Raw genomic sequence first — 112,924 nt, forward strand, 5'->3', positions numbered from 1 at the left:
GCCGGGCAGGTCCGGGGCGAGCGCGCCCGCGGCGGCCGCCGCGTCCGGGGCCAGCGGCACGAGCAGGACCTGCGCGCCGGCCGGGTCGGGCAGCGACACCACCACCGAGCGGACGGCCGAGCACAGCAGCGGGACCGCGACGCGGGCGTCGGGCCCGATCACCCCGAGGTTGCGGCCGGGGCCGTCGGACAACTCGGCGGCCGCGGGGCTGCCGTGCACGTCGACGAACTGCCCGACCAGCGCGCGGGGCACGCCGTCGGCGGGCAGCCGGGCGGCCAGCGCGTCGTGGGAGGGGGCACGGGCGCCGTCGAAGACGACCGGCTCCGGGGTGTCGGGGAAGTCGGTGAACGCGGTGACCTGGACGTCGCGGACCACCGGGCCGCCCGCCTCGGGCAGCCGTACCACGTGGTTGCCGTGCGCGACGCCCGAGTCGTGGTTGACGATCGCGTGCCAGCGCGGGAGCGCCAGCGCCGCCTCGTTGTCCTGGGCGAGGATCCGCCGCGCGCGGGGCAGCGCGATCCGCAGGACGAACTGCTCGAAGATCGCCGAGCGGCCCCACAGCGCGTCGATGCCGGAGACGTCCTGGCTGGCCAGGACCAGGTGCACACCCTGCGAGCGGCCGCGCCGGGCGACGTCCTCCAGCAGCGCGGTCGCCTCGGCGCTGACGGCGTCGCGGCCGGTGAACAGGAACTGGAACTCGTCGATGACCGCGACGATCCGCGGCAGCCGCAGGTCGGGGCGCTCCACCCGGAGCTCGGCCAGCTTGGTCGCGCCGTGCCGGCGGGCGGCCTCGGCGCGGCTGCGCATGACCTCGGACAGGTGGCGCAGCAGCGCCAGCCCGAACTCCCGGTCGGTGTTGATGTTGACGCCGATCAGCCGGGCCTGCGGGAGCCGGTCGGCGCGGTGGCCCTCCGGGTCCGGGGCGAACGGGGTGAACGACACCCCCTCCTTGAAGTCGAGCAGGTACAGCTCGACCTCGTCCGGGCCGTAGTGCGCGGCGAGACCGGCGATCCAGGCCAGCAGCAGGTTCGTCTTGCCCGACCCGCTGGGCCCGCCGACGAGCGCGTGCGGGGAGTGGTCGTCGAGGCTCAACTCGGCGGGGATGCCGTCCTCGTGCCCGACGACGACCTTCAGCCCGTCGTGCGAGCGGCCCTCGCCGCGCCGCCGGGGCAGCATGTCCTTGAACGCACCCAGCCGTCCGCGCCACTGCTCGTGCCCGGCGGCGATCGCCTCGCACACCGCGGTGACGTCGTCGGCCGGTACCGGCGGGTCCGGCTCGACGAGCACGTGCGGCCCGGTCACCGAGGTCCGCACCGGGACCGGCAGCCGGTCGTCGGCCGGGTCGACGCCCGGCGGGTCCCCGAAGTCGACGGTCTCCACCGGACGCGGCAGCGCCGCCGGGACGTCGAGCAGCACCAGCTGCACCCCCGCCGCGACACCGCCGCGCGCCACCCGCTGCAGCTGGCGCAGCTCGGCCTCGGGCAGCTCGCGGCCGTTGCCGACGAGCACCGCCACCAGCCACGCCTCGGGCCGCTCCCCCGTGCGGTCGGCGAGCTCGCGCAGCGAGGTGGCGCCGTCGGCGAGCACCCGGGTCTGCACCCGGCGGATCCGGTCCGCGAGCTGGTCCAGCAGCCGCCCCAGCCGGGTCGGGTCGTGCACGGTCAGCAGCCCGGTGCGGGTCAGCGGGTACAGCCCGGGCAGGGCGCCTGCGAGCTGGCCGACGTCCCAGACGTGCACGTTCACCGCGCCCGGCCGGAAGTGCCGCACGGTGCGCAGGACCAGCTGCTCGACCATCGCCTCGGCCCGGTCGCGGGAGCGCGGCGTCGACACCACCTGCAGGTGCGCGCCGTCGAGCAGCGGGACCGCGACCCGGAACGGGGCACCGCCCTCCACCGAGCCGGTGCCGAGCACCCACATCTCCGGGACCGGACCGGTCGGCTCGACGGCGCCCGCGACCGGCTTCCAGTCGGCCAGGGCGTCCCCGGCGGCGCCGGGGGTGGCGTCGGCGACGATCTCCGACAGCGTCTGGGGCGAGTCGCCCTGCCAGCGGTCGAACACGTGCGCCCGGTCCTCGGCGACCCGGGCGAGGACGCCGGCGAGCCGCGGGTTGCCGAGCACCCGGGCCAGCCCCGGGTCGCGGCGCGCGGCGTCGTGCCCGGTCTCGCGCAGCCACAGCTCCGCCATGACCTCGGCGTGCCGGGCCGCGGCCCGGTCGCGGCGGCCCTCCGCCGCACCCAGTGCCCGCGACGCCGCCCGGTGGAACCCGTCGAAGGCGGACCGGATCCGCTCGCGACGGTTCGGGCGACGGGCCATCAGGGGCGGGCGGGCGCGGTCAGAGCCGCGAGGCGACGTCGTCGGCGGACTGCATGGCGATGTGCAGGGCCTGCTCGACCTCGTCGATCTTCTCCGACGCGGCGGCGAAGCGGGCGCGGGCGTCGTCGGCGTCGTTCTGGGCGGTGCCGTAGATGTTCTGCGAGAACGCGGCGCCGGCCTCCTCGATGGCCTGGCGGGCGTGCCGCAGCGCGCCGAGGCTCTCGGTGGCCTGCTGGTTGGCCCGCCCGATCCCGGCCCGGATCTCGTCGATGTTCGCCATGCCCACCCTCCGTGCGTGCGCGTGCGGCGACCGTGACCCGGCCGACGCCGCGGCCAATCTATCGGCCGGTCCCGGTACCCGTTCATGGTGCGCCGGGCGTGCACCGGCTGCAACGGCGGGTGCGCCGTGCGTCGTAGCCCGTCGCCGCGATCGGGGGTCCGATACGTCCGTTCGTGACCCTTCCGCGCTGGAATGCACCGCCCCGCTCGCCTAGCGTGCTCGGCGAACCCGCGCGATCCCTCCCACGACGCCGTGATCGGAGACTGTGACGATGGCCTCCCCCGGTCCGCAGACCGACTTCCTCGAACCCCCCACCGGCGCGCGGAGGATCCGCTCGATCGGGCCGGGCCTGCTCGCCGCGGCGACCGGCGTCGGCGCGGGCGACCTCGTCGCGACGATGGTGGCGGGGGCGTCGTTCGGGACGGTGCTGCTGTGGGCCGCCGTCGTCGGGACCCTGGTCAAGCTCGCGCTCGGCGAGGCCGTCGGACGCTGGCACCTCGGCTCCGGCGCGACCATGCTCGACGGCTGGCGGCGGCTGGGCTACTGGGCGACCGGCTTCTTCGGCGTCTACATCGTGGTGTGGGGCTTCGTCTACGGCGCCACCGCGATGTCGGCGGTCGGGCTGCCGCTGAACGCGCTGTTCGGCGGGCTGCCGGTCGGCGGGTGGGCGGCGATCGCGGGCGTCGTCGGGCTGGCGCTGGTGTGGGTGCAGCGCTACCACGCGTTCGAGAAGTTCATGACGGTGCTCGTGCTGATCAAGTTCGCGACGGTCGTGTTCGTCGCGATCCTGGTCGGCCCGGACCTGCCCGCGCTGGCGAACGGCCTCGTCCCGCGGCTGCCCGAGGGGTCCACGGTCTACGTGCTCGGCCTGATCGGCGGCGTCGGCGGGACGATCACCATGGCCGCCTACGGCTACTGGCTGTTCGCGAAGGGCTGGAAGGGCCCGAAGTGGCTGTCGATGATGCGGCTGGACAACGCGACCGGCTACATCATGACCGGCATCTTCGTGGTCTCGATGCTCGTCGTCGGGTCCACGATCCTGCTCGGGGAGAACCTCACCGAGTCCGACAGCGGGCTGCTCACCCTCGCCGACCGGCTCGGTGCCCTCTACGGGGAGCCGGTGCGGATCCTGTTCCTCGTCGGCTTCCTGTCGGTCACCTTCACCTCGCTGCTCGGCGTGTGGAACGGCGTGTCGCTGCTGTTCACCGACTGGGTGCGGGCGATCCGGCTGCCGCACGGGAAGAAGGCCGCGATCGGGCCGGACGAGGTCGACGCGGTGGTACCCGGCGAGGAGCCGGGCACCGAGGCCGGGGACCGCGGCGACGGGCCTGGGCGGGCCGGGGCCTACGAGGCCGCCCGCGCCGAGCGCTCGCTACCCTTCCGCGGGTACCTGCTGTGGCTGACGTTCCCGCCGATGGCCCTGCTGCTGATCGGGCGGCCGTTCGCGCTGACCCTGGTCTACGGGGTGCTGGGCTCGTTCTTCATGCCGTTCCTGGCGGTGACGCTGCTCCTGCTGCTGAACACCTCGATGGTGGCCCGCGAGGCGCGCTCGCGCTGGCTGTCCAACGCGGTCCTGGGGATCTCGTCGGTGCTGTTCGCGGTCCTGCTGGTCACCGACGTGTACTCGCGCCTGACCTGACCGGGGCGGGCACGTCAGGACAGGGCGACCGACGGGATGTCGGTCCGGGCGAAGTCGTCGCCGACGAACAGCAGCGGCTCCCCGCTCGCGAGGGCCAGTGCCGCGGAGAAGCAGTCGCCGTAGTTCAGGCCGGCGGGGTGGCGCCCCTTGCCGTAGCGGCGCCACACCGACCGCGCCAGCTCGGCGTGCCGCTCGCCGACGTCGACGGTCCGGACCTGCGCACGGTGCAGCAGGATGTCGAGCTCCCGGCCGGCCGCGTCACCGCGACGCGACTCCACGACCATCGCCGCCTCCAGGACCGTCGCCGCCGACACGAGCCGGACCGGGTCCGCCTCGATCGCCCGGGCGAGCGCCGGGCGCGGGGGCTCGTCGAAGAGGATCGCCACCAGGGCGGACGTGTCGATCACCATCAGGTGGGGAGCCCGTCGTCGTCGTACCCGAGGACCTCCTCCGACGTCCGTCGGTCGAGCTCGGGCAGCGCGGCCGAACGGCGGGCGATCGCGTCGATCTCCTCGGCGAGACCGACCGACGCGCCGCGCCCCCGGATGCGTTCCAGCCGCTCACGGACCGCGACAGCCACGGCCTGGGTGATCGACTCCCCGGTCTCGGACGCGAGCTCACGGGCAAGCCGGTCCGCCTCGGCGTCCTTGATGTTTAACACCGGTAAAGAATACTCCTGATCATAAAGATTCAGGAGACCTCGACCCGGTCTCCGAGGCGCAGAGTGCCGGTGTGCTCGACGCGGGCGTAGAGCCCCGCGCAGGGCAGCACCCCGAAGCCCTCGACCTCGACGCGGTTGCGGTCGGCCGGACCGCGCAGCGCGTGCGGGGCGCGGGGCAGGTCGCCGTGCTCCAGCGTCGGCACGGAGCAGCGCGGGGTCGGCAGGGTCGGGACCAGTACGACGTCGCCGAGGGTGAGCCGGCGCCCGAGCCAGCCGTTCTCCACGAACGGCTCGGTGCCCGGCGGCGTCGCGACGACGACGTTGGGCCGGTAGCGCAGCGCCTCGACGCCGAGCGCGTCCAGCGTCGCGGTGGTGATCAGGTGCACCGGCGAGTGGTCGACGAACCGCCCGCCGGGAGCGCCCTGGGCGATCTCCAGGGTCGGCGCGTCGACCTCAGCGTCCAGGCCGTGGGCGAGGACGTCCTCGGGGTCCGGCCGCTCGACGACGGCGCCGTCGGCCCGCTGCTGGGCGACGACCACGGGCCGGCCGAGCAGCTCGGCGAGCGGCCCGGCGGCCTGCCCGGCGTCGACGGTGCGGCCGTCGGGCAGCGTGACCCGCACGTCGTCGCCGACGCCCGCGGAGGTGCACGTCAGCAGGCGTCGCCAGTGCCGGGGCTGCTTGGCCGTCGCGACCCGGCCGGTGTCCGGGTCGGTCAGGGCGAGCGCCCGGTCGCCGACGACGCCGTGCGTGTCGAGCTCGAGGGCGGCGAGGTCCTCCCCCAGCATCGACTTCACGGGGTAGCGGTGCAGGGACAGGACCTCGCCGGTCATCAGAGCAGGCCCTGTGCGGTCAGCCAGTTCTTCGCCACGGTGTCGACCGACGGCTTGTCCGGCGCGGCCGCGGCCTCGTTCAGGCCGAGCAGCTCCTGCGTGGTGAGCTTCGCCGAGACCGCGTTCAGGATCTCGGTGACCTGCGGGGTCGCCTTCTCCTTGTTGATCAGCGGCACGACGTTCTGCGCGGCGAAGTTGTTCTTCGGGTCGGTGAGGACCACGAAGTCGTTCTCCGGGATCGCCGCGTCGGTGGTGAACAGGTCCGCGGCCTGCACGTCGCCGTTCTTCAGCGCCGCGACGGTCAGCGGGCCGCCGGCGTCGAGCGAGCGGTAGGACTTGAACGAGCAGTTGTAGGTCTTCTGGATGCCGGGGATGCCGTCGGGACGGGTCTGGAACTCCGGCGGGCCGCCGAACACGAGCTCACCGCAGCGCGACGCGATGTCGGCGATGGAGGTCGCGTTCAGCCGCTGCGCGGTCTCCTTCGTGACGACGACGGCGTCCTTGTCCTCGGCCTCGGCCCGGTTCAGGACGGTCAGGGTGGGCGCCGCCTTCTCCAGCGTCGACTGCAGCGCGGTGTAGACCTCGTCCGGCTGGGTCTGCGCGGCGCTCTTGTCGAGGTACTGCAGCAGCGTGCCGCTGTAGTCCGGGATCAGGTCGATCGAGCCGTCCTTGAGCGCCGGCACGTAGGCCTCACGGGACCCGATCGGCGGCCGGGTCTCGACCGTGACGCCCTTGGCCTGCAGCGCCTGGGCGAACACCGAGGACAGGATCTGGCTCTCGGTGAAGTTCGCGGCGCCGACGACGACGGTGCTCTGGTCGCTGCTGCCGGACTGCCCGCCCCCGGCGAGGGGGTCGGAGCCCCCACCGCAGGCGGTCAGCGCGAACGCGGCGGTCACCGTCGCGGCGACGGCGGTCAGCAGACGGGTGCGTCTCATGGTGGGTGTCCTCTCGGGGACGTGCGGGGTGGGTCAGGCCGCTTCGCGGACGGGTTCGGGACGGGTGGGCACCACGCGCAGCCGGCGCGGCGCGGTCCGGCCGGTGGCCTGCAGGCCGGGCGAGACGATCAGCTTCTGCAGCCCGCCCAGGAGCAGGTCGGCGACGATCGCGAGCAGGGCGACCAGGATCGAGCCACCGATCATCATGCCGAAGTCGCGCTGGCCGAGGCCGTCGATGATGAACCGGCCGAGCCCGCCGAGCGAGACGTAGGCGGCGATGGTCGCGGTCGCGATGACCTGCAGGGTCGCGCTGCGCAGCCCGCCGATGATCAGCGGCAGCGCGTTGGGGAGCTCGACCTTCCACAGCACCTCGGGCCCGCGCATGCCCATCCCGGTGGCGGCGTCGACGACGGCCGGGTCGACGTTGCGGATGCCGGCGTAGGTGCCGGCGAGCACCGCGGGCACCGCCAGCACGATGAGGGTGATGATCGGGCCGATCAGCGACAGCCCGACCAGCGTGGTGATCAGCACCAGCAGGCCCAGGGTGGGCAGGGCGCGCAGCCCGTTCGCCAGGCCGACGACGAGGAAGCCGCCGCGGCCGGTGTGCCCGATCCAGGCGCCCAGGGGCACCGCGATCAGCACCGCGACCAGCAGGGTCAGGGCGGTGTAGCCGAGGTGTTCGGCGAGCCGGGCGAGGATGCCGGTCGGCCCCTCCCAGTTCGCGCCGTCGAACAGCCAGCCGAAGTAGGTCATGCCCCCGCCTTCCCGGTACGGGCCCGCTGCCAGGGGGTGAGCAGCCTGCCGCCGAGCAGCAGGGCCGAGTCGACGACGAGCGCGAGCAGCAGCACCAGCACGATGCCGGAGACGATCTGGGCGTCGTTGCTGCGGTTGAAGCCCTCGGTGAACAGCAGGCCGAGCCCGCCGAAGCCGATCACCGCACCCACCGTGACCAGGCTGATCGTGGACACCGCGGCGACCCGCAGGCCGGCCACGATCACCGGCACGGCGAGCGGCAGCTCGACGCCGACGAAACGCCGGACCGGGGTGTAGCCCATCGCGTTCGCGGCGTCGACGACGTGGCCCGGCACCGCGGACAGCGCGTCGGACACGGTCCGCACGAGCAACGCGACGGTGTAGACCGTCAGCGCGACGATCACGTTGACCGGATCGAGGATCTGGGTGCCGAGCAGCGGCGGCATGAACACGAACAGCGCCAGCGACGGGACCGTGTAGAGCAGGCCGGCGGCGTTGGTCATGATCGTGCGCAGCGTCGCGTTGCGGTTGGCGACCCAGCCCAGCGGGATCGCGAACACCAGCCCGAGCAGCACCGGGATCAGGGCGTACACGACGTGCTCGGCGAGCGCGTCGAGCACGGAGTCGAGGTTGTCGAACACCCAGGTCACGGCGGCCTCAGGCGGCGTTGTGCGAGTCGCGGGCCGCGGGCAGCGCCTCGAGCACCGAGTCGGCAGTGACCGAGCCGGCGACCCGGCCGTCGGCGTCGACGGCGACACCCTGACCGGACGGTGAGGACAGCGCCGCGTCGAGCGCGCCGCGCAGCGAGCCCGACTCGACGGCGTAGAGCGACCCGCCCGGGACGATGGCCTCCTCGGTCACCCGGCCCTCACCGGCCTCGACCCAGCCCAGCGGCCGGGCGGAGCCGTCGACGACGACCGACCAGCCGTCGTCGGGGAGGGGGTCGCCGACCGAGAGCACCGGCAGCGACCCGATCGGGATGGTGTCCGAGGACAGGAAGCCCAGGCCCCGGTAGCCGCGGTCGCGGCCGACGAAGTTGTCGACGAAGCCGTCGACCGGGCGGGACAGCAGCACGCCCGGCTCGTCGTACTGGGCGAGCTTGCCGCCGACCCGGAACACCGCGACCTTGTCGCCGAGCTTGATGGCCTCGTCGATGTCGTGGGTGACGAACACGATGGTCTTGCCGAGCTCGGACTGCAGCCGCAGCAGCTCCTCCTGCAGGCTCTCCCGGACGATCGGGTCCACCGCGGAGAACGGCTCGTCCATCAGCAGCACGGGCGGGTCGGCGGCGAGCGCGCGGGCCACGCCGACGCGCTGCTGCTGGCCGCCGGACAGCTGCGCCGGGTAGCGCTTGGCCATCGAGGTGTCGAGGCCGACGATCTCCATCAGCTCCATCGCCCGGTCCCGCGCGGCCTTCTTGCTGCTCCCGACGAGCATGGGCACGGTCGCGATGTTGTCGACGATCGTGCGGTGCGGGAACAGCCCGGCCTGCTGGATGACGTAGCCGATGCCCCGGCGCAGCTCGGCCGGGTCGGCGGACAGCACGTCGCGCCCGTCGACGCGCAGCTCGCCGCCGGTCGGCTCGATCATTCTGTTGATCATGCGGAGGGAGGTCGTCTTGCCGCAGCCGGACGGGCCCACGAAGACCGTGATCCGCCCCTGCTCGGCGACGAGGTCGAGCTCGTCGACCGCGACCGTCCCGTCCGGGAAGCGCTTCGTGACGCCCCGGAACTCGATCATCGGCGGTTCCCCCTGCCGTCGCGCGGGACCCCTGCTCCCCGCTTGGTCGCAGCACACTAACCCGGTCGTGCGCGACGGGCGAGCGGTCGGCCGCAGGTCACCGGCACCCCGTCGCGCTTGACCTGCAGTCCGGTTCAGCACCGACGCTGCGGACATGACCCTGACCACTGCACTGGGCCCGCTCGGCGTCGCCACCGGACCCGCTCCCGCCGACGCCGCGGCCCTGGAGGACGCCGGTGCCCGCACCCTGTGGCTCGCCGGGGGCGCGATCGACCGGCTCGACCGGCTGACCGCGCTGCTCGACGGCACCCGGGCCGCCGCCGTCGTCCCGGGGATCGTGCCGACCGGGCTGTACCCGGCGGCGGCCGTCGCCGCGGTGCACGCCGACGCGGCCCGCCGTCACCCCGGCCGCTACCTGACCGGACTGGGGGCGCCCCAGCAGCCGCGGGCGCTGGACGCGCTGCACCGCCACCTCGACGAGCTCGACGCACTCGGGCTGCCCGCGTCGGAGCGGCTGCTGGCCGCGCTCGGACCGCGCAAGCTCGACCTCGCCCGCACCCGCTGCGCCGGGGCGGTGACGCTGCTGGTCACCCCCGAGCACACCGCGCGGGCGCGGGCGGCGCTGGGCCCGGACCGGCTGCTCGCGGTGATGCTGCCGACCGTCCTCGGGACCGACCGGACCGGCCTGCGCGAGCTGGCCGGGTTCCTGCTCGGCGTGCCCGGCTACCGCGCCGCCGTCCGCGGGCTGGGGTTCGCCGAGGCCGAGGTCGACGCCCGCGCCGACCGGCTGCTCGACGCCGTCTCCGCCCGCGGCGGCGTCGAGGACATCGCCGCCCGGGTCGCCGAGCACCGGGCCGCGGGCGCCGACCACGTGGTGCTCAGCCCGGTCGGGGATACGACGGCCGGCGCGGCGTTGCTGCAGGCCCTGCGGTAGGCGCTCTGCCGTGCGGCCGGTGCGCCGCGGCGCAACAGTGGGGCCATGCCAAAGGAGCCCACGCGTCTGCCGCGTCCCGAGCTGGACCTCGACCCAGACCACCCGCACGTCGCGGACTGGTTCCACTACGCCGACCTGCTCACCGACGCCGAGCGCGCCGACCTGCGCCGGGTGCGGGAGTTCCTGCGCGCCGAGGTCGCCCCCGTCGTGCTGGAGGCCTGGGACCGCGCCGAGTTCCCGATGCAGCTGGTCAAGGGCTTCGCGGGCCTCGACCTCGCGGGGGCGGGCTACGCCGACCCGCCGGCGTCGCGGCTGTTCCTGGGGTTCCTGCACGCGGAGATCTCCCGGGTCGACCCGTCGGTCAACAGCTTCTACGGCGTCCACACGGGCCTCGCGATGGGCTCGATCCACGCCGGCGGCACCCCCGAGCAGCGCGAGCGCTGGCTGCCCGCGATGGCCCGGATGGACTCGATCGGCGCGTTCGGGCTGACCGAGCCGCACGGCGGGTCCGACGTGGCCGGTGGCATGGAGACCACCGCCACCCGCGACGGCGACGAGTGGGTCCTCGACGGCGAGAAGCGCTGGATCGGCAACGCCACCTTCGCCGACCTGGTCATCGTGTGGGCCCGGGACACCGACCCGGACGCCGACGGCGCGGTGCGCGGCTTCGTCGTGCCCTCGCCGTCGGAGGGCATGACGGTCACCAAGATCGAGGGCAAGCAATCGCTGCGGATCGTGCAGAACGCCGACATCCTGCTCGACCAGGTCCGGGTGCCGGAGTCGCACCGGCTCTCCGGCGGCTCGGGCACCTTCCGCGACGCCGGACTGGTCCTGCAGCGCACCCGGGCCAACGCCGCCTGGGGCGCGGTCGGGGTGCAGATGGCCGCCTACGAGCTGGCGCTGTCCTACGCCGCCCAGCGGGAGCAGTTCGGCCGCCCGATCGGCGGGTTCCAGCTGATGCAGGACCTGCTGGTGCGGATGCTCGGCAACGTGAGCGCCTCGCTGGGGATGGCGGTGCGCAACGCCCAGCTGCTCGACTCCGGGCGCGGGTCGGACGCCCACTCGTCGCTGGTGAAGGAGTTCTGCGCGACCCGGATGCGCGAGACCGTCGCGCTCGGGCGTCAGCTCGTCGGCGGCAACGGGGTGGTGCTGGAGAACCGGATCGCGAAGTACTTCGCCGACGCCGAGGCGATGTTCTCCTTCGAGGGCACCCGGGAGATGAACACGCTGATCGTCGGGAAGGCGATCACCGGGCAGAGCGCGTTCGTGCGGTGACCACGACGGTCGCGCCCGCGGTGGGCGGGCGCGACCGGCTCACCAGGCGCCCGGGGTCCCGTCCGGCGGGGTCGCGCTCGTCGCCGGGGTGGGCAGGCCGCCGCCGCGCAGCACGCGGTGCAGGTCGTCGGGGCGCAGCGAGCGGGCGAACAGCCAGCCCTGGAACGCGTCGACCCCGAGCCCGCGCAGGACGTGGAACTGCTCGGCGGTCTCGACGCCCTCGGCGACGGTCTTGCGGCCCATCGCGCGCGCGACCTCGACGACGGCGCGGGCGAGCGCGAAGTCGGCCGGGTCGGTGCCGACGCCGGTGACGAAGGCGCGGTCGACCTTGACCGTCTGCGCCGGGAGCTCCTTGAGCCGGGCCAGCGACGAGTAGCCGGTGCCGAAGTCGTCGACGGCGAAGCGGACGCCGCGGTGCACGAGCTCGCTCATCGCGTCCAGCGCGGGGCGCGGCAGCGCGACCAGGCTGGTCTCGACGAGTTCCAGCACCAGCTGGTTCCACGGCAGCCCGGCGCCCTCGACGATCGCGGTGACGTCGGCAAGGAACGACGGGTCGGCCGGCAGCAGCCCGGCCAGGTTCACCGCGACGGCGACGGCCTGCCCGGCACGGGGCCAGGTCGCGGCCTCGGTGGCCGCGGTGCGCAGCACCCACAGGTCCAGGTCGCGCTGCAGGCCGCCGCGCTGGGCGACCGGCAGGAACTCGCCCGGCGAGACCTCGCCGTGCACCGGGTGCGACCAGCGCAGCAGCGCCTCGGCGGACAGCACGGTGCCGTCCGGCGCGACGACCGGCTGGTACTCCAGGCGCAGCGCGTCGCCCTCGATCGCGGCGCGCAGCTCGGCCTCCAGCTCCAGCTGGCGGCGCGCCGGGGCGACGGCGCCCCGGTCGGCGACGGCGACCGTGCCGCGTCCGCGCTGCTTGGCCTCGCGGACCGCGACCTCGGCCGAGCGCAGCAGGTCGTCGCCGCGGGGGCCGCGGGCGTCGGCCTGCGGGCCGGCCACGGCGGCGTCCCGCCCGGCGACGCCGACCGAGGCGGTCAGCGTGATCGGTCGGCCGGCCACGGTGACGTCGCCGCGCAGCAGCCCGGCGACGACGGCGGCGAGCGCCTGCGGTCCGCCGATCTCGTCGACGTCGGCGCAGACCACCGCGAACTCGTCGGCCGACAGCCGCCCGGCCGTGCAGTGGTACGGCAGCTCGCGCTGCAGCCGCCCGGCCAGCTCGACGAGCAGGGTGTCGCCGGCGTCGTGGCCGAGGCCGGTGTTGACGCGGGCGAAGTCGTCGACGTCGCCGCAGACCACGGCGACCCGGTCGGCGTCCGGCCCGGCCAGCAGCCGGTCGGCGAGCTCCAGCAGCCCGGCCCGGTTGGGCAGCCGGGTCAGCGGGTCGACGGTGTCGGCCTCGCGGAGCACGTCGGCGGCGCGGCGGCGCTCCCCCACGTCGGTGACGACGAGCAGCCAGAACGGGCGGCCGTCGTCGGAGGGGGCGGCGTTGACCACGACCTCGCAGTCGACCCGGGTCCCGTCGGCGCGCAGCAGCGGCAGCGACTCGATCCGGTAGGTCGGCTCGGGGTGCGACGGGTCGCGCAGCCAGTCCGGCAGTCCGCCGCGGCCGTCGGACTGGGGCTCGGCGGACAGGCTGCGCGCCGGGACGCCGCGCAGGGTCTCCAGGTCGGCGTCGAGCAACTGGCACAGCGCCGGGTTGGCGTCGACGATCCGGCCGCGGCCGTCGAGCATCGCGACGCCGGTGGTGATGGTGGCGACGAGGTCGGCGAACCGCTGCCCGGAGCGCTGCGCGCGGGACTCGGCCCGGCGCCGGTCGGACACGTCCTGCACGGTCCCGATCAGGCGCAGCGGGGCACCGCCGGGGGTGCGGTCGATCCGGGTGCGGCACGACAGCACCGCGCCGCCCTCGGGGCGGATCTCCGAGCTGTGCGCGGTGGTGGGCTCCGGCGCGGCGTCCGGGCCGCGGCGAAGCATCCGGCAGACCCGCTCGACCTGCTCGCCCTCGATGGGGCCGTCGGGGCCGTCGGGGCGCACGCCGAGCGCGCGGTAGAGCTCGACGAGCCCCTCGCTGCGGGTCAGCGTCCCGGCCTGCAGGTCGAAGGTCCAGGTGCCGGAGCGGGTGGCGCGCTCGAGGTCGAGCGCGGGGGCCTCGTCCGACGGCGCGGGCGCGGCGTCGGGGAACGGGGTGAGCAGCACGACGGTGCGGTCACCCGGCTGGTTCCAGCGGACGACCTTGACCCGGGCCAGGCGGCGGTCGGCACGGACCAGGCGGGCGTCGGAGTCCGGGCCGACGAGCAGCTGCGGGAGCCGCATGCCGGTCGGGTCGGCGGAGCCGGCGAGGCGGCGGAGCGCGGCGTTGGTGTGGACGACGACGCCCCCGGCGTCGCAGACCATCGCGGGCGAGGGCGGGAGCTGCACCGCGGAGTGGTCGGCACCGTCGGCACCCGCGGCCCCGGACCCGGTGGTCCCCGGGCCGGGGGACGCCTCGGCGACCGACGGGGCCGGGCCGGCCGGGCGCGGCGCACCGGGGAGGCGGCGGGCACTGCCGAACGGCGGCTCCCCGAAGCCCGCGCCGGAGATCTCGGCGTCCGGCGCGGCGGCGAGGTTCAGGGCCTCCGCACGGTCGAGGAGCGGCTCGTCGTCGGGTCCGGGCCGGGCGCGGCCCGCCGGGGTGCCACCGGGACCGGCGAAGGCCCGGGCGAGGTCACCGGCGAGACCGGGGTCCCGGTCCCTGTCGCGGCGGGCACCCGGTGCCTGCTCCGCGCGTCCACCGGCCGGGTCCCCGACCGATGCACCCGGACGGTGTCCCGCCCGCGATTCCTGCTCCGACACGCCCGCCTCCGTTCCGTTCGGCAGCTCCGTGGGGAACAACGAGCCACCGTGCCGGGCGATCCGGGCGGGTAGACCGATCGAGCCACCCGATACAGCGAGTGATGGGACCGTTCGGCCCAACGCCGTTGCTCCGCCCGTCACTCACGGGTGGTGACAGGTAGTCGCCGGAGGGTGAAGGGTGTGACGTGCTCGGCGAGCGGTGGCAACCGATCCGACCGTGTGTGTTCGACCGCTCACAGCGCGCCGTGCCGTTCGGCGCACACCCCGGTTGCACACGTTTCGTAACCGGGGTTATGGCCGTTCGTCAGCCTGCGGTCACGCCGGCGTCGCCCGCGGCGCGGGCCACGGCCGCGGCGACGGCCGGGGCCACCCGCGGGTCGAACGGGCCGGGCACGATCTTCTGCGGGGACAGCTCGTCGGCGACGACGTCGGCGATGGCGCGGGCCGCCGCGACCTTCATGTCGTCGGTGATGCGGCGGGCGTGCGCGTCCAGGGCGCCGCGGAAGATCCCCGGGAAGGCCAGCACGTTGTTGATCTGGTTCGGGAAGTCGCTGCGGCCGGTCGCGACGATCGCGGCGTGCCGGGCCGCGACGTCGGGGTGCACCTCGGGGTCGGGGTTGGACAGCGCGAAGACCATGCACTCCGGGGCCATCGTGGCCAGCAGCTCCTCGGGCAGCGTGGCGCTGGAGAGCCCGACGAACACGTCCGCACCGGCCAGGGCCTCGGCGATCCCGCCGGTGACCGAGCGCGGGTTGGTGACGGCGGCCAGCGCGGCCTTCTCCCCGCCGCGGCCGGCGTCGACGACCCCGCGCGAGTCGAGCAGCACGACGTCCGAGGCGCCCGCGGTCAGCAGGATGCGTGCGCAGGCGATGCCGGCCGCGCCAGCCCCGGAGATCACGATGCGCAGGTCCGACAGCGAGCGGCCCTGCACCCGGCAGGCGCCGTCGAGGGCGGCGAGCAGCACGACGGCGGTGCCGTGCTGGTCGTCGTGCATGACCGGGCAGTCGAGCGCCTCGACCAGGCGGCGCTCCAGCTCGAAGCAGCGCGGTGCGGCGACGTCCTCGAGGTTGACCGCGCCGAAGGTCGGGCGCAGCCGGACCAGGGTCTCCACGATCTCGTCGACGTCGGTGGTGTCGAGGACCAGCGGGATCGAGTCGAGCCCGGCGAAGGACTTGAACAGCGCCGACTTGCCCTCCATCACCGGCAGCGACGCGCGCGGCCCGATGTCGCCGAGGCCGAGGACCGCGGTGCCGTCGCTGACGACGGCGACCAGCCGGTGCGCCCAGGTGTAGCGGGCGGCGAGCGAGGCGTCGTCGGCGATGGCGCGGCAGACGTCCGCGACGCCGGGGGTGTAGGCGATCGACAGGTCGCGCTCGTCGGCCAGCGGCGCGGTTAGGCCGGTCGCGAGCTTGCCGCCCTCGTGCGCGCCGAACACCTCGTGCCGGTCGGGGGCGGAACGGCTGGTCGGGTCCTGGGCGAGCGTCATGGGAAGACTCCACGGGTGGTGCGGTACGAGAGCGGCGCACGGACGCGCCTGCCGTTGCACCGGGCGTCGCGGGTTGACGTCGACCTGCTCGCGGTGCCGGACGGCCATCCCGCGCGCTGCGCCGGGATAGGGGCGCCGAGCCGGGACGAGCTGTCGGATCTGGCGGCGAGTCTAACCGGGTGGACGCCGGGAACCGGTCACCCGGCGCGCCCGGAGTGGCCACCCGCACAGGACGGGCGTACGGATCACCGCACGCCCGTCCCGGGAGCCGTGTGCCCGGGTCAGCGCAGCGGCGCCGGGGTGAGGTCGGGCAGCGGGAGTGCGGGCAGCGACGGGCCGCTGGGCAGCTCGGTCAGCGGCAGCACACCCGGCGTGAACGGGACCCGGCCGGGGACGACCTCCAGGGCGCCGACCTCGCCGTAGCGCTCGGCGTAGGCCAGTGCCCGGGCGATGTCGGTGACCCCGTTGGTGTTGGTCGGCAGCATCAGGCTCGACAGCAGCCCGAACGCCCGCCCGCGCGCGTCGAGGTAGCCCGAGCCCGAGTCGCCGGGCACCCCCGGCGGCGTGGTGGAGACGACGTGCGTGCGCGGCCCCTCCGGCTGCCCGAGGCTCAGGCCCTGCTTGTACGGCGTCGCCACGAGCTGGTTGGGCTGGAAGCTGTAGACCTTCTCCCCCTGCTCGGTGCCGTCCGTGTCGAGCCCGGTCGGGCCGCCGAAGCCGGGGACCGTCGGGTCGGCGACGGCGACGGCCGCCGGGCTCAGCTGGATCAGCGAGAGGTCGTTGTAGAGGCACAGCTGCGGGTCGGTCTCGCCGCGGTCCTGCATGACCGCCCAGGAGTTGTAGGCGACCCGTCCGGTGTAGTTCTTCCCGTCGCGGCCGCGGATGCCGACCTCGATGCCCTCCGGCATGACCGGCTCGCGGCAGCCGTCCACCGAGGACATCGCGTCCTCGCCCGCCATGCAGTGCGCGGCCGCGCCCAGGTAGAGCGCCCCGGCCGGGGCGGCCTGGTGCTCGGCGCCGCGGCCGCCGGGCTCGTCGCGGTGCCCGTCCTGCCCGGCTGCCGGGGTGTAGAGGAAGTTGGCGGTGCACAGCTCGGCGCCGCCGGTGACCGGGGTGGCGATCTGCACGCCCGGGCCGATCGCCCCGGCCTGCACCGCCCGGGCGGACGGGGCGGCCACCGCGGTGCCCGCGGCGGCGGGCGCGGTGAGCGCGGCGGTGACCGCGAGGCCGGCCGCGGCGGCGATCCCGGCGATGCGCCGCCGCGCGGGGCGGCGGGAGAACTGCGACGACATGACGCTCCTCGGCTCGTGGTCCGCCACGGATCCCATCCGATCCGGCCACCCTGCGGGTACGGCGCGCCCGGCGGACTGCCCGGCCGGGTCCGGATCCGACCCGACCGGGTGACCTGATCACCGCGAGCGTCCCGCAGCGTCCGCGACTAGCGTCGCCGCCCGTGAGCACCGACGCCGATCCGGACGGACGGATCCTCCTGCTGCGCCACGGCGAGACCGAGTGGTCGCGCACCGGGAAGCACACCGGCCGCACCGACGTCCCGCTGACCGACGAGGGCCGGGCCGCCGTCCGCCGGGTGCGCGACGCGCTGGCCCTGGTCCGCCACGACGCCCCGCCCGCCCGGGTGCTCTGTTCCCCGCGCACGCGCGCGAGGGACACCGCCGAGCTGGCCGGGCTGCGCGTGGACGCGGTCGACGACCGGCTCGTCGAGTGGGACTACGGCGACAACGAGGGCTGGACCACGCCGCAGATCCGCGAGTCCATGCCGGGCTGGACGATCTGGGACGGGCCGTGGCCCGGCGGCGAGACCCCCGGCGACGTCGCCGCGCGCGCCGACGCCGTGCTCGCCGACGCACGCGCCCTGCTCGGCGGCGGCGACGTCGTGCTCGTGGGGCACGGCCACTTCTCCCGGGTCCTGACGGCGCGCTGGATCGGGTTGCCCGCGAGTGGCGGTGTGCACTTCCGCATGGACCCGGCCGGGGTCAGCGTGCTGGGGTTCGAGCGCGGGGTCCCCCGCCTCGACCACGTCAACCAGCGCCCCACCCCCGCGGAGGACCAGTGAGCGTCCGTACGGCCACCCCCGGCGACGTGCCGGTCATGGTCCGGCTCGTGCACGAGCTGGCCGACTACGAGAAGGCCGCGCACGAGTGCGGGCTGACCGAGGACCAGCTGCACGCCGCGCTGTTCGGCCCGGACCCGTCGGCCGGGGCCTTCGTGGCCACCGGCGACGACGGCGCGGTCGTCGGCACGGCCATCTGGTTCCGGACCTTCTCCACCTGGGAGGGCGTCGCCGGGATCCACCTGGAGGACCTCTACGTCACCCCCGGCGCCCGCGGCGACGGGCACGGCGCGGCCCTGCTCGCGGAGCTGGCCGCCGAGGTGGCCCGGCGCGGCTGGAAGCGCCTGGAGTGGAACGTGCTGGACTGGAACACCCCGGCCATCGGCTTCTACCGCTCCGTCGGCGCGGTGCCGAACGAGGGGTGGACCACCTACCGGCTCACCGGCGACCCGCTCGTCGCGCTGGCCGGGCGGCGGACCGGCGGGGCGGCCGGCCGCTAGTCCTCGGGGTACTCGTCGCCCATCGACCAGCGCCGGGACTGCTCGCTGATCAGCATCAGGAACGTGAACAGCACGAACAGCCCGCAGACGATGCCCCACACCAGCTGGCGGCTGGGGCCCAGCGCGTAGTAGATGGCCGGGAACAGCAGCAGCTGCACGACGATCGCCGGGGTGCGGCAGCCGTGCAGCCCGCGGACCAGCCCGTAGCCGACACCGGCCACGGCGGCCGCCAGGAGCACGAACATCCCGGCCTCGGCGAGTCCGTAGTAGAGGCGGGCGCCGCCGGCCTCCAGGGCACGCACGCCGAGCACGACCGCGAGGACGGCGCCGACGAGCCCCTCGGCCGCGACGAGCACCCCCGCCACCCGCACGTTCTCCGGCGGTCGCTCCCGCGTCACGGGGCGGTCGTCGCGGTCATCGGCCACCCACCGAGGATAGGCCGCCCGCCACGACCGCCACCGCCGGGCGGCCGACGGACCGGCCGGTGCGCGGTCGATACAGTCGCCCCGTGCGCGCGCTGCTCGTGGTCAACCCTCAGGCCACGTCCACCACCGCCGCCGGCCGGGACGTGCTGACCAAGGCCCTGGCCAGCGAGCTGAAGCTCGACGTCCTGCAGACCCGCTACCGGGGCCACGCGGCGGAGGCGACCGCGGCGGCCGTGGCGGACGGCGTCGAGCTCGTCGTCGCGCTCGGGGGCGACGGGACGGTCAACGAGGTCGTCAACGGGCTGCTGGCCGCGCAGACCGGCTCGGGCAGCGGCGCCCCGCGGCCGGACCCGGACGCCACCGCGATGCTCGCGGTGGTCCCCGGCGGCTCGGCGAACGTGTTCGCCCGCGCCCTGGACATGCCGCGCGACCCGGTCGAGGCGACCGGGCACGTGCTCACCGCGCTGGCCCGGCGACGACGACGGCTGGTCGGCCTCGGCTGGGCCGACGACCGCTGGTTCACCTTCAACGCCGGCATGGGCTGGGACGCCGAGGTGGTGGCCGCGGTCGAGCGCGCCCGCGCGCAGGGACACGAGGCCAGCCCCGGCCGCTACGCGGTGACCGCGATCGCCCAGTACCTCGCGCAGCTGCGCCGGCCGCCGTCGATGACGGTGGAGCTCCCCGACGCGGCGCCGCTGACCGGGGTGCGGCTGGCGTTCGTCTCCAACACCGACCCGTGGACCTTCCTGTCCGGCCGCGCGGTGCGGACCAACCCCCGCTCGTCGTTCGGCAGCGGGCTGGGGCTGTTCGCGCTCACCGGGCTGAGCCCGCGGACGATCGCCTCGACCCTGCGCCAGATCCTGGCCGCCGACGGCGACCCGCACGGGCGGCACATCGTCCGGCACGACGCCGTCGGCCGGGTGCGGATCACTTCGGAACAGCCTCTCGCTCTCCAGCTCGACGGCGACCACCTCGGAATGCGCACCGATGTGGAATTCCTCAGCGTGCCCGGAGCGTTACGCGTCGTCGTGTGAGACGGACGGTTCGTCGCGCATCGTGCGGGCGCTCTCACACGCCGGAGTGAGCAACCGCGCCATTCACCGATGTGAGCGGACCGTCGGTCCCGTTGGGGCTTACACCAGGCCAAACCCGTGATCCAAGGTGGTCCCTACGCAAGCGAGGCCACGAGCAACGCCGCTCGTGGAGGTTCCGTCCCACCGGGCCGGACCCCTCACTCAGAGGGTGTCCGGGTCGACATCGTTTTCGGGTGGCCGATTCCGGGTGGGACAGGGACACTGGATCGTGGAACCGGCCCAGGGCGGCTCGAAGTCCCGGGCATTGGTCTGTCTGCGTGCGTTCCCTATGAGGGCGCTCACGCATCCCGCGAGCAGTTTCCCATTGAGGACCGCGGTGGCTCGTGAAAGTATTCACAAGCTGCGAAACACGCACGTAACACCAAGCGCACAGACGATCGGCGCGACCCCGATCGCGCACCAGAGGAGAAAGTGATCATGGACTGGCGTCACGACGCGATCTGCCGCGACGAGGACCCGGAGCTGTTCTTCCCGGTCGGCACCAGCGGCCCTGCCCTGATGCAGATCGCGGAGGCCAAGAGCGTGTGCCGGCGTTGCCCGGTCACCGAGTCGTGCCTGCAGTGGGCTCTCGAGTCCGGCCAGGACGCGGGTGTCTGGGGCGGCATGAGCGAGGACGAGCGGCGCGCCCTGAAGCGGCGCAGCACCCGTCCGCGCGCCCGCACCGCGTAGGCAGCCCCGCCCGGGCACTCGCCCGGAATGCGGCAGGAACAGCTGTCCCGGACAGCAGCTCCGGACAGTAGAAGAAGTAGCTCCCCGACCTCGGGCCCGTAGCCGGACGCCACCGGCCACGGGCCCGAGGTGCGTTCGGGGTGATCTGCCACCCCGGTGTGAGGGTCGACCACGGTGCCGGCGCGACCACGGCACCGGGATCAACGGTCACGGGACGAGCGTATCCGGTGCCCTCCGGGCCCCCGTCCACGCCCCGGGTCACCGGGAGTGACCGGGATCGGTCACCCGCCGCACCGCAGCGACCGCCCGGGGACGACGGGCGGCGGACCCGTTGCCCCGCCGCCCCTCCCACCGCGGCGTTCAGGAACCGCCGAGCGGTACCCGGACCACCGCCACCGTGCCGCCGCCCTCCCGGGCCCGCACCTCGATCGTCGCCTCCAGCTCGGAGGTCAGCAGGGTCCGCACGATCTGCAGACCCAGCCCCTTGGACCTCTCGAAGTCGAAGTCGACCGGCATGCCGTGGCCGTCGTCGGCCACCGACACCTCCAGCCGGCTCGCCGAGCGCACCGGGCTGACGACCACCTCCCCCGCCGTGCCGGGGTCGTAGGCGTGCGCCAGCGCGTTGTGGGTCAGCTCGGCCAGGACCAGCACCAGCGGGGTGGCCTTCGCCGCGGGCAACGCCCCGAACCCGGAGTCGACGCGCACCCGGGCACGGGACTCGGTCGTCGCGCCGTCGCGGATAGCGGGCAGCACCTTCGGCAGCAGCTCGTCGAGCTCGACGACCTCGGCGACGGAGTAGGCCAGCGCCTCGTGCACCAGCGCGATCGAGGTGACCCGGCGGACCGACTCCTCCAGCGCCCGGCCCGCCTCCGGGTTCTCGCTGCGCCGGGCCTGCATGCGCAGCAGCGCCGCGACCGTCTGCAGGTTGTTCTTCACCCGGTGGTGGATCTCCCGGATGGTGGCGTCCTTGCTCATCAGCGCCGCGTCCCGGCGACGCAGGTCGGTCACGTCGCGGACCAGCACCAGCGCGCCCGCCGCGTCGCCGCGGGGGCGCAGCGGCAGCGCGCGCACGAGCATCGTCGCCCGGCGGCCCTTGATCTCCATCCGGGTGGACGGGGCGCCGTCGAGGGCCTCGTTGATCCGGCCGGCGACGTCCTTCGCGTCGAACGGGTCCAGCACGAGCGCCTTGGTGACCGTCGCGAGGTCGGCCCCGGCGACGTCGCTGGCGTGGCCCATGCGGTGGTACGCCGACAGCGCGTTCGGGCTGGCGTAGGCCACGTTGCCGTGCACGTCGAGGCGGACCAGGCCGTCCCCGGCGCGCGGGCTGCCCTCGGCCGAGCCGGGCGGCCCGGACTGCGGCGGGAACGTCCCGTCGACGATCATCTGGCACAGGTCCGAGGCGCTGCCGAGGTAGGCGATCTCCAGCGGGCTCGGGACGCGCGGGGTGGACAGGTTGGTGTCCCGGGACAGCACCGCCACCGTGCGGCCCTTGAAGCGCACCGGGATGGTCTCCCGACGCACCGGCACCTCCAGGTGCCAGCGCGGGTCGTCGTCGCGGCAGATCCGGCCCTCCAGCACCGCCCGGCGCAGCTGGCCGACCTCCACCGGCACCGCCCGGCGGCCGACGACGTCGTCCGGGTGGGCGGTCGGTGCGGTGGTCGGCCGGGCTTGGGCGACGCACAGGAACTGCGCGGTCGCCGCCCGGGAGGCACCGCCGGTCCCCGCGTGGAGGTCGTCCAGCGGCACCCACAGCAGGAAGTCGGCGAAGGACATGTCGGCCAACAACTGCCACTCACCGACCACGCGCTGGAGGTGATCGGCGGTCTCGCCGTCCATCGTCGTGTGCTCGGCGAGCAGCTCGCTCAGCGTGGTCACGATCGCCCATCCCACCACATGCGAGAATCGCGCGTACGAAGCTCCCGCGGCAACGCCGCGGAACCGTGACCCGGACGGGAAGGAGGGTCGAGATGTCCAAGCGTGCACGCAAGCGCCGTGACCGCGCCAAGAAGGGCGCCAACCACGGCAAGAAGCCGAACTGCTGAGTTCGGCGACACCGACGCGAGAGGGCGGGCACCCCGGTGGGGTGCCCGCCCTCTCGCGTGTGTCGCCGGAGCGGCGGTGCCGGTCAGCCGCCGGAGCGGCGGTACTCGGTGCGCTGGTGCGACACCGAGACGCTGGTGCCGTCCGGGCCGCTCTCCACGGTCACCTGGGCCTGCTCGAGCACCGCGGAGCGGATCTGCGACCGCAGCCGGTCCTTGAGCCCGGCGGGGGCCGCCTCGCCGCCGCACTTGCGGGCCAGCAGTGCCTTCAGCTTCTCGTCGATGCCGTACTCGGCCAGGCAGGGCGCGCACTCGTCCAGGTGCTGCTGGAGCAGGCGTCGCCGCTCCTGGTCGCACTCGTGGTCGAGGAACAGCCACACCTCGGCCAGCACCTCGGTGCAGCCGGTGTTCGCGGGCGGGTCCTGGATCATCGGGTTGCGCTCGAGCGGTGCGCCCGAGCCCTCGGCGGCGCTCACGATGCCGTCACCTCCCGGTCCCCGGTCGCGCCGGCGGCCCTGTCGCGGACGAATCCGCGCTCGCGGGCGACGTCGGTCAGCATGTCGCGCAGCTGGCGCCGGCCGCGGTGCAGCCGCGACATCACGGTGCCGATCGGGGTGCCCATGATCTCGGCGATCTCCTTGTAGGCGAACCCCTCGACGTCGGCGAGGTAGACCGCCATGCGGAAGTCCTCCGGCAGGCCCTGCAGGGCCTCCTTAACGTCGCTGTCGGGCAGCGCGTCGAGGGCCTCCACCTCGGCCGAGCGCAGACCGGTCGAGCTGTGCTCACCGGCCTGTGCCAACTGGTAGTCGGTGATCTCGTCGGTCGGCGACTGCAGGGGCTGACGCTGCCGCTTGCGGTAGCCGTTGATGTAGGTGTTGGTCAGGATCCGGTACAGCCACGCCTTGAGGTTGGTGCCGCGGCGGAACGACCCGAACGCCGAGTACGCCTTCAGGAAGGTCTCCTGCACCAGGTCCTCGGCGTCGGCCGGGTTCCGGGTCATGCGCAGCGCCGCGCCGTAGAGCTGGTCGAGCAGCGGCATCGCGTCGCGCTCGAAGCGGGCCGTGCGGTCGGAGACGCTCTCGTCCTCGGGCGCACGGTTGCCGTCGGCGTCGGCCACACCGACCAGGGCGGCGAGCTCCGCGGGATCGGTCCCTGCCGCGCCCGTCTCCGGCTGGTCCGGCTGATCCGGCTGTACTGACAAAGGTTCCCTCTCCAGTGACACGAGTCGCGCACCGGTGCGGGTCACCGGCACGGCGGACGCGTCGGAGGGTACGCGCCCCGGCCGCTCACGGCCGTCCGGCGGCGCGGCCCCGGGCCTCTCCATCACTGATGTCGTCACACCCGGGACAACGGTGCGGCGCCGGACGGCATTCCCGTAGGTTCCCCGTCACCCCCGGGTCGGCCGCGGGGCGCGGACGGGAGGACGAGGACGATGGCGGGCAGGGGCACCCCGGCGACGGCACTGCTGAGCAGGCGTGGGGTGGCGCACGAGCTGCACACCTACACCCACCATGACGGCGCCGGCTACGGCGAGGAGGCCGCCGCCGTCATGGGGCAGGACCCGCGCCGGGTGTTCAAGACCCTCGTCGCGCTCGTCGACGGGACCATGACGGTCGGGATCGTGCCGGTGTCGGCCCAGCTGGACCTCAAGGCACTGGCCGCCGCCGCGGGCGGGAAGAAGGCCGTCATGGCCGACGTCGCCGACGCCGAGCGGACCACCGGCTACGTCGCGGGCGGCATCTCCCCGCTGGGCCAGCGCAAGCGGCTGCCGACCGTCCTGGACGCCTCGGCCCACGAGCACCCGACGGTGTTCTGCTCCGGGGGCAGGCGCGGCCTGGAGATCGAGCTCGCCCCGGCGGACCTGGTGGCACTCACCGGCGCCGTCGTCGCACCGATCGCAACCGGCTGACCGCAGAGGGTCACCCGGACGGGTCCGATCCGGGCTCCGCGCCAGTAAGGTCGATCACCGACGGCAGCAGGACGCCGTCGGCACCGATCGAGACGAGCTACGGGGAGCACGCGTGGACCGACCGGCATGGGCGCCCGACGAAGTGGACATGACCAGCCCGAGCGTGGCCCGGGTCTACGACTACTACCTGGGCGGGTCGCACAACTTCGAGGCCGACCGGGCCTTCGCCGACCGGGTGCTCGACGCGCTGCCCGAGATGGCGGCCGTCGCGCAGGCCAACCGGGCGTTCCTGCGCCGGGCAGTGCACCAGCTCTGCGCGCACGGGATCCGCCAGTTCCTCGACCTCGGGTCGGGCATCCCGACCGTCGGCAACGTGCACGAGGTCGCGGCGACCGCCCGCGACGACGCCCGGGTGCTCTACGTCGACAACGACCCGATCGCCGTCGCGCACAGCCGCGCGCTGCTCGACGGCGACCCGTCGACGGCCGTCCTCGCCGCCGACCTGACCGACCCGCGCCGGGTCCTCGACGACCCGCTGACCCGCACCCACCTCGACCTCTCCCGCCCGGTGGCGGTGCTGCTGGTCTCCGTGCTGCACTTCGTCCCGGACGAGGCGGACCCGGCCGGGATCATCGCCGCCTACGCCGGCGCCGCGGCCCCCGGCAGCCATGTGGTCGTCAGCCACGCGAGTGACGAGGGTGGCCTCTCCGGTGCGAGCCGGGCCCAGAACCTCTACAACAGGGACAGGTCCCCGCACCGGATGCGGATGCGCGACACCGAGGAGGTCGCGGCGCTGTTGGGCGACCTGGAGCTGGTGGAGCCCGGAGTCGTGCGGATCCCGCTCTGGCGTCCGGAGTCCCCGGTGGGCCCCGAGGCGCAGCGTTACCCCGGGCTCGCCGCCGTCGCACGGCACGCCGGGCGGCCCGGGATCTGATCATCGGAGGGAGAGCCGTCGTGGCGAAGCCCGTCCCCGTCCTGCCCGGTGGGCAGGGGCCGGGGCCGTCGGCGCTGGCCGACGCCTGGGTCGGCGCCATCGAGGCCCGCGGCTTCGTCTCCGCCGCCCGAGCCGACCTGTACGCGGTGCTGTCCGGGGCGGCCTGGTGGTTCACCGCCGTCGTCGAGGGGCGGGCGGAGGAAGCGATCGCCGAGGAGGTCGGCGCCGAGCTGGTCGCCGCGCACCTCACCGACCCCGCCGCCCTGCGCTGCTCGATCGACGTGCTGGCCGCGCACTTCGCCGGGCGCACCCTCGACCCGGAACGGTTCCGCCGCTGGAGCGCGGCGGTCGGGGCGCTGTCGACCGGGTACGCCCGGATGCTGCGCGACCGCACCCGGCTGGAGCAGGAGCGGATCAGCTCCGCCGCGTTCGCGGCGCGTGCCGCCGCCGAGGACGCCCGCTGGCGCTCCGAGGCGCGCTACGGGGTGGTCTTCGAGAGCTCCGTGCTCGGCATCAGCGTCGCCGACACCGAGGGTCGCATCCTGGAGGCCAACCGCACGCTGACCGCCCTGCTGGGCTACCGGCCGGGCGATCTCGTGGGCCGCTCGGTGTTCGAGTTCATCCACCCCGAGGACACCCCGGAGATGTGGCCGCAGATCGAGGCCATGCTCGCCGGGCGGGTCGGGCACGTCCGGATGGAGAAGTCCTACTTCCGGGCCGACGGCGACCAGGTGTGGACCGAGCTGACCGTCTCGCTGGTCCGCTCCCCCGACGGCGAGCCCCGCTACCTCGTCGCGATGGTCTCCGACGTCACCGAGCGGCGCCGCCTGCAGTCGCGGCTGCGCCACCAGGCCGAGCACGACCCGCTCACCGGGCTGCCGAACCGCTCGCTGTTCTTCACCCGGCTCGAGACCGCGCTCTCCGGCCCGTACGGCTCCCCCGCCCCGGTGGGGGTCTGCTACCTCGACCTCGACGGGTTCAAGGCCGTCAACGACACCCTCGGACACGACGCGGGCGACCAGCTCCTGCGCACCGTCGCGCACCGCCTCGGCGCCGAGCTCCGCCCGGCCGGGCACACCGTCGCCCGGATGGGCGGCGACGAGTTCGTGGTGCTCGTGGAGCGGTGCACCGGCGTGGAGCAGCTGACCGCGGTCGCCGAGCAGGCGCTGGCGGTCGTCCGGCGGCCGGTGCACGTGCGCGGCCGGGAGGTCGTCGTCTCGGCCAGCATCGGGATCGTCGCCCGCCCGTTCCGCGACCCCGCGGGCACCCCCATCGGCGAGGACGTCACCGGACCGGCGGGCGCCGCCGAGCTGATGCAGGCCGCGGACACGACGATGTACTGGGCCAAGCGCGACGGCCGGGACCGCATCGCGGTCTTCGACCCGGCCCGGCACGCGAACGACGTGCACCTGTTCGAGCTGGCCGGCCGGATGCCGGGCGCGTTGGACCGCGGCGAGTTCCACCTGGAGTACCAGCCGCTGGTGGCGCTCGGCGACGGCACCGTCGTCGGGGTGGAGGCGCTCGCCCGCTGGCGCACCGCCGACGGCGAGCGGCTCGGCCCGGACGTGTTCATCCCGCTGGCCGAGCAGACCGGCCTGATCGTGCCGCTGGGTCTGCACCTGCTGGAGCGGGCCTGCACCGACGCCCGGTCCTGGGTGGACGCGGGCGCCGACGCGGGGCTCGTGCTCAGCGTGAACGTGGCGGGCCAGCAGCTGCGCAGGCCCGACGCCGTCACCCGCATCGCCGAGGTGCTGGAGCGGACCGGGTGGCCGGCGTCGTCGCTGCAGCTGGAGCTGACCGAGAGCGACCTCATGTCCGCCGCCGGGCGCCCGGTGCAGGCGCTGGAGGAGCTCTCACAGCTCGGGGTGCGGATCGCCATCGACGACTTCGGCACCGGCTACTCCAACCTCGTCTACCTGCACCGGCTGCCGGTGGACGTGCTCAAGCTGGCCGGGTCGTTCGTCACCGGGCAGGGCGGCCCCTGCCCGGGCGACGACGGCGTCCCGCACGACGTCGACAGCCCGGTGATCCTCTCGGCGATGATCGAGCTGGCCCACACCCTGGGGCTGACCGTCGTCGCGGAGTCGGTGGAGACCGGGTGGCAGGCGCGCCGGCTGCACGACCTGGGCTGCGACATCGGCCAGGGCTGGCACCTGGGGTCGCCGCGGTCCGCGGCGGAGACGGCCGGACTGCTGGTCGGGGCCTGCTAGGGCGGCGGGCTCAGCCGGTCAGCCGCGCCCGCACGTCGTCGACGATCCGGTCGGCGCCGAGCACCCCGATCCCCACCATCCAGGTCTCGTCCTCGACCTCGTGCACCCGGCCGGTGCGAACGGCGGGTGCGTCGCCCCACAACCGGGTCACCGCACCCCGGGCACCTGCGGTCGGGTCACCGGCCCGGTCGGTGAAGAACACGACGTCGCCGTCGATCTCCGAGGCCAGCTCCGGTCCGACCTCCCGCATCGAGTACTCGTCCCAGGCGCGGTCGCCCAGGTCGAAGCCCATCGTGGTCAGCACCGACCCGGAGAAGCTGTCCGGGCCGTAGAGCCGGAACGCCTCCGGTCGGAACCGCACGATCGACGCCGTCCGCCCGGACGCGCCGACCTCCTCGCCCACCTGTTCGGCGCGCAGGCGCCACCGGTCGAGCAGGTCCTCCATCTGCCCGGTGCGCTGCACCGCGGCCGCGGTGATCCGGGCCTGCTCGGTCCAGTCCGTGCCGCTGCCCACCGAGAACACGGTCGGGGCGATCCGCGCGAGCTGCGTGTGGAGCGGGGTGTGCCGCACGGCCGAGCCGATGATCAGGTCGGGCTGCAGCGCCGCGACCGCCTCGAGATCGGGCTCGCTGATCGAGCCGACCGGACGGGTGCCCGTGAGGCGGTCGGCGAGGTAGGGCGGGAACCCGGCCCCGGCCGCCGACTCGCTCGCCCCGACCGGGACGACCCCGAGCGCGACCAGCGCGTCCAGGTGCGGGGAGTCCAGGACCACGACCCGCGACGGTTGCGCCGTCAGCCGCGTCTCCCCCATCGCGTGGGTGACCGTGTACCCGCGCTCCGCGGACGGGGCGGGCTCGGGCGCGGCGGCGCACCCCGCCACCACGAGCAGGAGCGCGGACAGGACGGCGGTGGTCGCCGCCGTCGTCACAGTTCGGATCTTCGGCACGGAGGGAACGTACCGGACAAGTGAGGGTAGGCAAACCTTGGTTACTGGTCGAGCTGTGCCGCCGCCCACCCGGTCACGACCTCGTGCAGCCGGTCGTGCTGCTTCTTCAGGCCGTGGTCGCCGTCCAGCAGCACCACCTGCCGGTCGGCCTCCTCGGCCGGGACGCCGAAGCGGTCGCCGCGGCCCTGCACCACGAGCACCGGCACCCCGGCGCCGTCGAGCTCCGGGGCCCGGGTCCGCTCCGGGCGGCCCGGCGGGTGCAGCGGGAAGGCCAGGCACAGGACCGCGGCCGCACCGGCCGTCGTCGCCGTGCGGCAGGCGACGCGTGCGCCGGAGCTGCGGCCGCCGACGACCAGCGGGCCGTCGTGGCCGGGCCGCACCGCCGCGACGACGGCGAGCCACGCCTCGTCGAGGTGCCCGGCCGGGGCGGGGGCCCGCCGGCCCGCGACCCGGTAGGGCTGCTCGACCAGGCCGACGTCGAACCCGGCGGCGGTGGCCGCCGCGGTCGCGGTGACCAGGTCGGGGGCGTCGACGCCGCCGCCCGCGCCGTGCCCGAGCAGCAGCAGCCCGCGCGGGGACCCCGCCCGGTGCAGGGTCACCCGGGCCGGGCCGCGCGGGGTGTCGACCTCGCGCGCCGCGGTCACGAGAGCAGGTCGAGCTGGATCGGCTCGGTCACCTGGTCGTCGGGGAGCCGGTCGAGCAGCTCGGGCGCGTTGTTGCGGACGTTGTTGACCTGCGGCGAGACCGGCCGGATGTCCAGGGTCGCGACCAGCTCCGGCGACGGCGGGACGAGCAGCCGGGTCACCCCCTCGTCGCCGGTGCCGCGGTCCGGGTCCAGCCAGTCCGACCAGTCGTCGGGGCGCAGCACCAGCGGCATCCGATCGTGCACCTGGGCCAGCGGGCCGACCGCCCCGGTGGTGAGCACGCAGGCGGTGACCAGCCCGTCCGGGTACTTCTCGGTCAGCTCGTCGCCCTTCGGGCGCCAGAACTCCCAGATGCCCGCCATCGCCATCGTGGCGCCGTCGGCGTAGTGGGTGAAGTACGGCTGCTTGGTCGGCTTGCCGGTCCCTCCCTGGGACTTCGGGACGGCGTCGTGGCGCTGCCACTCGTACCAGCCGTCCATCGGGAACAGGCAGCGCCGCGACGCGGCCGCGCGCCGGAACGCGGGCTTCTCGGTGATCGTCTCCGACCGGGCGTTCACCATCCGCGCGCCCGCCGACGGGTCCTTCGCCCAGAACGGCACCAGCCCCCAGCGCACGGTGCGCAGCGACCGCTCGGTGGTGTCCCGGTCGGGCTCGCCGCTCCCGTCGCGGGGGTGGCGCTCGACCACCACGGTGATGTCCTTGGTCGGCGCCACGTTGTAGTCCGGACGCTGCGAGGTCTCCTGCGTCGCGTCGACAGCGTGGAACTCGTCGGCCAGGTCCGCGGGGGCCTTGGTGGAGGCGTAACGGCCGCACATGCGCCCCATCCTCCCACGTGGGGAAGGATGGAGGCGTGAGCAACTGGACCGCCCCCACGCCCGGGTCGCCGGTGACCGGCACCGTCACCGTCCCCGGGTCGAAGTCGGTGACCAACCGTGCGCTGCTGCTCGCCGGCCTGTCCGGCGGCGACGTCCGGGTCGACGGCGCCCCGCCCACCCGCGACACCGCGCTGATGACCGGGGCGCTCGCCGCGCTCGGCGTCCCGGTCGCCACCGACGGCGACACCGTGCGGATCGGCGCGCACCCCGGGCTGCGCGGCGGCACCCCCGAGGCGCCCGCCGAGGTCGACTGCGGGCTCGCCGGCACGGTCATGCGGTTCGTCCCCCCGGCCGCGGCGACGGCGTCCGGTGCGGTCCGCTTCGACGGCGACCCGCGCGCCCGGGAGCGCCCGATGGGCACCGTGCTGGACGCGCTGCGCGCACTCGGTGCCACCGTGTCCTACGACGGCGCCGCCGACGCGCTGCCGTTCGTGCTCGACGGCGGCCCGATCCGGGGTGGCGAGGTGACGATCGACGCGTCGGCATCGTCGCAGTTCGTGTCCGGGCTGCTGCTGTCCGGGTCGCTGTTCGAGCGCGGCGTGACCGTGTTCCACGACGGGAAGCCGCTGCCGTCGCTGCCGCACATCGCGATGACCGTGGAGATGCTGCGCGCGGCCGGGGTGGTCGTCGACGACGCCGAGCCGAACACCTGGCGGGTCGAGCCCGGCCCGGTCGCGGCGCGGGACTGGTCGGTCGAGCCCGACCTGTCGAACGCCTCGGTGTTCCTCGCCGCGGCCGTCGTGACCGGCGGGCGGGTCACCGTGCGCGGCTGGCCGGACGAGACCACCCAGCCCGGCGTCGACGTCCTGCCGGTGCTGGAGCAGTTCGGCGCCACGGTCACGCACACCGCCGACGGCCTCACCGTGACCGGGCCGGACCGGCTCACCGGCGTCGACGTCGACCTGCACGACGCGGGCGAGCTCGCCCCCACCGTCGCCGCCGTCGCCGCGCTGGCGTCGGGCACCTCGCGGCTGCGCGGGATCGGGCACCTGCGGGGCCACGAGACCGACCGGCTCGCCGCCCTCGCCACCGAGATCACCGCGCTCGGCGGCGCCGTCACCGAGACCGACGACGGCCTGGTGATCGAGCCGAAGCCGCTCACCGGGCGCTCCGACCGGCCCTGGGGCGCCTACGCCGACCACCGGATGGCCACCGCCGGCGCGATCATCGGGCTGGTGGTGCCCGGCGTCGAGATCGACGACGTCGCGAGCACAGACAAGACCATCCCGGACTTCCCCGGACGCTGGGCCGCGCTGCTCGGGACCCGTGTGGACGGCTGAGCAGGGTGCCCCGCGACATCAGCAGGCTCGACGAGTCCGACGTCCGTGTCCGCCCCGGACGGCGCGGGAGCCGGCCGCGCAGCAAGCGCAGGCCCGCGCACGCCGACGCGACCCGCGCGATGGTCACCGCCGTCGACCGGGGACGGTGGACCTGCGCGGTCGACGCCGACCCGGGCCTGCCCCAGGTCGTCGCCATGCGGGCCCGCGAGCTGGGCCGGACGCCGGTCGTCGTCGGGGACCGGGTGGACCTCGTCGGGGACCTGTCCGGTGAGCCGGACACCCTCGCCCGGATCGTGCGGGTCGCCGAGCGCGACACCGTGCTGCGCCGCACCGCCGACGACACCGACCCCTACGAGCGGATCGTCGTCGCGAACGCGCAGCGGCTGATCGTGGTCACCGCCGTCGCCGACCCGGTGCCGCGCAGCGGGTTCGTCGACCGCTGCCTGGTCGCGGCCTTCGCCGGTGGGCTGCAGCCGGTGCTGTGCCTGACCAAGTCCGACCTCGCCGACCCGGAGCCGTTCGCGGCGCAGTACCGCGAGCTCGGCGTGCCGGTCCTGGTGACCGGGCGCTCGGAGTCCGGGCCGCCGTCCGGGCTGGACGCGCTGCGCGAGGAGCTGTCCGGGCGGCTGTGCGCGCTGGTCGGGCACTCCGGGGTCGGCAAGTCCACCCTGGTCAACGCGATCGTCCCGGCCGCGACCCAGGCCATCGGACGGGTGTCGGGTGTGGGGAAGGGACGGCACACGACCACCGCGGCGCTGGCGTTCCCGCACGCCGAGGGCTGGGTCGTCGACACCCCCGGGGTGCGCTCGTTCGGGCTCGCCCACGTCGGCGCGGACGACGTCGTCGCCGCGTTCGGCGACCTGGCGACCGCGATCGAGGACTGCCCGCGCGGCTGCGGGCACCTCGGGCCGCCCGCCGACCCGGAGTGCGCACTGGACGACCTGGTCGCCTCCGGTGCACTCGGAGGGGGCAGACTCGAGGCGTTGCGCCGCGTGCTGGTGGCGCTGGCGAGCGACAGGTTCTGACCATCACGACGACGGCCGGGGAGCGGGTAGTGCCGGGACGGCGCGCGGTGACGCTGCTGCTGTGCGGGGCGGTGCTGGTGCCCGGGCTGACCGGCTGCGCCTGGCCCGGCTCCTTCGGTGACACCCCCGCACCGCCCGCCGCCGCACCCGCCGCCCTGCCGAAGTACTACGACCCGGCGCCGCTGATCACCGACGTCCGGGCCCGTACCCGGCTCGACGGCGGCTCGACGCTGTCGGTGGCGGGCACCCTGACCCACGACGGCACGACCGTCCCGGTGACCGGCGACGGCGCCCTGCGGGTCGACCGGGCCGGGGACGCCCCCGCGGTGCGGCTGCTGCTGCGCTCGGGGCCGTCCGGCACGGTCGCGCAGAGCACCGAGATCATCCGGATCGGCGGGCGCACCTGGCTGCGCCCCGGCGACGGCGGCTGGGGCGAGGCCGGGCGCGTCCCGCTGCCCCCGGAGCGGATGACGCACGCGACGCTCGCCGCGAACGTCGCCGCCGGCGTCGACCCGCTGGGGGCGGTGGCCCGCTACCCGGACGCGGTGCTCGTCGCCGACGCCGCCGACGACGCCGTCGACGGCATCCCGACCGTGCACTACACGCTGGTCGTCGACCTGGTCCGGGCTGCGGCGACCGAGACCGACCCGGCGCGCCGCACGGCGCTGCAGGCCCAGCAGCGGGCCGGGCTGACCCGGCTGAGCGCGGAGATCTGGGTCGACGCCGAGCGCAGGCCGCTGCGCAGCCGGGTCCGCCAGCAGCTCCCCGACGGCGCGGCGCTCGACGTCCTCGTCCGCTACGACGGCTGGGGCGCCCCGATCACCATCGAGCCGCCGGTCCGCGGCTGACCCGGGGCCCTCAGCGGCGGAACGCCAGGTCGAGGCCGTCGACCGGCCAGGTGCAGCGGTAGAGCCGCCCCCACCCCGACGAGGTGACCCAGGCCTCGCGCGACCCGGCGCCGGCGAAGCAGATGTTCGTGACGTGCGGGTCGTGCTCGGGCGGCGCGACGGTGCCGAGCAGCTCCCCGGCCGGGGACAGCACGCTGACCTCGCCGGAGACCAGGGTGGCGACGCAGACGTTCCCGTCGCCGTCGACGGCGAGCGAGTCGAGGTTGCGGAACCCGGCGAAGCCGTGCAGCAGCCGGGCGTCGCCGGGGCCGGGCGGGCCGGGCAGCTCCGGGGGCGCGCCGAGCTCGCCGGGGCCGGTCACCGCCCAGCACCAGACGCGGCCGGTGGCGGTCTCGGCGACGTAGAGCCGTGACCCGTCCGGGGACAGGCCCACGCCGTTCGGGGTCATGAGCGGGTGCACGACCTCGGTGAGCGCCGAGCCGTCGGGACGGGCGTGGTACAGCCCGCCGAGGTCGACCTCGCGGGGGCGGCGCTTGCCGAGGTCGGTGAACCAGAACGTGCCGTCGGCGGCGAAGACGATGTCGTTGGGGCCGCGCAGCCCGTCGTAGAGCACCGAGGAGCCGCCGGTGTCGGGGTCGACACGCAGGATCGCGCCGCCGCGGTAGTCCTCGGGCTGGTTGCCCGGGTACACGGTGCCGTCGGGGCGGGTGTGCCAGGTGAAGCCGCCGTTGTCGCAGACGTACACGGCGCCGTCCGGGCCGATCGCGGCGCCGTTCGGGCCACCCCCGGTCTCGGCGACGGTGACGTGGCCGCCGTCGGGCAGCACCCGGGTCAGCCGCCCGGCCGCGATCTCGACGACGAGCACCGACCCGTCGGACAGCGCCACCGGGCCCTCCGGGAACGCGAGCCCCCGGGTCACCTCGTGCAGCTGCGGCGCGACGAACGCCATACCGGCCTCCGATCCGGGTTACGGTCCGGTGCATGAGCGAGCGTGTCCGGACCACCGTGGACGACGGCGTCGCCGAGGTGCGGCTCATCCGCCCGGAGCGCCGCAACGCCCTCGACGTCGCCCAGTTCACCGCGATCGTGCACGCCGCGGAGGCGCTGCGCGACCGCACGGACGTCCGCGCGGTGGTCCTCTCGGCGGACGGGCCGGACTTCTGCGCCGGGCTGGACCGCGACATGTTCCGCGCGATGCGCTCCGGGGAGCGGCTCTCGGCCACCGCCGAGCTGCCCCCGCCGCGCGACGGCTCCCCGGCGCACGCGACCGGGCAGCGCGCCGCGTACGTCTGGGCCGAGCTGGACGTGCCGGTGGTCGCCGCCGTGCAGGGGCACGCGCTGGGCGGCGGGCTGCAGATCGCGCTGGGGGCGGACCTGCGGATCGTCGCCCCCACCGCGACGCTGTCGGTGCTGGAGATCGTGTGGGGCCTGGTGCCCGACATGGGCGGCACGCTGCTGCTGCCGCAGCTGGTCGGGCGCGACGTCGCCCGCGACCTGACCTTCACCGGGCGCACGGTGTCCGGCACCGAGGCCGTCGCGCTGGGGCTCGCGACCCGCACCGCCGAGGACCCGCGGGCGGCCGCGCTGGCGACCGCGCACGAGATCGCCGCCCGCAACCCGCACGCCGTGCGTGCGGCGAAGCGGCTGCTCGCGGCGCCCCGCCCACCCGCCGAGCAGCTCGCCGCCGAGCAGGCCGAGATCGGTGCGCTGATCGCGAGCCCGAACCAGCGCGAGGCGGTGACCGCGCGGCTGGAGGGGCGGGACCCGGTGTTCGCCGACCCCGCACCGGGGCCTCCGGCCGGGACGGGCTGACCGCCCGCCGGGGCTCAGCCCAGCTCGACGAGGAACGGCAGCTCGGTGCCGTCGTACCAGGCCAGCTCGTGGTCCTCGGCCTCGCCGACGAGGAACTCGGCGTCCATGTCGCCCAGGTCGGCCTTGTCGACCGCACCGGCCGCCTCCCGGACGGCGTGCTCGGCCTCCGGCAGGTCCACGTGCACGGCGGCGATCTTCGACACCGGCACCGGGCCGGTCACCCGGACCGCGCCGTCGTCGAGGTCGGGGCGCAGGGTGACGTCGTCGGTGTCGGCGGACACGACGACCCGGCGGGCGGGGGTGTCGTCCTCGCCCAGCCCGAACTCGACCGAGAGCAGCCGCAGCGACGCCCGCGCCGCCTCGTTCATCGCGGCGTACTCGAGCTCCTCGTCGTCGCCCGCGGTGTAGGACTCGCGCAGCTTCGGGGTGAGTGCGAACGCGGTGCCGCCCAGCGGCTCGAAGTTCCCGGTCTTCACCGTGCGGGCCAGCATCGGCCAGGTCGCGGGGAGGTAGATCCTCAACGGTCCTCTCCTCTGACGGGGGTCATCCCGTCTGTCGCAGTGTCTCGAGGAGCTCCTCGAGTGACTCGTCCACCATCCCGGCGAGCACGTCCAGGTCGCCCATGGCGTCCCTGTCCCCGTTCAGCCCGTAGTACACACCACCGTCGTAGCTGGTCAGGCCGATGGAGACGGCCTGGCCCTTCGCCAGCGGCACCACCGGGAACATCTCCAGCATCCGCGCCCCGGCCGCGTAGAGCGGGAACTGCGGGCCGGGCACGTTGGTCACGACCAGGTTGAAGAAGTGCCGGGCCATGCCGTTCGCGGCGCGGGCGCCGACGGCGTGCAGGGTCGGCGGGGCGAACCCGCCGATCCGGACCAGCGTGTCGGCACCGACGGCGTCGCCGGTGTCGGTGTGCTCGCGCATCTGGTGCGTGACCTGGTGCAGCCGCACCAGCGGGCTCGGCTCGCCGACGGGCAGGTCCACCAGGAACGACGCGACCCGGTTCCCGAGCGACCCGCCGGTGGCCGAGCTGGGCACGTCGCCCTCGCCACGCACCGACAGCGGCACCAGCGCCCGCACCGACGACGACCCGGCGACCGGCTCGCCGCGCGACATCAGCCAGGTGCGCAGGGCACCGGCGATGACGGCGAGCACCACGTCGTTGACGTCGCAGCCGTAGGCGGCGCGGACCTTGCGGTAGTCCTCCAGGTCGGTGCGGGCCATCGCGAACCGGCGCTGGGTGGAGATCTCGGCGTTCAGCGGGAGCCCGGGCGCGCGGCGGCCCGCGGTGCGGGCCATGTTCAGGACCTTGCCCGCGGCCCCGGCGAGCTTGCCGACGGTGGCCAGCGCGTCGCCCGCGGCGACCCGGACGTTGTCCACGATCTCGGTGGGGCGGGTGACGGCCTCGGAGATCGCGTCGAGCACGAGCTGGCCGTCGGTCGGCTCCGGGCGCGGCATCCACAGCTCGTCCGGGGTGTCCCGCGGCTCGGCGGACACGTCCAGGATGACCTGGCCGATGTCGATGGCGGAGATGCCGTCGACCATGGCCTGGTGGGTCTTGGTGAGGATCGCGACCCGTCCGCCGTCAGCGGACCCGGCCGGGGCGAGGCCCTCGATGAGGTACATCTCCCACAGCGGGCGGGTGTGGTCCAGCGGGCGCGACATCAGGCGCCCGACCAGCTCGGTCAGCTGCTCCTCGCTGCCCGGACGGGGCAGTGCGGAGCGGCGCACGTGGTAGGCGATGTCGAACTCGGGGTCGTCGACCCACACCGGGCGCGCGAGGTTGCCCGGGACGTGGCGGACCTTCTGCCGGTAGCGCGGCACCAGCGCGATGCGCTGCTCGATGAGCTCGACCAGCCGGTCGTAGTCGAAGCCGTCGTCGGGGCGGTCGAACACGGCGACCCCGCCGACGTGCATCGGTGTGGTCGCCTCCTCCAGGTACAGGAAGGACGCGTCGAGTGCGGAGAGCCGGGACGGCATGGCCGCGATCCTACGTGCGACGCTTCTCCCCGTGAGCGATGCAGGTGCGGTCTCCCCGAAGGACCGGTTCATCACGGTCTACGGCCGCAAGCCCGTCCTGGAGGCGCTGGCCGACCCCGACCTGGAGGTCGACAAGGTCGTGCTGGCCGACACGGTGCGCGGGGGCGGCGAGCGCGAGATCACCGCGGCCGCCCGCGGCCGCGGCGTGCCGGTGCAGCGCGCGACCGCGCAGCGGGTGAAGGTGCTGGCCGGCAACGGGCGCCACGACCAGGGCGTGCTGGCCGACGTCGTCGCCCCGCGGATGTCGCCGCTGGAGCACTTCCTGTCCGACCTGGGCACCCGGCGGCCGGCGTCGGTGCTGGTGCTCGACGCCGTCACCAACCCGTCGAACGTCGGGATGATCCTGCGCAGCGCGACGGCCGCCGGTCTGGACGGCGTGCTGCTGCCCCGCCGCGGGGTGCCCGCCATCGACCCGCTGGTGATCAAGGCCTCGGCCGGGGTGGCCTTCGCCGCGCCGGTGCTGCGCTGCGCCACCGCCGCCGAGGGCGTCGACCTCATGCACGCGGCCGGGTTCGGGGTGTTCGGGCTCGACGCCGGCGGCGACTCGCTGCTGGAGGCGTCGCTCCCGCCCCGGGTCGCGCTGGTGCTGGGCAACGAGACCGACGGCCTGACCGAGGACGTCCGTTCCCGGCTCGACGGGATCCTCTCGCTGCCGATGTACGGCGGGGTGGAGTCGCTCAACGTCGCCTCCGCCGGAGCCGTCGCCGCCTACGAGCTGCTGCGCCGACGCTGACCGGTCACCTAGTGTCGGGGCGATGGTGCGCCGTCGCATTCCCCGCCCGTCCGAGCTGGCGCCGCTGCTGCGGCCGGCCCCGTTCACCCTGGACCGCACGGCGGCCCGGCTCGCCCGCGCCTCGAGCATCGGTGATCTGCGCGAGCTCGCCCGGCGACGCGCGCCGCGGGCGGTGTTCGACTACACCGACGGGGCCGCCGAGGACGAGGTGAGCCTGCGCCGGGCCCGCGAGGTGTGGGCCTCGGTGGAGTTCTCGCCGACCGTGCTCACCGACGTCTCGCGGGTGGACACCGGCCGGGAGATCCTGGGCGGGCGCTCGTCGCTGCCGTTCGCGCTGGCCCCGACCGGCTTCACGCGGATGATGCACACCGAGGGCGAGCGCGCGGTCGCCGCCGTCGCCGCGCGGGCCGGCATCCCCTACGCGCTCTCGACGATGGGCTCGACGACGATCGAGGGCGTCGCCGAGGCCGGGCGCGGCGGGCGGCACTGGTTCCAGCTCTACCTGTGGCGCGACCGCTCGGTCGCCCACGAGCTCGTCTCCCGGGCGCGGGAGGCCGGCTACGACACGCTGCTGCTCACCGTGGACACCCCGGTCGGCGGCAACCGGCGCCGCGACGCCCGCAACGGCCTGTCCATCCCGCCCGCGCTGTCGCTGCGGACCTTCGTCGACGGCGCCCGCCACCCCCGCTGGTGGTTCGACCTGCTCACCACCGAGCCGCTGACGTTCGAGTCGCTCGCCGCGGGCGGCGGCAGCCCCTACGAGGTGATCAACCGGGTGTTCGACCCGGCGCTGACCCTCGACGACGTCACCTGGCTGCGCGGGGCCTGGCCCGGGAAGCTGGTGGTCAAGGGTGTCCAGTCGGTCACCGACGCCCGCCGCGTCGCCGACGCGGGCGCCGACGGCGTGCTGCTGTCCAACCACGGCGGACGGCAGCTGGACCGGGCCCCGGTGCCCGCCGAGCTGATCCAGCCGGTGGTGCAGGAGCTCGGCGACGACGCGGAGGTCCTGGTGGACACCGGGATCACCCACGGCGGCGACGTCGTCGCCGCCGTCGCGCTCGGCGCCCGCGCGGCGCTGGTGGGCCGCGCCTACCTGTACGGGCTGATGGCCGGTGGCGAGGCCGGGGTGTCCCGCGCGGTGGAGATCCTGCGCGCCGAGGTGGAGCGGACGATGCAGCTGCTCGGCGTCACCCGGGTGGACGACCTCCGCCCGGAGCACGCCCGGCTCCGCTCGGCGACCGGCGGCCACCATCACCCGAACGAGCGACGGCCCGGCACTGCGCCCCGGCGCTGACGGGGCCAGCATGGGGCGCATGAGTTTCCTGGACAAGGCCAAGGAACTGCTCGGCAAGCACGACGACAAGGTCGACCAGGCCCTGAACAAGGTCGGCGACGCGGCCAAGCAGAAGTACGGTCACGACGGTCAGATCGACACCGCGACCAAGTTCGCCCGGGAGCGGACCGGTGCCGGTGACACCGCCGCGCCGCCGCCCCCCGGACAGCCGGGTCCGGACGGCCAGGCCCCGCCGCCGCCCGCGCCCGGGCAGGCCCCGCCGCCGCCCCCGCAGCAGTAAGCAGGGCACGACCGGTCCGGCCACCGCCGGGCTGCCCACGAGGCGCCGTCCGCACGCTGCGGGCGGCGCCTCCGCATGTCCGGGGTGTCCCGGCGGCGCCGCGGGCCGCCCCGGGGGCTCAGCCGCGGGCGGGCACCCCGAGGAGGACCTCCAGCTCGCCGAGGGTGGTCGCGGCACCGGTGTGGTGCACCCCGACCGCCCCGGCCGCGGCGGCGCCCCGCACGCACGCCCCCATGTCGTCGACGACGACGCAGTCCCCCGCGGGCAGGCCCAGCTCCGCCGCGGCGGCGGCGAAGGAGTCCGGGCTCGGCTTGCGGGCCCCGCGGACCGCACCGAGCAGCACCGTGCCGAACGCCGCGGCGACCTCGTCGGGCACCGCGTGCGCGCCGGAGAACAGCGCGGTGCGGATCCCCGCGGCCGCGGCGCGACGGGCGTAGGCGAGCAGCAGGGACCCGTCGGCGGGGTCGTCGAGCACCCCGCCGTAGTCGACGATCAGGCCACGCAGGGTCCGGGTGTCCGCCACCCGGCCGACGGTACCGAGTGTCGCCGCCTCCCGGGGCTCCGCCGCGGCTCGGTGCTGCCGCTCCGCCGCTCGACCGCCGCGGCTCAGTCGAGGGCCCGGCGCAGGAAGCCGCGGATCCCCAGCAGGGTGAACAGCACGATCGCCGCCACCGGGACGAGCACGCACACCCACAGCGGGATGTGCGGGACCTGCGGCACCAGCGACGCGCGGATCCCCTCGCTGACGTAGGTCAGCGGGTTCACCGCCGACAGCACCTGGAACCAGCGCAGGTCGGCCAGGGTGAGCCACGGGTACTGCACCGAGCCGGTGAACAGCAGCGGCGTGAAGATCACCGCGAACAGGATGTTGATCCGCCGCGGCGGCACCGCGGTGCCGATGGTGAGCCCCATCGCCGCACCGAGCAGGCTCCCGAGCACCACCATCAGCAGCGCGGGGGCCAGCCCCTCGGCAGGCCACCGGATGTCGATCATCGCGAAACCGATGGGCACCATCAGCAGGCTGGCGAGCAGGCCGCGCAGCCCCGCGAAGGCGATCTTCTCGACGGCGACGGCCCACACCGGCATCGGCGCGAGCAGCCGATCGTCGATCTCCCGGGTCCAGGACAGCTCGAACACCAGCGGCAGCGTCACCGCCTGCAGCGCGCCGAACATCGCGTTCAGCGCGATCAGCCCGGGCAGCATGATCTGCCCGTACTCGGGTGACACGAAGCCGCCGCGGCCGAGGACCACGACGAACACCAGCAGGAAGAAGAACGGCTGCACCAGCGTCTGGGCGAGGAACGAGGGCAGCTCCCGGCCGGTGACGAACAGGTCGCGGCGCAGCACCGCCAGGAAGGCACGCCCGGTCATCGCAGGTCCCTGCCCGTCAGGTCGATGAACACGTCCTCCAGCGTCGCCTGCCCCAGGCTGACGTCGCGCACCGTGGCGCCGTGCCGCCCGAGCAGGTCGACGGCCGGTGCCAGCAGCGCCGCCGGCTCCGCGGTGACCGACAGCCGGAACGCCGACACGGTGCCGTTCTCCCCCGGGCCGCGGCCCGGCGGGGTCTCGGCACGCGCGACACCGCCCAGCCCGGCCAGCGCCGCGCGCAGCGTCTCCGCCGCACCGGGCCCGTGGTCGGCGACGATCTCCACGGTCGCGCTGCCCGGCAGCGACCGGACCAGCGCATCCGGGGTGTCCAGCGCGAGCAGCCGCCCGTGGTCGACGATCCCGATCCGGTCCGACAGCTTGTGCGCCTCGTCCATGTCGTGGGTGGTGAGCACGACGGTCACGCCCTCGTCGCGCAGCCCGCTGATCTGGTCGTGGACGAACAGCCGGGCCTGCGGGTCCAGGCCGGTCGAGGGCTCGTCGAGGAACAGCACCTCCGGGGAGTGCATGAGCCCGCGGGCGATCATGACGCGCTGCGCCTGGCCGCCGGACAGGTCGTCGGCGACGGCCTTCGCCTTGTCGGTCAGCCCCATCCGCTCCAGCAGCTCGTCGGCGCGGCGGTTGCGCTCCGCCCGCCCGACGCCGTGGTAGGCGGCGTGGAAGACCAGGTTGTCGCGGACGCCGAGGGACCGGTCCAGGTTCTGGCGCTGCGGGACGACGGCCAGCTTCGCGCAGACGGCGACGGCGTCGGCGCGCACGTCGAGCCCGGCGACCCGGGCCGTGCCCGAGGTCGGCACCACGCGGGTCGTGAGCACGCCGACGGTCGTGGTCTTCCCGGCGCCGTTGGGCCCGAGCAACCCGAACACCTCGCCCTCGGCCACCGAGAACGACAGGCCGTCGACGGCGTTGCCCTTCGCCTTCGGGTACCGCTTCACCAGGTCGACCACCTCGACCGCGGTCCGTCCCATCGCACTCCCCCGCCGATCACGTCACGTCGGACCGATCCTGCTCCAGGTCGGCGATCACCGCGAGCAGGTAAGCGCGGACGGCGTCGTCGAGCCCGTCCCCCGGCTCCCGCAGCCACGGTCCGCGCCCGTCGGGGCGGGCGGCGCGCCACCGCTCCCGCCCGGCGTCGGTGAGCGCGACGAGCCGGACCCGCCGGTCCGCCGGGTCCCCGCGGCGGACCACCAGGCCCGCCGTCTCCAGCGCGTCGACGACCGGGGTCAGGCTGGTCGGGGCGACCCGGACCCGGGCGGCGAGCTCGCGCTGGGCCAGTCCGCCGCACCGCTCCAGCACGTCGAGGACGGCGAACCCGGTGACGCCGAGGCCGTGGCCCCCGGTCCGCCGCCGGCGTTCGGCGAGCACCGCCGCCCCGGCCCGGACGACGAGGTCGGCCAGCGACTCCGCGGGCCCGTCCACCGGGTCGGGAGCGGCGACGAGACGGGGCGGGGTGAGGTCGATGCGTCCCGGTGGGTGGGGTGCGGGCATCGCGGGAGGGTAGGACGCGGCGGGGCCCGGCGGGGGCGGTCGGGCGGGGCCGGTCGCGTTCGTGAACACCGGCTCCCACCGGGCGGCGGGTCACGAGCGCGGCGCCGTACCGCTCGTATCCGCGGCTCCGTCGGGGCACCGGAGCACGCCGGCCGGACGTGCGCCCTCGGATCGTGCGGCACCGGATCGTGCGGCACCGGACGATCCGGTGGCGGATCCGGGCCGGCCCCCGTCGCGGCCACCGGGGCCGTCGCAGTCTGGCGCGGTGACCATGACGACGACCGACACCGCCCCGGCGGAGGGTGCCTCCGGCCCGCGGACCGACACCGCCCCCGGGAGCGGCTCCGGGCCGCTCCGGGTCCAGGCCCCCGCCGACGTGCCCGAACCGCTCGCACCGGGGGTCGTCGTCGTCCTGCCCGGTGGGTTCCGGATGTCCTCCGGACCGGCGCCCGCACCGCGGGAGGCGGTCCGCCCTGTCCCGGTGCCGACGGTGCCCGAGGACGTCTCCCCGGCCGACGTCGAGCGGGTCCGGGTCCCGGCCGCCGGGATCGTCCGGCTGGTGACCGAGGTGCTCGCGGGGCGCCGCCCGCCGGACGGGGTCGCCGCCGTCACCACCCCGGCGGTGCGCCGCTACCTGACCGCGGCCCGGATCGTGCACCCGGCGCGCCCGTCCCGTGGCCGGTCGGGCCCCGGAGGACGGGTCGGTGCCCCCGGCTGCGGGAGCCCGAACGGCTCGACCGCGCGCCGGGCGCCGCGGGTGCACATCGGCCTGCCCCGGCCGGACGTGGCCGAGGTCTGCGCGACCGTCACCGTCGCCGGGCGGGTGCGGGCCCTGGCGCTGCGGCTGGACCGGGCTCCGGACGGCCGGTGGCTCGCCACCGCCGTCCGGCTCGTGTGAGGCGCGACGCGGCCGAGCCCGGCCGGGTGCGGATCCCCGTCGCAGCGGGACCTGCTGCGTGCCCCGGCTCGTGCGGGGCGTCGCGACCACGGGAACCGGCACGACCGCGACCGCGGGAACCGGCGCCGCCGGCGGGAGACCCCCGCCGGGCGGCGCCCGGAGCTCAGCGCCGCCGGCGGGCCTTCTCCGCACGGCGCCGCTCGGCGCGGTTGACGCCGTCGTCGCCGTTCGGGGACGCCCCGTTGCCGCGGGCCGGGACCTGGTGGCGACCGGTACGCCCGGTGCCCGGGGCCGCCGCCCCGCCCTCGCCGCGACGCGCGACCCCGCCGTCCTCGCCCGGGCCGCTGTACTGCAGGTTCTGCGGCGGGCTGGTGCGGAACAGGTTCGGCAGGACCACGGTGGACTCGGCGGGGTCCTCGGCCGGGACCCGGCGCACGACCGGGATCTCGGTCGTCTCCGGCTCGGCCTCCTGGACGGGGGCGGCCGGCTGCTGCACCTGGACGACGACGTTGAACAGGTGCCCGATCGTCTCCTCCTTGATGCCCTCGAGCATCGCGGCGAACATGTCGAAGCCCTCGCGCTGGTACTCGATCACCGGGTCGCGCTGGGCCATGGCCCGTAGCCCGATGCCCTCCTTGAGGTAGTCCATCTCGTAGAGGTGCTCGCGCCACTTGCGGTCGATGACCTGCATCAGGACCTGGCGCTCGAGCTCGCGCATGCCGCCCTGCGGGCCGATGAGCGCGTCGATCTCGGCCTCGCGCCGGCCGTAGGCGGTCTCGGCGTCGGCGAGGATGACCCGCTCGAGCTCCTCGGCCGACAGGTCGTCGATGTCGTCGGCGACGGTGCGCCAGTCGAGCTGGATCGGGTACAGACCCTTGACCGCCGTCCACAGCTTCTCGAGGTCCCAGTCCTCGGAGTAGCCCTCGGCGGTGGCGCCGACGACGTAGGCGTGGATCACGTCCTCGAGCATGTTGCGGGTCTGACGCTGCACGTCCTCTCCGTCGAGGACCCGGCGGCGCTCGTCGTAGATGACCTTGCGCTGCTGGTTGAGCACCTCGTCGTACTTGAGGACGTTCTTGCGGATCTCGAAGTTCTGCTGCTCGACCTGGGTCTGCGCGCTGCGGATCGCGCGGGTGACCATCCCGGCCTCGATCGGCACGTCGTCCGGCAGGTTGAACCGGTTCATGATCGACTCGACGACCTGGCCGTTGAAGCGGCGCATCAGCTCGTCGCCGAGGGACAGGTAGAAGCGGGACTCGCCCGGGTCGCCCTGACGGCCGGACCGGCCGCGCAGCTGGTTGTCGATGCGGCGGGACTCGTGGCGCTCGGTGCCGAGCACGTAGAGCCCGCCCGCGGCGCGGACCTCGTCGGCCTCGGCCTTGACCTGCTTGCGCATGCGGTCGAGCACCGCGTCCCACGCGGCCTCGTACTGCTCACGGGTCTCGACCGGGTCGAGGCCCTGGCTGCGCAGCTCCAGGTCGGCGAGGAACTCGGGGTTGCCGCCGAGCATGATGTCGGTACCGCGACCGGCCATGTTCGTGGCGACGGTGACGGCGCCCGCGTGCCCGGCCTGGGCGATGATCTGCGCCTCACGCGCGTGGTTCTTCGCGTTGAGCACCTCGTGCGGCACACCGCGGCGCAGCAGCAGCTTCGCCAGGTACTCGGACTTCTCGACGCTCGTCGTGCCGATCAGGACCGGCTGGCCCTTCTCGTGCTTCTCGGCGATGTCGTCGGCGACCGCCTCGAACTTCGCGGGCTCGGTCTTGTAGATCAGGTCGGCCTGGTCGGCGCGCACCCGCGGCCGGTTCGGCGGGATCGAGACGACCGACATCTTGTAGATCTCGTGGAGCTCGGCGGCCTCGGTCTGGGCCGTACCGGTCATGCCGGCGAGCTTGTCGTAGAGCCGGAAGAAGTTCTGCAGCGTGATCGTCGCCAGGGTCTGGTTCTCCGGCTTGATCTCGACGCCTTCCTTGGCCTCGATCGCCTGGTGCATGCCCTCGTTGTAGCGACGACCGGCGAGCACACGGCCGGTGAACTCGTCGACGATCAGGACCTCACCGTCGTTGACGATGTAGTCCTTGTCCTTCTTGAACAGCTCCTTGGCCTTGACCGCGTTGTTCAGGTAGCCGACCAGCGGGGTGTTCGCGGACTCGTAGAGGTTGTCGATGCCGAGCTGGTCCTCGATCAGCGCGACACCCTCCTCGGTGATGCCGACGGTGCGCTTGCGCTCGTCGACCTCGTAGTGGATGTCCTTGGACAGCATCGGCGCGAGCCGCGCGAACTCCTGGTACCAGCGGGCGCTCTGCTCGGCCGGGCCGGAGATGATCAGCGGCGTGCGGGCCTCGTCGATGAGGATCGAGTCCGCCTCGTCGACGATGGCGAAGTTGTGCCCGCGCTGGACCATGTCGGCGGTGTTCCACGCCATGTTGTCGCGCAGGTAGTCGAAGCCGAACTCGTTGTTCGTGCCGTAGGTGACGTCGCAGGCGTACTGCTCGCGGCGCTGCGCCGGGGTCATCTCCGACAGGATCACGCCGACGGTGAGACCGAGCCAGCGGTGGATGCGGCCCATGGTCTCGGAGTCGCGCTTGGCGAGGTAGTCGTTCGTGGTGACCACGTGCACGCCGTCGCCGGGCAGCGCGTTGAGGTAGACGGCCAGCGTCGAGGTCAGGGTCTTGCCCTCACCGGTGCCCATCTCCGACACGTTGCCCATGTGCAGGGAGCCGGCGCCCATCAGCTGCACGGTGAACGGGCGCTGGCCCAGCGTGCGCTGGGCGGCCTCGCGCACCGTGGCGAAGGCCTCGGGCAGCAGGTCGTCGAGGGACTCGCCGTCGGCGTGGCGACGGCGGAACTCGTCGGTCTTGGCGCGCAGCTGCGTGTCGGTGAGGCCCTCGAAATCGGGCTCCAGTCCGTCGATGTGCGCGGCGATCTTCGCGAGCCGCTTCACCAGCTTGGTCTCGCCGGCCCGGAGGAGTCGACTCAGGAAGGGCACTGCCGACCTCATTCACGTCGCGGTCAGGACACGGGGCCTCCCACCACGGTCTCCGCGCCGCGACCCGGTGCCGCGGGCGGCACCGGCACGGCACCGCCGCCGCACGGCGGGCCGACCCCGTCGTCCATGGTACGGGCACCGGCGACGGTGGCCCGCGCCGCGGCGGGGAGGCGTTCCCCGCCGCGGCCCGGGCACCGTCGGGCGCGGGTGGTCAGCCGTCGAGCCGGATCACGCCGTAGTCGTAGCCGCGGCGGCGGTAGACGACCGAGGCACGGCCGGTCTCGCTGCAGGCGAACATGTAGAAGTCGTGGCCGACGAGCTCCATCCGTGACAGCGCCTCGTCGACGCTCATGGGTGTGGCCGGGTGGGACTTCTCGCGGACGATGCGCCCGGGCCGGTACTCGGCCTCCCACTGCTGCTCGAGGCGGACCAGCTCGTCGTCGGTCAGGGACTCGTCGTGGCTGCGCGGTGCGGGGATGGTGTCGGTGACGGGAGGGGCCGCTTCCATCAGCGCGACGGCCGAGGCGTCGGCGGCGGCGCGGGAGGCGGCCACGCGGTCGCGGCGGCTGGGCTTGCGGCGGTCGTGGGAGCGGCGCAGCCGTTCGGCGAGCTTGCCGACGGCCATGTCGAGTGCGGCGTAGAAGTCGGCGGCGGAGGCCTCGGCGCGGGCGACGGCTCCGCAGCCGCCGCGCCCGGTGATCTCGACGCGCTGGCAGGACTTCTGCTGACGGCGGTTCGGCTCGTGGAAGAGCTCCACCTCCATTCCGACGATCTTGTGGTCGTGGCGTTCCAGGCGGCTGAGCTTGTCCTGGACCAGGCCACGGAAGTGCTCCGGCACCTCGACGTTCCGGCCGGTGACGACGATCTCCACTCGAACATCCCTCGCTTCAGTCGTGCTGAACCCGGGACCCGACGACGGCCCCGGGGGGTGGGCTCGCGGTCGTTCCTCCTGATGTGGTAGTGGTCGGAGTTCAGCCGACGTTATCGGGAAATCCGCCTCCGGGACAGGTCGTTCGCCGACCCGTCGGGTGGACACCCTGGCGCCATCGGACGCGGTGTGCGACGACCCCGCGGCACCCGGGTGACCCGTCGCCCCCGGGGCGGCGCGCTCACCTCCGGATCGCGTTCCCGGGGACCACTGTGGACGGCGGACGGGGAGACCGGCGGACCCGCCGGATCGTGTGACCGCTGTCACAGGCGACCGTCAGGTCGGCGCCGGCGGGCCGAGGCGTCGGCGAGCACCACGGCGCCCACGGCGGGCAGTCCGGATGCGGCGAGCACCGCCCCACAGGCCCGCAGCGTCGCCCCGGAGGTCACGACGTCGTCGACCAGCAGCACCGCCTCCCCCGGGGCCGCAGGCACCGGCTCTCGGCCGCGGGCCGGGTGCAGCGCCGAGGCCAGGTTCGCCGCCCGGCCCGCGCCGTCGAGCCCCACCGAGTCCCGGGCGCGGCGGTGCAGGGCCAGGACCGCGTCGGTGCGGGCCGGCAGCCCGGCCGCGGTCAGCAGCGGCGCCAGCGCCCGGCACAGCCGCAGCACGTGGTCGCCGCCGCGCACCCGGGCCGCCGACGGCCGGGACGGGGCGGGCACCAGGCGCACCGCGGCCGGGTCCGGCGTCCCGTCGGCCCGCGGCGCGAGCACCGCCGACACCGGGCCGACCAGCAGCCCGGCCAGGTCCGGTGCCAGATCCCGCCGGCCGCGCTCCTTGTAGGCCAGCACGGCCCGGCGCAGCGGCCCGCGGTAGCGCCCGGCCGCCGCGACCCGGCCGGCGCCGGCCACCCGGACCGGCACCGGGCCCGCCGTGTCCTGCGCGCAGGCCGGGCACCAGCCCCCGCTGCCGGGCGGCCCGGCACCGCAGCCCCCGCAGGTCCGGGGCAGGAGGAGGTCCAGCAGGGCGGCGGCCGGGGACGGGGCTCGGGTCGGGGTCACGGCACCGATACTCGCCCCCGGCACCGTCGCCGCGGCCCTGCCGGAGCCCGCCCGGGCCGGGTTGTCCACAACCGCCGGAGTTGTCCACAGGCCGGGGATCCGGCCACCGGGACGCGCTCAGCCGGGGTAGAACGGCTGTGCGGCCGCTCCGGTCCCGCCCGCCTGCTGCCAGGCGTCGAACTCGCCGCCGGAGTAGCTCCACAGGCCGGTCCGGTCGGTCACGTACAGCGGGCGCCCCTCGGCGGCGGCCAGCGCCCCCAGCGGCGCGGTCAGGTTCGTGCCGGGGATCTGGTCCAGGCGCAGACCGTCCGCGCTCACCTCGGACATGGGGCGGTCCGAGTCCGACGCGACCACGATCCGGTCCGCGGAGTGCCAGTCGATCGACACCACGTCGTCGAGGTCCCCGGGGCGCAGGCGCCGCAGCGGCCCGACGGCGACCTCGCCGTCGTCGAGCGGGACGATCGGGCCGACGAGCAGCGCACCGTCGGCGACGACGGCGATCCGGCCGCCCTCACGCGCCAGCGCGATGTCCCCGATCCGGCCGAGCGGCGTCAGCCTGCCCGCGTCCACCGCGCCCTCGACCGGCGGTCCGGACGGCGGGACGAGGACCCGGCGCAGCCTGCCGTTCACGACCGCCCAGATCTCGTCTCCCGCCCCGTTCCAGCTCAGCGAGCGGACGTCGGCGCCGGACACCGGGGTGGCGGTGAGCTCCCCGCCCAGCGGGCCGGTGAGCAGCCGCTGGGTGCCCGTCGACTCCCGGGACACGACGGCGATCCGCCCGCTGCGCGCGGACGCGGCGGCCTCGGTGATGTCGAACGAGCCGTTCCCGGCCTGCCCGGCGACCGGTGCCGCCACACCGGTCGCGCCGAGCTGGCGGACCCGGCCGCCGTCGACGACGTAGGGGAACGCGGGAGCACGGCCGGGGCCGGCGACGAGGTCGGCCTGGTCCGCGGCCGACACCGTCGGCGTGCCGGGGACCAGCGGTCCGCCGTCGGCCAGCAGCTCCACCCGCGGCACGCCCACCCCGCCGAGGGTCTGCGCGACCTGCGCGGCGAGCAGCCCCCGGTCCTGCGGGGACAGCCCCGACACCCCGGTCAGCTCGATCGACGCGGTGCCCGCCGCGGGATCGGTGGTGGCCGAGCGGATCCGCGCGGTCGCCGGGAACATCGTCACCGCGGCCCCGGCCAGGCCGGTGGACGGCCCGCGCAGCAGCACGTCGACGGCGTCCATCGCGAGCTCACCGGGACGCCCGCTGCGGATGTAGTGCCCGTCGGGCAGCAGCATCCGGCGGACCGGGTCGACGAACCAGGCCTGCAGCTCGCGGTAGTGCGAGCGGAAGTCCGACAGCCGGACCATCACCCCGGGCGGCGGCCGGTCGATCCGCCAGTGCTCGCCCTCCCGGACGACGCCGACGTCGACCTCGACCCGCTGCGGGGAGGACTCGAACGCCCCGCCCGGCCCGACCGTGCCCAGCCGGGTGCCCCGCACCCGCACCGTCACCCGGTCCGGGCCCGGTGTGCCGTTGTCCGGGGACACGACGGTGTCGAACCGCTCGTCCAGGACGGTCAGCGACGCCGCGTCGTCCCAGTCCGACGCCGACGCCGACAGGTAGCGGCGGGCCTGCGCGTGCCGGTCGTCGGGCGAGCCGGAACGGTAGACGAACCCGCGGACCAGGCCGAGCGGCTCGTCGTCCTCGATCGGGCCGCTCAGGTTCTGCTCGGCCGCCTGCTCGCCCTGGCGCAGCACCTGCACGTCGGACTGCTGGGGCACCGTCGCGCACCCGGCGACGACGGCGGCGGCGACCGTCACGACCAGCGCCGCCAGCGCACGCCGGGCGGTCACCGGTCGCCGCCCGGGTCGATGATGGCGCGCTCGGCGGGCTGCATCGGCGCGTGCTCCTCGGGGCGCAGCCGCCACAGGTCCTCCTCGCGCAGGTCGCGGCCGATCCCCTGCGGCGGGGTCGGCACCGAGCTGCCGTTGCGCCGGTCCCCGGCCGCGGCGGCGGGCGGGCCGAGCGGCAGCGGCGAGGCGGTGATGTGCCCGCCCACCTCGCGCGGCAGGGTCAGCCGGAACGCCGAGCCGTTGCCCGGCTCGCCCCAGGCCTGCAGCCAGCCGCCGTGCAGCCGGGCGTCCTCGATGCTGATCGACAGCCCGAGCCCGGTGCCGCCGCTGCGCCGGGCCCGCGACTCCTCGGCCCGCCAGAACCGGTTGAACACCAGGTCGGCCTCGCCGGGCCGCAGCCCGACGCCGTGGTCGCGCACGACGACGGCGACCGCGGCGTCGTCGCCGGCCACCGTCACCTCCACCGGGCGGCCCTCGCCGTGGTCGATCGCGTTCGCGACGAGGTTGCGCACGATGCGCTCCACCCGGCGCGGGTCGGCCTCGATCAGCTCGCCCGCCGGCAGATCCAGGACGAGGTCGGTGCCGGCGTCGGCGGCGATGCCGCGCACCGCGTCGGACGCCCGCCGCACCACCGCGGACAGGTCGACCCGTTCGGCACCCAGCTCGGCCACGCCGGCGTCGAGACGGGAGATCTCCAGCAGGTCGGCGAGCAGCTCCTCGAACCGGTCGAGCTCGGTGACCAGCAGCTCGGAGCTGCGGCGCAGCGCCGGGAGCAGCTCGTCACGGGAGGCGTAGAGGACGTCGGCGGCCATCCGCACGGTGGTCAGCGGCGTGCGCAGCTCGTGGCTGACGTCGGAGGTGAACCGCCGCTGCAGCGCCCCGAACTCCTCGAGCTGGGCGATCTGCGCGGCGAGGCTGCCCGCCATCTCGTTGTAGGACTCGGCGAGCCGGGCGACCTCGTCCTCGCCGCGCACGGCCATCCGCTCGTCGAGGTGTCCCCCGGCGAAGCGTTCGGCGACGTCGGCGGCGTGCCGGATCGGGCGGACCACCTGCCGGGTGACGAGGCTGGCGATCGCGGCCAGCAGCACCAGCAGCACCAGCCCGCCGACGATCAGCGTGCTCTGCACCAGCCCGAGGGTCAGCTGCTCGCCGTTGAGCGGGAACAGAAGGTAGAACTGCAGCTCCCGGCCCGCAGTGGCGATCTTCTGCCCGATGACGAGGTTCGGGACCCCGTCGACGGTCGTGTACTGGCGGTTCAGGCTGTCCAGCGACCCGCGGGCGGTGATGTCCTGCTGGCGCGCGGTGATCTGGCCGACGTCGCCGGCGGACACCTCCGGCCCGTTCGCCGACCCGGTGGTCAGCGCGGCGCTGAACTCCCCGGCCGTCCCGGCCCGGCCGGGGCCGGTGGTGTCGGTCAGCCGCTCCAGGGCGGTGTCCAGGGTCTCCTGCACGCCCTCGCGGTCCGGGTCGACGCTCGCCAGCTGCCCCTCCAGGACCTGCCGGTTCGCGTCCGACTGGGAGATCGCGGCGTCGAGCTTGCTCTGCAGCAGCCGTTCGGCGATCTCGCTCTGCAGCACCAGACCGAGCACCAGCACGACCGCCGACGACAGCGCCAGCGTCGAGGTGACCACCCGCAGCTGCAGCGACCGCCGCCACGCCGCGGCGATGAGCACGCCCAGCTCGTGGGCCTGCACCCGCAGCGGGCCCAGCGCGCGGGCGACCCGCCGGGCGCCGGGCAGCCGGGCCAGCCGGGTGCGGAGTCCGCGGCGCCGCGTCACCACGGCCGGTGCACCACCCGCGGCGCGCCGGTCACGGAGGACCGGCCTTGTACCCCACCCCGCGGACGGTCAGGACCACCTCGGGGCGCTCCGGGTCGCGCTCGACCTTCGACCGGAGACGCTGCACGTGCACGTTCACCAGACGGGTGTCCGCGGCGTGCCGGTAGCCCCACACCTGCTCGAGCAGGACCTCGCGGGTGAACACCTGGCGCGGCTTGCGGGCCAGCGCGACGAGCAGGTCGAACTCGAGCGGGGTCAGCGCGATCGGCCGGCCCTCCCGGGTGACCTGGTGCGCGGGCACGTCGATGTCGATCTCGCCGATGGACAGCTGCTCGGCGGGCTCGGCGTCGTTGCGGCGGACCCGGGCCCGGATCCGCGCGACGAGCTCCTTGGGCTTGAACGGCTTCACGACGTAGTCGTCGGCGCCGGACTCCAGCCCGAGCACGACGTCGACGGTGTCGCTCTTGGCCGTCAGCATGACGATCGGGACGCCGGACTCCGCCCGGATCGCCCGGCACACGTCGATGCCGTTCATGCCGGGCAGCATCAGGTCGAGCAGCACCACGTCCGGCTGGGTGTCCCGGACGGCGGGCAGTGCCCGCGTCCCGTCGGACACGACCGCTGTCTCGAAGCCCTCGCCCCGCAGCACGATGGTGAGCATCTCGGCCAGGGCCGGGTCGTCGTCGACCACCAGTACGCGCGACTTCATGGACGTCACTATCCCAGCCCCGTGATCAGCACCGGTGCAGCAGGGCGGGCACGAGGGCCGACGGTGCCGCGGCGGGGTCGTCGAGCACCGTCCAGCGGCTCAGCCAGGACCGCGCCGCCAGCTCCCGGTAGACGGCGTCGGTGCGGGCCTGCAGGCCGTCGTCGCTCTCGTAGGCGTCGCGGGCGCGGCCGGGCTCGGTGGCCGCGCGCGACCTCGCCCGCTCCGCGGCGACCTCCCGGGGCGGTGCCAGCAGCAGCTGGTGGCCGGGCACCGGGATGCCGAACCGGTCGATCTCCAGCGCCCGGACCCAGCCGACGACCTCGCCGTCGGCGTCCTGGCCGAGCCGGGCGGCGCTGTAGGCGGCGTTGGAGGCGACGTAGCGGTCCACGAGCACGACGTCGTGCGCGGCGAGCGCCGCACGCAGCCCGGCCGCGGCGGCCCGGCGGTCGAGCGCGAACAGCACCGCCATCGCGTGCACCGAGGAGGCGAGGTCGCCCATCCGGCCGTAGAGCGCGTCGCGGGCCAGCTCGGCGTGCACGTCGTCGTCGTAGCGGGGGAAGGCCGTCGTGGTGACCGAGGCGCCGTGTGCGCGCAGCTCGGCGACGAGCCCCGTGGTGAACGTGTGCTTGCCCGCACCGTCCAGTCCCTCGACGACCACCAGTTCCCCCACGGCGGTCGAGCGTAGGTCAGGCGCCCAGCGCCGAGACGGTGGGCCAGGTCGTCGCGAAGCCCGGGTGCAGGTCCAGCTCACCGAGCCGGTCGGTGCGCACCCAGCGCAGCTCGGTGCTCTCGTGCCCGCGCACCGCGACCGGCGGCGCGTCCGCGGCCCGGACGACGACGGTGGTGTAGCTCCAGCCGCCGTGGTCGTCGACGAACTCCTCCACCGGCGCCAGCCCGGCGACGGCGAGGGTGCTCTCCTCGGCCGCCTCGCGCAGCGCCGCGCGCACCGCGGACTCCCCCCGGTCCCGGGCACCGCCGGGGATCCCCCAGGTGCCGCCGTGGTGGCTCCAGGACGCCCGGTGCTGCAGCAGCACCCGGTCGACGCCCGCCGGGTCGGCGTCGTCGCGGTGGCGCACGAGCAGCCCGGCCGCGCCGAACAGGCCCCAGTGCCGGTGACCCCGGGCGCAGTGCACCCAGCCGTCACCCGACCCGATCTCGATCGTCATCCCGACGGTGACCCCCTGGTACGCCGACGGCGCGGCGCCCCGGAAGGGACCCCCGCGCCGTCGGACGGAGAACGCGGTACCGATGCGCGATCCGCGGGCTACTCGCTCAGTAGCGGTAGTGCTCCGGCTTGTACGGACCCTCGACGTCCACGCCGATGTACTCGGCCTGGTCCTTGGTGAGCTTGGTCAGCTCGCCACCGAGGGCCTGCACGTGGATCCGCGCGACCTTCTCGTCCAGGTGCTTCGGCAGCCGGTAGACGTCCTTGTTGTACTCCTCGTGCTTGGTGAACAGCTCGATCTGGGCGATCACCTGGTTCGAGAAGCTGTTGGACATCACGAACGACGGGTGGCCGGTCGCGTTGCCCAGGTTCATCAGGCGGCCCTCGGACAGCACGATGACCGAGTGCCCGTCCGGGAAGATCCACTCGTCGACCTGGGGCTTGATGTTGATCTTCTTGATGCCCTCGACGCGGGACAGGCCCGCCATGTCGATCTCGTTGTCGAAGTGACCGACGTTGGCGACGATCGCCTGGTGCTTGGCCCGCTTGAGCAGGTCGACCGTCAGGATGTCCTTGTTGCCGGTCGCCGTGACGATGATGTCGGCCTGCTCGATGACCTGGTCCAGGGTCGCGACCTGGTGGCCCTCCAGCAGCGCCTGCAGCGCGCAGATCGGGTCGACCTCGGCGACGATGACGCGCGCGCCCTGGCCCGCGAGGGCCTCGACCGAGCCCTTGCCGGTGTCGCCGTAGGCGGCCACGACGGCCACCTTGCCGCCGAGCAGCACGTCGGTGGCCCGGTTGAGGCCGTCGACCAGCGAGTGGCGGATGCCGTACTTGTTGTCGAACTTCGACTTGGTGACCGAGTCGTTGACGTTGATCGCCGGGAAGAGCAGCTCGCCGCGCTCGGCCAGCTGGTACAGCCGGTTGACGCCGGTGGTGGTCTCCTCGGTGACGCCGCGGATGTCGGAGTTGATCGTCGTCCAGCGCTGCGGGTCCTCGGCGAGGCTGCGGCGCAGGGTGTCGAACACGACCCGCTCCTCGTCGGAGACCGAAAGGTCGTCGTCGTCGAAGCTCGGCACGACGCCGGTCTTCTCGAACTCGACGCCCTTGTGCACGAGCAGGGTGGCGTCGCCGCCGTCGTCGAGGATCATGTTCGGGCCGACGACGTTGCCGTCGGCGTCACGGAACTTGAACAGCTGCTCGGTGCACCACCAGTAGTCCTCCAGCGACTCGCCCTTCCAGGCGAAGACCGGGACGCCCTGGGGGTTCTCCTCGGTGCCGTGCGGACCCACGACGGTCGCGGCGGCCGCGTAGTCCTGGGTGGAGAAGATGTTGCAGGACACCCATCGGACGTCGGCGCCGAGCGCGACGAGGGTCTCGATGAGGACCGCGGTCTGGGTGGTCATGTGCAGCGAGCCGGCGATCCGCGCGCCGGTCAGCGGCTTGGACTCCCCGTACTCACGGCGCAGGTCGATCAGGCCCGGCATCTCGTTCTCGGCGAGCCGGATGTCCTTGCGGCCGTACTCCGCCTCGGAGATGTCGGCGATCGCGAAGTCCAGGCCGCCGGCGTGCTGCAGCTTCGGGTGATCGGTCATGGGGTGGGTGCGCCTCCTCAGGCGTAAGAGTCGTACTCGTCGGCACGACGGGTGCGGTCCGACCGGGAGGAGGAGCGGCGTACACGGGTCACGGCGTCCTCCCTCCTCGTCGGAGACAGGCGCCCTTTCTCGTCCGTGCCGGCCGGGCCCGAGCGTGGCGGCCGGTGACGGCCGCTGCAGCGCCTCTCGGCGCCCGGCGATGTCGCGACCTCCATGGTTCCGAGCCACCGCGGGGGTGTCAACTCAGGCGTGATCAGCCCGTCAGGTGCTCGGCGAGCAGCCCGCCCGCCGCGACCTCGCGGCCGTGCGCGGCCAGCAGCCCGGCCGGGGCCAGCACGGACTCGCTGTCGACCCGCACCTCCGCCCGGGCCAGCAGCGGGGCCAGGACGGCGTCGTGGCGCACCGTGCGGGCCGCCGCGGCCAGCCCGGCCGCGTCGCGCTGGCGGAACACGCCCCCGGTGAGCACGACGAGACCGATCTCACCCGCGTCGACGGGGGTGTCCGGGCCGGTCCCGGGGTGCGCGGGGTCGGCCAGGACGCCGGTGTGGCGCAGGTGCCTGCGCAGCGCGACCACCGCCGCGATCGCGGCCAGCCTGCGGTCCTCGGCGGCCGCGCCCCGGTCGGCGGGCACGGTGGCCCGCGACTCCTGCAGCGCGGCGACGGCCGGGCCGAGCAGGTCGGCCTCCACCGGGTCGACGATGCCCTCGGTCTGGGCCTCCGTCAGGACGCCGACGGCGCCGTCGCGCACCCCGAGGTCGCCCTCCACGGTCGCGGCCGCTGGGCCGGGCCCGGGGCCGCTGCGGTGCACGTCGGTGGTCGCCGACCCGACGTCGACGACGAGCACCCCGGTCCCGGTCAGCCGGGCCAGCACCCCGGCCCCGTCGCCGACCGCGGCGTGCGTCGCGGAGTGGACCAGCGCGCCGAACCGGCCGGTGCCCGCCCCGAGGACGTGCCGGGCGTAGAGCGCGGCGACGGCGTCCCGCGCGGGCCCGGCGACGATCCGGCCCGGCTGCGGCGTGACGTTGGGGCAGGTCGTGACGGCCCGCCCGCCGGCCAGCAGCAGGCCGAGCGCGTCGGCGCGGGCGCCGTCGTCGACCGAGAGCAGCACCGGCCAGTGCCCGCGGGTGCGGGCCAGCCTGCCCGCGTTGTGCAGCAGCACTGCCGGGTCGGCACCGTCGGCACCGCCGAGCAGCAGCACCGCCCCGGGGCGGCGGCTCGACAGCTCCAGCACCGCGTCGGGCTCCAGCGGCCCGGGGTGCACCCCGACCACCCGGGCCCCCGCGGAGCGGCAGACCCGGTGCCCGGCCTCGGTGGCGATCAACGTCTCGGCCCCGACCACGGCCAGACGCAGTGCCCCGCCCGCCGAGGAGCAGGCCAGCACCCGCGGCGCGGCCCGCCTGCCCCGGCCCGCGGCGGCCGCCGCGGCGGCGACGGCCGCGTCGACCCCGGTGAGCACGTCGGCCGTGGTGGGGTGCTCGGCGAACCCCGCCGGGGTCCCGTCGGGCAGTACCAGCACGGCCTTGGTCCAGCAGGAGCCGACGTCGAGGCAGACCGCAGGCGAGTGCGGGTCGTCCGGCGACGCGTCGGTCATGGACGGCGAGCGTACTGCGGTCGGGCGGTCACAGGGAGTGTCCGCGGCAGATCCGTTGCGACCCGCACCTGGCCGAGAGGTGGGTGATCGCGGTCACCTCCGCCGGTAGGTTGATCGATGTGCTCGGACTGATGCAGGACCGCCCGCTGACCCTGCCGCACGTGTTCCACCGCGCGGAGCAGCTGTTCGGGCGCAAACGGATGGTGACCGCTCGGCCGGACGGCACCGAGGACGTCGTTACGGTGGCCCAGTGGGCCGAACGGGTGCGCCGGCTCGCGACCGTCCTGGACACCCTGGGCGTCTCCGCGGACGGCCGCGTCGGCACGTTCTGCTGGAACACCTCCCGGCACCTGGAGCTCTACCTCGCCGCCCCGTGCACCGGCCGGGTGCTGCACACGCTCAACATCCGGCTGCACCCCGACCAGCTCGTCTACGTCGCCGAGCACGCGGGCGACGAGGTCGTCTTCGTCGACCGCTCCCTGCTGCCGCTGTTCTGGCCGCACGTCGACCGGCTGCCCGGCGTCGCGCACGTGGTGGTGCTCGACGACGGCGCCGACGTCGCGGTCCCCGACGACCCGCGGATCCGGTCCTACGAGGAGCTCCTGGCCGCGGCCGAGCCGTACGCGGGCCGGTTCGTCGTCGACGACGAGAACAGCGCCGCCGCGATGTGCTACACGTCCGGGACCACCGGGAACCCGAAGGGCGTGGTCTACAGCCACCGCTCGACGATGCTGCACTCGCTCGTCACGCTGATCGCCGACGGCCCTGCACTGTCCGAGCGCGACGTCGTCATGCCGGTCGTGCCGATGTTCCACGCGAACGCCTGGGGCCTGCCCTACGGCTGCCTGCTCGCCGGCACCGACCTGGTGTTCCCCGGCCCGGACCTGTCCCCCGGCGCGATCGTCGACCTCGTCGAACGGCACCGGGTCACCGTCACCGGCGGGGTCCCGACGATCTGGATGAACGTGCTGCCGCTGCTCGGCGAGCGCGACCTGTCGTCGCTGCGCACGATCTTCTGCGGCGGCTCGGCGGTCCCGAAGGCGCTGTGCGAGGAGTACCGCGTCCGGCTCGGCGTACCGCTGCTGCAGATCTGGGGCATGACCGAGACCTCGCCGATCGGCACGATGGCCGTGCTCGGCTCGCACCTCGACGGTGCCTCCGACGACGAGCTCGCCGCCGCGCGCGTCCGCCAGGGCAGACCGATGCCGCTGGTGGAGATGCGGATCGCCGACCCCGAGACCGGCGAGGAGATGCCCTGGGACGACCACGCCACCGGCGAGGTGCAGGCGTCCGGGCCGTGGATCGCGAAGGAGTACCACAAGGGCGAGGGCGGCGGTGCTCAGTTCACCGACGACGGCAGGCTGCGGACCGGCGACGTCGCCACCGTCGACCCGTACGGCTCGTTCCGCCTGGTCGACCGCACCAAGGACCTGATCAAGTCCGGCGGCGAGTGGATCGGCACGGTCGAGCTGGAGAACGAGATCATGGCGCACCCGAAGGTGGCCGAGGCCGCGGTGATCGGCGTCGCGCACCCGCAGTGGGTGGAACGGCCGCTGGCCTGCGTCGTCGTCGAGCCGGGCGCGACGCTGACCCTCGACGAGCTGCGGGACTTCCTCGCCGACCGGGTCGCGAAGTGGTGGCTCCCCGATGCCCTGGAGCTGGTCGACGAGGTGCCGAAGACCAGCGTCGGCAAGTTCTCCAAGAAGACCCTGCGCGAGCGGTTCGCCGGCTACACCCTGCCGAAGGCATGATCATCGGTACCTGAGCGCTGCCCGGCCGGGCCGTGACAGCGCTCAGGTACCGGTCGACTACTGCTCCTCGCCCCGCTGCGGGGTCCTGCGGCCGCGCGACTCGGCGGCGATCTCTGCCAGGGTCTGGCCCGTGGCCAGCCGGGAGCGCGTCCGGCCGTAGACGAAGTAGATCACCGCACCCAGCGCCATCCAGCCGAAGAACCGGATCCAGGTGTCGGCCGGCAGGAACAGCGCCACACCGAAGCAGGCCACCGCCGACACGATCGGCAGCACCGGCATGAACGGCACCTTGAACGTGCGCGGCAGGTCCGGACGGCGCTTCCGGAGCACGATCACGCCGATCGAGACCAGCACGAACGCGGCCAGGGTGCCGATGTTGACCAGCTGCCCGAGCTCGGTGAGCTCCAGGAAGCCGCCCATCAGGGCCGCCGAGACACCGGTGATGATCGTCAGCCGGTACGGGGTCCGGAAGGTCGGGTGCACCCGGGCCAGCCACGGCGGCAGCAGCCGGTCGCGGCTCATCGCGAACGCGACGCGGGTCTGGCCCAGCATCAGCGTCATGATCACGACGGTGAGGCCGATCAGGATGCCGAAGGAGATGATGAACTCCGCCGCGGGCAGCCCGGTCGCCGCCATCGCCGCCGCGGCCGGTGCCTCCACCCCGAGCTGCTCGTAGGGCAGGATCCCGGTGTAGACCAGCGACACCACGATGTAGAGCAGGGTGGCGATGGTCAGCGACGCGATGATGCCGATCGGCATCGTGCGCTGCGGCTCCTTCACCTCCTCCGACAGCGTCGCGACGATGTCGAAGCCCAGGTAGGCGAAGAAGACCAGCGCGGCGGCGGTGAAGACGCCGGTCAGGCCGAACGCCGTGTCGATGCCGAACAGGTCCATGATCAGCGGGGTGCCCGCCGCGGTGGAGTAGTCGGCGGGCCGGGACTCGGGGACGAACGGGACCCAGTTCTCGCCCGAGACGAAGAAGACGCCGATCCCGATGATCCCGGCGACGATCACCAGCTTGAGCGTGGTGACCGTGGCGTTGACCCAGGCCGACAGCTTGATGCCGACGATCAGCACGGTCATCATCAGCAGCGCGATGAACACCGCGGGCAGGTCGATGATCCCGCCGCCGCCGGGCCCGGCGGAGACGGCCTCCGGCACCGGGAGCCCGATGCTCGCCATCACCGTGTCGAAGTAGCCACCCCAGCCCTTCGACACCGTGGCCGCGCCGAGGGTGAACTCCAGGACCAGGTCCCAGCCGATCATCCAGGCGATGAACTCGCCCATCGAGGCGTAGGAGAACGTGTACGCGCTGCCCGCCACCGGGACGGTGGAGGCGAACTCGGCGTAGCAGAGCGCCGCGAGCGCGCACACGATCCCGCTGATGAGGAACGAGAGCGACACCGCGGGGCCCGAGTAGAGCGCCGCGGCCTCGCCCGCCAGCACGAACACGCCGGTGCCGATCAGGACACCGATACCCATGATCGTGAGCTGGACCGGTCCGAGTGCCTTCTTGAGCTGGAACTCCGGTTCCTCGGTGTCCCGGATCGCCTGCTCGACCGTCTTGGTGCGGAAGATCCCGCCATCGGGGCTTCTGGCCGTCATGGCCGAAAAGATACGTTCTGTCCGTTTGATACGGAACGGCGGCGCACCCGGGAATCGGGTACGCCGCCGTCGCCGGGGGGGATCAGTCGGAGGACGTCGCCTGGGCGGGCAGGTCACCCCGCTCGCGACGGCCGAGGATCGAGTTCTTCCGCGAGTAGGAGAAGTACACGATCACGCCGATGACCATCCAGATGACGAACCGCAGCCAGGTCTCCACCGACAGGTTCAGCATCAGCCAGACGCAGGCGAGCACGGCCAGGATCGGCACGAGCGGCACCAGCGGGGTACGGAAGCCGCGCGGCAGGTCCGGCCGGGTCCGGCGCAGGATCACCACGCCGATCGAGACCAGCACGAACGCGAAGAGCGTGCCGATGTTGACCATCTGCTCGAGGTCCTGGGCCGGGAAGAACGTCGCGACCAGGGCGATGACGACGCCGATCAGCCAGGTGGCGCGCCCCGGGGTGCCGAAGCGGTTGGTCTTGGCCAGCGCGGTCGGCAGCAGCCCGTCGCGCGACATCGCGAAGATGACGCGGATCTGGCCGAGCATCAGCACCATGACGACCGTGGTGAGGCCGAGCAGCGCGCCGACGGCGATGATCGTCGCCGCCCAGTTGATGCCGAGCGAGGCGAACGCCGTGGCCAGCGTGGCGCGGGTGCCGTCGGGCTTCGTGGCCAGGTCGGTGTAGGGCACCATGCCGGTGATCACGAGCGCGACGGCGACGTAGAGCACGGTGACGATCGCGAGCGAGCCGAGGATGCCGCGCGGCAGCGCCTTCGACGGGTTCTTGGTCTCCTCCGCCGTCGTGGCGACGGCATCGAAGCCGATGAAGGCGAAGAACACGATCGCGGCGGCGGCGAACACGCCGTAGACCCCGAAGACGCTCGACGAGGCGCCCCCGAAGAACGACAGCAGCGACTGCTGGATGCCGGTGCCGGTCTCGACCGTGCCGGGCGTGGGCTCCGGGACGAACGGGGTGTAGTTCGCCGCGTTGATGAAGAAGGCGCCCAGGATGATCACGAACAGCACGATCGCGACCTTGATCGTGGTGATCACCAGGCTGACCCGGCTGGACAGCTTCGTGCCGCGGTAGAGCAGGAACGCCAGGACGACGACGAGCAGCAGCGCGCCCCAGTCGAAGGAGAAGAAGCTCCCCAGCTCGAACGAGGTCGAGACCTCGATGCCGATCAGGCCGAGGGTCTGGGCGAGGTACTCCGACCAGCCCTTCGACACGTAGGCCGAGCCGACCGCGAACTCCAGGACCAGGTCCCAGCCGATGATCCAGGCGATGAACTCGCCCAGGGTGGCGTAGGAGAAGGTGTAGGCGCTGCCGGCGACCGGCACCGTCGAGGCGAACTCTGCGTAGCAGAGCGCGGCCAGGCCGCAGGCCACCGCGGCCAGCACGAACGACAGCGACACCGCGGGTCCCGCGATGTTGCCGGCCGTGCTGGCGGCCAGGGTGAAGATGCCGGCGCCGATGACCACCGCGACCCCGAAGACGATCAGGTCGATCGTCCCCAGGTCCTTCTTCAGCCGGGTGTCCGGTTCGTCGGTGTCCCGGATGGATTGCTCGACCGTCTTGGTGCGGAACATGCCGCCACCACGGCTCGTGACCGTCATGGGCGGTGAAGCTACGACGTCGTTGCGTCCTGCGTCACGTCTCCGTGCACAGATTTGAGGTCACGATGCTGTTGCGCCGTCGAACCCGGCCGGTCAGAGGGTGTCGTGCGGCAGGCCGTGCGCCTGCGCGACCTCGTGCGACAGCAGCGTCCCGGCGTGGGTGGACAGGCCCGCGGCGAGGTGCGGGTCGGCCTCGGTCGCGGCCCGCCAGCCCTGGTCGGCCAGGCGCAGCACGTGCGGCAGCGTCGCGTTGGTGAGCGCGCGGGTCGAGGTGTGCGGCACCGCGCCGGGCATGTTCGCGACGCAGTAGAAGACGGTGTCGTGCACCCGGTAGGTCGGGTCGGCGTGGGTGGTGGGCCGCGAGTCCTCGAAGCATCCGCCCTGGTCGATCGCGATGTCGACGAGCACGGCGCCGGGCCGCATCTGGGAGACGAGCTCGTTCGACACCAGGGTGGGCGCCTTGGCCCCGGGCAGCAGGACCGCGCCGATCACGAGGTCGGCGCTGGTCACCGCCTCGCGCACGGACAGCGCGGTGGAGTACTGGGTGCGCACGGCACCGGCGTACTGCTCGTCGATCGCGCGGAGCTTGTCCACGTCGACGTCGAGCACGGTCAGCTTCGCGCGCATGCCGGCGGCGATGGCGATGGCGTTCGCCCCCGCGACACCGGCACCGAGCACGACGACGTCGGCACCCGGCGCGCCCGGGACGCCGCCCAGGAGCATGCCGCGCCCGCCCGCCGAGCGCATGAGGTGGTAGCCGCCGGCCTGCGGGGCGAGCCGGCCCGCGACCTCGCTCATCGGGGCGAGCAGCGGCAGCCGGCCACGGGAGTCGGTGACGGTCTCGTAGGCGATGGAGGTCGTCCCCGCCGACAGCAGCGCGTCGGTGCAGGCGCGCGACGCGGCCAGGTGCAGGTAGGTGAACAGCGTCAGGTCCGGGCGCAGGTGGCCGTACTCCGAGGAGATCGGCTCCTTCACCTTGAGCAGCAGCTCGGCCGAGCCCCACACCTCGGCGGTGTCGGACACGATCTGCGCCCCGGCCTCCTTGAAGTCGGCGTCGGAGATCGCGGACCCGGCGCCGGCGTCGTGCTCGACGACGACCTCGTGCCCCCGCCCGACGAGCTCGTGCACCCCGGCGGGCGTGAGCGCCACCCGGAACTCGTTGTCCTTGGTCTCCTTCGGCACCGCGACGCGCATGTCCCTCTCCTCCACTCGGCCCGCTATCTGCGTCAATGGTGAAGAAACATCGGTAAGCTGCCAACAGAACTGAACAAGATTCTCGGAGGCCTTCTGTGAACGATGATTCCTCGAATACGCGGCGGATCAGGCCGTCACCGTCGAACCCTGTTCGGCTCGACGGGGTCGACCGCGCCCTGCTGCGCCAGCTGGAGCGGGATGCCCGGACACCGAACAACTCACTCGCGGCGGGCGCGGGGATCGCCCCGTCGACCTGCCTCGGCCGGATCCGGGCGCTGCGCGAGCGCGGGGTGATCCGCGGCTACCACGCCGATGTCGACCCGGCGGCGACCGGCCACCCGCTGCAGGCCATGATCTCGGTCCGCCTGCAGTCCGACGCCCGCGACCGGCTCGCCGAGTTCGTGACCCGGGTGTCCCGCCGCCCCGAGGTCCGCGACGTGTACTTCCTCGCCGGCGACGACGACTACATGATCCGGGTCGCGACCGCCGACACCGTGGCCCTGCGCGACCTGGTCGGCACGCTCAACGCCTGGGCCGAGGTCGCGGGCACCCGGACGTCGCTGATCTTCGAGCACCACCGGGCGCCCGACACCTACTGAGCCCCGTCGTAGCCGTGGCGGAGCAGGGCGAACGCCGCGTCGAGGTGCTCGCGGGCCCGGCCCGACTGCTCGCGCAGCAGCGGCGGGATCCCGACGACGACGTGTGCGAGCACCCGGTCCGCCGGTGCCGGCTCGGCGCGCCCGGCGTCCGCCGCGAGTGCCGCGGCCAGCGCCGCCTCGTGCCGGGCCCACATCCGGCGCGCGTGGTCGCGCAGGCTCGGCGCCGCGTCGGTCAGCGCGCGGAACCGCTCCATCTCGGCCGCCGACGGCCGTCGCGCGGCGGGCGGGCCGTCGACCCGCGCGAGCAGCCAGGCGTACAGCCCGTCGACGACGTCGGTGCCCGGCGCGCGGTCGCGCACCGCGGCCACCAGCTCGGACTCCTGCTCGGTGTCCTCGTCGAACAGCAGCGCCTCCTTGCTGCCGAAGTGCTTGAACAGCGTGGTGACCGAGACGTCCGCGGCCTCGGCGATCTCGGCGACGGTCACCTCGTCGAAGCCCCGGTCGAGGAACAGGCGCAGTGCGGCGTCCGCGATGCCCTGGCGGGTGGCGGCCTTCTTGCGTTCGCGGCGTCCGGGTGCGGTCACGGCGACAGGTTAGCGCAGTCACTCAGAAAGTGAAGCCACTACACTTTTCAATCGACTTCACCTACAGTCGTGGCCGACCCACTCGCACTCCCCCCACCCCGGAGGCCACCATGACCACCCCACCGCACGTCCTCGTCACCGGAGCCGGACCCGGCGGCCTGACCCTCGCCCGCGTCCTGCAGCGCCACGGCGTCGCCGTCACCGTGCTCGAACGCGAGGCCGACATCACCACCCGCGACCAGGGCGGCACCCTGGACATGCAGCGCGACAGCGGGCAGGTCGCGCTGTCCGCCGCCGGTCTGCTGGAGGAGTTCCTGCGCGTGTCCCGGCCCGAGGGCCAGGACATGCGGATGCTGGCCCCGGACGGCGCGGTCCTGCTCGACGAGCGGGCCGCCCCCGGCGAGCTGTTCAACCCCGAGATCGACCGCGGCGACCTGCGTGCGCTGCTGCTCGGGTCCCTGGCCCCCGGCACCGTGCGCTGGGGCACGCGGCTGGACCGGGTCGAGCACCGCGACGACGGCAGGCTCGACGCCGTGCTCGCCGGACCGCCCGACGGCACCGGTCCCGGCACGCGGGAGCGGGTCACGGCCGACCTCGTCGTCGGGGCGGACGGGGCGCGCTCGCGGGTGCGACCGCTGCTGTCGGCGGCGACGCCGTCCTACACCGGGGTGACCTTCGTCGAGCTGCGGGTCACGCCCGCGTCGTTCCCGGGCCTGGAGGCGCTCGTCGGACGCGGGGGGATGACCACCCGCGCCGCCGGACGGGCCCTGTTCTGCCAGCGGCTCGGCGACGGCTCGGCCCGCGTCTACGCCGGGTTCCGCCGTCCGCCCGGCTGGGCCGCCGAGCACGGCCTCACCACCACCGCCGGGGTGCTCGACGACCCGGCCGCGGCCCGCGCCGTGCTGCTCACCGCGTTCGCGGGCTTCGCCCCCGAGCTGCGGGAGCTGATCGTCCGGTGCGACGACCGGATCGTCGAGCGGCCGCTGGAGATGCTGCCCGTCGGGCACCGCTGGGACCCGGTCCCGGGGGTCACGCTCATCGGCGACGCGGCGCACCTGATGTCGCCGTTCTCCGGGCAGGGTGCCAACTCGGCCATGCTCGACGCCGCCGACCTGGCCCGCGAGGTCGCGGCGACCCCGCACGACCTCACCGGCGCGGTCGCCCGCTACGAGGCGACGATGTTCCCGCGGGCGGAGCACAACGCCGCCGGCGCGGCGCAGGGGCTGGAGCGCTTCTTCTCGGCGGAGGCGGCCGCCGACCCGGTCGCGGTGTTCGCCGAGGTGATGGCCGAGGTCGGCGCGGCCGGGGCGCACGGCGACGCCGACGGGACCGACCCCGCCGCGGCCCGCCGCACCGGGTAAGCCGGGACGCGGTGGCCCGCGGCGCGGCGGGCCACCACCCGGCGACCCGCAGCGCGACGGGCGAGAGCGCGGTGGGCTACAGCGCGTCGCCGGACAGGAAGACGGTGGCCCCGTCCTCGCCGGTGGTCAGCACGGCTCCGCTGTCGGCCGCGGAGAGGAACACCGCGCGGCCGCGGGGCAGCTCGACGGTGACACCGCCGGTGTCGACCGCGGCGTCACCGTCGACGCACAGCAGGATGCGGGCGCCGGTGCCGGGGACGTCCAGCTTGTCCCGGCCGTCGGTGACCGCACGGCGGAGCAGGAACTCCTCGACCGGCACGTCGTAGCGGTGCCAGCCGTCGGCGCCGGGGTCGGGGACCGGGGCGCGGACCGGCGGCGGCGGGGCGGTGAAGTCGAGGACGCGCAGCAGCTCCGGCACGTCGACGTGCTTGGGCGTCAGCCCGCCGCGCAGCACGTTGTCGGAGTTGGCCATCACCTCGATGCCCGCCCCCGACAGGTACGCGTGCAGGTTCCCGGCCGGCAGGTACAGCGCCTCGCCGGGGGCCAGGGTGATCCGGTTGAGCAGCAGCGCGGCGAGCACGCCCGCGTCGTCGGGGTAGCGCTCGGACAGGTCGAGCGCGGTCTTCGCCTCGCCGGTCCACTCCTTGGCGGTGCCGCGCTCCAGCAGCCGGACCGCACCGTCCTGCAGGGCCGGGACGAGCCCGTCGAGCACCGACTGGGGCAGCGTGATCCAGGTGGTGAACAGCGCGCGCAGCCCGTCCGGGCACGGCTGGCCCGCGAGCAGCTCGGTGTAGGCGGCGAGCTCGGGGACGTCCAGGGCGCGCAGCAGCTCCACCGTGCGGGCCGGCTCGCGGAACCCGACCAGCGCGACGAACTCGGTCAGCGCGCAGATCAGCTCCGGCTTGTGGTGGGCGTCGCGGTAGTTGCGGTCCGGCGCGTCCACCGCGATCCCCGCGGCGTTCTCCCGCTCCCAGCCCTCGCGGGCCTGCTCCAGGCTCGGGTGGGCCTGCAGGCTCAGCGGCTCCTCGGCGGCCAGCACCTTCAGCAGGAACGGCAGCCGTCCCTCCCAGCGGTCGCGGCCCGGGCCCAGCGCGGCGACCGGGTCGGCGGCGATGAGCTCGTGCAGCGGGCGGGTGCCCCCGGCGACCGTCGACGGGGCGGCCGGGTGCGCGCCCAGCCACAGCTCCGCCTGCGGGTGCGGTGACGGGACGGCCTCGCCGAGCAGCTCGGCGATGACCGTCCGCGAGCCCCAGGCGTAGGTGCGGATCGGGTTCTCCAGCAGTTCCACGGGTCTCCCGGTGTCAGGTGCGCGGGGTCAGGTGATCAGGGTGGCGCCGGTCGCCAGGCCGAGGTACACGGCGGCGATGTCGGCGCGCAGGGCGAGCACACCGGCCCGCAGCAGCGCCGCGTCGCGGGTGCCGCGCGGGATCTCGTCGACCGGGTGCGCCAGGTCGGCGTTCGGCCACTCCCGGCCGAGCACCCGGCGGCTCACCGACTGCGGGTCCTCCTCCCCCGTGCCGAGCAGCACCAGCCGCGGCGGCGGCGCGTCGCCGCCGGGGGCCGGGTCGTCGAACGGGTCGTGGAAGATGTCGCCCCCGCCCCGCTCGGACAGGTCGACGGCGACGCGCAGCCCGGCCAGGGTGCCCGCCTGCGCGAGCCCGTCGGCGTGCGCGACGACGCCGGCGTGGGTGGCCAGCGCCAGCGCGCCGTGCCGGGCCACCGCGGCGGCGGCCGGGTCCACGCCCCACAGCAGCGGCGTCCGCTCGGCCAGCCGCAGCGCGAGTGCCTTCGCCGGGTTCACGAACGGCTCGTGCGCGGGCTGGCAGCGCTCGGCCTCGGCGTCCAGCGCGTCGGCCAGCGCCTCGAGCCGGGCCGGGACCTCCTCGCTGCGCATCCCGGGCAGCAGGTCCAGCTCGGCGACGGCGACCAGCGCCACCGTCAGCGCCTGGGCGAACCCGAGCCCCTCGGGCAGCGGGATGCGCGGCTCGACCAGCCGGGCGCGCCCGGCGCCGGCCTGGGCGACCGGCCCGGAGTCCGGCGCGGACAGCACGACCTCGGCGCCGCGGTGCACCGCGACGGCGACCGACTCGGCCAGCTCCGGGTCGGTGGGGTCCGCGGAGTGCGCGACGACGACGTCCAGCGGCCCGATCCAGCCCGGCAGCCGCTCGGCGGCCACGACCGGCACCGGACAGCGGTCCCCGAGCAGGGCCGTGACGAGGTCGGCCACCACCCCGGAGACACCGGGCCGGTGCAGCAGCACCAGCGCGCGCGGACGGTGCCCGCGCAGCCGGTCCAGCCCGGCCTGGCCCGCGGTGTACAGCGCGGAGCGGACCTGGGCGCCCGCGGTCGCGGCGGCCCGCAGGACGCCCGTGGTGTCCCGCGCCGCCAGCCCCTCGGGATCGGCCAGCAGCGTGTCGTCGAGCACCCCGTTCACCCGTCGTCCCGTCCGTCCCCCGCCGGCCCGGTCCCGGGCAGCGCCTCGTCGAGGAGCAGCACCGGGATCCCGTCGGTCACCGGGAACGCGCGACCGCACGCCGTGCAGGTCAGCCGGTCCTCACCCGGGGTCAGTACCGCGTGCGCGTCGCACGGGCAGGCCAGGATCTCCAGCAGCTGGGGGTCGAGCTGTAGGGCCACGGTTCTCCTCGTCGTCATGTCGCGCTCTCGATGCTGCCACCCGGTACCGACACTCCGCGGCAGCCGACCGGGTACGGACGCCATCACCGCAGGTGTGCGGGGCCGCGCGATCAGGCGCGCACGACCGCCAGCACCTCGTCCACCAGGGCACGGACGGCCGCGTCGTCGGCGGCCTCGACGTTGAGCCGCAGCAGCGGCTCGGTGTTCGAGGCCCGCAGGTTGAACCACGACCCGTCCGGCAGCGAGACGGTCAGGCCGTCGAGCCGGTCGAGCTCGACGCCGTCGCGCGGGCCGAAGACGCCCTCGATCTCGGCGACCCGCGCGGCCTGGTCGCCGACCGTCGAGTTGATCTCCCCGGAGGCGGCGTAGCGGTCGTAGCCCGCCATCAGCCCGGACACCGTCGCGCCGACGGCGGCCGCCCGGTGCTCGCCGAGCGCGGCCAGCAGGTGCAGCGCCGCGAGCATGCCGGAGTCGGCCTTCCAGAAGTCGCGGAAGTAGTAGTGCGCGGAGTGCTCGCCGCCGAACACCGCGCCGGTCTCGGCCATCGTCTGCTTGATGAACGAGTGACCCACCCGGGTGCGGACCGCGCGGCCGCCGTGCTCGGCGACCAGCTCCGGGACCGCCCGCGAGGTGATCAGGTTGTGGATGACGGCGACGTCGGACTCCCCCGCCGCGTGCGCCCGGGCGAGCTCACGGGCCGCGACCAGCCCGGTGATGGCGCTGGGGCTCACCGCCTCGCCCCGCTCGTCGACGGCGAAGCAGCGGTCGGCGTCGCCGTCGAAGGCCAGGCCGAGGTCCGCGCCCTCGGCGACGACCCGCTTCTGCAGGTCGACCAGGTTCGCCGGGTCCAGCGGGTTCGCCTCGTGGTTCGGGAAGTTCCCGTCGAGCTCGAAGTACAGCGGCACGACGCGCACGTTCAGGCCGTCGAACACCGTCGGGACGGTGTGCCCGCCCATCCCGTTCCCGGCGTCGACGACGACGGTCAGCTCCGGGGAGGCGTCCAGCGAGGTCAGGTCGACCAGGCCGCGCAGGTAGCGCGCGTAGCCGGTGAGCATGTCCTCGTTGCGCACGGCACCCGGCGTCGGGACCTCGGGGACCCCGGAGTCGAGGAAGCGGCCCGCCTCGTCGCGGATCGTCGCGAGGCCGGAGTCCTGGCCGACCGGGACGGCGCCGGCGCGGCACAGCTTGATGCCGTTGTAGGCGGCCGGGTTGTGGCTCGCGGTGAACATCGCGCCGGGCAGGTCCAGCGTGCCGGAGGCGTAGTAGAGCATGTCGGTGCTCGCGAGCCCGATGTCGACGACGTCGAGCCCCTGCCCGGTCACCCCGTCGGCGAACGCCGCCGCGAGCGCGGGCGAGCTGTCCCGCATGTCCCGCCCGACGACCACCGCCGACGGCGCCGGGTCGTCACCCGCCACGAGCCGCGCCGTCGCCGCACCCAGTGCGCGCGCGGTGGGCTCGTCCAGTTGGTCGCCGACGACACCGCGGATGTCGTAGGCCTTCACGATCGCCGAGAGGTCGGGCACGACGCACGACCCTAGCGCAGCCGTGTCACCCGTCCGCGCAGGTCTCCTCACCCCGTGGGGCGGCTCAGCCGTCCTCGGGCTTCGGGAGCACCCGCAGGTGCCCGCGCCGCCCCGTGCCGCCGGGCCGTGCGACCACCTCGACCGGCCGGTCCACCCGGCCCGCCTCGCGGACGGCGTCGGCGAGCGCGGTGAGGTCCTCGCCGCTGTGCTGGGGCTGGGCGAACTCGCCCTCGAACCGGACGACCTCCCACCCGCGGGGGGCGGTGAGGTTGTGCGCGTGCCCGGTGCACAGGTCGTAGGAGTGCGGCTCGGCCTGCGTGGCCAGCGGGCCGACGACGGCGGTCGAGTCGGCGTAGACGTAGGTGAGCGTGGCGACGGCGAGCTCGGTGCAGCCCGTCCGTGAACATCTCCGCACACTCAACACGTCGCCGACGATAGCCCGTCGCGGGCCCGCCGCCGCACTGCGACGCGCACCCCGCTCGGCGGACGGTCCGCCCGCCGCGGTCGCGGGTCACCCCCGGGTGGGGCGCGGGGGTCCTAGAATGCCCTGGTGCCCACCGCTCGTCCCGAGAACGACCGCCGGTCGCCGCGCAGCCCGCGCCGGCGGGACCGGCGAGGACGCGGCCTGCGCGGCCTGATGTACCCGGTGTCGACGCCGGCCTTCCGCACCCGCGCCGAACGCTTCGACGCGAAGGTGCTGGAGGCGCTCGAACCGATCGAGGCGCGCTGGGGCCCGGAGCTGGTCGACCTCGACCTCGCCGTCGACGACGTGCCGTCGGTCGACCGCACCTCGCCCGACGAGATCGTGTGGGGCACCGGGGTGCTGGCCGACGTCGGCGTCCCGCTGGCGCACCTCGTGCCGGCCGGGGTCGACTCCGCCGGGATGCCGACCCGGGCGCGGATCGTGCTCTACCGCCGCCCGCTCGAGGCCAGGGCGCGCAACGGCGAGGACCTCGCCGACCTCGTGCACGAGGTACTCGTCGAGCAGGTCGCGGAGTACCTCAACATCGAGCCCGACGCCGTCGACGGCGGCTGAGCGTCCCCGCGGCACGACCCGGGGACGACGACGGGCCGGTCACCGTGACGGCGACCGGCCCTCGTGTGTTCCCCCCGGAACAGGTCAGACGGCGGCGCGGCGCAGGCGGCGCCGTTCCCGCTCGCTCAGCCCGCCCCAGATGCCGAAGCGCTCGTCCTGGGCCAGCGCGTACTCCAGGCACTCGGCCCGGACCTCGCAGCCGGAGCAGATGCGCTTGGCCTCACGGGTGGAGCCGCCCTTCTCGGGGAAGAACGCCTCCGGGTCGGTCTGCGCGCAGAGCGCGCGCTCCTGCCAGTCCGGCACCTCTTCGGAGGGACCGTCGTCCAGCAGGCCCTTCAGGTCCAGGATCTGGGCGACCTGGTCGTAGTCGGCCATCTCGTGATCGGGCCGTTCGACCGTGCCCAACGGCTCGGCCTCCACCGGCCGCAGCATCCGCATGAACCCCTCGACGTCGTCCACTCGCCCACCTCCCCGCAACGCACTGGCGAATGACACCGCTGTAAGTACAGCGCTGACACTCGCTCTGTGCAAGCCGGCTCTGCCGATTGAGTGAAGGGTCGCGCGCGGGCGTTTCCTCCGACATGGAGTATGGGTACGTGCCGTCCCTGACACGCCGCATCAGCCCCTGGTTCCTGCTGATCCTCGGCGTCACCCTTCTCGGTGGTGTTCTCGCCGCCGCCGCCGTCCCCACCCGATCGGGGGCACTGGCGACCTCCGGGATCTTCGTCATGGTGCTCGGCGGCTGGGTGGTGTCGCTGTGCCTGCACGAGTACGGGCACGCCATCACCGCCTACCGCGGCGGGGACACCTCGGTCGCGGCGAAGGGCTACCTGACCCTCGACGTGCGGCGCTACGCCGACCCCGGCCTGTCCCTGGTGCTGCCGCTGATCATCCTGCTGATCGGCGGGCTGCCGCTGCCCGGCGGCGCGGTGTGGATCAACCAGTGGGCGCTGCGGTCGCGGGCCCGGCGCAGCGCGGTCTCACTGGCGGGCCCCGCGGCGAACCTGGCCCTCGGCATCGTGTTGATCATCACGGTGGCCGTGTTCCCGGGGATGCCGCTGCCGGTGGCGGCCGGGCTGTCCGCGCTCGCGTACTTCCAGATCATCGCGTTCGTGCTGAACATGCTGCCCGTGCCCGGCCTCGACGGCTGGGGCGCACTGGAGCCGTACCTGTCCGCGCCGGCGCGGCGCCTCGGCGAGCGGGTCCGGCCCTGGGCACCGTTCGTGCTGCTCGCCCTGCTGCTGTTCGTGCCCGGGGTGAGCGCGCTGTTCTTCGCCGCCACCCAGCTGCTGTTCGGCGCCGCCGGCGGGAACCAGGAGCTGTTCCGGCTCGGCTACTCCGCGATGTTCTTCTGGCGCAACTTCTGAGCCCGGCTCAGCGGGCGGCGGCGACCATCGTCGCGACGGTGTCGTCGTCGGCGGGCAGCGCGTCCACCGGCCACCACCGCAGGTCGAGCGACTCGTCGCTGATCCGCGGCGTCGCGCCCGCGGGGGCGCGAACCAGGTAACGCACGTCCAGGTGGCGGGTCGGGACCCCGAGCGAGCAGGTGACGGGGTGGACGTCGACGTGCAGCGGGTGCTCGTCGATCTCCAGGCCGTCGATCCCGGACTCCTCGGTGGCCTCGCGCAGCGCCGCGGCGCGCAGCGAGTCGTCGCCCGGCTCGCAGTGCCCGCCCAGCTGGATCCAGCGGCCCACCCGCGGGTGCAGGGTCAGCAGCGTGTGGTCCCCACCCGCGTCGAGCAGCAGCGCCGACGCGGTGAGGTGCCCGGGCACGCAGGAGCGGTCGCAGGCGTCGTCGGGGCGCGCGTCGAGGAAGGCCAGCAGCGCGTGCTGCAGGGCCCGCTGGCCGGCGTCGCGCGGTGTCCAGGCACCCAGCTCGCGGGCGGCCGTCGCCGGGGCTACCACGGGCTCACAGCTCCAGCAGGCCGTCGCCGGCCGGCCGGGGCGCGCGCGGGGCGATCGGCTCGACCGGCACGCCGACGGCGACCGCGCCGAGCGCCGCCCAGTCGTCGGGCAGGTCCAGGACCCGGCGGGCGACGTCCGCGGCGAAGATCGTCGAGCCGACCCAGCAGGACGCCAGCCCCTCCGCGGCCAGCGCGACCAGCAGGGACTGCACCGCCGCCCCGCCGGCGACGGTGAACATGTCCCGCTCGGCGGCACCCCGGGCCGTGTCCGGGTAGCCGTGCATCCCCGCGGTGGACCGGAACGCCAGCACCAGCTCCGGGGCGCGGCGCAGCAGGTCCCCGCGGGCGAGGCGGCGCTCCACCTCGTCGGCCGGGCGCCCGTCGGCGACCAGGTCGGCACGCCAGCGCTCGCGCAGCGCGTCGAGCACCGCGGTGCGTCGCGCCGCGTCACGCAGCCAGACGAACCGGAACGGGGTGCTGTGGTGCGGCGCGGGCGCGGTCAGTGCGACGCCCACGGCGCGGCGCACGGCGTCGGCGTCGACCGGCTCGTCGGCGAAGTCCCGGGTGCTGCGACGCAGCAGGACCGCCTCGCCGCGTCCGCGGGCGATCGCCTCGTCGGTGCCCAGCCAGAACAGGTCCTCGGAGATCGGCCGGATGAGGTCACGGGCGGTCGAGCCGTCGTCGGACAGGGCCGCGCCGCGCAGCACCGCGACCGGCAGCCCGCCGAGCTTGCCCTTCACCAGGTCCGCGGCCGCGGCGATCTCGTCGGCGACGGCGATCTCGGTGACGACCAGGTCGTTGCCCTGGCCGTCGACGGCGCCGGAGTAGCCGTGCAGCACCGGCAGCCCGGCCGAGCCGATCGCGATGTCGGTCTGGCCGACCCGCCAGCTGCGCCCCAGGGTGTCGGTGACGACGACGCCGACCTCGACCCCGAGCCGCTCCCGCAGCCCGGCGCGCAGCCCGGCCGCGCTGGCGTCCGGGTCGGCGGGCAGCAGGGCGAGCTCGTCGCGGCGGACGTTGGAGCCGTCGATGCCCGCGGCGGCCTGCACGATGCCGAGCTTCCCGGCCACGATCAGCGTCCGGCCCTTGCGGGCCACCACCCGCTCGGTCTCCTGGTCGACCAGCCTGCGGCGCAGCGCGTCGCGCTCCTCCTCGTCGGCGGGGGCCGGCACCAGCCTGCCCTCGACCTTGGAGAACACCTTGCTGGTGACCACCACGACGTCGCCGTCGCGCAGCCAGGTCATCCGCTCGGCCAGCGCGGCGGTGAGGTCGTCGCCGGGGCGGAACTCCGGCAGCCCCGGGACTCCGATGATCTCCAGCTTCTGCGACGCGTGGTCGGGGAAACCCTCAGACACCGACGCCCGCCAGCTCGAACGCGGCGCGGACCATGGCGGCGGTCGCGTCGTGGTCGGTCATCAGCAGCGGCACCTCGCGCACGGTCGCGCCGGGCACGGTCGCGGCGTCGCCGGTGTGCACCAGGTAGCCGTCGAGCAGGCCGCCCTCGCCGCGGCCGCCGTAGTGCCGGCCCACGCCCTCGGCGCTGGTCTCGACGCCGATCGCGCTCAGGCAGGCGTCGGCCATGCCCCGCACCGGCGCCCCGCCGACGATCGGGGACAGCCCCACGACCTTCGCGGGCGTCGCCGCGAGGGCCTGGGCCATCCCGGGGACCGAGACGATCGTGCCGATCGACACCACCGGGTTGGACGGGGCGACGAGCACGACGTCGGCCCCGGCGATCGCGGCCCGGGCGTCGGGCAGGATCGCGGCCTGGTCGGCGCCGACCGAGGCGAAGCGGTACGCCTTCGGGGCGGCCCGGTGCCGGATCCACCACTCCTGGAAGTGGATCGCGACCTGCGGGGTCTCCTCGACCGCGGCCGGGTCCGGGTTGTCGATCACGACGTGGGTCTCGACGCGGTCGTCGGAGGCGGGCAGCAGCCGCACCCCGGGCTGCCAGCGGTGGCAGAGCGCCTCGGTGACCTGGGACAGCGGGTAGCCGGCACGCAGCATCCGGGTCCGGACGAGGTGGGTGGCGACGTCGCGGTCGCCCAGCCCGAACCAGGTCGCCTCGGCGCCGTAGGCCTCCAGCTCGGCCTTGACCGACCACGTCTCGTCCGAGCGGCCCCAGCCCTTCTCGACGTCGATGCCGCCGCCGAGGGTGTACATGACGGTGTCGAGGTCCGGACAGACCCGCAGCCCGTGCAGCCAGATGTCGTCGCCGACGTTGACCACGGCCGTGACCTCGTGCGCGGACTCGCCCGACCCCACGGGGGGCAGTCCGAGCGCGTGCTTCACGCCTTGCAGGAAGCGGGCTCCGCCGACGCCGCCGACCAGAACGGTGACCTTCACACGGCGACCCTACGTCGGTCAGAACGAGCGGTAGTCGCGCGGGGAGAACCGGGGCCCGAACCGGGGACGGCGGAACCCGGACGCCTCGATGTAGCGGACCGCGCGCTGGCGCTGCGGCACGTAGGGGGCGAGCACCTCGAGCATCCCCGCGTCGTCGAGGTCGTGGCCGAGCAGCGCCCAGCCGACGGTGTTGGGCACGTGGAAGTCGCCGAAGCTGACCGCGTCCGGGTCGCCCCAGGCGCGCTGGGCGATCTCCGCGGCCGTCCAGACCCCGATGCCGCGGACCCGGCGCAGCAGCACCCGGCCCTGCTCCCCGCCCAGCTCGGCGGCCCGTTCCAGCCGGTGCGCGACGACGGCGGCGTGCAGGATCGCCGTCCGCCGCGCGTGGTCGACGCCGGCCCGGTGCCACTCCCACTCCGGCACCGCGCGGATCTGCTCGGGCGTCGGCGGGACCCGCATCCCGGCGGGCACCACCCCGGCCGGGCCCGGCGCGGGCGCCCCGAAGCGCCACGCGAGCTCGCGGAAGGAGCGGTGCGCCTCGGTGCCGGTGACCTTCTGCTCCAGCACCGCGGGCAGCAGCGCGTCCCACACCCGGCCGGTGGAGCCCAGCCGCAGCCCGGGACGGCGCCGGTGCGCGTCGGCGACGAGCGGGTGGTGCGCCACGAACGCCGACGGGTCGTCGTCGGCCCCCAGCAGCGACGGCAGCCGGTCGACCTCCCAGGCCGCTCCCGGCCCCCAGCCGGTCGCCCGCACGGTGCCGTGGGGGCCGCCGTCGGCGCGACGGCGGATCGCGACGGTGGCGGGACCGGCCGGAGTCGTCGAGACCCGCCAGATCACGGCGCCGTCGACGGCGGTGCGCCAGGTGGGGTCGCCCCGGCCGCGGCGCAGCGGGGCGAGCACGCCGTACAGGTCGAGCGGGAACGGCGGCCGCCATTCCCGGTCCACCACCACGGCGACCGCGTCCACGCCCCCGATGGTCACACGTCGGGCGAGAACCGGACCCCGTGGGGCGGCAGCGTGACGTCCGGCCACACCCGCATGTTGTGCCGCAGCTCGCAGTGCGCGCCGATCACGGCCCGGTCGCCGACCACGGTGTCGCGGACGCTTGCGCCCTCCTCGACGACCGCACCGGCCCCGATCACCGAGTTCTCCACGACCGCGCCCGCCTGCACCACCGCGCCGTCGAACAGCATGGAGCCCTCGACCCGGGCCCCGGAGCCGATCCGGGCGCCGCGGCCGACGGTCGTCCCGCCGAACACGAACGCGTCGGAGGCCACCTCGGCCCCCTCCAGCACCATCGACTCGCCGGTCGGCCCGGGCAGCGCCGCCGAGGGCGCGACCCCGCGGACCAGGTCCGCCGAGCCGTGCACCAGGTCACCGGGGGTGCCCATGTCGCGCCAGTAGGCGACGTCGACGTGGCCCTGCACGTGCGCACCGGAGGCGAGCAGGTCGGGGAACGTCTCGCGCTCCACCGACACCGGCCTGCCCTCGGGGATGGTGTCGATGACCTCGCGGCGGAAGACGTAGCAACCGGCGTTGATCTGGTCGGTCGGCGGGTCCTCGGTCTTCTCGAGGAACTCCAGCACCCGGCCGGTCGCGTCGGTGGGGACGCAGCCGAAGGCCCGCGGGTTCTGCACCCGCACCAGGTGCAGCGTGACGTCGGCACCGGTGCTGCGGTGGGTGTCGGCGACGGCGGTCAGGTCGGTGCCCGCCAGTACGTCGCCGTTGAAGATCATGACGTGCTGGGCGGAGAGCTTGCCGGCCACGTTGCGGATGCCCCCGCCGGTGCCCAGCGGCTCGGCCTCGGTGACGTAGGTGAGGTCCAGCCCCAGCGACGACCCGTCGCCGAAGTGCTCCTCGAAGGTCTCGGCCAGGTAGCTCGTGCCCAGCACCGCCCGCCGGATGCCCGCCTCGCGGATCCGCGACAGCAGGTGCGCCAGGAACGGCACCCCCGCCGTCGGCAGCATCGGCTTGGGCGCCGACAGGGTCAGTGGCCGCAGCCGGGTGCCCTTGCCCCCGACCAGCACGACCGCCTCGACGTCCTGCAACGCAGGTTCCCCCTCAGGTTCTTTCTTCTCGTTCGCGCTCAGCCGGTCCGCCGCAGCAGACCCGAGCGCACGGCCAGGCCGGCGCGCAGGGCCGCACGCAGCGGCGCGTGCACCGGACCGCGGTGGCGGTCGGCCAGGTACCGGTAGGCGCTGCGGTGGTGCTCGGCGAGCATCCGTGCCGACACCTCCGGCTTGCCCGTGGACGCTCCGCCCACGTGTACGACATCGGCGCCGGGGACGTACACGTTTCGCCATCCGGCGAGACCCAGCCGTTCGCCCAGGTCGACGTCCTCGAAGTACATGAAGTAGCGCGGGTCGAAACCGTCGACGGAGTCGAACGCGGTGCGCCGCAGGAGCAGGCACGACCCGGACAGCCAGCCGGCCGCCCGCTCGGTCAGGTCCTCGCGGCTGCGCCGGTAGGCCGCGGTCCACGGGTTCGCGGGCCAGACCGGCGCCAGCGCGGCGTGCCCGGCGCCCGCCACCAGCGACGGCACCTCGCGCGCCGAGGGGTAGACCTCGCCGGACGGCTCGCGGATCAGCGGGCCGAGCGACCCGGCCCGGGGGTGGCGACGGCCGGCGTCGAGCAGGGTGTCCAGCGACCCGGCGCCCCACTCCAGGTCCGGGTTGGCGACGACGACCCAGCCGTACCCGTCGGGCAGCGAGGCCACCCCGCGGTTGGCGGCGGCGCCGTAGCCGACGTTCTCCCCGATCGGCAGGAACGTCACGTGGTCGCGCTCGCGGGCCGCGCGCTCGGGGGCGCCGTCGACGGATCCGTTGTCGGCCAGGACGACCGGCACGTCCGTGCGGGTCGTCGCGCCGCGCAGCGAGTCGAGGAAGACGTCCAGCAGCGCGCCCGGCGAGTAGGTCACCGTGACGACGGCGACCCCGTCGCCGTAGGACCGTGCGTCGTCGGTCACGTGGCCTCCCCGTCCTTTTCGTCCACCCCGCGCATGTCCCGCAACCTAGTCAGCACCGGCGCGCCCGCGCCCGGCGGCACCGTCCGGCACCGCCCGTTCGCGCCCGCGAAGATCACACTCCGTCACCGCGACCGAGATCGCGATACCATCACCCCAATATTCGGACCGGCCCCGAGCAGCGACGACACGTCGTACCCGTGCGTCACCCTCAAGTCCCGGCCCCCTACGACGACCGGGCGAGCAACCCGACACGCAGGCCGCTACGACCCACAGCGCGGGCCCGGATGCTGCACCCTGGTCCCCGACCGGGGTGTCCGGTCCCAGAGACGCACGGGCCGCGCCCGGGTTCACCGGACTCCCCCGTCCGGGTGAGACGCAGCGGCGCGGACGAGACGGACCCCGAGGGGAGTGAGCATGGGCGAGGGCTACCGGGACCGCTCCCGCCCGTCGGCCGCCGAGCGCACCGCCGCGCGACGGTCCGGCCGCCCCGCCGCCCCCGACGACCGGTACCGCTCGCCCCGGGTCCGCCCCGACACCGGCGCCGCACGCGGACGCCCCGCGGGCTCCGCGGGGTGGAGCCGGGCCGGGACCGCGACCGGCCCCGACGAGCACCCGCCGTACCCGGCGCGGGGCAGGCGCACCGGCGGACGACCGCCCCGTGGCCGCGGGCTGCTGGCCCGGCTGCGGCTCGCCGTCGCCGTGCTGTCGGCGCTGACGGTGCTGCTCACCGGCGCCGTGTGGACCCTCTACCGCGACGTCACCGGCGGCATCACCACGACGAACCTGCTGTTCGGCGGCTCCGCGGGCGGCGAGCAGAACATCCTGCTGGTCGGCGTGGACAGCCGTACCGACGCGCAGGGCAACCCGCTGCCGGCCGACGTCCTGGCCCAGCTGCGCAGCGGTGCCGAGTCCGGCGTCCTCAACTCCGACACGATCATCGTCGTGCACCTGCCCACCGACGGCGGCAGCGCGACCGCGTTCTCCATCCCGCGCGACTCCGAGGTGTCGATCCCCGGGCTCGGCCGCAACAAGATCAACGCGGCGTACCCGCAGACGAAGGCGCAGACCGCGTCCCGGCTGGTCGCCGAGGGTGTACGCGACCCCCGGCAGATCGACCAGGACTCGTCGCAGGCGGGCCGTCAGGCGCTGATCGACACCGTCCAGGACCTCACCGGGCTGGCCATCGACCACTTCGCCGAGGTCAACCTGCTCGGCTTCTACAACCTCACCAACGCCGTCGGCGGCGTCGACGTCTGCCTCAAGGCCCCGGCGAAGGACGAGTTCTCCGGCGCCGACTTCCCCGCGGGCCCGCAGACGATCTCCGGCGCCGACGCGCTCGCGTTCGTCCGGCAGCGGCACGGGCTCGCCGGCGGGGACCTGTCGCGGATCAACCGCCAGCAGGTGTTCCTCGCCGCGGTCGCCAACAAGGTCCTCTCCTCGGGCACGCTCACCGACCCGACCAAGCTCGGCGCGCTGGTCGAGGTGATCCAGCAGTCGGTCGTCATCGACAGCGGCTGGGACCTGCTCGGCTTCGCCCGCGAGGCGTCGTCGATCGCGGCCGGGAAGATGGACTTCCTGACCATCCCCACCGGCGGCCCGGAGACCACCCGCGGCAAGGACGTACTGCTCGTCGACCCCGCCGAGGTCCGCGACTTCGTCGCCCACCACACCGACCCCGAGCCCGAGGAGGCCGCCGCGACCTCCCCGGAGGTGGCGGCGCCGGTCGTGGCCGACGTGGCGAACGGGTCCGGGGTGACCGGGCTGGCCGCACAGGTCGCCGACACCCTGGGCCGCAACGGGTTCACCCCCGGCGAGGTCGGCAACGCCCCGGACCGCACCACCTCGGTGGTCCGCTACAGCCAGGCCGACGGCGACGCCGCCGCCCGCCGGGTCGCCGAGGCGCTGGGCGGGATCGGCGTCGAGCAGTCCGACGCCGTCGCCCAGGGCCGGGTGCAGGTGCTGCTCGGCACCGACCGCGCGAACGGCGGCCGGTCGACCTCCGCGGCGGCCGCGCCCGCCGCCGCCCCGGCGCCCTCGACCCCGCCGATCACCGCGGGCGGGGTCCCCTGCATCGACTGACGTAGCGTTCGCCCGTGATGGACACCGTCTTCGGCTCCGGCCTGTTCCTCACCGACGCGCTGCTCGGCCCGGCGCTCGGCCCCGCCGCCCCGCGCCCGCTGGTCACCCACTACGACGACGCGACCGGCGAGCGGACCGAGCTGTCCGGCACGACCACCGCGAACTGGACCGCGAAGGCGGCGAACCTGCTGCGCGACGAGGTCGACGTCGAGCCGGGCACCCGGGTCGCGGCGCTGCTGCCCGCGCACTGGCAGACCGTCGCGGCGCTGCTGGCCGTGTGGTCCTGCGGCGGGGAGCTCGTCGGCGACCCGGCGGGCGCGGACGTCGTGCTCGCCGACGCGGCGCGGCTCGACGTGGCCCTCGCGGCCGGGGCGGGCACGGTCGTCGCGTTCTCGCTGGACTTCTTCGGCCGCGGCCTGGGCGACCTCCCCGGCGGGACCGTCGACTTCGCGACCGAGGTGCGGGTGCACGGCGACGAGTTCGTCCCGTGGGACCCGGTGGACGGCGCGGCCCCGGCCTGGGACGGCGCGAGCGGCGAGCAGGTGCTGGCCACCGCCCGGGAGCGCGCGGACGCGCTCGGCATCACCGCGGGCGCCCGGGTGCTGTCGAGCACCGGCTGGGACAGCGCGGACGGCCTGCGCGACGGGCTGCTCGCCGTCCTCGCGGCGGGGGCCTCGCTGGTCCAGACCGTGAACGCCGCCGGGGACCCGGCGACCCTCGACCGCCGCGCGGAGTCCGAGCGGGTCACCCTGCGCCTGGGGTGAGCGGCGGACCCGGCCGGGGGTCATGACACCCTGGTCGACCGTGACCCCCTCTGTGAGCGCCCGGGACGTCGACGACGCGGCGGCCCGGCTCCGCGCCGTCATCGGCCCGACCCCGCTGCAGCTCAACCCCCGCCTGTCCGACGCGCTCGGCGGCGAGGTCTGGGTCAAGCGCGAGGACCTGCAGCCGGTCCGTTCGTACAAGATCCGCGGCGCCTACAACCTCATCGCGCAGCTGCCCGAGGCCGACCGCCTCGCCGGCGTCGTCTGCGCCAGCGCCGGCAACCACGCCCAGGGCGTCGCGTTCGCCTGCCAGCGCCTCGGCGTGACCGGGCGGGTCTACCTGCCCGGCACGACCCCGCGCCAGAAGCGGGACCGGGTCGCGCGGCTGGGTCGTGACGCCGTCGAGGTGCGGGTGGTCGGCAACACCTACGACGAGGCCGCCGCGGCCGCCCGCGCCGACGCCGAGTCCACCGGTGCCACCCAGGTGCCCGCCTTCGACGACCCGCGCACCGTCGCGGGCCAGGGCACGATCGCCCGCGAGATCCTCGCCCAGCTGGCCGACCCGCCGGACGTGCTGGTCGTGCCGGTCGGTGGCGGCGGACTGCTCGCCGGGGCCATCACCTACCTGCGCGAGCACGCGCCGTCGACCCGGATCGTGGGCGTCGAGCCCGCCGGGGCGGCGAGCATGGCGGCCGCGGTCGCCGCGGGCGAGCCGGTCGACCTGGGGTCGCTGGACCCGTTCGTCGACGGCGCCGCCGTGCGCAAGGTCGGCGCGGCCACCTTCGACGTGGTGCGCGACGCGGGCGTGGAGCTGCTCGCGGTGCCCGAGGGCCGGATCTGCGTCGAGATGCTCGCGCTCTACCAGTCCGACGGGATCATCGCCGAGCCCGCGGGCGCGCTGTCCCCCGCGGCGCTGGACCGGCTCGACATCCCCCGCGACGCGACGACGGTCTGTCTGCTCTCGGGCGGCAACAACGACGTCTCCCGCTACGCCGACATCGTCGAGCGCGCCCTGGTCTTCGAGGGCCGCAAGCACTACTTCCTCGTCGAGTTCCCGCAGGAGCCGGGCGCGCTGCGCCGCTTCCTCGACGACGTCCTCGGCCCGGACGACGACATCACCCTGTTCGAGTACACCAAGCGCTCCAACCGGGAGACCGGCCCGGCGCTGGTCGGCATCGAGCTGGGCTCGCCGGACGACCTGCCCGCGCTGCTCAAGCGGATGCAGGAGGCTCCCCCGCACATCGAGCCGATCCCGCCGGACAGCCCGCTGTTCGGCTTCATCCTGTAGACGCCGCGCGCAACACGGCGGCAATCCGGGCCGCCTACCGTGCACGACCGTGCCCGAGATGATGTTCGACGTCCGCTGGCCGGACGGCACCGAGGTCAGCTACTACTCGCCGTCGCTGGTGGTGACCGAGCACCTGGACACCGGCACGACCTACCCGGTGGCCGAGTTCGTCACGCGCAGCCGTACCTGCATGGAGATCGCCGACGCGCGGGTGCGGGCGAAGTACGGGTTCGGCTGCGCGCAGTCGGCCCGGACGATCGCGCTCATCGACGCCGCGGCGGGGCGGTTCGCCCCGACCGACGTGGTACGGGTGGAGGGCTTCCGCCGCTGACGCCGCCGGGTCCCGCGGTGCTGTGACGGCCGCCGCGTCACGCGGCGGCCGGGCGTCGGCGCAGCACCAGGTGCAGCGCCACCCCGGCGAGCAGACCCCAGAACGCCCCGCCGATCCCGGCGATCGTGACCCCGGCCGCCGAGACCAGGAACGCGGCGGCCGCGGGCACCCGCGCGACGGCCGGGTCCGGCGTCGGGTCGGCGACGGCGAGGGCACCGGCGAGCGCGGCACCGAACGTCCCGAGCAGCGCGAGCCCCGCGACGGACTCCACGACCCCGGGCGGCGCGGCCGCGACCAGGGCGGCCATCGTCGTCGCGAGCGGGGCCAGCAGCAGGCAGGCGACGCCGTTGGCCTGGCAGGCGACCCAGCGTCGCGCCGGGTCCGGGTGGGACTCGGGCGAGGCGGGCAGCGCCGCGGTGATCGCGGCCAGGTTGATCGCGTGCGCACCGGCCGGGGCCCCGAGCACCGTCCCGGCGCCGGTGAGCACCATCGCGTGGCGCCAGGGGACGGGGTAGCCCGCCGCGGCGAGCACCGCGACTCCGGGCACGTTCTGCGAGGCCATCGTGACCACCCAGAGCGGCAGCGCGACCCCCACCAGGGCCGCGACCGAGAAGGCCGGGACGGTGAGGGTGATCTCCGGCGGGCGCAGCCACGACCAGCCGTCGGCGAGGACGACGACGATCACCAGCGCCAGCCCGAACGCGGCCGGGGACGCCCAGCGCGGCGCGAACCGCGACAGCACGACCCACAGCACCACGATCGGCGCCACCAGCAGCGGCCGCTCGACCAGCGCCCGGACCGGCGCCAGGCACAGCGGCAGGAGCACACCGGCCAGCATCGCCTGCGCGATCGGCGCCGGGATCGCGCCGACGAGCCGCCCGAGCGGGCGCACGAGCCCGGTCGCGACGATCAGCAGACCGGCGACGACGAACGCGCCGACCACGGCGGGCCACCCACCCGCGACGGCCCCGGTGGAGGCCAGCAACGCGGCGCCGGGGGTGGACCAGGCGATCATCAGCGGGCGGCGGAACCGGCGGGACAGCCAGATCGTCGCCACCCCCATCAGCGCGGTGAGCACCACCAGCCCGGACGCGGCCTGCGCCGGGTCGGCACCGGCCGCCGTCAGCCCGGCGAGGACGACGGCGAACGAGCTGGTCACCCCGATCACCGCGGAGACGACACCGACCGACACCGGTTGCGCCCAGGAACGATCCACGGGACCACCCTAACCGCGTCGTTCTGTAAACAGAACCCGCCCCGGGCGGTAAGCAGGATGTTCTGCGGCCGATACACGGGACCCCGTCGACCCGACCAAAGATGACCGAACCGTGTCGTCCGGAAAACAGGCGGTGACGTCCGGTCCGCCGATCTTGGTACGGCCACCTGCCGCGGCCCATCCTGCGTGGGCCGCCGCACCCGTCGGGCGCGGCTCTACCGGAAGGCCCGTCTCATGAAGCTGCCCGTCGCTCTGGCCCTGGTGATCGGCGTCGCCGGGGCGGTGATCGCGTACCTCTACCTCGGTCCGCTCTCCGGGCTCGGTCTGTTCGTACCGGCGACGTTCCTGGGTGCCGCGACGTTCTTCGCGGCGGGCGGTGACCGGCCCGCGCTGGTCACCGCTCTGGCCACGAACGTCTGGGGCATCGTCACCGGCACCGTCATGCTGGTCCTGGCCGGCCTCACCACGAACCCCGCCCTGCTGGGCCTGATCATCGGCGGGATGACCGCGGTGTTCATCCTCGGTGCGCTCGTACCGGTGCTCGGGTTCGTGCCCGGCGCGGTCGTCGGGTTCGCCACGACCGCGGCGTTCGGCCTGCTCAGCGGGGCGTCGGGCACCGACTTCTCGCTGCCCACCGGCCCCTTCACGGTGATGCTGCTGTCGTTCGTGGTCGGCTCGGTCGTGCTGGGCTACGGCTGCAGCCTGGTCGTCGGCCGCCTGACCGCCCGCACCACAGCGCCCGCCGCGGCCTGACCGGCGGCGGCGCCCGGTGCGACTGGTGACCACCGGCGAGGCCGCGACCAGACTGGCCCTGAGCCCGCGGGCACTGCACCGCTGGGCCAGGGCCGGCCTGGTGACGCCGGCCTTCCGTGAGCCGGACGGCCGTGACCTCTGGGACCTCGACGATCTCCGCGACCAGGTCACGGCACTCCCGGCACGCTTCTCCGCAGCCACCGCGGTGCGCGACCCCGGGACACCCGGTCCCCCACGTCGACCGGGCACCCCGTCCGGGTAGCGCGGCCGGGTGCCGCGGCCCGGTGACGCGGCCGGGTGGCACGGCCCGGTGATGCGGCCGGGGTGGCGCGGGCGCGGGGCCCTCCGGCCGACCCGCCCCCCGGCTACAGTCGCCCGGTGGACGACGGGGCGCTGCGCACGGCCGTCGGCGCACGGCTGCGGACGGCCCGGACCGCACACGGCCTGTCCCTCGGAGCCCTCGCGGGGCGGGCGGGGATCGGCAAGGGCTCGCTGTCGGAGATCGAGAACGGCAGCCGCAACCCCACCCTCTCCACCCTCTACGCGCTCGCGGACACCCTGGGCGTACCGCTGTCGCGACTGCTCGCCGAGCACCCCGGGGCCGAGGTCGCCGGCCCCGGCATCACCGCGCGGCTGCTGGAGACGGCCACCGACGACCACGGCACCGTCGAGGTGTACGCCCTGGCCCTCGTCCCGGAGGCGGTGCACGTGTCCCCCGGGCACGGCCCGGGGGTGGTGGAGCACCTGCTCGTCACCCGCGGTGCCGTCCGGGCCGGACGCAGCGGGAGCGAGGCCGACCTCGGCACCGGCGAGGCCACCCGCTGGCCCGCGGACGGCGAGCACACCTACACCGCCCTCGCCGGGGAACCGGCCGCGGCGGTGCTCGTCATCCGCACCCCGCCGGGTCCATGATCATCAGTACCTCAACGCTGCGCGCCCTGCCCCGGACCGCGCCCAGGTACTGATCGTCAGGCCGCCGCGTCCCACCAGGCGAGCACCCGGGTGGCGTACAGGGTCAGCCACGGCGACGGCTCCCCCGGCGGCACGTCCACCTCGAACCACATCTCCCCCGGGTCGCGGACGCCCTGGACCCAGCGCCCGTCCGGCCGCCGCGACGCGCGCAGCGCCGCGACCGCGTCGGCGAGCCGCGGGTCGGGCGGGACCCCGTCGAGCGCGGCGGCGAGGCGGAAGTACTCCGTGCCGCGCAGCACGTCGTGCCGCCAGCGCAACGGGTAGGCGAGCTCGGCCGGGTCCCGTTCGAGCTCCACCGGCTCGCCGGTCGAGAGCCGGTACAGCAGCCCGCGGGTCAGCAGGTACTCCTCACCCGACCGGCGGGCGGCCCGCGTCGCGGCGGTCCCGCCGGTGGCCCGCTCGTGGGTGAGCAGCCCGTACAGCGCGTTCAGTGTGGAGTGGAACGACGACCGCCGCGCGCCGTCCACCCAGAAGCAGTTCCAGCCGCCGTCGGCGAGCCGGTGCTCGGCGAACCAGGCGGCGAGGGCGTCCATGTCACGGCCGAGCCACAGTCCGTTGGCGACGGTGAACGCGTTGATGCAGGCGTCGACCTCACCGTCCCAGTAGGGCAGGTCGTCGTACTCCCAGCGGCACGACTCGAGCTTCTCCGCGGTGCCCGCCAGCGCCGCCGGGTCCAGGCCCCACTCGCGCAGCGCGTTCAGCGACCAGGTCGTCGCCGTCCACGGCTGCCCCTCCACCGTGGACGGTCCGGCCGGGAAGTACGCACCGCCCGCCCAGGTGCCGTCGGGGTCCTGGCGGGCGAGCAGCCGGGCGCCCATCCCCTCGGTCGCGACCCGCGCGCGGGTGGCCTCCCACACCTCGGGAGGCGCACCCGCCAGGTCGCACTCGACCTGCCAGCGCAACGCCGGGTCGGTGTCGAGCAGCCGGTCGAGCAGTGCGCGGTCCACGACGGCCCCGTCCATGGGGCGTCAGGGTGTCACTTGAGCAGCGAACGCGCCATCACCATGCGCTGGATCTGGTTGGTGCCCTCGTAGATCTGGGTGATCTTCGCGTCGCGCATCATGCGCTCGGCCGGGAAGTCACGGGTGTAGCCCGCGCCGCCGAGCAGCTGGACGGCGTCGGTGGTCACCTGCATCGCGGTGTCGGAGGCGAAGCACTTGGCGGCCGAGGAGATGAAGCCGAGGTCGGGCTCGTTGCGCTCGGCGCGCGAGGCGGCGACGTAGCAGAGCTGCCGGGCGGCCTCGACCTTCATCGCCATGTCGGCGAGCATGAACTGCAGGCCCTGGAACTCGGCCAGGTGCTTGCCGAACTGCTTGCGCTCCTTCAGGTACTGCGTCGCGACGTCGAGCGCGCCCTGGGCGATGCCGACGGCCTGCGAGCCGATGGTCGGACGCGTGTGGTCCAGGGTGCGCAGCGCGGTCTTGAAGCCGGTGCCCTCGGCGCCGATGATCCGGTCGGCCGGGATGCGGGCGTCCTCGAAGTGGATCTCGCGGGTGGGCGAGCCGTGGATGCCGAGCTTGCGCTCCTTGGTGCCGACGACGAAGCCCGGGTCGTCCTTGTGGACCACGAACGCCGAGATCCCGTTGGCCTTCTTCTCCGGGTCGGTGACGGCCATGACCGTGTACCAGGTCGACTCGCCGGCGTTGGTGATCCAGCACTTGGTGCCGTTGAGGACCCACTCGTCGCCGTCGCGGCGGGCGCGGGTCTTCATCGACGCGGCGTCCGAGCCCGCCTCGCGCTCGGACAGCGCGTAGCTGACCATCGCCTCGCCGGCCGCGACCGAGGGCAGGACCTGCTTCTTGAGCTCGTCCGAGGCGGACAGCAGGATCGGGGTGAGCCCGAGGCCGTTCACCCCGGGGATCAGCGACGACGACGCGCAGACCCGCGCGACCTCCTCGATCACGATGCACCCGGCGAGCTCGTCGGCACCCTGGCCGCCGTACTCCTCGGGGATGATCACGGCCTGGAACCCGGCCTTGACCAGCGCGTCGCGGGCCTCGGCGGGGTAGCGACCCTGCTCGTCCACCTCGGCGGCGTACGGGGCGATCTCCTTCTCCGCCAGGTCCCGGACCGCCTCGCGGAGGGCCTCGTGCTCGTCGCTGAGCCGGTAGCTGTCGAAGTCGCTGTTCATACCGACCATGCTAACGGCACTCCGTGCCACATGTCACGGGATCTTGCTACCCTCCGTGCCATGACGACCAGCACGCGGCGCGGGCGTTCCCCGGAGGGGCGGGCCGAGGTGCGGCGGGACCTGGTCGCGGCGGCGGCGCGGCTGTTCACCGAGCGCGGGTACGACGACACCACCGTCGACGACATCGCGGCCGCCGCGGGCGTCGGGCGCCGGACGTTCTTCCGCTACTTCCGCGGCAAGGAGGACGCACTGTCCCCCGACCACGAGCGCGGACTGGCCCGGATCGGCGAGGTCTTCGCCGGCGCGCACCCCGACGAGCCGCTGCCGTCGCTGGCACTGCGTGCCGCGGAGACGGTGTTCGAGCTCTACACCGAGGACCCGGAGGTCGCCCGGCTGCGCTTCGCCCTGGTCGGCTCGGTGCCCGCGCTGCGCGACCGCGAGGCCGCGTCGGTGCACCACTACCGGCGGCTGTTCACCCGCGAGCTCACCGCCCGGCTCGGCGACCGCCCCGACGGGGAGCTGCGGGCCGCGGTGACGGCGGCGGCGCTGGTCGCCGCGCACAACCAGGCGCTGCGCCGGTGGCTGGTCGAGGGCGCCCGCGACGCCGACCTGCCCGGTGCCGTCGACCACTTCCGCCGGGTCGCGCCGATGCTGCCGCTGGAGGAGGCGACCGAGCCCGCCGCCGCGCCCGACCTGGAGGACGTCACCCGGCGCCTGGAGCGTGCGGCACGGAGCCTGGAGCGGGGGTCGACGCGGCACACGGGCCGATCCCGGCCCGGACATGCGTGATCCCCGGGCCGCACCGGGGTGCGTCGACCGAACCGGACAAGGCTCGGACCCGGGGATCACGGGTGACCGTCGGGAACTCGCCGGCACCACACCGGCTTCCACGACCGCCTCTCCGACGGGTTCTCCCCGCCGGAGCAGAACGTGGTGCTAGCTGACGGCCACCTCACGTGTCCTGCTGTAGCTCATCTGCTGGACCACCTCCTCTCCCGTGTACCGACACCGTACGCACGGGATCGAGCGGCGCGCCACCAGAAAATCGCGGCCCGGTCCTCAGCCCTCGCGGGCGGCCACGCGCAGCGCCGCGTCCTTGTCCAGCACGCTGCGCTCGAGGTCGGCCTGGAACTCCACCATGGCCTGCCGGAGCCGCTCGTCGCCGGCGCCGAGGATGCGCACCGCGAGCAGTCCGGCGTTGCGGGCGTTGCCGACCGCGACGGTCGCCACCGGCACGCCGGCGGGCATCTGCACGATCGACAGCAGCGAGTCCAGGCCGTCGAGGTACTTCAGCGGCACGGGCACGCCGATGACCGGCAGCGGCGTCGCGGCGGCGACCATCCCGGGCAGGTGCGCGGCACCACCGGCCCCGGCGACGATCGCCTGCAGGCCGCGGTCGGCGGCCGAGGCGGCGTAGTCGAGCATCCGCTGCGGGGTGCGGTGGGCGGAGTAGACGCCCACCTCCCACGGCACGCCGAACTCGTCGAGCGCGGCGCCCGCGGCGCCCATCACCGGCCAGTCGGAGTCGCTGCCCATGATCACTCCCACGCGCGGGGAGCCGGTCTGCGTCATCGAGGTCCTTCCGGGGAGTGCGGGGAGCGGGGATCGCCGGTGTGGGCGGACCAGCCGTCCGCCCAGGTCGCGGTGGCCAGCCAGCCCGCGGCGAGCTCCGCGCGGGTGCGCACGTCGGCCTCGTCGCGGCCGAGGACCGTCACGTGGCCGATCTTGCGGGCCGGACGGCCGTCCTTGGCGTAGAGGTGCACCTTCGCCTCGGGGAAGCGCGCGAAGCAGTGGTGCAGCCGCTCGTCCATGCCCATCGCGGGCTCCTGCGCCGCACCGAGCACGTTCGCCATCACCGCGACCGGGGCGACCGGCGCGGTGGAGCCGAGCGGGTAGTCCAGCACCGCGCGCAGGTGCTGCTCGAACTGCGAGGTGACCGAGCCCTCGATCGTCCAGTGCCCGGAGTTGTGCGGGCGCATCGCCAGCTCGTTCACGACGACCTCGCCGGGCGCGGTCTCGAACAGCTCGACCGTCATCAGCCCGACGACGCCGAGCTCGGCCGCGATCCGCAGCGCCAGCTCCTGGATCCGGGCGGCGTGGTCCGGGTCGAGCCCGGGGGCGGGCGAGGTGACCCGGGCGCACTGGCCGTCGACCTGCAGGGTCTCGACGACCGGCCACGCGGCGGCCTGACCGAAGGGCGAGCGGGCGACGCTCGCGGCCAGCTCGCGGGTCATCGGGACCGCGGACTCGACGAGCAGCGGGGTGCCGGCGTCGAGCAGGTCGGTGACCAGCCGGTCGGTGTCGTCGCCGCCGGCGCGCAGGAACCAGACGCCGCGGCCGTCGTAGCCGCCGCGGGTGGCCTTGAGCACGACCGGCCAGCCGTGCTCCGCCCCGAAGGCGGCGACGTCGCCGGGCGCGGACACCTCGGCGAACGCGGGCACCGGCAGGCCCATCTCCGACAGCCGTCGTCGCATCACCAGCTTGTCCTGCGCGTGCACGAGCGCCGAGGGCGGCGGCCGCAGCGGCAGCCCGGCCTCGGCGAGCGGGACCAGCACCTCCTGCGGGACGCCCTCGTGGTCGAACGTGACGGCCGAGCAGCCCGTCGCGAGCTCCCGCAGCGCGGCGACGTCGTCGGGGTCGCCGATGACGACGTCCGGCGTCACCCGGGCCGCCGGGTCGTCCGGCGACGCGGCCAGCACCCGCAGGGTCTGCCCCAGCGCGACGGCGGCCTGGGCGGTCATCCGGGCCAGCTGGCCACCGCCGACCATGCCGACGACGGGCAAGGCGGCCTTCTGCGCGTCAACCCTCTCCACGAGACCGGGAGCCTAATCTGGCACGATCGATCCCGTGACGGTGGTGGAGGCGACGCTCGCCAGGATCCCCCAGCCGTACCGCGACAAGGCGATCAAACACCGCGAGCTGATCAAGTTCCTGATGGTCGGTGGCAGCACCTGGGTCATCGACACGGTGGTGTTCCTGGTGCTGAAGGCCACGGTGCTGGCCGACAAGCCGGTGACCGCCAAGGTGATCGCGGTACTGGTGGCGACGATGGTGTCCTACGTGCTGAATCGCGAGTGGTCCTTCCGGACCCGCGGCGGGCGCGAGCGGCACCACGAGGCCCTCCTGTTCTTCGTGATCAGCGGGGTCGGGGTCGCCGTGTACTCGGCGCCGCTGTGGGTGTCGCGCTACGTCTTCGAGCTGCAGGTGCCGTTCGTCTCGCTGGTCGCCCAGGAGTCCGCGGACTTCGTGGCCGGGCAGATCGTCGGCACCCTGGTCGGAATGGCCTTCCGCTGGTGGGCGTTCCGCCGGTTCGTGTGGCCGGACCAGTTCGTGCGACGCCAGCCCCCACCGGTCGCCCCCGCCCCGAAGGACTGAGCGACCGGCTACCGCGGGCCGGTGCGGTCGGGCATCGGGGCCGTCGCGGCGACGTCGTCGGTGCGGGCCGCGGGCAGGTACAGCCGGAACACCGGCGGCCGGGCCCGGGACAGCTCCAGCCTGCCGCCGTCGGCCTCGACCAGCGTCCGGGCCAGCGCCAGCCCCAGCCCGGTCGAGGACTGCGCCGAGATGCCCCGGTCGAACACGTGCGGCACCAGGTCCTCCGGCACGCCGGGCCCGGTGTCGGACACCTCCACCAGCAGCGCGTTCTCCCCGGTGCGCGCGGAGATCGTGACCGGGCCGTCGCCGTGCTGCAGCGCGTTGTCGACGAGCACCCCGATCGCCTCGCGCAGCCGCGCCGCGGTCACCCGGGCGAGCAGTCCCTCGGGCACCCGCACCTTGAGCGACCGGCCGGCAGCGGTGAGCGGGCCGCGCCACTCCCGCTCGGCGTCGGCGACGGCCTCGGCCAGGTCGACCGGTTCGGCCCCGACCGCCCGGGCGGCGCGCGCGGACTCCAGCAGGTCGTCGAGGACGGCGGTGAGCCGCTCGGTCTGCTCCAGCGCCGCGTTGGCCTCGCGGCGGGCGTCCGGGTCGGGGTGGCAGGCCAGCTCGTCCAGGCGCAGCTGCAGCGCGGTGATCCGGCTGCGCAGCTGGTGGGACACGTCCCCGACCAGCGACCGCTCGCGGTGCAGCAGCTGGGACAGCGCCGTCGCCGAGGAGTCCAGGACCTCCGAGACGCGGTCGAGCTCGGCGATGTCGTAGCGGGCCGGGGACCGGCGGAAGTCGCCCGCGCCGAGGCGGGCGGCGCGGGCCGCGAGGTCGCGCAGCGGGTCCGACAGCCGGCGCGCGGTGTACACCGCGACCCCGGTGCCGACGGTGACGGAGAACCCCACCAGCAGCACGACGACGGCCACCACCTGGGTCTGCTGGGAACGCATCACCGAGGTCGGCTGGGACAGCTCCATGATCCCGCCAGGCCCGAACGGCAGCGACTCGGTGACCGGGTCGTCGACCCGGTCCACGCCGTAGACGATCGGGTCGGAGTCCGGCGGCACGACGACCAGCCGGGAGTTCGGCGGGATCGCCGCCTCCACCAGCCGTTGCGACTGCGGCCCGGTGCCGTACTCCTCGACGGTCTCGGTGACCTGTTCGAGGCGCTGGGTCAGCTCGGCACGGGTGAAGTCCTCGACGAGCTGCCAGGTCGCGAGCGCGAGCGGGCCGCCCAGGAACAGCGCGGTCAGCGCCACCGTCAGCAGGGTGGAGATCAGGATCCGGCGGCGCACGGCGACCTCAGTCCGAGTTGTACCGGAAGCCGACGCCGCGGACGGTGGCGATCCGCTTCTCGCCGCCGATCTTGCGGCGCAGCCACGACATGTGCATGTCCAGCGTCTTCGACGACTTCATGTCCGCGTCGCCCCAGACCGCGTGCAGGATCTCCTCGCGCGTCACGACCTGGCCGGCGTGGATCATCAGCACCCGCAGCAGCTCGAACTCCTTGTTGGCCAGGGAGATCTCGTCGCCGTCGAGCAGGACGCGGCGGCCGGACAGCTCCATCCGCAGGCCGTCCACCTCGACGACGTCCTGGGTGCGGCGGCGCAGCAGCGCCCGCACCCGGGCCAGCAGCTCGGCCAGCCGGAACGGCTTGGACACGTAGTCGTCGGCGCCGGCGTCGAGCCCCACGACGAAGTCGACCTCGTCGGTGCGGGCGGTGAGCATGAGGACGGGCAGGTCCGGCAGGGTCGCGCGGACCCGCCGGCAGACCTCCAGGCCGTCCATGCCGGGCAGCCCCAGGTCGAGCACGAGCAGGTCGACCTGGGCACGGGTGACCCGGTCGACGGCGCCGACGCCGTCGGCGACGACGTCGACGTCGTACCCCTCGCGCTGCAGGGCCCGCGACAGCGGCTCGGCGATGGCCGCGTCGTCCTCGGCCAGAACCACGGTGGTCATTTCACCGAGCATAGGGCTCCGGGCCCCGGGCACGGTGGCGGTGCGAGCTGGCATGCTCGCCCAACGTGAACCCCGAGCGATGCGTGCCCGCCGAACCCGGTGATCTGGATCTCGCCCTGCGCCTGGCGGACCTCGCCGACGCGATCACGCTGCCCCGTTTCCGGGCCGCCGACCTGAGGGTGGAGCGCAAGCCGGACCGCACCCCGGTGACCGACGCCGACACCGCCGCCGAGGACGCCATCCGTGCCGCGCTGGGCCACGAGCGTCCCGGCGACGCGATCCTCGGGGAGGAGCGCGGCGGGTCCACCGACACCGCGCACGGCCGCGGCTGGGTGATCGACCCGATCGACGGGACGAAGAACTTCTCCCGCGGGGTGCCCGCGTGGGCGACGCTGATCGCGCTCGTCGTCGACGGCGTGCCGACGGTGGGGGTGGTGAGCGCGCCGGCGCTGCACCGCCGCTGGTGGGGCTCGGCGGGGGCCGGGGCCTGGGCGCGGGACCTGCCGTCGGGGACGCCCAAGCGGATCGCGGTGTCGGGGGTGGCCGACGTCGCCGACGCCTACGTCTCGACCACCAACACCGAGACCTTCCGCACCGACCCGTCCCCGGCGTCACGGGAGGGCTGGATCGCGCTGACCGAGGCCTGCTGGGAGTCCCGCGCGTTCGGCGACTTCTGGCAGCACGTGCTCGTCGCCGAGGGGGTCGTCGACGTCGCGGTGGAGCCCGCCGCGAACCCGTGGGACCTGGCCGCGCCGGCCGCCGTCGTCGCCGAGGCGGGCGGGCGGCTGACCGACCTGGCCGGGAACCCGACCTGGTCCGGCGGGCACGGCCTGACCAGCAACGGGCTGCTGCACGACGCCGTGCTGGGGGTGCTGCGTGGCTGAGCTGTACTTCGACGACCTGACCCCGGGCACCGTCGTCGACCTCGGCACGACCGTGGTCGACCGCGACGAGATGGTCGCGTTCTCGGCCCGGTTCGACCCGCAGCCGTTCCACCTCGACGAGGCCGAGGGCGAGCGGGTGTTCGGCGGTCTGGCCGCGTCCGGCTGGTTCACCGCGGGCCTGTGGATGCGCGCCTACGTCGACGCCGTGCTGTCCCGCGCGGCGTCGCTCGGCTCCCCCGGCGGCGACGAGATCGCCTGGCCGGCACCGGTGTTCGCGGGCGACGAGCTGCACGCGGAGGTGGAGGTGCTCGAGGCCCGCGTCTCGCGCAGCCGCCCGTCGATGGGCCTGATCACGCTGCGCGGGACGCTGACCCGCACCGGCGACGGCACGGTCGTCTACCGGTCCCGGTTCACCGGCATGTTCGGGGTCAGGCCGACAGCGCCGTGACCACCCGCGACGGCGACGGCCGTCCCAGGTGCCCGGCCATCCACACGCTCGTGTCGACCAGCTTCCGCAGGTCGGCGCCGTGGTCGATGCCGAGCCCGTCGAGCATCCACACCAGGTCCTCGGTGGCGAGGTTGCCGGTCGCGGACCCGGCGTAGGGGCAGCCGCCCAGGCCGCCCGCGCTGGCGTCGACGGTGGTCACGCCGTACCGCAGCGCGGCCAGGGTGTTGGACAGCGCCTGGCCGTAGGTGTCGTGGAAGTGCACCGCGAGCCGCTCCACGCCGACCCCGCGGGCGACGCAGGCGTCGAGCACCGCGCCGACGTGCGCCGGGGTGGCGACGCCGATCGTGTCGCCGAGGGAGAGCTGGTCGCAGCCCATCTCCATCAGCCGCGCCCCGACGGCGGCGGCCTGGTCCGGGTCGACGCCGCCCTCCCACGGGTCGCCGAAGACCATCGACACGTAGGCCCGCACCCGCAGTCCCTCGGACACCGCGCGGGTCACTGTGGGCTCGAACATCGCGAACTGCTCGTCGAGCGTGCGGTTGAGGTTGCGCTTCGCGAACGTCTCGGTGGCCGAGGCGAACACCGCGACGTGGTCGCAGCCCGCCTCGATCGCCCGGTCCAGGCCACGCTCGTTCGGCGTCAGTACCGGGTAGTCGAGCCCGGCACGGCGGTCGAGCACGGCCAGCAGATCGGCGGCGTCGGCGAGCTGGGGCACCCACCTCGGGTGCACGAAGCTGGTCGCCTCCAGCGTGCGCAGACCGGCGTCGGCGAGGCGGTCGAGGAACTCGGCCTTCACCGCGACCGGGACGACGGTCTTCTCGTTCTGCAACCCGTCGCGGGGGCCGACCTCGTAGATCTCGACGCGCTCCGGGAGCGCGGGGTCGCGCACCGTCGTGGGAAGACCGTTGCTCACAGGGACGCCCTCTCTCGCTGCGGTGCGGGAGCCTCCATCCTGCCCCGCACGGCCGCGTCGGCGTGACCACGGCGGGCCGTGTGCTCGCTCTCCTTCTCGTGGCTGCGGCGCCGCTCGGCGAGCAGCCCGATCTGCCGGTGCAGCCGGGCCTGGACCCGTTCCACGCCCGCGACGTCGGTGAACCGCAGCCGCTCCCCGGCGACGTCGAGCAGCAGGGTGCCGCAGCCGAACAGCCGTCCCCCGGCGCCGGTCCGGACGCGGACCGAGTCGATGCGGTCGATCGGCACGTCGAGGCCGTCGCGGACGAGCAGGCCCTCCCGGACGAGGAACCGCCGGTCGGTGACGACCAGCAGGGTGGCGCGCCAGCGCGCGATCGGCAGCAGCGTGAACCGCACCGCGACGAGCGCGGCGAGCACCCCGAGCACGAGCCAGGCCCACGGCGCCCACGGCTGCAGCCGGACGACGGCGGCCCCGAACCCGGCGACGGCGCTGACCGCGACGAGCACCGCGGCCGGGCGCAGACCCAGCCGCCAGTGCGGGTGCCCGAGCAGCACGACGTGCTCGCCCTCGTCGAGAACCCGGTCCAGAACCCGGTCCAGAGCGCTGTCGGGGAACGCCATACCCCCACGGTAGGGCGCCGGGCGCCCACCGCCCACGCGACGCGCGGGGGCTGCGTCGCAGGTCAGCGCAGTGGGTGACTCAGGACTGGTCGGCCGGGCGCAGATGGACGATGTCCCCGGCCGCCACCGCGACGCGGGCCCCGTCGTCCGGGTGGACCAGCAGCCGGCCCTGCGGGTCGACGTCCTCGGCCGTCCCGACGAGGTGGTCCCCGGCCGGGCGCTCCACCCGCACCCGCGAGCCGAGGCTGGCGCAGGCCGAGCGGTAGTCGCGGCGCAGGCCGCAGGCGTCGGCGTCGCCGTGGGCGTCGCGCCACTGCGCCTCGCGCCGGTACAGGTGCCCCAGCAGCACGATCGCCGTCTCGGAGCGGGTCGCGGTGAACCCGTGCGCGGCCAGCGAGGTCGCGCCCCACGGCAGGTCGGTGGCCGGGGTGGAGATGTTGAGCCCGATGCCCAGGACGATCCCCGGTCCGCCGCCGGAGACCGCGGTCATCTCGGCGAGGATCCCCGCGGCCTTGCCCCGCGCCGGCCCGACGAGCAGGTCGTTGGGCCACTTCAGGGCCACCGGCACGTCCGGGGCGAGCTCGGTGATCGCGTCGGCGAGCGCGACGCCCGCGAGCATCGGCAGCCAGCCCAGCCGGTCGGCGGGCACGCCCTCGGGGCGCCACAGCACCGACATCGTCAGGGCCGCCCCGGGCCGCGAGATCCAGGTCCGGTCGAGGCGGCCGCGGCCGCGCACCTGGTCCTCGGCGATCAGCACCGAGCGGTCCGGCGCACCGCGCCCGGCCTCGGCGAGCAGGTCGGCGTTCGTGGATCCGGTGGAGGCGACGACGTCGAGCGCCGTCCAGCCCCCCGCGGGACGGAGCACGGCCGTCCGCAGGGCGTACGGGTCCAGCGGGGTCCCGTCGCCGTGATTCGTCCCGGTCGTCATCACCGCGCACCGTAACGGCCCCGCGACGCGCCGGGGACCGCGGAGGGTGAACGGATCGGTAACGGTGTCGCCGGGGCGGCCACCCGGTCGGCTGCGTCGGACGTCACGCCCGAGCCGAACCTACTTGCGGGTTAAGCTCCGACCTCATGAGCGCCGCAACGGAGCCGATGGCGACCCCGGACAGTGGTGGGGCAGAGCCGGACATCCACACCACGGCGGGCAAGCTCGCCGATCTCTACCAGCGTTTCGAGGACGCGGTCCACGCCGGTTCGGCGTCCGCGGTCGAGAAGCAGCACGCGAAGGGGCGGCAGACCGCCCGTGAGCGGATCGACCAGCTGCTCGACCCGGGCTCGTTCGTCGAGCTGGACGCGCTGACCCGGCACCGGTCCACGAACTTCGGGATGGACGCCAAGCGCCCGTTCGGCGACGGCGTCGTGACCGGCACCGGCACGATCGACGGCCGCCCGGTCGCCGTGTTCTCCCAGGACGCGACCGTCTTCGGCGGCGCGCTCGGCGAGGTCTACGGCGAGAAGATCGTCAAGGTCATGGACGTGGCCGCGAAGATCGGCTGCCCGGTCGTCGGCATCAACGACGGCGGCGGCGCCCGCATCCAGGAGGGCGTGGTCGCCCTCGGCCTCTACGGCGAGATCTTCACCCGCAACGTGCAGAGCTCCGGCGTGATCCCGCAGATCTCGCTGATCATGGGCCCGTGCGCGGGCGGCGCGGTCTACTCCCCCGCGATCACCGACTTCACCGTGATGGTCGACGAGACCAGCCACATGTTCATCACCGGCCCGGACGTCATCAAGACCGTCACCGGCGAGGACGTCGACATGGAGGAGCTCGGCGGCGGCCGGGCCCACAACACCAAGTCCGGTGTGGCGCACTACCTGGCGGGCGACGAGGCCGACGCGCTCGACTACGTCAAGCAGCTGCTGAGCTTCCTGCCGTCGAACAACCTGTCCGAGGCGCCGTCGTTCCCGGCCACCGAGCCCGTCGAGGGGTCGATCGAGGACGGGATCATCGACTCCGACCGCGAGCTCGACACCCTGATCCCGGACTCGGCGAACACGCCCTACGACATCCGCGAGGTCATCAACCGGGTCGTCGACGACGAGGACTTCCTCGAGGTCCAGGAGCTCTGGGCGCCGAACATCGTGATCGGCTACGCCCGCGTCGAGGGCCGCAGCGTCGGCATCGTCGCGAACCAGCCGACCCAGTTCGCCGGCTGCCTGGACATCGACGCCTCGGAGAAGGCCGCCCGCTTCGTGCGGACCTGCGACGCGTTCAACATCCCGGTGCTGACCTTCGTCGACGTCCCGGGCTTCCTGCCCGGCACCGAGCAGGAGTGGAACGGCATCATCCGCCGCGGCGCGAAGCTGATCTACGCCTACGCCGAGGCGACCGTCCCGAAGGTCACCGTCATCACCCGTAAGGCCTACGGCGGCGCCTACGACGTCATGGGCTCCAAGCACCTCGGCGCCGACGTCAACATCGCCTGGCCGACCGCGCAGATCGCGGTCACCGGCGCGCAGGGCGCGGTGTCGATCCTCTACCGCAAGGAGCTCAAGGGACTGGAGGGCGACGAGCTCGCCGCCAAGCGCGCGGAGCTGCAGCAGGACTACGAGGACACCCTCTGCAACCCCTACATCGCCGCCGACCGGGGCTACATCGACGCGGTCGTGCCGCCGTCGCACACCCGCGGCTACGTCGGCCGGGCGCTGCGGATGCTGTCCACCAAGCGGGAGCAGGGACCGACCCGCAAGCACGGGAACATCCCGCTGTGACCACCGACGCCGAGGCCACCCCCGAGGAGCGCCGTGCGCTGTTCCGGGTCGTGCGGGGCACCCCGGACGACCACGAGCTCGCCGCGCTGACCGCCGTGGTCGCCGCGGCGGCGAGCGCCGGCGGGCCGCCCGCCCCGCCGCGGACGCCGGACCTGTGGTCGCACCCCGCGGCCCGGCTCCGCGCCCCGCTGCACGCGGGCCCGGGCGCCTGGCGCGCCTCCGGCCTCCCCCGCTGACCCCGTAGGCACCACCGACCGACGCCCGGTCCCCGGCACACCACGTGCCCGGGGACCGGGCGTCGTCGCGTCCGGCCCGGGGGCGGCGGTCCACCCGGGGGTGGAGGGGGCGGGTCCACCCGGGATCGACCCCGGCGCCGACGCGACGACCGGGCCCGCGGGGAGATCGTTCTCCCCATGGACGCCACCTCACTCGTCATCACGGTCGCGATCGTCGGCCTGGTCCTCTACAAGCAGTTCCGCGGGCAGTACGTCGGCGGGCGACGCGACGTGACGCTCCCGTTCGTCGTGATCGGCATCGGGGTGCTCACCCTCGCCCAGGCCCGCCCGGAGGTCACCGCGGCCGGGGTGGCGCTGCTCGCCGCCGAGCTGGTGCTGGCGGCCGGGCTCGGGGTGCTGCGCGGCTACGCCTTCCGCCTCGGCACCCGCGACGGGTGGGCGTACCGCAGCGGCTCGGCCGCGCTGCTGGTCGCCTGGGTGCTGACCATCGGTGTGCGGGTCGGCGCCGGGGTCCTCGGCGGGGCCGTCGGTGCCGGGCTGCTGCTGTCGACGTCGTCGGCACTGGTCTTCGGCGGCAGCCTGCTGGTCCAGAGCCTGGTACTGCGACGCCGGGTGGCCGCGGCCGGGCTGCCGGTCCGGCCGGACGAGGCACGCCGTGTCCGCGCGGCGGCCTGAGCGTCCCGCCCGACCCGGCCGCTGTGTCAGAGTGAAACGGTGAGCACGCCCGCCGCCCGCACGGCCCGCCGCGTCGAGCCCGACCGGTCGCCGCTGCTCGGGGTGCCCCGGCGGCTGGTGTCGCTGCTGTGGCTGCCGATCGTGCTGTTCCTGCTGTTCTGGTCGCCGGCCCAGCAGGTCTCGCCGACCTGGCTCTACGCCGGGCTCGTCCCGGCCGTCGCCGGGTGGGTGGTCTTCGCCCTCTACCGGAACATGCCGCCGGTCGCGACGGTGCTGACCAGCGTCGCGCTCGCCGGGGGCGGGATCGCCCTGCTGGCCGGGTCCGACGGCTGGACCACCTCGGCGGCCTTCCCGATGATGGCGGTGTTCGTGGCCGCGCTGCGGCTGCCGTACCGGACCGCGCTGTTCGTCGACGTGCCGGTCATCGCGGCCACCACGATCGTCGTCGGGCCCTACACCTCGCTGTGGGACGCGCTGCTGGTGATCGCCGCGCTGACCGCGATGGTGCTGTTCGGGATCGGCCGCCGCGACTCCGCCCGCCGGACCGAGGAGCACGAGCGGACACTCGTCGCCGACGCCAGGGCCCGCGAGGAGCACGCCCGCGCCGAGGCCATCGCCGACCGCGCCCGGGTCGCCCGCGACGTGCACGACGTGCTGGCCCACTCGCTGTCCGCGCTGGCCGTCCAGCTCCAGGGTGCCCGGCTGATGGCACTGCGCGACGGGGCCGCGCCGGACACCATCGCCCAGATCGAGCGGGCCCAGCGGCTCGCCTCCGACGGGATCACCGAGGCCCGCCGCGCCGTGCGTGCGCTGCGCGAGGGACCGGCACCGGTCGACGTCGCCGAGGAGCTGCGCGAGCTCGGCCGGGCCCACCCGGACGCGACCGTCGAGGTCGCCGACGGGCTGCACCTCGGCGCGCGGGAGGGCGAGACCGTGCTGCGCACCGCGCAGGAGGCGCTGTCCAACGCCCGCAAGCACGCCCCCGGCGCCCCCGTGACGGTGCACCTGCGCCGCGACGGCGACGGCGCCGAGCTGGAGGTCGTCGACGTCGCCGGGACACCGCCGCCGCCCGGCGACGGCGAGGGCTCCGGCCTGATCGGGATGGCCGAGCGGGCGGCACTCGTCGGCGCCGAGCTGCAGACCGGCCCCACCCCCGACGGCTGGCGGGTCCGGCTCAGGCTCCCCGCCCGTTCCCCGGACCGCGAGAGGATCACGACGTGAGCGACCTGCGGGTGGTACTGGCCGACGACCAGCGGATCGTGCGCGACGGACTCGCCACCGTCCTGGGCCTGCTCGACGGCATCGAGGTCGTCGGCACCGCGTCCGGCGGCGACGAGGCGGTCGCCCGGGTCGCCGAGCTGGCCCCGGACGTGCTGCTCACCGACCTGCGGATGCCCGCGGGCGACGGCGTCTCGGCGACCCGCCGGGTCCGCGACGGGCACCCCGGCACCGCCGTCGTCGTGCTCACCACCTACGTCGACGACGACGCCGTGGTCGACGCGATCGCCGCGGGCGCCTCGGGCTGGCTGTCCAAGGACGCCGACGCCGAGGCCATCGGCCGGGCCCTGCGCTCGGCCGCCGACGGTGTGTCCACCGTGGACGCCGGGGTGCTGTCCCGGCTGGTCGCCGCCCGCGCGTCGACCGCCCCGGCGGCACCGGTCGACCCGCCGGACGGGCTGACCCCGCGCGAGGTCGAAGTGCTCGGGCTGATCGCCGAGGGGTTGTCCAACACCGAGATCGCGCGACGACTCGTGGTCGGCGAGGCGACGGTGAAGACCCACGTCAACCACCTGTTCGCCAAGACCGGGCTGCGCGACCGCGCCCAGGCCGTCGGCTACGCCTACCGCCACGGCCTGGCCGGCCGCTGACACCGTCCCGCAGCGGCCCCGCAACGGCCGGCGAGCGCCGTGGCGACCCGTGCCGTCGCCCGGCACCCGCCGCGCGGGTCGCCGCGCACCGTCACCGGTCGCCACGAGCACCCGGCGCGGCGTCCACCCGGCGGGTCAGTCGGTGGTGGTGTCGGTGGCGGGAGGCGCCGGTGCGGGGGTGTGGCCGTGCCCATGGCCGTGCCCGTGTCCGTGCCCGTGGCCCTGTTTGGCCGCCACGCCCGCGCCGGGCATGGGGGCGGTGCCGCCCAGCTGGATGTCACCGGCCCGCAGCGGGGCGTCGTGGTACTTGCCCTCGTGCGCCAGGATCGGCCGCTGGTCCCCGGCGATCTCCGGGTACTTCTCCTCCAGCCTGCGTCGCTGGTCCCAGGTCCGGCGCATCGAGTCGATGTACTCGGAGTTCCCGTTGTAGACACCCCGCCAGGTCTGGGGCATCTCGTCCTTGGACAGGCCGGGGCTCGCCTGGCCGCCGAGCGCGAACCCGGCCGGGACCTTGCTCGTCGCGCCGTCGCCGCAGACCGGGCAGGGCGGGGTGCTCGGGTCCGACATGGAGGCGAGGTGTTCGAAACGGGCTCCGCACCCGCACCGGAAGACGTAGATCGGCATCTGCTGCTCTCTCCTCGGCGTCCGCCGGCGGCCCGGAGCGGGCCGCCGGCGGACGGGCGTCACCAGTTCTGCACGGACTTCGTGAGGATGTCGGCGATGTCGTCCTCGGTCGGGGTCCGCGGGCAGGTCGCGAGCAGCCGCTGCTGCTTCATCGTCCCGGGGACCAGGTCCGGCACGTCGGCCTCGGTGTAGCCGACGCCGCCGATGCCGTTGGGGATGCCGATGTCGCGCATCAGCCGGGTCAGGACCCCGGGCAGCTGCTCGCGCGGGTCGTTCACCTTGTCCGCCCGCGGGTCCATCAGCTCCGCGGCCCGCAGGTGCCGCTCCGGCGCGGAGTCGAAGGAGAACCGGAACGCCTCCGGCGCCGTCAGCGACACCGACTCCCCGTGCGGCACCATCGCCTCGTCCTGCGGGTAGCCCTGCGGCCGGTAGTCCTTGACCATGCCCGCGATCGGGTAGGCGTTGGCGTGCGGGATGTGCACCCCGGAGTTACCGAAGCCCATGCCCGCGAACGTCGCGGCCATCATCATGTCCGAGCGGGCCTCGACGTCCTCGGCGCCGCGTTCGACGGCCGTCCGGAACGACTTCGCCAGCAGCGACATCGCCTTCTCGCACCACAGGTCCGAGACCGGGTTGGAGCCGCAGTAGGTGACCCGCTCCTCGGGCTTCTTGCGGTCGAAGGTGGTGTAGTACCGCGCCGTGTAGCTCTCCACCGCGTGGCAGGTGATGTCCATCCCGGCCGCGGCGGTGACCTGCGGCGGCAGCGTCATCGTCAGCAGCGGGTCGATGACGGCCAGGGTCGGGCGCAGGCGCCAGTGGCTGATCCCGGTCTTGACCTTCATCGACAGGATGTCCAGCACGCACATCGCGGTGGACTCCGAGCCGGTGCCCGCCGTCGTCGGGACGGCGATCAGCGGCTTGAGCTGCCCGGGCGGCACCTTCGCGCCGCCGATCGGCTTGTTGATGTAGTCCATCAGCTCGCCGGGGTGGCTGGTGAGCAGGTTGATGGCCTTGGCGGTGTCGATCGCCGACCCGCCCCCGACGGCGACGAAGCCGTCCCAGGGACCCTGCGCGCGGGCGTACTCGGTCGCCTTGTTCATCGAGTCGTCGGTCGGCTCGACGTGCACGCCGTCGAAGATCTCGGACTCGATGCCGTAGCGGGCCAGGTTGTCGGCCAGGCGCTGCGGCGCGCCGAGCGCGTTGACACCGGGGTCGGTGACGATCAGGACCCGCGACACGTCGTAGGCCGACAGCTCGAAGCCGACCTCGTCGATCGCGCCCGCGCCGAACTTCAGCGGCGGCGCGCCCCAGGTGAAGATCGTCTCCTCGGTGTACTCCGGAACCTCGAACGTCATCAGGTGTACGACCCCTCCGGTGCCTTGCGCAGCTGGTGGATCTGCTCGGCGTCGTGACCGAACACCATCTGCGCGTTCGTCTGCTCCTGGATGCCGCGCAGCTTCTCCACCGAGGAGAACCAGTCCTCGAGGTTGTTGACGATCGCGGCCGGCGCGGCGGGCGGGCCGTAGCTCGCTCCCATGTAGACCGCGTCCGAGGTGAAGATCATCGTGCCGGTGTCGGGGAGGTCGACGCGCATCGACATGCAGCCCGGGGTGTGCCCCGGGGTCTGGATCATGCTGACGCCGGGGAGCAGCTCGACATCACCGGAGACGATCTCCCAGTCGATGCCCTCGTAGTCGGCCTTGAGGTGGGCGCCGTTGAACGGGCCCTCGAAGCCGAGCGCGAACTCCTTCTCCTTGTCCGAGCAGATCATCTTCGCGTTGGTGTTCTTGAACATCTGGGCGTTGCCCGCGTGGTCGAAGTGCAGGTGCGAGAGGACGACGTAGTCGATCTCGTCGAGCCCGACGCCCATCTTGTGCAGCTGCTTGTCCAGGTACTCGTCGTCGGCGACCTGGTCGTAGGGGAAGAACTCCTGCAGACCGGTCGGCGCCCAGCGCGTCTCCCAGTCCGACGGACAGCTGGTGTCCCACAGCAGCTTGCCCTCGTCGGTCTCGACGAGGACGCAGTGCGTCGGCACCTCCACCCAGTCGATCGGGGCGTCCTTCTCGGACCGTGGCTTGATGCTGACACCGGGCTTGAGGAGCAGGAACGGGAGGTTGGCGTGCATCGCCCCGCAGGGGATGACGCTGAGCTTGTTCGCCGTGGCCATGAGGATTCCCTTCGTCGCTGGAGGGTTCTGGCAGTTCGTCGCCGGGCCAGTCTCGGGAAGCCCGGGGCGGGCGTCCATGGTCGTATGCGCCTGTCTTGATCGCAGGACATGGCGCGGACAGACATAGGGTCGGGCGCATGAAGCCGGCTCCGCCGTTCCCCGAGCCCAGCCAGGACGCGATCCTGCAGGCCGTCGGGCAGACAGCGCTGGACCTCGCGAACGTCGGCGACCGCGACGTCATGCTCGGCGCCGTCCTGCGCCGCACCCGGGCGCTGCTCGGCGCGGACATGGCCTACTTCAGCCTCAACGACCTGCACTCCGGTACGACCTACATCGAGCTGACCGACGGCGTCCGCACCCCGGAGTACCGCGCGATCCGGATGCCGTTCGGCACCGGCGTGCTCGGGCGCGCGGCGGCCGGCGCGGGCACGGTCGCGACCGCGGACTACCTGGCCGACCGGGCGCTCAACCACCTGTCGGGGATCGACACGATCGTGCGCGGCGAGGGGGTGCGCGCCATCGCGGGCGCCCCGATGCGCCTGGGCGGGCGGGTCGTGGGGGCGCTGCTGGTGGCCCACCGCGGGCCCCGCACCCTCGGCCCGGCCGCCCGGACCGCACTGGAGCACATGGCCGTGCAGGCCGCCGTCGCGCTGGAGCAGACCCGGCGCGGCGAGGAGATCCGGCGCCTGCGCACCACCCGCGACGACGGCTCCGACCCCGGCGCCCGGCTGCGCCTGGAACACCTCCTGCACCTCGACGAACGCCTCATGGGGGCGATGGCCGGCTCCACCGCCGAGGCGGCCGGGGTGTTCGCCGTGCTCGCCGAGTCCGTCGGGCACCCGCTCTCGCTGCACGACCCGTCCGGGGCGCTGCGCACGGGACGACGGCTGCTCACCCCCGAGGAGCTGGCCGGGTGGCGGCTGCGGTCGGCGGTCCGCACCTCCCAGCAGGCCGGTGGGGTCGCGATCGCGCACCTGCCCGGCGGCGGGACCTACGCGCTGCTCGCGATCACCACCGCGGGCGAGCACCTGGCGACCCTGGTCATGGAGGGCGCCGACGACGACGCCGTCGCCCGGCTGGCGCACGCCTCGGCGTTCATGACGGTCGCGCTGCTGGTCGAGCGGGCACTGGCCCAGGCCGACGAGACCGCCCAGACCACCCTGGTCGAGGAGCTCGTCGACAGCCGGGTCCCGCCGCGGCCGACGCTGGGGACCCGGCTCGCGCAGTACGGCCTCTCCCCCGACGCCCCGGCGACGGTGCTGGTCGTCGACGTCGACCCGGCCGGTGCGGTGACCGCGGCGCGGGCGGTGCGGGGGCTCGACGGGGCGGGCCGCTGGCTGGTGTCGGTGCACGACGGGCACGTGTGCGTGATCGCCGCCGGGACGACCGGCCCCGGCTGTGCGGGGGCCGGGGCGGCACCGCTCGTCGCCGAGGGGCTCGCCGCGGCCGGGACGCCGTCGCTCGTCGGCGCCGCGCACAGCCCCTCGGGCGGGCCGTCGGACCTGCGCCGCGCGCACACCGAGGCCGCCGACGTCGCCGCGGCGGCCCGCGCCCTGGGCCGCACCACCGGGCACGCGGACTTCGCCTCGCTCGGCGCGGTCGGCGCGGTGATCCGGGACCGGACCGGCACCACGTCGCGGGAGATCGTCGGGCGCCACCTCGGCCCGGTCCTCGACTACGACCGGCGCCGGCGCACCCGGCTGGCCGAGACGCTGTGGCACTGGTTCGCGGCGGGCGAGCTGCTCGCCCCGGCCGCCGACGCGCTGTCGGTGCACCCGAACACCGTGCGCCAGCGCCTCGAACGCGTCGACGACCTGCTCGGACCGGACTGGCGCACCCCCGAGGGCCGCTTCCACCTGCACCTGGCGCTGCGCCTGCACCGCGTCGCCGGGCCGGACCGGACCACCGACCCGGCGGCGGACCACGGCTCCGCGGTGGCGGGCCGGTAGCGTCTGCCGTCGTGCGTCTGGTTCTGGCCTCGGCCTCCCCCGCCCGCCTGTCGGTCCTGCGCGCCGCCGGGGCCGACCCCGCCGTGGAGGTCTCCGACGTCGACGAGGACGCCCTGCTCGCCGCGCACCCCGACGCCGACCCCGCGCGCAAGGTGACGCTGCTGGCCGCGGCCAAGGCCGCCGCCGTCGCCGACCGGCTGACCGGTGACTGCGTGGTCGTGGGCTGCGACTCCATGCTGCTCGTCGACGGCGAGCTGGTCGGCAAGCCGCACGACGCGGAGACCGCGCGGCGCCGCTGGAAGGCCATGGCCGGGCGCACCGGCGAGCTGCTGACCGGGCACGCCGTGCTGCGCCTGGCCGGCGGGGCGGTCGTGCAGGAGGCCGAGGGGCACGCCGGGACCGGGGTGCGCTTCGCCGAGCCGACCGACGCCGAGCTGGACGCCTACCTCGCCACCGGCGAGCCGCTGAAGGTCGCGGGCGCGTTCACCCTGGACGGGCTGGGCGGCTGGTTCGTCGAGGGCATCGACGGCGACCCGTCCAACGTGATCGGGATCAGCCTGCCGCTGCTGCGCCGTCTGCTGGGCGCGGTCGGGGTGTCGGTGGTCGATCTGTGGACGCCACGGTCCTGACCGCCGTGTGGGTGTCGGGGCACGCGGTTACCCTGCGGCCATGACTGTCGGACACGACCCCGACCCGAAGCTCGCCGAGTACGCGCACCCCGAGCGCCTGGTCACCACCGAGTGGCTGGCCGAGCACCTCACCGACCCCGGCCTCGTCGTCGTGGAGTCCGACGAGGACGTGCTGCTCTACGAGACCGGGCACATCCCCGGCGCGGTGAAGGTCGACTGGCACACCGAGCTGAACGACCCCGTCACCCGTGACTACGTCGACGGCACCCGCTTCGCCGAGATCATGTCCGAGCGCGGCATCGGCCGGGACACCACGATCGTCGTCTACGGGGACCGGAACAACTGGTGGGCCGCCTACGCGCTGTGGGTGTTCTCCCTGTTCGGCCACGCCGACGTGCGGCTGCTCGACGGCGGCCGGTCCAAGTGGGTCGCCGAGGGCCGCGAGATGGTCACCGACGCCCCCACCCCGGCCCAGGTCGACTACCCGGTCGTCGAGCGCGACGACTCCGGCATCCGCGCCTTCAAGGACGACGTCCTCGCCCACCTGGGCAGGCCGCTGGTCGACGTGCGGTCCCCGCAGGAGTACACCGGCGAGAAGCTGCACATGCCCGACTACCCGCAGGAGGGCGCGGTCCGCGGCGGGCACATCCCGGGCGCCGCGAGCGTCCCGTGGGCCCGCGCCGCCGCCGAGGACGGGTCCTTCAAGAGCCGTGCCGAGCTGTCCGCGATCTACGAGCAGGAGCAGGGGCTGTCGGCCTCGGACGACGTCGTCGCCTACTGCCGGATCGGCGAGCGCTCCAGCCACACCTGGTTCGTGCTGACGTACCTGCTGGGCTTCGACCGGGTCCGCAACTACGACGGCAGCTGGACCGAGTGGGGCAACGCCGTGCGCGTGCCGATCGTGCAGGGCGAGGAGCGCGGGTCCGCGTGAGCTCCACCGACCCGGGCACCCTGCCCCCCGATCTCGCCGAGCTGGTCGACGACTTCGCCGCGGTCGGCCCGAAGGACCGTCTCCAGCTGCTGCTGGAGCTGTCCCAGGAGCTGCCGGACCTGCCCGAGCGGTACGCCGACACCGCGGACACGATGGAGCAGGTCCACGAGTGCCAGTCGCCGCTGTTCCTCGCCGTCGAGGTGGAGGACGGCGGTGAGCGGCCGGTGCACCTGTTCTTCTCCGCGCCGAAGGAGGCGCCGACCACCCGCGGGTTCGCCTCGATCATGGTGACCGGGCTCGACGGGCAGCCCGCCGCGACGGTGCTGGCCGTGCCGGACGACTTTTACACCGACCTCGGCCTCGCCGAGGCCGTCAGCCCGCTGCGGCTGCGCGGCATCGCGGCGATGCTGGCGCGCATCAAGAACCAGGTGCGGGCCGCGACCGCCTGAGCCCGCCCGCTCACTCCCGCGACAGCCGGGGTCACCGTCGGTGATCCCGGCTGTCGTCGTCCGCGCTCCTTCCTCAAGTCCACCTCAAATCGGTCACCCGGCCGGGGTGAGCGGGCGCACACTGCTTCGAACGACGAAGTGTCGCTCACCGCAGGGGGTGGTGGAGATGGGCACGAACCTCACCGGGGACACCTGGGGCATCCCGGGTCAGACCTTCCTGGTCCTCTACGTCGTCGCGCTGGTCCTGGTCTCCGGGATCGTGCTGCGCCGGCGGCGGACGATCGCGCAGGGGGATCCGCGCGGCGCCCGCACCCTCGACAGCAGGCCCGAGGACGTCGCGTACCTCAACGGCGGCCCCGAGCTGGCCGTGTACGCGGCCCTGTCGGCCATGCACGTCGACGGCAGCCTGGTCACCTCCGGCCGCACCACGGGCCAGGTGCGGGCGGGCAGGGTCCCCGGGCACGGCGCGTCGGCGCTGCAGCGGGCGATCCACCGCTCCGCGCAGCGTCTGACCCCGGGCCGGATGCTGGGCACCCACGAGCCGGTCCGCACCGAGCTGGCCCGGGCCGCGCAGCGGCTGGAGACCGCGGGGCTGCTGCTGTCCCCGGCCGACCGGGTCCGCTACCGGGCGACCGCCTGGCCGGTCGGGGTGCTCGCCCTCGCCGGTGCGGTGCGGATCGCCGCCGGTCTGGGCGGTGGGCGCCCGGTCGGGTTCCTGTTCGCGCTCGTCGCCGCCACCGCGGTGTTCGCCACGGTGCTCGCGACGCGGGTGCCCGACCGGACCCGGGCCGGGGACGCCGCGCTCACCGTCGTCCGGTCCCGGAACGACGCGCTGTCGCCGTCGATGCGCCCGGACTGGACGGCCGTCGGGCCCGCGGCGGCCGCGCTGTCGGTCGGGGCGTTCGGGGTCGGCGCGATGCTGGCCGCCGAGCCCGCCTTCGCCGAGGAGCTCGCCGCGCAGAAGCTCGCCACGCTCGGCGGGGCGCCCGCCGCGACCGGGGGCGGCTCCTCCGACGGCGGTGGCGTCGGCTGGTCCGGCGGTGACGGCGGCGGGAGCAGCTGCGGCGGAGGCGGCGGAGGCTGTGGCGGAGGCGGCTGCGGCGGCTGAGCCCGCGTGGGGGAACCGGATCTGCCGTCCCCGCAGCTGCACCGTGGGGGGTGTGAAGCTGCGGGGACGGCTCGTACGGCGGAGGTGGCGACATGACGGGTGTCCCGGGCGGGACCGGGGTCGGCTGGCGCAGCGGCATCGCCGCCGTCCTCGACGACGTCGACGGTCTCGCGTTCCACGAGGTCATCGCCGAGTCGCTGCGCCCGGACGCGGTGCCGGCGTCGCTGCTGCGCAGGCCGGTCGTCGTGCACGGGGTGCGGCTGTCGCCGGGCTCGCCCGAGGGCGTCGACCCGGGGCGGGTCGCCCACCTCGCGGCCTGCGCCGCGGCGACGGGTGCGGCGCTGGTCAGCGAGCACATCGCGTTCACCCGGGCCGGCGGGGTCGAGGCGGGGCACCTGCTGCCGCTCCCCCGGACCCGCGAGGCGCTCGACGTGCTCGTCGCCAACGTGACGGCGACCCGCGCGGAGCTCGACGTCCCGCTGGCGCTGGAGCCGATCGCGGCCCTGTTCGACTGGCCCGACGACGAGTTCGACGAGGCGGGCTTCCTGCATCGGCTGCACGACCGGACCGGGGCGCCGCTGCTGCTCGACGTCGCGAACACCTTCGTCAACGCCCGCAACCGGGGCCGTGACCCGCGGGCGGACGTCGACGCGCTGCTCGCCGGGCTGCCGCCCGGGGCGGTGGCCTACTGCCACGTCGCCGGGCACGCCGCCGACGCGGCGGGGCTGCTGCACGACACCCACACCGACCCCGTCCCGGACGCGGTGCTGGCGCTGCTGACCCACACCGTCGCGCAGCTGCCGGTGCCGCCGCCGGTGATGCTGGAACGCGACGGCCGCTACCCGCCCGCCGCGGTGCTGCGCGCGGAGCTGGACGCCATCGCGGCCGCGACCGGGCACGCGGCGCCGTGCCGGGCGGGTGCGGGCGCCGGACCGGTGGCCGCGCCCGCCGCGGACGGGCCGGGCCGGACGTGAGCGACGGGCTCGCGCGGCGGCAGGCCGAGCTGGTGGCGGCGCTCGTCGCGGGCGGGACGGACCCGGCCGGGTTCGACGCGGCGCGCCTGGCGGCGGCCCGGGCGGCGCTGCTGCGCAAGCGCGCCGGGCTCGTCGCCGCGGCGTGGCCGCTGCTCGCCGTCGACGCCGGGGCGGGCTGGCAGGCCCGGTTCGACGCCCGCTTCGACGGCGTCGCCCCCTACGGCCCGGAGCGGGAGGGCTGGGACCTGGCCCGCGAGCTCGCGGCCGCCGGGCGGCTCGGTGCGGGCGCGCGGCGCGAGCTGGCCGCACGCGAGGCGGCGCTGCACTACGACGGCCGCACCGCCCCGCGACCCCGGAACCGCCTGTCCCGATGGTGGCACCGGTCACGACTGGAACGATCAGGGTCGAGGTCGGGGCCCTCGGACGGGTGACGACGTTGCCATCGCCACATTCCCCACCGGTAACTTCCGGCTGCTCTGCTCTTACACTCCGCCTAACCCTGCGCCGGAGCATCGGGCCGGCGCCGTGACCGGAGGAGTTCGACCGTGCCCGCACTGCGCAAAGTGCTCGTCGCCAACCGGGGAGAGATCGCCGTCCGCGTGATCCGAGCAGCGAAGGACGCGGGGCTTCAGAGCGTCGCCGTCTACGCCGACCCGGACCGGGACGCGATGTTCGTGCGGCTCGCCGACGAGGCCTTCGCGCTGGGTGGCTCCACCGCCGCCGAGTCCTACCTCGACATCGAGAAGGTCATCGGTGCCGCGAAGCAGGCCGGTGCCGACGCGATCCACCCCGGCTACGGCTTCCTGTCGGAGAACGCCGACTTCGCCCAGGCCGTGATCGACGCCGACCTCACCTGGATCGGCCCGTCGCCGCAGTCGATCCGCGACCTCGGCGACAAGGTGACCGCGCGTCACATCGCCCTGAAGGCCGGCGCCCCGCTGGTGCCCGGCACCAAGGACCCGGTGAAGGACGCGGACGAGGTCATCGCCTTCGCCGACGAGCACGGCCTGCCGGTCGCGATCAAGGCCGCCTTCGGCGGTGGCGGGCGCGGCATGAAGGTCGCCCGTGAGCGTTCCGAGATCGCCGAGCTGTACGAGTCCGCGGTCCGTGAGGCCACCGCGGCGTTCGGCCGCGGCGAGTGCTTCGTCGAGCGCTACCTGGACAAGCCGCGCCACGTCGAGACCCAGGTGCTGGCCGACCAGCACGGGAACGTCGTCGTCGTCGGGACGCGGGACTGCTCGCTGCAGCGCCGCTTCCAGAAGCTCGTCGAGGAGGCGCCCGCGCCGTTCCTGAGCGACGAGCAGAAGAAGACCCTGTACGACGCCTCGAAGGCGATCTGCAAGGAGGCCGGCTACTACGGCGCCGGCACCGTCGAGTTCCTGATCGGCCAGGACGGCATGATCACCTTCCTCGAGGTGAACACCCGTCTGCAGGTCGAGCATCCGGTCTCGGAGGAGACCACCGGGATCGACCTGGTCCGCCAGATGTTCCGGATCGCCGAGGGCCAGGAGCTGGACTTCGACGACGACCCGACCCCGCGCGGGCACGCCATCGAGTTCCGCATCAACGGCGAGGACGCCGGGCGCAACTTCCTGCCGGCGCCGGGCACCGTCGAGCGGATCTGGTACCCGGCCGGGCCGGGCGTCCGGATGGACGCGGGCGTCGAGGACGGCTCGGTCATCGGCGGCCAGTTCGACTCGCTGCTGGCGAAGCTGATCGTGTGGGGCAGCGACCGGCAGCAGGCGCTGCAGCGGGCCCGTCGCGCGCTCGGCGAGTTCAAGGTCGAGGGCATGGCGACCGTGCTCGAGTTCCACCGTCTCGTCGTCGAGGACCCGGCCTACGCCGCCGAGACCCTCGAGGACTTCACCGTGCACACCCGCTGGATCGAGACCGAGTGGGACAACACCGTCCCGCCGTTCGAGGGCGGCGCGGGTGCCGACGACGAGTCCGGCGAGCGGCAGACCGTCGTCGTCGAGGTCGGCGGGCGACGCCTGGAGGTCTCGCTGCCCGGTGACCTCGCCCTCGGCGGGGGCGGCAACGGCGGCGGCGCGGCCAAGGCCGCCCCGCGCAAGCGCGGCGGCAAGGGCGGCGGCGGGGCGAAGGCCTCCGGCGACGCCGTCACCGCGCCGATGCAGGGCACGATCATCAAGGTCGCGGTCTCCGAGGGCGACACCGTCGAGGTGGGTGACCTGATCGTCGTCCTCGAGGCGATGAAGATGGAGAACCCGGTCACCGCGACCAAGGCCGGCACCGTGACCGGCCTGGACGCGGAGCAGGGCGCCTCGGTCACCCAGGGCACCGTCATCTGCGAGATCAAGGACTGACCCGGGTGCCCGCCCCGGTGCTCGACCCGGTCGAGATCAACGCCGGGGCGTGGTACCTGCGCGGGCTGCGGCACGACGGCCGGGTGGACGACCGCCCGGCCGTCGCCGCGTCCTGCCGGGATCCGGAGATCCGGCGCTGGCGCAACCGTCCGGACCCGGCCGCCCCGGACTTCGACGCGCAGGTGACCGCGCACGTCGCGGACCGGATCGACGGCTGGGCCCGCGGCACCCGCTGTGCCTGGGCCGTCGCCGAGCCGACGACCGGGGAGATGCTCGGCGAGATCACCCTGGAGCACCTGGACCCGGCTCACGGCACCGCCGAGCTGCGCTGCTGGACGCTGCCCGGCGCCCGCGGACGCGGCCTGGCCCGCACCGCGGCCGGGGCGGTCGTGCGCTTCGCCTTCGGCGGGCTCGGGCTGCACCGCGTCACCTGGATGCATGCCGAGCCGAACCGGGCCTCCGCCGCCGTCGCCGCGACGCTGGGGTTCGTGCCGGAGGGCCGGTTGCGGCAGGCGTGGACCGTCGACGGCGAGCGGGTCGACGTCGTCGTGCTGGGGCGGTTGGTGGGCGAGGGCTGAGGCGGTCCGCCCGGCCCCGTCGCCCGCGCGCCGGCAGCCCGCGTTCCGCGGAACGCGGTTCCCGGGGGCCGGGTGCCCGTCCGAGGGTGCAGTCCGCGTTCCGCGGAACGCGCTGCGGCTCCGGTCGCCCGGACACGTCCGTTCCGCGGAACGCGCGCCGCCCGCCCCGGTCGACCGCACCGG

General features: G+C 74.7%; 114 protein-coding genes (1 of these 114 running past the window's edge). 49 read left to right on the plus strand and 65 right to left on the minus strand.

All coding sequences use genetic code 11. The annotated features are described in order from the left end of the window. Positions 1-2,313 carry the 5' portion of an FtsK/SpoIIIE domain-containing protein gene (locus DMP17_RS41600; RefSeq protein WP_337832409.1) on the minus strand. It extends 480 nt beyond the left edge of the window, so only the first 2,313 of its 2,793 coding nucleotides appear in the window; its start codon is at positions 2,311-2,313; the stop codon falls past the left edge of the window. Positions 2,314-2,332: 19 nt separating this feature from the next. Continuing rightward, a complete protein-coding gene (locus tag DMP17_RS41605) occupies positions 2,333-2,593 on the minus strand; it encodes a hypothetical protein (RefSeq protein WP_020623160.1) in 261 nt (86 codons plus the stop codon). A 271-nt stretch (positions 2,594-2,864) separates the two neighbouring features. Between DMP17_RS41605 and DMP17_RS41610 the strand changes: the two genes are divergently transcribed. Continuing rightward, a complete protein-coding gene (locus DMP17_RS41610; protein WP_337832410.1) occupies positions 2,865-4,232 on the plus strand; it encodes an Nramp family divalent metal transporter in 1,368 nt (455 codons plus the stop codon). 14 nt (positions 4,233-4,246) lie between these two features. On the opposite strand, the gene DMP17_RS41615 is transcribed toward DMP17_RS41610, so the two are convergent. Genes DMP17_RS41615 through DMP17_RS41645 form a run of 7 tightly spaced genes read right to left on the minus strand, consistent with a single transcriptional unit; the run spans position 4,247 to position 9,151 of the window. After that, positions 4,247-4,642 (minus strand): type II toxin-antitoxin system VapC family toxin, encoded by a 396-nt coding sequence (locus DMP17_RS41615; RefSeq protein ID WP_226350005.1) that lies wholly within the window; start codon positions 4,640-4,642, stop codon positions 4,247-4,249. Next, complete coding sequence (locus DMP17_RS41620; RefSeq protein ID WP_226350004.1) at positions 4,642-4,893, minus strand: type II toxin-antitoxin system VapB family antitoxin; 252 nt, start codon at positions 4,891-4,893, stop codon at positions 4,642-4,644. The genes DMP17_RS41615 and DMP17_RS41620 overlap by 1 nt, the downstream gene beginning before the upstream one ends. 29 nt (positions 4,894-4,922) lie before the next feature. Further along, positions 4,923-5,723 carry an MOSC domain-containing protein gene (locus DMP17_RS41625; protein ID WP_226350003.1) on the minus strand — a complete coding sequence of 267 codons (801 nt, stop codon included), beginning with the start codon at positions 5,721-5,723 and terminating at the stop codon, positions 4,923-4,925. Further along, the gene (locus tag DMP17_RS41630; protein ID WP_226350002.1) at positions 5,723-6,658 is read right to left on the minus strand and encodes an ABC transporter substrate-binding protein; all 936 of its coding nucleotides are present in this window, start codon (positions 6,656-6,658) and stop codon (positions 5,723-5,725) included. Before DMP17_RS41630 ends, DMP17_RS41625 begins: the two co-directional genes overlap by 1 nt. Before the next feature lie 33 nt (positions 6,659-6,691). Then, entirely contained in the window at positions 6,692-7,411 is a 720-nt protein-coding gene (locus DMP17_RS41635) for an ABC transporter permease (RefSeq protein WP_226350001.1), read from the minus strand. Beyond that, on the minus strand, positions 7,408-8,061 hold the full coding sequence (locus DMP17_RS41640) for an ABC transporter permease (protein ID WP_073578561.1): 654 nt from the start codon (positions 8,059-8,061) through the stop codon (positions 7,408-7,410). The genes DMP17_RS41635 and DMP17_RS41640 overlap by 4 nt, the downstream gene beginning before the upstream one ends. A 7-nt stretch (positions 8,062-8,068) precedes the next feature. After that, entirely contained in the window at positions 8,069-9,151 is a 1,083-nt protein-coding gene (locus DMP17_RS41645; RefSeq protein ID WP_226350000.1) for an ABC transporter ATP-binding protein, read from the minus strand. A 154-nt stretch (positions 9,152-9,305) separates the two neighbouring features. Here DMP17_RS41645 and DMP17_RS41650 point away from each other — a divergent pair, with 154 nt between their 5' ends. Next, entirely contained in the window at positions 9,306-10,085 is a 780-nt protein-coding gene (locus DMP17_RS41650) for an LLM class F420-dependent oxidoreductase (RefSeq protein ID WP_226349999.1), read from the plus strand. A 45-nt stretch (positions 10,086-10,130) separates the two neighbouring features. Next, positions 10,131-11,360: an acyl-CoA dehydrogenase family protein gene (locus DMP17_RS41655; RefSeq protein WP_226349998.1), complete on the plus strand. Its 1,230-nt coding sequence runs from the start codon at positions 10,131-10,133 to the stop codon at positions 11,358-11,360. Between the two features lie 39 nt (positions 11,361-11,399). Here DMP17_RS41655 and DMP17_RS41660 read toward each other — a convergent pair whose 3' ends face one another. From DMP17_RS41660 to DMP17_RS41670, 3 genes are all read right to left on the minus strand, one after another. Beyond that, complete coding sequence (locus DMP17_RS41660) at positions 11,400-14,192, minus strand: putative bifunctional diguanylate cyclase/phosphodiesterase (protein WP_337832411.1); 2,793 nt, start codon at positions 14,190-14,192, stop codon at positions 11,400-11,402. Positions 14,193-14,496: 304 nt separating this feature from the next. After that, positions 14,497-15,678: an NAD(P)-dependent malic enzyme gene (locus DMP17_RS41665; protein WP_337832412.1), complete on the minus strand. Its 1,182-nt coding sequence runs from the start codon at positions 15,676-15,678 to the stop codon at positions 14,497-14,499. Between the two features lie 281 nt (positions 15,679-15,959). After that, positions 15,960-16,970, minus strand: a complete 1,011-nt coding sequence (locus DMP17_RS41670; protein ID WP_337832413.1) for a serine protease — start codon at positions 16,968-16,970, stop codon at positions 15,960-15,962. Between the two features lie 161 nt (positions 16,971-17,131). On the opposite strand from DMP17_RS41670, the gene DMP17_RS41675 reads away from it, so the two are divergent. Further along, positions 17,132-17,752 carry a histidine phosphatase family protein gene (locus DMP17_RS41675; protein ID WP_337832414.1) on the plus strand — a complete coding sequence of 207 codons (621 nt, stop codon included), beginning with the start codon at positions 17,132-17,134 and terminating at the stop codon, positions 17,750-17,752. Further along, positions 17,749-18,249, plus strand: a complete 501-nt coding sequence (locus tag DMP17_RS41680; protein WP_374203645.1) for a GNAT family N-acetyltransferase — start codon at positions 17,749-17,751, stop codon at positions 18,247-18,249. Before DMP17_RS41675 ends, DMP17_RS41680 begins: the two co-directional genes overlap by 4 nt. On the opposite strand, the gene DMP17_RS41685 is transcribed toward DMP17_RS41680, so the two are convergent. Further along, positions 18,246-18,674 carry a hypothetical protein gene (locus DMP17_RS41685; RefSeq protein ID WP_226367519.1) on the minus strand — a complete coding sequence of 143 codons (429 nt, stop codon included), beginning with the start codon at positions 18,672-18,674 and terminating at the stop codon, positions 18,246-18,248. The genes DMP17_RS41680 and DMP17_RS41685 overlap by 4 nt on opposite strands. An 83-nt stretch (positions 18,675-18,757) precedes the next feature. Between DMP17_RS41685 and DMP17_RS41690 the strand changes: the two genes are divergently transcribed. Further along, entirely contained in the window at positions 18,758-19,708 is a 951-nt protein-coding gene (locus DMP17_RS41690; RefSeq protein ID WP_226349993.1) for a diacylglycerol/lipid kinase family protein, read from the plus strand. 477 nt (positions 19,709-20,185) lie between these two features. After that, positions 20,186-20,437 (plus strand): WhiB family transcriptional regulator, encoded by a 252-nt coding sequence (locus DMP17_RS41695; RefSeq protein WP_043277332.1) that lies wholly within the window; start codon positions 20,186-20,188, stop codon positions 20,435-20,437. A gap of 360 nt (positions 20,438-20,797) precedes the next feature. Here the strand turns inward: DMP17_RS41695 and DMP17_RS41700 are convergent, their stop codons facing one another. Further along, entirely contained in the window at positions 20,798-22,312 is a 1,515-nt protein-coding gene (locus DMP17_RS41700) for a sensor histidine kinase (RefSeq protein ID WP_226349992.1), read from the minus strand. Between the two features lie 92 nt (positions 22,313-22,404). On the opposite strand from DMP17_RS41700, the gene DMP17_RS46585 reads away from it, so the two are divergent. Beyond that, positions 22,405-22,479, plus strand: a complete 75-nt coding sequence (locus DMP17_RS46585; RefSeq protein ID WP_369804880.1) for a 50S ribosomal protein bL37 — start codon at positions 22,405-22,407, stop codon at positions 22,477-22,479. An 83-nt stretch (positions 22,480-22,562) separates the two neighbouring features. On the opposite strand, the gene rsrA is transcribed toward DMP17_RS46585, so the two are convergent. Continuing rightward, positions 22,563-22,907, minus strand: a complete 345-nt coding sequence (gene rsrA, locus DMP17_RS41705) for a mycothiol system anti-sigma-R factor (RefSeq protein ID WP_062403708.1) — start codon at positions 22,905-22,907, stop codon at positions 22,563-22,565. Between the two features lie 41 nt (positions 22,908-22,948). Continuing rightward, complete coding sequence (locus DMP17_RS41710) at positions 22,949-23,593, minus strand: sigma-70 family RNA polymerase sigma factor (protein WP_337832806.1); 645 nt, start codon at positions 23,591-23,593, stop codon at positions 22,949-22,951. 315 nt (positions 23,594-23,908) lie between these two features. On the opposite strand from DMP17_RS41710, the gene ybaK reads away from it, so the two are divergent. The 3 genes from ybaK to DMP17_RS41725 all read left to right on the plus strand — a co-directional run bounded on the left by ybaK (position 23,909) and on the right by DMP17_RS41725 (position 27,529). Further along, positions 23,909-24,385, plus strand: coding sequence for a Cys-tRNA(Pro) deacylase (gene ybaK, locus DMP17_RS41715; RefSeq protein WP_337832415.1), 477 nt, complete (start codon positions 23,909-23,911; stop codon positions 24,383-24,385). Between the two features lie 112 nt (positions 24,386-24,497). Next, on the plus strand, positions 24,498-25,319 hold the full coding sequence (locus DMP17_RS41720) for an SAM-dependent methyltransferase (protein ID WP_226349990.1): 822 nt from the start codon (positions 24,498-24,500) through the stop codon (positions 25,317-25,319). Positions 25,320-25,339: 20 nt separating this feature from the next. Continuing rightward, positions 25,340-27,529 carry a putative bifunctional diguanylate cyclase/phosphodiesterase gene (locus DMP17_RS41725; RefSeq protein ID WP_337832416.1) on the plus strand — a complete coding sequence of 730 codons (2,190 nt, stop codon included), beginning with the start codon at positions 25,340-25,342 and terminating at the stop codon, positions 27,527-27,529. A 10-nt stretch (positions 27,530-27,539) separates the two neighbouring features. On the opposite strand, the gene DMP17_RS41730 is transcribed toward DMP17_RS41725, so the two are convergent. The 3 genes from DMP17_RS41730 to DMP17_RS41740 are packed head-to-tail and all read right to left on the minus strand — an operon-like array spanning position 27,540 to position 29,934. Then, entirely contained in the window at positions 27,540-28,475 is a 936-nt protein-coding gene (locus DMP17_RS41730) for an ABC transporter substrate-binding protein (RefSeq protein ID WP_226367523.1), read from the minus strand. 41 nt (positions 28,476-28,516) lie between these two features. Continuing rightward, positions 28,517-29,119: an alpha/beta hydrolase family protein gene (locus DMP17_RS41735; protein WP_226367524.1), complete on the minus strand. Its 603-nt coding sequence runs from the start codon at positions 29,117-29,119 to the stop codon at positions 28,517-28,519. Next, positions 29,116-29,934 (minus strand): SOS response-associated peptidase, encoded by an 819-nt coding sequence (locus DMP17_RS41740; RefSeq protein ID WP_226349986.1) that lies wholly within the window; start codon positions 29,932-29,934, stop codon positions 29,116-29,118. Before DMP17_RS41740 ends, DMP17_RS41735 begins: the two co-directional genes overlap by 4 nt. Before the next feature lie 35 nt (positions 29,935-29,969). On the opposite strand from DMP17_RS41740, the gene aroA reads away from it, so the two are divergent. Genes aroA through DMP17_RS41755 form a run of 3 tightly spaced genes read left to right on the plus strand, consistent with a single transcriptional unit; the run spans position 29,970 to position 33,147 of the window. Further along, positions 29,970-31,274, plus strand: a complete 1,305-nt coding sequence (aroA, locus tag DMP17_RS41745; RefSeq protein WP_226349985.1) for a 3-phosphoshikimate 1-carboxyvinyltransferase — start codon at positions 29,970-29,972, stop codon at positions 31,272-31,274. Next, on the plus strand, positions 31,271-32,299 hold the full coding sequence (gene rsgA / locus DMP17_RS41750; protein WP_255656771.1) for a ribosome small subunit-dependent GTPase A: 1,029 nt from the start codon (positions 31,271-31,273) through the stop codon (positions 32,297-32,299). The genes aroA and rsgA overlap by 4 nt, the downstream gene beginning before the upstream one ends. A 29-nt stretch (positions 32,300-32,328) precedes the next feature. Beyond that, positions 32,329-33,147, plus strand: coding sequence for a hypothetical protein (locus DMP17_RS41755; protein ID WP_337832417.1), 819 nt, complete (start codon positions 32,329-32,331; stop codon positions 33,145-33,147). A gap of 10 nt (positions 33,148-33,157) precedes the next feature. On the opposite strand, the gene DMP17_RS41760 is transcribed toward DMP17_RS41755, so the two are convergent. Further along, positions 33,158-34,096 carry an SMP-30/gluconolactonase/LRE family protein gene (locus DMP17_RS41760; protein WP_226349983.1) on the minus strand — a complete coding sequence of 313 codons (939 nt, stop codon included), beginning with the start codon at positions 34,094-34,096 and terminating at the stop codon, positions 33,158-33,160. A 32-nt stretch (positions 34,097-34,128) separates the two neighbouring features. Between DMP17_RS41760 and DMP17_RS41765 the strand changes: the two genes are divergently transcribed. Beyond that, on the plus strand, positions 34,129-34,959 hold the full coding sequence (locus DMP17_RS41765) for a crotonase/enoyl-CoA hydratase family protein (RefSeq protein ID WP_337832418.1): 831 nt from the start codon (positions 34,129-34,131) through the stop codon (positions 34,957-34,959). A 14-nt stretch (positions 34,960-34,973) separates the two neighbouring features. On the opposite strand, the gene DMP17_RS41770 is transcribed toward DMP17_RS41765, so the two are convergent. Further along, entirely contained in the window at positions 34,974-35,480 is a 507-nt protein-coding gene (locus DMP17_RS41770) for a DUF6912 family protein (protein WP_073576326.1), read from the minus strand. A 22-nt stretch (positions 35,481-35,502) separates the two neighbouring features. After that, positions 35,503-36,939 (minus strand): WS/DGAT/MGAT family O-acyltransferase, encoded by a 1,437-nt coding sequence (locus tag DMP17_RS41775; protein WP_226349981.1) that lies wholly within the window; start codon positions 36,937-36,939, stop codon positions 35,503-35,505. Between DMP17_RS41775 and DMP17_RS41780 the strand changes: the two genes are divergently transcribed. Genes DMP17_RS41780 through DMP17_RS41790 form a run of 3 tightly spaced genes read left to right on the plus strand, consistent with a single transcriptional unit; the run spans position 36,938 to position 39,306 of the window. Continuing rightward, complete coding sequence (locus tag DMP17_RS41780) at positions 36,938-37,732, plus strand: TrmH family RNA methyltransferase (protein ID WP_226349980.1); 795 nt, start codon at positions 36,938-36,940, stop codon at positions 37,730-37,732. The genes DMP17_RS41775 and DMP17_RS41780 overlap by 2 nt on opposite strands. Before the next feature lie 22 nt (positions 37,733-37,754). Further along, positions 37,755-39,026 (plus strand): alpha-hydroxy acid oxidase, encoded by a 1,272-nt coding sequence (locus DMP17_RS41785; RefSeq protein ID WP_226349979.1) that lies wholly within the window; start codon positions 37,755-37,757, stop codon positions 39,024-39,026. A gap of 19 nt (positions 39,027-39,045) precedes the next feature. Then, positions 39,046-39,306, plus strand: coding sequence for an antitoxin (locus DMP17_RS41790; RefSeq protein ID WP_062397522.1), 261 nt, complete (start codon positions 39,046-39,048; stop codon positions 39,304-39,306). A 118-nt stretch (positions 39,307-39,424) separates the two neighbouring features. Here the strand turns inward: DMP17_RS41790 and DMP17_RS41795 are convergent, their stop codons facing one another. The 4 genes from DMP17_RS41795 to DMP17_RS41810 form a co-directional block, all read right to left on the minus strand. Then, positions 39,425-39,829 (minus strand): HAD-IA family hydrolase, encoded by a 405-nt coding sequence (locus DMP17_RS41795; protein WP_226349978.1) that lies wholly within the window; start codon positions 39,827-39,829, stop codon positions 39,425-39,427. 83 nt (positions 39,830-39,912) lie between these two features. Further along, the gene (locus DMP17_RS41800; RefSeq protein ID WP_178376074.1) at positions 39,913-40,677 is read right to left on the minus strand and encodes an ABC transporter permease; all 765 of its coding nucleotides are present in this window, start codon (positions 40,675-40,677) and stop codon (positions 39,913-39,915) included. Further along, positions 40,674-41,660 (minus strand): ABC transporter ATP-binding protein, encoded by a 987-nt coding sequence (locus tag DMP17_RS41805; protein ID WP_226349977.1) that lies wholly within the window; start codon positions 41,658-41,660, stop codon positions 40,674-40,676. Before DMP17_RS41805 ends, DMP17_RS41800 begins: the two co-directional genes overlap by 4 nt. Before the next feature lie 16 nt (positions 41,661-41,676). After that, positions 41,677-42,180 carry a MarR family winged helix-turn-helix transcriptional regulator gene (locus tag DMP17_RS41810; protein ID WP_337832419.1) on the minus strand — a complete coding sequence of 168 codons (504 nt, stop codon included), beginning with the start codon at positions 42,178-42,180 and terminating at the stop codon, positions 41,677-41,679. A gap of 271 nt (positions 42,181-42,451) precedes the next feature. Here DMP17_RS41810 and DMP17_RS41815 point away from each other — a divergent pair, with 271 nt between their 5' ends. Next, the gene (locus tag DMP17_RS41815; protein WP_226368241.1) at positions 42,452-43,078 is read left to right on the plus strand and encodes an Rv3235 family protein; all 627 of its coding nucleotides are present in this window, start codon (positions 42,452-42,454) and stop codon (positions 43,076-43,078) included. A 163-nt stretch (positions 43,079-43,241) separates the two neighbouring features. On the opposite strand, the gene secA is transcribed toward DMP17_RS41815, so the two are convergent. From secA to DMP17_RS41865, 10 genes are all read right to left on the minus strand, one after another. Further along, positions 43,242-46,067 (minus strand): preprotein translocase subunit SecA, encoded by a 2,826-nt coding sequence (secA, locus tag DMP17_RS41820; protein WP_337832420.1) that lies wholly within the window; start codon positions 46,065-46,067, stop codon positions 43,242-43,244. A gap of 211 nt (positions 46,068-46,278) precedes the next feature. Next, positions 46,279-46,938 (minus strand): ribosome hibernation-promoting factor, HPF/YfiA family, encoded by a 660-nt coding sequence (gene hpf, locus DMP17_RS41825; RefSeq protein WP_062397537.1) that lies wholly within the window; start codon positions 46,936-46,938, stop codon positions 46,279-46,281. A 320-nt stretch (positions 46,939-47,258) separates the two neighbouring features. Then, positions 47,259-47,993, minus strand: coding sequence for a ComF family protein (locus tag DMP17_RS41830; RefSeq protein ID WP_226349973.1), 735 nt, complete (start codon positions 47,991-47,993; stop codon positions 47,259-47,261). 117 nt (positions 47,994-48,110) lie between these two features. Beyond that, the gene (locus tag DMP17_RS41835) at positions 48,111-49,835 is read right to left on the minus strand and encodes an LpqB family beta-propeller domain-containing protein (protein ID WP_226349972.1); all 1,725 of its coding nucleotides are present in this window, start codon (positions 49,833-49,835) and stop codon (positions 48,111-48,113) included. Continuing rightward, a complete protein-coding gene (mtrB, locus tag DMP17_RS41840; protein WP_374203644.1) occupies positions 49,832-51,616 on the minus strand; it encodes an MtrAB system histidine kinase MtrB in 1,785 nt (594 codons plus the stop codon). Before mtrB ends, DMP17_RS41835 begins: the two co-directional genes overlap by 4 nt. Before the next feature lie 28 nt (positions 51,617-51,644). After that, complete coding sequence (gene mtrA / locus DMP17_RS41845) at positions 51,645-52,322, minus strand: MtrAB system response regulator MtrA (protein WP_020622190.1); 678 nt, start codon at positions 52,320-52,322, stop codon at positions 51,645-51,647. Between the two features lie 25 nt (positions 52,323-52,347). Then, complete coding sequence (locus DMP17_RS41850) at positions 52,348-52,992, minus strand: dTMP kinase (protein ID WP_226349971.1); 645 nt, start codon at positions 52,990-52,992, stop codon at positions 52,348-52,350. Positions 52,993-53,008: 16 nt separating this feature from the next. Beyond that, positions 53,009-53,488 (minus strand): NUDIX hydrolase, encoded by a 480-nt coding sequence (locus DMP17_RS41855; RefSeq protein WP_337832421.1) that lies wholly within the window; start codon positions 53,486-53,488, stop codon positions 53,009-53,011. Between the two features lie 106 nt (positions 53,489-53,594). After that, positions 53,595-55,082 (minus strand): adenosylhomocysteinase, encoded by a 1,488-nt coding sequence (gene ahcY / locus DMP17_RS41860; RefSeq protein ID WP_226349969.1) that lies wholly within the window; start codon positions 55,080-55,082, stop codon positions 53,595-53,597. A gap of 253 nt (positions 55,083-55,335) precedes the next feature. Further along, positions 55,336-56,673: a glutamate mutase L gene (locus DMP17_RS41865; RefSeq protein ID WP_226367534.1), complete on the minus strand. Its 1,338-nt coding sequence runs from the start codon at positions 56,671-56,673 to the stop codon at positions 55,336-55,338. 119 nt (positions 56,674-56,792) lie between these two features. Here DMP17_RS41865 and DMP17_RS41870 point away from each other — a divergent pair, with 119 nt between their 5' ends. Beyond that, positions 56,793-58,424 carry a long-chain fatty acid--CoA ligase gene (locus DMP17_RS41870; protein WP_337832422.1) on the plus strand — a complete coding sequence of 544 codons (1,632 nt, stop codon included), beginning with the start codon at positions 56,793-56,795 and terminating at the stop codon, positions 58,422-58,424. 57 nt (positions 58,425-58,481) lie between these two features. Here the strand turns inward: DMP17_RS41870 and DMP17_RS41875 are convergent, their stop codons facing one another. The 3 genes from DMP17_RS41875 to ald form a co-directional block, all read right to left on the minus strand. Continuing rightward, positions 58,482-60,029 (minus strand): amino acid permease, encoded by a 1,548-nt coding sequence (locus tag DMP17_RS41875; protein ID WP_337832423.1) that lies wholly within the window; start codon positions 60,027-60,029, stop codon positions 58,482-58,484. An 82-nt stretch (positions 60,030-60,111) separates the two neighbouring features. Beyond that, positions 60,112-61,647: an amino acid permease gene (locus DMP17_RS41880; protein WP_226349965.1), complete on the minus strand. Its 1,536-nt coding sequence runs from the start codon at positions 61,645-61,647 to the stop codon at positions 60,112-60,114. 93 nt (positions 61,648-61,740) lie between these two features. Further along, a complete protein-coding gene (gene ald, locus DMP17_RS41885) occupies positions 61,741-62,841 on the minus strand; it encodes an alanine dehydrogenase (protein WP_226349964.1) in 1,101 nt (366 codons plus the stop codon). A 95-nt stretch (positions 62,842-62,936) separates the two neighbouring features. Here ald and DMP17_RS41890 point away from each other — a divergent pair, with 95 nt between their 5' ends. After that, on the plus strand, positions 62,937-63,440 hold the full coding sequence (locus tag DMP17_RS41890; protein ID WP_226367537.1) for an Lrp/AsnC family transcriptional regulator: 504 nt from the start codon (positions 62,937-62,939) through the stop codon (positions 63,438-63,440). Here DMP17_RS41890 and DMP17_RS41895 read toward each other — a convergent pair. Further along, the gene (locus DMP17_RS41895) at positions 63,434-64,024 is read right to left on the minus strand and encodes a TetR/AcrR family transcriptional regulator (protein WP_337832424.1); all 591 of its coding nucleotides are present in this window, start codon (positions 64,022-64,024) and stop codon (positions 63,434-63,436) included. The two genes, DMP17_RS41890 and DMP17_RS41895, sit on opposite strands and share 7 nt — an antisense overlap. A gap of 110 nt (positions 64,025-64,134) precedes the next feature. Here DMP17_RS41895 and DMP17_RS41900 point away from each other — a divergent pair, with 110 nt between their 5' ends. Then, positions 64,135-65,385 (plus strand): FAD-dependent oxidoreductase, encoded by a 1,251-nt coding sequence (locus DMP17_RS41900; protein WP_337832425.1) that lies wholly within the window; start codon positions 64,135-64,137, stop codon positions 65,383-65,385. A 76-nt stretch (positions 65,386-65,461) separates the two neighbouring features. Here the strand turns inward: DMP17_RS41900 and manA are convergent, their stop codons facing one another. The 5 genes from manA to DMP17_RS41925 all read right to left on the minus strand — a co-directional run bounded on the left by manA (position 65,462) and on the right by DMP17_RS41925 (position 69,957). Then, positions 65,462-66,673 carry a mannose-6-phosphate isomerase, class I gene (gene manA / locus DMP17_RS41905; protein WP_337832426.1) on the minus strand — a complete coding sequence of 404 codons (1,212 nt, stop codon included), beginning with the start codon at positions 66,671-66,673 and terminating at the stop codon, positions 65,462-65,464. A gap of 27 nt (positions 66,674-66,700) precedes the next feature. Continuing rightward, positions 66,701-67,819: an SIS domain-containing protein gene (locus DMP17_RS41910; protein WP_226349959.1), complete on the minus strand. Its 1,119-nt coding sequence runs from the start codon at positions 67,817-67,819 to the stop codon at positions 66,701-66,703. After that, complete coding sequence (locus DMP17_RS41915; RefSeq protein ID WP_020627721.1) at positions 67,816-68,019, minus strand: Trm112 family protein; 204 nt, start codon at positions 68,017-68,019, stop codon at positions 67,816-67,818. Before DMP17_RS41915 ends, DMP17_RS41910 begins: the two co-directional genes overlap by 4 nt. Positions 68,020-68,129: 110 nt before the next feature. Further along, positions 68,130-69,542, minus strand: a complete 1,413-nt coding sequence (locus DMP17_RS41920; protein ID WP_337832427.1) for a phosphomannomutase/phosphoglucomutase — start codon at positions 69,540-69,542, stop codon at positions 68,130-68,132. Positions 69,543-69,606: 64 nt separating this feature from the next. Beyond that, the gene (locus DMP17_RS41925) at positions 69,607-69,957 is read right to left on the minus strand and encodes a DUF3499 domain-containing protein (protein ID WP_020627719.1); all 351 of its coding nucleotides are present in this window, start codon (positions 69,955-69,957) and stop codon (positions 69,607-69,609) included. A 135-nt stretch (positions 69,958-70,092) separates the two neighbouring features. Here DMP17_RS41925 and DMP17_RS41930 point away from each other — a divergent pair, with 135 nt between their 5' ends. Further along, a complete protein-coding gene (locus tag DMP17_RS41930) occupies positions 70,093-70,578 on the plus strand; it encodes a metallopeptidase family protein (RefSeq protein WP_208622973.1) in 486 nt (161 codons plus the stop codon). Between the two features lie 84 nt (positions 70,579-70,662). On the opposite strand, the gene DMP17_RS41935 is transcribed toward DMP17_RS41930, so the two are convergent. Further along, on the minus strand, positions 70,663-70,953 hold the full coding sequence (locus DMP17_RS41935) for a WhiB family transcriptional regulator (RefSeq protein WP_337832807.1): 291 nt from the start codon (positions 70,951-70,953) through the stop codon (positions 70,663-70,665). Positions 70,954-71,174: 221 nt separating this feature from the next. On the opposite strand from DMP17_RS41935, the gene DMP17_RS41940 reads away from it, so the two are divergent. Continuing rightward, positions 71,175-71,945, plus strand: coding sequence for a site-2 protease family protein (locus DMP17_RS41940; RefSeq protein WP_226349956.1), 771 nt, complete (start codon positions 71,175-71,177; stop codon positions 71,943-71,945). A 7-nt stretch (positions 71,946-71,952) separates the two neighbouring features. Here the strand turns inward: DMP17_RS41940 and DMP17_RS41945 are convergent, their stop codons facing one another. Genes DMP17_RS41945 through DMP17_RS41970 form a run of 6 tightly spaced genes read right to left on the minus strand, consistent with a single transcriptional unit; the run spans position 71,953 to position 77,793 of the window. Continuing rightward, a complete protein-coding gene (locus tag DMP17_RS41945) occupies positions 71,953-72,483 on the minus strand; it encodes an NUDIX hydrolase (RefSeq protein WP_226349955.1) in 531 nt (176 codons plus the stop codon). A 4-nt stretch (positions 72,484-72,487) separates the two neighbouring features. Next, entirely contained in the window at positions 72,488-73,837 is a 1,350-nt protein-coding gene (locus DMP17_RS41950; protein WP_226349954.1) for a coenzyme F420-0:L-glutamate ligase, read from the minus strand. Then, complete coding sequence (cofD, locus tag DMP17_RS41955) at positions 73,830-74,828, minus strand: 2-phospho-L-lactate transferase (RefSeq protein WP_226367547.1); 999 nt, start codon at positions 74,826-74,828, stop codon at positions 73,830-73,832. The genes DMP17_RS41950 and cofD overlap by 8 nt, the downstream gene beginning before the upstream one ends. Positions 74,829-74,846: 18 nt before the next feature. Continuing rightward, a complete protein-coding gene (locus DMP17_RS41960; RefSeq protein WP_226367548.1) occupies positions 74,847-75,794 on the minus strand; it encodes a DNA-3-methyladenine glycosylase family protein in 948 nt (315 codons plus the stop codon). 11 nt (positions 75,795-75,805) lie between these two features. Continuing rightward, positions 75,806-76,876 carry an NDP-sugar synthase gene (locus DMP17_RS41965; RefSeq protein WP_337832428.1) on the minus strand — a complete coding sequence of 357 codons (1,071 nt, stop codon included), beginning with the start codon at positions 76,874-76,876 and terminating at the stop codon, positions 75,806-75,808. A gap of 38 nt (positions 76,877-76,914) precedes the next feature. Beyond that, positions 76,915-77,793, minus strand: a complete 879-nt coding sequence (locus DMP17_RS41970; protein ID WP_226349950.1) for a glycosyltransferase family 2 protein — start codon at positions 77,791-77,793, stop codon at positions 76,915-76,917. 414 nt (positions 77,794-78,207) lie between these two features. Between DMP17_RS41970 and DMP17_RS41975 the strand changes: the two genes are divergently transcribed. From DMP17_RS41975 to DMP17_RS41990, 4 genes are read left to right on the plus strand one after another with little or no spacing between them, the layout of a single operon-like run. Further along, entirely contained in the window at positions 78,208-79,872 is a 1,665-nt protein-coding gene (locus tag DMP17_RS41975) for an LCP family protein (RefSeq protein WP_337832429.1), read from the plus strand. Positions 79,873-79,889: 17 nt separating this feature from the next. After that, positions 79,890-80,636 (plus strand): TIGR03089 family protein, encoded by a 747-nt coding sequence (locus DMP17_RS41980; protein ID WP_337832808.1) that lies wholly within the window; start codon positions 79,890-79,892, stop codon positions 80,634-80,636. Positions 80,637-80,658: 22 nt separating this feature from the next. Next, positions 80,659-81,924: a threonine ammonia-lyase IlvA gene (gene ilvA, locus DMP17_RS41985; RefSeq protein WP_434092821.1), complete on the plus strand. Its 1,266-nt coding sequence runs from the start codon at positions 80,659-80,661 to the stop codon at positions 81,922-81,924. 58 nt (positions 81,925-81,982) lie between these two features. Beyond that, positions 81,983-82,255, plus strand: a complete 273-nt coding sequence (locus tag DMP17_RS41990) for an MSMEG_0570 family nitrogen starvation response protein (RefSeq protein ID WP_226350614.1) — start codon at positions 81,983-81,985, stop codon at positions 82,253-82,255. A 37-nt stretch (positions 82,256-82,292) separates the two neighbouring features. Here DMP17_RS41990 and DMP17_RS41995 read toward each other — a convergent pair whose 3' ends face one another. Next, entirely contained in the window at positions 82,293-83,471 is a 1,179-nt protein-coding gene (locus DMP17_RS41995) for a benzoate/H(+) symporter BenE family transporter (protein WP_226349948.1), read from the minus strand. A 234-nt stretch (positions 83,472-83,705) separates the two neighbouring features. Between DMP17_RS41995 and DMP17_RS42000 the strand changes: the two genes are divergently transcribed. From DMP17_RS42000 to DMP17_RS42010, 3 genes are all read left to right on the plus strand, one after another. Then, on the plus strand, positions 83,706-84,224 hold the full coding sequence (locus DMP17_RS42000; RefSeq protein WP_337832430.1) for a DUF1097 domain-containing protein: 519 nt from the start codon (positions 83,706-83,708) through the stop codon (positions 84,222-84,224). A 25-nt stretch (positions 84,225-84,249) separates the two neighbouring features. Beyond that, positions 84,250-84,486, plus strand: coding sequence for a MerR family DNA-binding transcriptional regulator (locus tag DMP17_RS42005; RefSeq protein ID WP_073576356.1), 237 nt, complete (start codon positions 84,250-84,252; stop codon positions 84,484-84,486). A gap of 116 nt (positions 84,487-84,602) precedes the next feature. After that, positions 84,603-85,136 carry a helix-turn-helix domain-containing protein gene (locus tag DMP17_RS42010; protein ID WP_337832431.1) on the plus strand — a complete coding sequence of 178 codons (534 nt, stop codon included), beginning with the start codon at positions 84,603-84,605 and terminating at the stop codon, positions 85,134-85,136. Positions 85,137-85,192: 56 nt separating this feature from the next. On the opposite strand, the gene DMP17_RS42015 is transcribed toward DMP17_RS42010, so the two are convergent. Both DMP17_RS42015 and DMP17_RS42020 read right to left on the minus strand, forming a co-directional pair. After that, positions 85,193-86,158, minus strand: coding sequence for a squalene cyclase (locus DMP17_RS42015; protein WP_337832432.1), 966 nt, complete (start codon positions 86,156-86,158; stop codon positions 85,193-85,195). A 14-nt stretch (positions 86,159-86,172) separates the two neighbouring features. Continuing rightward, on the minus strand, positions 86,173-87,327 hold the full coding sequence (locus DMP17_RS42020; protein ID WP_337832433.1) for an acyl-CoA dehydrogenase: 1,155 nt from the start codon (positions 87,325-87,327) through the stop codon (positions 86,173-86,175). Positions 87,328-87,387: 60 nt separating this feature from the next. Between DMP17_RS42020 and DMP17_RS42025 the strand changes: the two genes are divergently transcribed. Continuing rightward, the gene (locus DMP17_RS42025) at positions 87,388-88,116 is read left to right on the plus strand and encodes a TetR family transcriptional regulator (protein ID WP_337832434.1); all 729 of its coding nucleotides are present in this window, start codon (positions 87,388-87,390) and stop codon (positions 88,114-88,116) included. A gap of 270 nt (positions 88,117-88,386) precedes the next feature. Here DMP17_RS42025 and purE read toward each other — a convergent pair whose 3' ends face one another. Further along, complete coding sequence (purE, locus tag DMP17_RS42030) at positions 88,387-88,899, minus strand: 5-(carboxyamino)imidazole ribonucleotide mutase (protein WP_073576360.1); 513 nt, start codon at positions 88,897-88,899, stop codon at positions 88,387-88,389. Then, the gene (locus DMP17_RS42035; protein WP_337832435.1) at positions 88,896-90,140 is read right to left on the minus strand and encodes a 5-(carboxyamino)imidazole ribonucleotide synthase; all 1,245 of its coding nucleotides are present in this window, start codon (positions 90,138-90,140) and stop codon (positions 88,896-88,898) included. Before DMP17_RS42035 ends, purE begins: the two co-directional genes overlap by 4 nt. Positions 90,141-90,174: 34 nt before the next feature. Between DMP17_RS42035 and DMP17_RS42040 the strand changes: the two genes are divergently transcribed. Continuing rightward, on the plus strand, positions 90,175-90,702 hold the full coding sequence (locus DMP17_RS42040; protein WP_226367555.1) for a GtrA family protein: 528 nt from the start codon (positions 90,175-90,177) through the stop codon (positions 90,700-90,702). A gap of 8 nt (positions 90,703-90,710) precedes the next feature. Here DMP17_RS42040 and DMP17_RS42045 read toward each other — a convergent pair whose 3' ends face one another. Together DMP17_RS42045 and DMP17_RS42050 are read right to left on the minus strand one after the other, a co-directional pair. Beyond that, the gene (locus DMP17_RS42045) at positions 90,711-91,985 is read right to left on the minus strand and encodes a sensor histidine kinase (RefSeq protein WP_226367556.1); all 1,275 of its coding nucleotides are present in this window, start codon (positions 91,983-91,985) and stop codon (positions 90,711-90,713) included. Between the two features lie 7 nt (positions 91,986-91,992). Then, positions 91,993-92,649, minus strand: coding sequence for a response regulator transcription factor (locus tag DMP17_RS42050; RefSeq protein ID WP_062397592.1), 657 nt, complete (start codon positions 92,647-92,649; stop codon positions 91,993-91,995). A gap of 65 nt (positions 92,650-92,714) precedes the next feature. Here DMP17_RS42050 and DMP17_RS42055 point away from each other — a divergent pair, with 65 nt between their 5' ends. Continuing rightward, positions 92,715-93,533, plus strand: coding sequence for an inositol monophosphatase family protein (locus tag DMP17_RS42055; RefSeq protein ID WP_051050249.1), 819 nt, complete (start codon positions 92,715-92,717; stop codon positions 93,531-93,533). Next, positions 93,526-93,981: a MaoC/PaaZ C-terminal domain-containing protein gene (locus DMP17_RS42060; RefSeq protein WP_337832436.1), complete on the plus strand. Its 456-nt coding sequence runs from the start codon at positions 93,526-93,528 to the stop codon at positions 93,979-93,981. The genes DMP17_RS42055 and DMP17_RS42060 overlap by 8 nt, the downstream gene beginning before the upstream one ends. Here the strand turns inward: DMP17_RS42060 and DMP17_RS42065 are convergent. From DMP17_RS42065 to DMP17_RS42075, 3 genes are all read right to left on the minus strand, one after another. Then, the gene (locus tag DMP17_RS42065; protein WP_226349939.1) at positions 93,962-94,894 is read right to left on the minus strand and encodes a hydroxymethylglutaryl-CoA lyase; all 933 of its coding nucleotides are present in this window, start codon (positions 94,892-94,894) and stop codon (positions 93,962-93,964) included. The genes DMP17_RS42060 and DMP17_RS42065 overlap by 20 nt on opposite strands. Continuing rightward, positions 94,891-95,514: a PH domain-containing protein gene (locus tag DMP17_RS42070; RefSeq protein ID WP_226349938.1), complete on the minus strand. Its 624-nt coding sequence runs from the start codon at positions 95,512-95,514 to the stop codon at positions 94,891-94,893. Before DMP17_RS42070 ends, DMP17_RS42065 begins: the two co-directional genes overlap by 4 nt. Before the next feature lie 79 nt (positions 95,515-95,593). Continuing rightward, positions 95,594-96,442: a biotin--[acetyl-CoA-carboxylase] ligase gene (locus DMP17_RS42075; RefSeq protein WP_226349937.1), complete on the minus strand. Its 849-nt coding sequence runs from the start codon at positions 96,440-96,442 to the stop codon at positions 95,594-95,596. 146 nt (positions 96,443-96,588) lie between these two features. Here DMP17_RS42075 and DMP17_RS42080 point away from each other — a divergent pair, with 146 nt between their 5' ends. The 5 genes from DMP17_RS42080 to DMP17_RS42100 all read left to right on the plus strand — a co-directional run bounded on the left by DMP17_RS42080 (position 96,589) and on the right by DMP17_RS42100 (position 101,008). Beyond that, on the plus strand, positions 96,589-98,229 hold the full coding sequence (locus DMP17_RS42080) for an acyl-CoA carboxylase subunit beta (protein ID WP_226349936.1): 1,641 nt from the start codon (positions 96,589-96,591) through the stop codon (positions 98,227-98,229). Beyond that, entirely contained in the window at positions 98,226-98,465 is a 240-nt protein-coding gene (locus DMP17_RS42085) for an acyl-CoA carboxylase epsilon subunit (RefSeq protein ID WP_226349935.1), read from the plus strand. Before DMP17_RS42080 ends, DMP17_RS42085 begins: the two co-directional genes overlap by 4 nt. A 177-nt stretch (positions 98,466-98,642) precedes the next feature. Continuing rightward, positions 98,643-99,140, plus strand: coding sequence for a hypothetical protein (locus tag DMP17_RS42090; RefSeq protein WP_226349934.1), 498 nt, complete (start codon positions 98,643-98,645; stop codon positions 99,138-99,140). A 39-nt stretch (positions 99,141-99,179) separates the two neighbouring features. Further along, entirely contained in the window at positions 99,180-100,361 is a 1,182-nt protein-coding gene (locus DMP17_RS42095; RefSeq protein WP_226349933.1) for a sensor histidine kinase, read from the plus strand. Further along, positions 100,358-101,008, plus strand: a complete 651-nt coding sequence (locus DMP17_RS42100; RefSeq protein WP_226349932.1) for a response regulator — start codon at positions 100,358-100,360, stop codon at positions 101,006-101,008. The genes DMP17_RS42095 and DMP17_RS42100 overlap by 4 nt, the downstream gene beginning before the upstream one ends. A gap of 135 nt (positions 101,009-101,143) precedes the next feature. On the opposite strand, the gene DMP17_RS42105 is transcribed toward DMP17_RS42100, so the two are convergent. From DMP17_RS42105 to DMP17_RS42115, 3 genes are read right to left on the minus strand one after another with little or no spacing between them, the layout of a single operon-like run. Beyond that, entirely contained in the window at positions 101,144-101,632 is a 489-nt protein-coding gene (locus tag DMP17_RS42105; RefSeq protein ID WP_226349931.1) for an FmdB family zinc ribbon protein, read from the minus strand. Positions 101,633-101,691: 59 nt separating this feature from the next. Further along, the gene (locus DMP17_RS42110; RefSeq protein ID WP_226349930.1) at positions 101,692-102,987 is read right to left on the minus strand and encodes a hydroxyacid-oxoacid transhydrogenase; all 1,296 of its coding nucleotides are present in this window, start codon (positions 102,985-102,987) and stop codon (positions 101,692-101,694) included. After that, positions 102,987-103,799 (minus strand): N-acyl homoserine lactonase family protein, encoded by an 813-nt coding sequence (locus DMP17_RS42115; RefSeq protein ID WP_073576374.1) that lies wholly within the window; start codon positions 103,797-103,799, stop codon positions 102,987-102,989. The genes DMP17_RS42110 and DMP17_RS42115 overlap by 1 nt, the downstream gene beginning before the upstream one ends. A 137-nt stretch (positions 103,800-103,936) precedes the next feature. On the opposite strand from DMP17_RS42115, the gene DMP17_RS42120 reads away from it, so the two are divergent. From DMP17_RS42120 to DMP17_RS42160, 9 genes are all read left to right on the plus strand, one after another. Then, a complete protein-coding gene (locus DMP17_RS42120; protein WP_337832437.1) occupies positions 103,937-105,748 on the plus strand; it encodes a helix-turn-helix domain-containing protein in 1,812 nt (603 codons plus the stop codon). Between the two features lie 11 nt (positions 105,749-105,759). After that, entirely contained in the window at positions 105,760-106,377 is a 618-nt protein-coding gene (locus tag DMP17_RS42125; RefSeq protein WP_226367565.1) for a Maf family protein, read from the plus strand. Positions 106,378-106,417: 40 nt separating this feature from the next. Next, positions 106,418-107,308 carry a sulfurtransferase gene (locus tag DMP17_RS42130; protein WP_226349927.1) on the plus strand — a complete coding sequence of 297 codons (891 nt, stop codon included), beginning with the start codon at positions 106,418-106,420 and terminating at the stop codon, positions 107,306-107,308. After that, entirely contained in the window at positions 107,305-107,757 is a 453-nt protein-coding gene (locus DMP17_RS42135; RefSeq protein ID WP_226349926.1) for a SufE family protein, read from the plus strand. The genes DMP17_RS42130 and DMP17_RS42135 overlap by 4 nt, the downstream gene beginning before the upstream one ends. 166 nt (positions 107,758-107,923) lie before the next feature. After that, positions 107,924-108,865 carry a TIGR04222 domain-containing membrane protein gene (locus DMP17_RS42140; RefSeq protein ID WP_226367566.1) on the plus strand — a complete coding sequence of 314 codons (942 nt, stop codon included), beginning with the start codon at positions 107,924-107,926 and terminating at the stop codon, positions 108,863-108,865. A gap of 92 nt (positions 108,866-108,957) precedes the next feature. Next, positions 108,958-109,839 (plus strand): DUF692 domain-containing protein, encoded by an 882-nt coding sequence (locus DMP17_RS42145; protein ID WP_337832438.1) that lies wholly within the window; start codon positions 108,958-108,960, stop codon positions 109,837-109,839. Beyond that, on the plus strand, positions 109,836-110,270 hold the full coding sequence (locus DMP17_RS42150) for a hypothetical protein (protein ID WP_226367568.1): 435 nt from the start codon (positions 109,836-109,838) through the stop codon (positions 110,268-110,270). The genes DMP17_RS42145 and DMP17_RS42150 overlap by 4 nt, the downstream gene beginning before the upstream one ends. A gap of 114 nt (positions 110,271-110,384) precedes the next feature. Continuing rightward, positions 110,385-112,163 carry an acetyl/propionyl/methylcrotonyl-CoA carboxylase subunit alpha gene (locus DMP17_RS42155; RefSeq protein WP_337832439.1) on the plus strand — a complete coding sequence of 593 codons (1,779 nt, stop codon included), beginning with the start codon at positions 110,385-110,387 and terminating at the stop codon, positions 112,161-112,163. Between the two features lie 5 nt (positions 112,164-112,168). Next, complete coding sequence (locus tag DMP17_RS42160; protein ID WP_337832440.1) at positions 112,169-112,741, plus strand: GNAT family N-acetyltransferase; 573 nt, start codon at positions 112,169-112,171, stop codon at positions 112,739-112,741. Positions 112,742-112,924 lie beyond the last annotated feature (183 nt).

Source organism: Pseudonocardia sp. TMWB2A (assembly GCF_017312135.1).

Bases quoted from the DNA above. Each gene is read 5' to 3' on its own strand.
- DMP17_RS41610 (WP_337832410.1), top strand. From the start codon at position 2,865: ATGGCCTCCCCCGGTCCGCAGACCGACTTCCTCGAACCCCCCACCGGC.
- DMP17_RS41800 (WP_178376074.1), bottom strand. From the start codon at position 40,677: ATGACCGGGCGTGCCTTCCTGGCGGTGCTGCGCCGCGACCTGTTCGTC.
- DMP17_RS41975 (WP_337832429.1), top strand. From the start codon at position 78,208: ATGGGCGAGGGCTACCGGGACCGCTCCCGCCCGTCGGCCGCCGAGCGC.
- DMP17_RS41805 (WP_226349977.1), bottom strand. From the start codon at position 41,660: ATGGGACGGACCGCGGTCGAGGTGGTCGACCTGGTGAAGCGGTACCCG.
- DMP17_RS42075 (WP_226349937.1), bottom strand. From the start codon at position 96,442: ATGACGACCGGGACGAATCACGGCGACGGGACCCCGCTGGACCCGTAC.
- ahcY (WP_226349969.1), bottom strand. From the start codon at position 55,082: ATGACCGATCACCCGAAGCTGCAGCACGCCGGCGGCCTGGACTTCGCG.
- DMP17_RS41875 (WP_337832423.1), bottom strand. From the start codon at position 60,029: ATGACGGCCAGAAGCCCCGATGGCGGGATCTTCCGCACCAAGACGGTC.
- DMP17_RS41865 (WP_226367534.1), bottom strand. From the start codon at position 56,673: ATGACCGACGCGTCGCCGGACGACCCGCACTCGCCTGCGGTCTGCCTC.
- DMP17_RS41760 (WP_226349983.1), bottom strand. From the start codon at position 34,096: ATGGCGTTCGTCGCGCCGCAGCTGCACGAGGTGACCCGGGGGCTCGCG.
- DMP17_RS41855 (WP_337832421.1), bottom strand. From the start codon at position 53,488: ATGACGATCGAGATCGGGTCGGGTGACGGCTGGGTGCACTGCGCCCGG.
- DMP17_RS42110 (WP_226349930.1), bottom strand. From the start codon at position 102,987: ATGACGTTCGAGGTTCCGGAGTACACCGAGGAGACGATCTTCACCTGG.
- DMP17_RS41665 (WP_337832412.1), bottom strand. From the start codon at position 15,678: ATGACGCTCGCCCAGGACCCGACCAGCCGTTCCGCCCCCGACCGGCAC.
- DMP17_RS41635 (WP_226350001.1), bottom strand. From the start codon at position 7,411: ATGACCTACTTCGGCTGGCTGTTCGACGGCGCGAACTGGGAGGGGCCG.
- ilvA (WP_434092821.1), top strand. From the start codon at position 80,659: ATGACACCCTGGTCGACCGTGACCCCCTCTGTGAGCGCCCGGGACGTC.
- DMP17_RS42000 (WP_337832430.1), top strand. From the start codon at position 83,706: ATGAAGCTGCCCGTCGCTCTGGCCCTGGTGATCGGCGTCGCCGGGGCG.
- DMP17_RS41900 (WP_337832425.1), top strand. From the start codon at position 64,135: ATGACCACCCCACCGCACGTCCTCGTCACCGGAGCCGGACCCGGCGGC.
- DMP17_RS41655 (WP_226349998.1), top strand. From the start codon at position 10,131: ATGCCAAAGGAGCCCACGCGTCTGCCGCGTCCCGAGCTGGACCTCGAC.
- DMP17_RS41695 (WP_043277332.1), top strand. From the start codon at position 20,186: ATGGACTGGCGTCACGACGCGATCTGCCGCGACGAGGACCCGGAGCTG.
- DMP17_RS42090 (WP_226349934.1), top strand. From the start codon at position 98,643: ATGGACGCCACCTCACTCGTCATCACGGTCGCGATCGTCGGCCTGGTC.
- DMP17_RS41990 (WP_226350614.1), top strand. From the start codon at position 81,983: ATGATGTTCGACGTCCGCTGGCCGGACGGCACCGAGGTCAGCTACTAC.
- DMP17_RS41935 (WP_337832807.1), bottom strand. From the start codon at position 70,953: ATGGCCGACTACGACCAGGTCGCCCAGATCCTGGACCTGAAGGGCCTG.
- DMP17_RS41880 (WP_226349965.1), bottom strand. From the start codon at position 61,647: ATGACGGTCACGAGCCGTGGTGGCGGCATGTTCCGCACCAAGACGGTC.
- DMP17_RS41740 (WP_226349986.1), bottom strand. From the start codon at position 29,934: ATGTGCGGCCGTTACGCCTCCACCAAGGCCCCCGCGGACCTGGCCGAC.
- mtrA (WP_020622190.1), bottom strand. From the start codon at position 52,322: ATGAAGTCGCGCGTACTGGTGGTCGACGACGACCCGGCCCTGGCCGAG.
- DMP17_RS42130 (WP_226349927.1), top strand. From the start codon at position 106,418: ATGACTGTCGGACACGACCCCGACCCGAAGCTCGCCGAGTACGCGCAC.
- DMP17_RS41780 (WP_226349980.1), top strand. From the start codon at position 36,938: ATGGCCGCGATCCTACGTGCGACGCTTCTCCCCGTGAGCGATGCAGGT.
- DMP17_RS42070 (WP_226349938.1), bottom strand. From the start codon at position 95,514: ATGGCGTTCCCCGACAGCGCTCTGGACCGGGTTCTGGACCGGGTTCTC.
- DMP17_RS41615 (WP_226350005.1), bottom strand. From the start codon at position 4,642: ATGGTGATCGACACGTCCGCCCTGGTGGCGATCCTCTTCGACGAGCCC.
- DMP17_RS41815 (WP_226368241.1), top strand. From the start codon at position 42,452: ATGACGACGACCGACACCGCCCCGGCGGAGGGTGCCTCCGGCCCGCGG.
- DMP17_RS41625 (WP_226350003.1), bottom strand. From the start codon at position 5,723: ATGACCGGCGAGGTCCTGTCCCTGCACCGCTACCCCGTGAAGTCGATG.
- DMP17_RS41605 (WP_020623160.1), bottom strand. From the start codon at position 2,593: ATGGCGAACATCGACGAGATCCGGGCCGGGATCGGGCGGGCCAACCAG.
- DMP17_RS42050 (WP_062397592.1), bottom strand. From the start codon at position 92,649: ATGACCACCGTGGTTCTGGCCGAGGACGACGCGGCCATCGCCGAGCCG.
- DMP17_RS41630 (WP_226350002.1), bottom strand. From the start codon at position 6,658: ATGAGACGCACCCGTCTGCTGACCGCCGTCGCCGCGACGGTGACCGCC.
- rsrA (WP_062403708.1), bottom strand. From the start codon at position 22,907: ATGATCCAGGACCCGCCCGCGAACACCGGCTGCACCGAGGTGCTGGCC.
- DMP17_RS41650 (WP_226349999.1), top strand. From the start codon at position 9,306: ATGACCCTGACCACTGCACTGGGCCCGCTCGGCGTCGCCACCGGACCC.
- DMP17_RS41645 (WP_226350000.1), bottom strand. From the start codon at position 9,151: ATGATCGAGTTCCGGGGCGTCACGAAGCGCTTCCCGGACGGGACGGTC.
- DMP17_RS41775 (WP_226349981.1), bottom strand. From the start codon at position 36,939: ATGCCGTCCCGGCTCTCCGCACTCGACGCGTCCTTCCTGTACCTGGAG.
- DMP17_RS41765 (WP_337832418.1), top strand. From the start codon at position 34,129: ATGAGCGAGCGTGTCCGGACCACCGTGGACGACGGCGTCGCCGAGGTG.
- DMP17_RS42140 (WP_226367566.1), top strand. From the start codon at position 107,924: ATGGGCACGAACCTCACCGGGGACACCTGGGGCATCCCGGGTCAGACC.
- DMP17_RS42115 (WP_073576374.1), bottom strand. From the start codon at position 103,799: ATGGCCACGGCGAACAAGCTCAGCGTCATCCCCTGCGGGGCGATGCAC.
- DMP17_RS42020 (WP_337832433.1), bottom strand. From the start codon at position 87,327: ATGAACAGCGACTTCGACAGCTACCGGCTCAGCGACGAGCACGAGGCC.
- DMP17_RS41670 (WP_337832413.1), bottom strand. From the start codon at position 16,970: ATGTCGTCGCAGTTCTCCCGCCGCCCCGCGCGGCGGCGCATCGCCGGG.
- DMP17_RS42120 (WP_337832437.1), top strand. From the start codon at position 103,937: ATGAAGCCGGCTCCGCCGTTCCCCGAGCCCAGCCAGGACGCGATCCTG.
- DMP17_RS42025 (WP_337832434.1), top strand. From the start codon at position 87,388: ATGACGACCAGCACGCGGCGCGGGCGTTCCCCGGAGGGGCGGGCCGAG.
- DMP17_RS41810 (WP_337832419.1), bottom strand. From the start codon at position 42,180: ATGCCCGCACCCCACCCACCGGGACGCATCGACCTCACCCCGCCCCGT.
- DMP17_RS41790 (WP_062397522.1), top strand. From the start codon at position 39,046: ATGAGTTTCCTGGACAAGGCCAAGGAACTGCTCGGCAAGCACGACGAC.
- DMP17_RS42080 (WP_226349936.1), top strand. From the start codon at position 96,589: ATGAGCGCCGCAACGGAGCCGATGGCGACCCCGGACAGTGGTGGGGCA.
- ybaK (WP_337832415.1), top strand. From the start codon at position 23,909: ATGGCGGGCAGGGGCACCCCGGCGACGGCACTGCTGAGCAGGCGTGGG.
- DMP17_RS42015 (WP_337832432.1), bottom strand. From the start codon at position 86,158: ATGGACGGGGCCGTCGTGGACCGCGCACTGCTCGACCGGCTGCTCGAC.
- ald (WP_226349964.1), bottom strand. From the start codon at position 62,841: ATGCGCGTCGCGGTGCCGAAGGAGACCAAGGACAACGAGTTCCGGGTG.
- DMP17_RS41785 (WP_226349979.1), top strand. From the start codon at position 37,755: ATGGTGCGCCGTCGCATTCCCCGCCCGTCCGAGCTGGCGCCGCTGCTG.
- purE (WP_073576360.1), bottom strand. From the start codon at position 88,899: ATGACGCAGACCGGCTCCCCGCGCGTGGGAGTGATCATGGGCAGCGAC.
- DMP17_RS42105 (WP_226349931.1), bottom strand. From the start codon at position 101,632: ATGCCGATCTACGTCTTCCGGTGCGGGTGCGGAGCCCGTTTCGAACAC.
- DMP17_RS42145 (WP_337832438.1), top strand. From the start codon at position 108,958: ATGACGGGTGTCCCGGGCGGGACCGGGGTCGGCTGGCGCAGCGGCATC.
- DMP17_RS41980 (WP_337832808.1), top strand. From the start codon at position 79,890: ATGGACACCGTCTTCGGCTCCGGCCTGTTCCTCACCGACGCGCTGCTC.